The 112485-nt window shown below is 70.6% G+C and carries 102 protein-coding genes, 1 tRNA gene and 5 pseudogenes; 59 read left to right on the top strand and 49 right to left on the bottom strand.

Features of this window, described 5'->3' with window-relative positions; translation table 11 throughout:
* The first annotated feature begins 34 nt into the window (after nucleotides 1-34).
* The 4 genes from J5X86_RS08120 (at nucleotide 35) to J5X86_RS08105 (ending at nucleotide 2869) form a co-directional block, all read left to right on the top strand.
* On the top strand, nucleotides 35-1132 hold the full coding sequence (locus J5X86_RS08120; RefSeq protein ID WP_208516068.1) for a hypothetical protein: 1098 nt from the start codon (nucleotides 35-37) through the stop codon (nucleotides 1130-1132).
* Nucleotides 1133-1233: 101 nt separating this feature from the next.
* A complete protein-coding gene (msrA, locus tag J5X86_RS08115) occupies nucleotides 1234-1893 on the top strand; it encodes a peptide-methionine (S)-S-oxide reductase MsrA (RefSeq protein WP_208516067.1) in 660 nt (219 codons plus the stop codon).
* A gap of 395 nt (nucleotides 1894-2288) precedes the next feature.
* Nucleotides 2289-2642: a DUF6247 family protein gene (locus J5X86_RS08110; protein WP_208516153.1), complete on the top strand. Its 354-nt coding sequence runs from the start codon at nucleotides 2289-2291 to the stop codon at nucleotides 2640-2642.
* Nucleotides 2639-2869 (top strand): hypothetical protein, encoded by a 231-nt coding sequence (locus J5X86_RS08105; protein ID WP_308124468.1) that lies wholly within the window; start codon nucleotides 2639-2641, stop codon nucleotides 2867-2869. The genes J5X86_RS08110 and J5X86_RS08105 overlap by 4 nt, the downstream gene beginning before the upstream one ends.
* A 136-nt stretch (nucleotides 2870-3005) precedes the next feature.
* Here the strand turns inward: J5X86_RS08105 and J5X86_RS08100 are convergent.
* Nucleotides 3006-3524 (bottom strand): annotated as a pseudogene (locus tag J5X86_RS08100) (flavoprotein); the annotation flags it as partial.
* Nucleotides 3525-3662: 138 nt separating this feature from the next.
* Here J5X86_RS08100 and J5X86_RS50485 point away from each other — a divergent pair.
* Nucleotides 3663-3884, top strand: a pseudogene (locus tag J5X86_RS50485) (hypothetical protein); the annotation flags it as partial.
* A 2-nt stretch (nucleotides 3885-3886) separates the two neighbouring features.
* A pseudogene (locus tag J5X86_RS08095) lies at nucleotides 3887-4177 on the top strand (transposase); the annotation flags it as partial.
* Between the two features lie 133 nt (nucleotides 4178-4310).
* On the opposite strand, the gene J5X86_RS08090 reads toward J5X86_RS08095, so the two are convergent.
* Complete coding sequence (locus J5X86_RS08090; protein ID WP_208516066.1) at nucleotides 4311-4694, bottom strand: MerR family transcriptional regulator; 384 nt, start codon at nucleotides 4692-4694, stop codon at nucleotides 4311-4313.
* A 144-nt stretch (nucleotides 4695-4838) separates the two neighbouring features.
* Between J5X86_RS08090 and J5X86_RS08085 the strand changes: the two genes are divergently transcribed.
* From J5X86_RS08085 to J5X86_RS08065, 5 genes are all read left to right on the top strand, one after another.
* Entirely contained in the window at nucleotides 4839-5174 is a 336-nt protein-coding gene (locus J5X86_RS08085; protein WP_078643214.1) for an EthD domain-containing protein, read from the top strand.
* Nucleotides 5175-5364: 190 nt separating this feature from the next.
* Nucleotides 5365-5613: a helix-turn-helix domain-containing protein gene (locus tag J5X86_RS08080; RefSeq protein WP_208516152.1), complete on the top strand. Its 249-nt coding sequence runs from the start codon at nucleotides 5365-5367 to the stop codon at nucleotides 5611-5613.
* 345 nt (nucleotides 5614-5958) lie between these two features.
* On the top strand, nucleotides 5959-7623 hold the full coding sequence (locus tag J5X86_RS08075; RefSeq protein ID WP_208516065.1) for a PP2C family protein-serine/threonine phosphatase: 1665 nt from the start codon (nucleotides 5959-5961) through the stop codon (nucleotides 7621-7623).
* A complete protein-coding gene (locus J5X86_RS08070) occupies nucleotides 7620-8693 on the top strand; it encodes a B12-binding domain-containing protein (RefSeq protein WP_208516064.1) in 1074 nt (357 codons plus the stop codon). The genes J5X86_RS08075 and J5X86_RS08070 overlap by 4 nt, the downstream gene beginning before the upstream one ends.
* Before the next feature lie 88 nt (nucleotides 8694-8781).
* Complete coding sequence (locus J5X86_RS08065; RefSeq protein ID WP_208516063.1) at nucleotides 8782-9273, top strand: GNAT family N-acetyltransferase; 492 nt, start codon at nucleotides 8782-8784, stop codon at nucleotides 9271-9273.
* A 27-nt stretch (nucleotides 9274-9300) separates the two neighbouring features.
* Here J5X86_RS08065 and J5X86_RS08060 read toward each other — a convergent pair whose 3' ends face one another.
* Nucleotides 9301-10101: a bifunctional 2-polyprenyl-6-hydroxyphenol methylase/3-demethylubiquinol 3-O-methyltransferase UbiG gene (locus J5X86_RS08060; protein WP_208516062.1), complete on the bottom strand. Its 801-nt coding sequence runs from the start codon at nucleotides 10099-10101 to the stop codon at nucleotides 9301-9303.
* 119 nt (nucleotides 10102-10220) lie between these two features.
* Between J5X86_RS08060 and J5X86_RS08055 the strand changes: the two genes are divergently transcribed.
* Nucleotides 10221-10820 carry a TetR/AcrR family transcriptional regulator gene (locus tag J5X86_RS08055; protein ID WP_208516061.1) on the top strand — a complete coding sequence of 200 codons (600 nt, stop codon included), beginning with the start codon at nucleotides 10221-10223 and terminating at the stop codon, nucleotides 10818-10820.
* Between the two features lie 331 nt (nucleotides 10821-11151).
* Nucleotides 11152-11379 carry a hypothetical protein gene (locus tag J5X86_RS08050; protein ID WP_208516060.1) on the top strand — a complete coding sequence of 76 codons (228 nt, stop codon included), beginning with the start codon at nucleotides 11152-11154 and terminating at the stop codon, nucleotides 11377-11379.
* 57 nt (nucleotides 11380-11436) lie between these two features.
* Here J5X86_RS08050 and J5X86_RS08045 read toward each other — a convergent pair whose 3' ends face one another.
* From J5X86_RS08045 to fxsT, 3 genes are read right to left on the bottom strand one after another with little or no spacing between them, the layout of a single operon-like run.
* Nucleotides 11437-12453: a hypothetical protein gene (locus J5X86_RS08045; RefSeq protein WP_208516059.1), complete on the bottom strand. Its 1017-nt coding sequence runs from the start codon at nucleotides 12451-12453 to the stop codon at nucleotides 11437-11439.
* 38 nt (nucleotides 12454-12491) lie between these two features.
* Complete coding sequence (locus tag J5X86_RS08040) at nucleotides 12492-13775, bottom strand: hypothetical protein (RefSeq protein ID WP_208516058.1); 1284 nt, start codon at nucleotides 13773-13775, stop codon at nucleotides 12492-12494.
* Nucleotides 13776-13779: 4 nt separating this feature from the next.
* On the bottom strand, nucleotides 13780-19566 hold the full coding sequence (gene fxsT / locus J5X86_RS08035) for an FxSxx-COOH system tetratricopeptide repeat protein (RefSeq protein WP_208516057.1): 5787 nt from the start codon (nucleotides 19564-19566) through the stop codon (nucleotides 13780-13782).
* Between the two features lie 630 nt (nucleotides 19567-20196).
* On the opposite strand from fxsT, the gene J5X86_RS08030 reads away from it, so the two are divergent.
* The 3 genes from J5X86_RS08030 to J5X86_RS08020 all read left to right on the top strand — a co-directional run bounded on the left by J5X86_RS08030 (nucleotide 20197) and on the right by J5X86_RS08020 (nucleotide 22960).
* Nucleotides 20197-20592 (top strand): nuclear transport factor 2 family protein, encoded by a 396-nt coding sequence (locus J5X86_RS08030; RefSeq protein ID WP_243979678.1) that lies wholly within the window; start codon nucleotides 20197-20199, stop codon nucleotides 20590-20592.
* Between the two features lie 33 nt (nucleotides 20593-20625).
* Nucleotides 20626-21375 (top strand): VWA domain-containing protein, encoded by a 750-nt coding sequence (locus J5X86_RS08025; RefSeq protein ID WP_208516055.1) that lies wholly within the window; start codon nucleotides 20626-20628, stop codon nucleotides 21373-21375.
* Nucleotides 21376-21490: 115 nt separating this feature from the next.
* The gene (locus J5X86_RS08020) at nucleotides 21491-22960 is read left to right on the top strand and encodes a membrane-associated oxidoreductase (RefSeq protein WP_208516054.1); all 1470 of its coding nucleotides are present in this window, start codon (nucleotides 21491-21493) and stop codon (nucleotides 22958-22960) included.
* Nucleotides 22961-22971: 11 nt separating this feature from the next.
* On the opposite strand, the gene J5X86_RS08015 is transcribed toward J5X86_RS08020, so the two are convergent.
* Together J5X86_RS08015 and J5X86_RS08010 are read right to left on the bottom strand one after the other, a co-directional pair.
* Nucleotides 22972-23979: a BtrH N-terminal domain-containing protein gene (locus J5X86_RS08015; protein WP_208516053.1), complete on the bottom strand. Its 1008-nt coding sequence runs from the start codon at nucleotides 23977-23979 to the stop codon at nucleotides 22972-22974.
* A complete protein-coding gene (locus tag J5X86_RS08010) occupies nucleotides 23976-24782 on the bottom strand; it encodes a MerR family transcriptional regulator (RefSeq protein WP_208516052.1) in 807 nt (268 codons plus the stop codon). The genes J5X86_RS08015 and J5X86_RS08010 overlap by 4 nt, the downstream gene beginning before the upstream one ends.
* A gap of 228 nt (nucleotides 24783-25010) precedes the next feature.
* On the opposite strand from J5X86_RS08010, the gene J5X86_RS50480 reads away from it, so the two are divergent.
* Nucleotides 25011-25190: a hypothetical protein gene (locus J5X86_RS50480; RefSeq protein WP_243979676.1), complete on the top strand. Its 180-nt coding sequence runs from the start codon at nucleotides 25011-25013 to the stop codon at nucleotides 25188-25190.
* On the opposite strand, the gene J5X86_RS08000 is transcribed toward J5X86_RS50480, so the two are convergent.
* The 4 genes from J5X86_RS08000 to J5X86_RS07985 form a co-directional block, all read right to left on the bottom strand.
* Nucleotides 25187-25915 carry a YafY family protein gene (locus tag J5X86_RS08000; protein WP_208516050.1) on the bottom strand — a complete coding sequence of 243 codons (729 nt, stop codon included), beginning with the start codon at nucleotides 25913-25915 and terminating at the stop codon, nucleotides 25187-25189. The genes J5X86_RS50480 and J5X86_RS08000 overlap by 4 nt on opposite strands.
* Before the next feature lie 16 nt (nucleotides 25916-25931).
* Nucleotides 25932-26864: an alpha/beta hydrolase gene (locus J5X86_RS07995; protein WP_208516049.1), complete on the bottom strand. Its 933-nt coding sequence runs from the start codon at nucleotides 26862-26864 to the stop codon at nucleotides 25932-25934.
* 82 nt (nucleotides 26865-26946) lie between these two features.
* Nucleotides 26947-28194: a cytochrome P450 gene (locus tag J5X86_RS07990; protein ID WP_208516048.1), complete on the bottom strand. Its 1248-nt coding sequence runs from the start codon at nucleotides 28192-28194 to the stop codon at nucleotides 26947-26949.
* 70 nt (nucleotides 28195-28264) lie between these two features.
* Nucleotides 28265-28927: an SRPBCC family protein gene (locus tag J5X86_RS07985; protein ID WP_208516047.1), complete on the bottom strand. Its 663-nt coding sequence runs from the start codon at nucleotides 28925-28927 to the stop codon at nucleotides 28265-28267.
* 130 nt (nucleotides 28928-29057) lie between these two features.
* Here J5X86_RS07985 and J5X86_RS07980 point away from each other — a divergent pair, with 130 nt between their 5' ends.
* A complete protein-coding gene (locus tag J5X86_RS07980) occupies nucleotides 29058-29780 on the top strand; it encodes a TetR/AcrR family transcriptional regulator (protein WP_208516046.1) in 723 nt (240 codons plus the stop codon).
* A gap of 34 nt (nucleotides 29781-29814) precedes the next feature.
* Here the strand turns inward: J5X86_RS07980 and J5X86_RS07975 are convergent, their stop codons facing one another.
* Entirely contained in the window at nucleotides 29815-30690 is an 876-nt protein-coding gene (locus J5X86_RS07975) for a trans-aconitate 2-methyltransferase (RefSeq protein ID WP_208516045.1), read from the bottom strand.
* 47 nt (nucleotides 30691-30737) lie between these two features.
* On the opposite strand from J5X86_RS07975, the gene J5X86_RS07970 reads away from it, so the two are divergent.
* Nucleotides 30738-31346 carry a helix-turn-helix domain-containing protein gene (locus J5X86_RS07970; RefSeq protein ID WP_208516044.1) on the top strand — a complete coding sequence of 203 codons (609 nt, stop codon included), beginning with the start codon at nucleotides 30738-30740 and terminating at the stop codon, nucleotides 31344-31346.
* A gap of 15 nt (nucleotides 31347-31361) precedes the next feature.
* On the opposite strand, the gene J5X86_RS07965 is transcribed toward J5X86_RS07970, so the two are convergent.
* The 4 genes from J5X86_RS07965 to J5X86_RS07950 form a co-directional block, all read right to left on the bottom strand.
* A complete protein-coding gene (locus J5X86_RS07965) occupies nucleotides 31362-31973 on the bottom strand; it encodes an ATP/GTP-binding protein (RefSeq protein WP_208516043.1) in 612 nt (203 codons plus the stop codon).
* The gene (locus J5X86_RS07960; RefSeq protein ID WP_240451015.1) at nucleotides 31921-32301 is read right to left on the bottom strand and encodes a DUF742 domain-containing protein; all 381 of its coding nucleotides are present in this window, start codon (nucleotides 32299-32301) and stop codon (nucleotides 31921-31923) included. Before J5X86_RS07960 ends, J5X86_RS07965 begins: the two co-directional genes overlap by 53 nt.
* 207 nt (nucleotides 32302-32508) lie before the next feature.
* Entirely contained in the window at nucleotides 32509-32979 is a 471-nt protein-coding gene (locus J5X86_RS07955; protein WP_208516041.1) for a roadblock/LC7 domain-containing protein, read from the bottom strand.
* Nucleotides 32960-35599 carry an ATP-binding protein gene (locus tag J5X86_RS07950; protein WP_374229234.1) on the bottom strand — a complete coding sequence of 880 codons (2640 nt, stop codon included), beginning with the start codon at nucleotides 35597-35599 and terminating at the stop codon, nucleotides 32960-32962. Before J5X86_RS07950 ends, J5X86_RS07955 begins: the two co-directional genes overlap by 20 nt.
* Before the next feature lie 489 nt (nucleotides 35600-36088).
* On the opposite strand from J5X86_RS07950, the gene J5X86_RS07945 reads away from it, so the two are divergent.
* Nucleotides 36089-37228 (top strand): substrate-binding domain-containing protein, encoded by a 1140-nt coding sequence (locus J5X86_RS07945; RefSeq protein WP_208516040.1) that lies wholly within the window; start codon nucleotides 36089-36091, stop codon nucleotides 37226-37228.
* A gap of 129 nt (nucleotides 37229-37357) precedes the next feature.
* On the opposite strand, the gene J5X86_RS07940 is transcribed toward J5X86_RS07945, so the two are convergent.
* Together J5X86_RS07940 and J5X86_RS07935 are read right to left on the bottom strand one after the other, a co-directional pair.
* Nucleotides 37358-38203 (bottom strand): calcium-binding protein, encoded by an 846-nt coding sequence (locus tag J5X86_RS07940; RefSeq protein WP_208516039.1) that lies wholly within the window; start codon nucleotides 38201-38203, stop codon nucleotides 37358-37360.
* A 250-nt stretch (nucleotides 38204-38453) separates the two neighbouring features.
* Nucleotides 38454-39368, bottom strand: coding sequence for a LysR family transcriptional regulator (locus J5X86_RS07935; protein WP_208516038.1), 915 nt, complete (start codon nucleotides 39366-39368; stop codon nucleotides 38454-38456).
* Between the two features lie 168 nt (nucleotides 39369-39536).
* On the opposite strand from J5X86_RS07935, the gene J5X86_RS07930 reads away from it, so the two are divergent.
* A complete protein-coding gene (locus tag J5X86_RS07930; protein WP_208516037.1) occupies nucleotides 39537-40289 on the top strand; it encodes an SDR family oxidoreductase in 753 nt (250 codons plus the stop codon).
* Nucleotides 40290-40351: 62 nt separating this feature from the next.
* Here J5X86_RS07930 and J5X86_RS07925 read toward each other — a convergent pair whose 3' ends face one another.
* A complete protein-coding gene (locus J5X86_RS07925) occupies nucleotides 40352-41362 on the bottom strand; it encodes an MBL fold metallo-hydrolase (protein ID WP_208516036.1) in 1011 nt (336 codons plus the stop codon).
* Nucleotides 41363-41445: 83 nt separating this feature from the next.
* Entirely contained in the window at nucleotides 41446-42327 is an 882-nt protein-coding gene (locus J5X86_RS07920; protein ID WP_208516150.1) for a serine hydrolase, read from the bottom strand.
* 102 nt (nucleotides 42328-42429) lie between these two features.
* Here J5X86_RS07920 and J5X86_RS07915 point away from each other — a divergent pair, with 102 nt between their 5' ends.
* Both J5X86_RS07915 and J5X86_RS07910 read left to right on the top strand, forming a co-directional pair.
* Entirely contained in the window at nucleotides 42430-43416 is a 987-nt protein-coding gene (locus J5X86_RS07915; protein WP_208516035.1) for a LysR family transcriptional regulator, read from the top strand.
* A gap of 168 nt (nucleotides 43417-43584) precedes the next feature.
* A complete protein-coding gene (locus J5X86_RS07910) occupies nucleotides 43585-44178 on the top strand; it encodes a hypothetical protein (protein ID WP_208516034.1) in 594 nt (197 codons plus the stop codon).
* Between the two features lie 333 nt (nucleotides 44179-44511).
* On the opposite strand, the gene J5X86_RS07905 is transcribed toward J5X86_RS07910, so the two are convergent.
* A complete protein-coding gene (locus J5X86_RS07905) occupies nucleotides 44512-45270 on the bottom strand; it encodes a FadR/GntR family transcriptional regulator (RefSeq protein WP_208516033.1) in 759 nt (252 codons plus the stop codon).
* Nucleotides 45271-45293: 23 nt separating this feature from the next.
* Nucleotides 45294-45437, bottom strand: a complete 144-nt coding sequence (locus J5X86_RS07900; protein WP_208516032.1) for a hypothetical protein — start codon at nucleotides 45435-45437, stop codon at nucleotides 45294-45296.
* A 212-nt stretch (nucleotides 45438-45649) separates the two neighbouring features.
* Between J5X86_RS07900 and J5X86_RS07895 the strand changes: the two genes are divergently transcribed.
* From J5X86_RS07895 to J5X86_RS07870, 6 genes are all read left to right on the top strand, one after another.
* Nucleotides 45650-47317 carry an ABC transporter substrate-binding protein gene (locus J5X86_RS07895; RefSeq protein ID WP_208516031.1) on the top strand — a complete coding sequence of 556 codons (1668 nt, stop codon included), beginning with the start codon at nucleotides 45650-45652 and terminating at the stop codon, nucleotides 47315-47317.
* Entirely contained in the window at nucleotides 47317-48267 is a 951-nt protein-coding gene (locus tag J5X86_RS07890) for an ABC transporter permease (RefSeq protein WP_208516030.1), read from the top strand. Before J5X86_RS07895 ends, J5X86_RS07890 begins: the two co-directional genes overlap by 1 nt.
* Nucleotides 48264-49157: an ABC transporter permease gene (locus J5X86_RS07885; RefSeq protein WP_208516029.1), complete on the top strand. Its 894-nt coding sequence runs from the start codon at nucleotides 48264-48266 to the stop codon at nucleotides 49155-49157. Before J5X86_RS07890 ends, J5X86_RS07885 begins: the two co-directional genes overlap by 4 nt.
* A 43-nt stretch (nucleotides 49158-49200) precedes the next feature.
* Nucleotides 49201-50271 (top strand): ABC transporter ATP-binding protein, encoded by a 1071-nt coding sequence (locus tag J5X86_RS07880; protein ID WP_208516028.1) that lies wholly within the window; start codon nucleotides 49201-49203, stop codon nucleotides 50269-50271.
* Nucleotides 50268-51296, top strand: coding sequence for an ABC transporter ATP-binding protein (locus J5X86_RS07875; protein WP_208516027.1), 1029 nt, complete (start codon nucleotides 50268-50270; stop codon nucleotides 51294-51296). The genes J5X86_RS07880 and J5X86_RS07875 overlap by 4 nt, the downstream gene beginning before the upstream one ends.
* Nucleotides 51297-51424: 128 nt before the next feature.
* Nucleotides 51425-53320 (top strand): gamma-glutamyltransferase family protein, encoded by a 1896-nt coding sequence (locus J5X86_RS07870; protein WP_208516026.1) that lies wholly within the window; start codon nucleotides 51425-51427, stop codon nucleotides 53318-53320.
* 496 nt (nucleotides 53321-53816) lie between these two features.
* On the opposite strand, the gene J5X86_RS07865 is transcribed toward J5X86_RS07870, so the two are convergent.
* Entirely contained in the window at nucleotides 53817-54179 is a 363-nt protein-coding gene (locus J5X86_RS07865; RefSeq protein WP_208516025.1) for a DUF1330 domain-containing protein, read from the bottom strand.
* Nucleotides 54180-54333: 154 nt separating this feature from the next.
* The gene (locus J5X86_RS07860; RefSeq protein ID WP_078643187.1) at nucleotides 54334-54846 is read right to left on the bottom strand and encodes a hypothetical protein; all 513 of its coding nucleotides are present in this window, start codon (nucleotides 54844-54846) and stop codon (nucleotides 54334-54336) included.
* A gap of 102 nt (nucleotides 54847-54948) precedes the next feature.
* Between J5X86_RS07860 and J5X86_RS07855 the strand changes: the two genes are divergently transcribed.
* The 3 genes from J5X86_RS07855 (at nucleotide 54949) to J5X86_RS07845 (ending at nucleotide 57517) form a co-directional block, all read left to right on the top strand.
* On the top strand, nucleotides 54949-56478 hold the full coding sequence (locus J5X86_RS07855; RefSeq protein ID WP_208516024.1) for a CdaR family transcriptional regulator: 1530 nt from the start codon (nucleotides 54949-54951) through the stop codon (nucleotides 56476-56478).
* A gap of 539 nt (nucleotides 56479-57017) precedes the next feature.
* Nucleotides 57018-57176 (top strand): type II toxin-antitoxin system RelE/ParE family toxin, encoded by a 159-nt coding sequence (locus tag J5X86_RS52405; protein ID WP_308124473.1) that lies wholly within the window; start codon nucleotides 57018-57020, stop codon nucleotides 57174-57176.
* Complete coding sequence (locus J5X86_RS07845) at nucleotides 57173-57517, top strand: helix-turn-helix domain-containing protein (RefSeq protein ID WP_014054465.1); 345 nt, start codon at nucleotides 57173-57175, stop codon at nucleotides 57515-57517. Before J5X86_RS52405 ends, J5X86_RS07845 begins: the two co-directional genes overlap by 4 nt.
* Before the next feature lie 131 nt (nucleotides 57518-57648).
* Here the strand turns inward: J5X86_RS07845 and mfd are convergent, their stop codons facing one another.
* Complete coding sequence (mfd, locus tag J5X86_RS07840; RefSeq protein ID WP_208516022.1) at nucleotides 57649-61203, bottom strand: transcription-repair coupling factor; 3555 nt, start codon at nucleotides 61201-61203, stop codon at nucleotides 57649-57651.
* 141 nt (nucleotides 61204-61344) lie between these two features.
* Nucleotides 61345-61746 (bottom strand): hypothetical protein, encoded by a 402-nt coding sequence (locus J5X86_RS07835; RefSeq protein ID WP_208516021.1) that lies wholly within the window; start codon nucleotides 61744-61746, stop codon nucleotides 61345-61347.
* A gap of 287 nt (nucleotides 61747-62033) precedes the next feature.
* Between J5X86_RS07835 and J5X86_RS07830 the strand changes: the two genes are divergently transcribed.
* The 8 genes from J5X86_RS07830 to J5X86_RS07795 are packed head-to-tail and all read left to right on the top strand — an operon-like array spanning nucleotide 62034 to nucleotide 65670.
* Nucleotides 62034-62345, top strand: coding sequence for a gas vesicle protein (locus J5X86_RS07830; RefSeq protein WP_078647616.1), 312 nt, complete (start codon nucleotides 62034-62036; stop codon nucleotides 62343-62345).
* A gap of 38 nt (nucleotides 62346-62383) precedes the next feature.
* Nucleotides 62384-62878, top strand: coding sequence for a gas vesicle protein GvpJ (gene gvpJ, locus J5X86_RS07825; protein WP_208516020.1), 495 nt, complete (start codon nucleotides 62384-62386; stop codon nucleotides 62876-62878).
* Nucleotides 62879-62881: 3 nt separating this feature from the next.
* Complete coding sequence (locus J5X86_RS07820; protein ID WP_208516019.1) at nucleotides 62882-63610, top strand: GvpL/GvpF family gas vesicle protein; 729 nt, start codon at nucleotides 62882-62884, stop codon at nucleotides 63608-63610.
* A gap of 1 nt (nucleotide 63611) precedes the next feature.
* The gene (locus J5X86_RS07815; RefSeq protein ID WP_208516018.1) at nucleotides 63612-63881 is read left to right on the top strand and encodes a gas vesicle protein GvpG; all 270 of its coding nucleotides are present in this window, start codon (nucleotides 63612-63614) and stop codon (nucleotides 63879-63881) included.
* Nucleotides 63874-64245: a gas vesicle protein gene (locus J5X86_RS07810; RefSeq protein WP_208516017.1), complete on the top strand. Its 372-nt coding sequence runs from the start codon at nucleotides 63874-63876 to the stop codon at nucleotides 64243-64245. The genes J5X86_RS07815 and J5X86_RS07810 overlap by 8 nt, the downstream gene beginning before the upstream one ends.
* A complete protein-coding gene (locus J5X86_RS07805) occupies nucleotides 64242-65084 on the top strand; it encodes a GvpL/GvpF family gas vesicle protein (RefSeq protein WP_208516016.1) in 843 nt (280 codons plus the stop codon). Before J5X86_RS07810 ends, J5X86_RS07805 begins: the two co-directional genes overlap by 4 nt.
* A gap of 59 nt (nucleotides 65085-65143) precedes the next feature.
* Nucleotides 65144-65377 carry a gas vesicle protein gene (locus J5X86_RS07800; RefSeq protein ID WP_078647615.1) on the top strand — a complete coding sequence of 78 codons (234 nt, stop codon included), beginning with the start codon at nucleotides 65144-65146 and terminating at the stop codon, nucleotides 65375-65377.
* On the top strand, nucleotides 65374-65670 hold the full coding sequence (locus J5X86_RS07795; protein WP_208516015.1) for a gas vesicle protein K: 297 nt from the start codon (nucleotides 65374-65376) through the stop codon (nucleotides 65668-65670). Before J5X86_RS07800 ends, J5X86_RS07795 begins: the two co-directional genes overlap by 4 nt.
* 6 nt (nucleotides 65671-65676) lie before the next feature.
* On the opposite strand, the gene J5X86_RS07790 is transcribed toward J5X86_RS07795, so the two are convergent.
* Nucleotides 65677-66138, bottom strand: a complete 462-nt coding sequence (locus J5X86_RS07790; protein ID WP_208516014.1) for a MarR family winged helix-turn-helix transcriptional regulator — start codon at nucleotides 66136-66138, stop codon at nucleotides 65677-65679.
* An 83-nt stretch (nucleotides 66139-66221) separates the two neighbouring features.
* Between J5X86_RS07790 and J5X86_RS07785 the strand changes: the two genes are divergently transcribed.
* The gene (locus J5X86_RS07785; RefSeq protein WP_208516013.1) at nucleotides 66222-66593 is read left to right on the top strand and encodes a VOC family protein; all 372 of its coding nucleotides are present in this window, start codon (nucleotides 66222-66224) and stop codon (nucleotides 66591-66593) included.
* 299 nt (nucleotides 66594-66892) lie between these two features.
* On the opposite strand, the gene J5X86_RS07780 is transcribed toward J5X86_RS07785, so the two are convergent.
* Nucleotides 66893-67291, bottom strand: a complete 399-nt coding sequence (locus J5X86_RS07780; protein WP_208516149.1) for a VOC family protein — start codon at nucleotides 67289-67291, stop codon at nucleotides 66893-66895.
* A gap of 237 nt (nucleotides 67292-67528) precedes the next feature.
* Here J5X86_RS07780 and J5X86_RS52400 point away from each other — a divergent pair.
* A pseudogene (locus tag J5X86_RS52400) lies at nucleotides 67529-68632 on the top strand (PP2C family protein-serine/threonine phosphatase); the annotation flags it as partial.
* On the opposite strand, the pseudogene J5X86_RS07770 reads toward J5X86_RS52400, so the two are convergent.
* The 3 genes and pseudogenes from J5X86_RS07770 to J5X86_RS07760 all read right to left on the bottom strand — a co-directional run.
* A pseudogene (locus tag J5X86_RS07770) lies at nucleotides 68556-69233 on the bottom strand (aldo/keto reductase); the annotation flags it as partial. The pseudogenes J5X86_RS52400 and J5X86_RS07770 sit on opposite strands and share 77 nt — an antisense overlap.
* Before the next feature lie 231 nt (nucleotides 69234-69464).
* Nucleotides 69465-72035 (bottom strand): ABC transporter permease, encoded by a 2571-nt coding sequence (locus tag J5X86_RS07765; protein WP_208516012.1) that lies wholly within the window; start codon nucleotides 72033-72035, stop codon nucleotides 69465-69467.
* The gene (locus tag J5X86_RS07760) at nucleotides 72032-72820 is read right to left on the bottom strand and encodes an ABC transporter ATP-binding protein (protein ID WP_078643171.1); all 789 of its coding nucleotides are present in this window, start codon (nucleotides 72818-72820) and stop codon (nucleotides 72032-72034) included. The genes J5X86_RS07765 and J5X86_RS07760 overlap by 4 nt, the downstream gene beginning before the upstream one ends.
* Nucleotides 72821-73288: 468 nt before the next feature.
* On the opposite strand from J5X86_RS07760, the gene J5X86_RS07755 reads away from it, so the two are divergent.
* A complete protein-coding gene (locus tag J5X86_RS07755; protein WP_243979860.1) occupies nucleotides 73289-74851 on the top strand; it encodes an MFS transporter in 1563 nt (520 codons plus the stop codon).
* A gap of 103 nt (nucleotides 74852-74954) precedes the next feature.
* Here the strand turns inward: J5X86_RS07755 and J5X86_RS07750 are convergent, their stop codons facing one another.
* The 3 genes from J5X86_RS07750 to J5X86_RS07740 form a co-directional block, all read right to left on the bottom strand.
* Nucleotides 74955-75878, bottom strand: a complete 924-nt coding sequence (locus tag J5X86_RS07750) for a cellulose-binding protein (protein WP_208516010.1) — start codon at nucleotides 75876-75878, stop codon at nucleotides 74955-74957.
* Between the two features lie 211 nt (nucleotides 75879-76089).
* Nucleotides 76090-79317 (bottom strand): SUKH-4 family immunity protein, encoded by a 3228-nt coding sequence (locus J5X86_RS07745; RefSeq protein ID WP_208516148.1) that lies wholly within the window; start codon nucleotides 79315-79317, stop codon nucleotides 76090-76092.
* A gap of 5 nt (nucleotides 79318-79322) precedes the next feature.
* Nucleotides 79323-80300 (bottom strand): SMI1/KNR4 family protein, encoded by a 978-nt coding sequence (locus J5X86_RS07740; RefSeq protein ID WP_208516009.1) that lies wholly within the window; start codon nucleotides 80298-80300, stop codon nucleotides 79323-79325.
* Between the two features lie 196 nt (nucleotides 80301-80496).
* Between J5X86_RS07740 and J5X86_RS07735 the strand changes: the two genes are divergently transcribed.
* Together J5X86_RS07735 and J5X86_RS07730 are read left to right on the top strand one after the other, a co-directional pair.
* Nucleotides 80497-81018 (top strand): YwqJ-related putative deaminase, encoded by a 522-nt coding sequence (locus J5X86_RS07735; protein WP_208516008.1) that lies wholly within the window; start codon nucleotides 80497-80499, stop codon nucleotides 81016-81018.
* On the top strand, nucleotides 81015-81587 hold the full coding sequence (locus tag J5X86_RS07730) for an SUKH-3 domain-containing protein (protein WP_243979671.1): 573 nt from the start codon (nucleotides 81015-81017) through the stop codon (nucleotides 81585-81587). Before J5X86_RS07735 ends, J5X86_RS07730 begins: the two co-directional genes overlap by 4 nt.
* 36 nt (nucleotides 81588-81623) lie before the next feature.
* On the opposite strand, the gene J5X86_RS07725 is transcribed toward J5X86_RS07730, so the two are convergent.
* Nucleotides 81624-83198, bottom strand: coding sequence for a sensor histidine kinase (locus tag J5X86_RS07725; protein ID WP_208516007.1), 1575 nt, complete (start codon nucleotides 83196-83198; stop codon nucleotides 81624-81626).
* A 156-nt stretch (nucleotides 83199-83354) separates the two neighbouring features.
* On the opposite strand from J5X86_RS07725, the gene J5X86_RS07720 reads away from it, so the two are divergent.
* The 7 genes from J5X86_RS07720 (at nucleotide 83355) to J5X86_RS07690 (ending at nucleotide 89029) form a co-directional block, all read left to right on the top strand.
* Nucleotides 83355-84248: a hypothetical protein gene (locus tag J5X86_RS07720; RefSeq protein WP_243979669.1), complete on the top strand. Its 894-nt coding sequence runs from the start codon at nucleotides 83355-83357 to the stop codon at nucleotides 84246-84248.
* A gap of 29 nt (nucleotides 84249-84277) precedes the next feature.
* Nucleotides 84278-84349: transfer RNA gene (locus J5X86_RS07715), tRNA-Gln, on the top strand.
* Nucleotides 84350-84456: 107 nt separating this feature from the next.
* Nucleotides 84457-85914 carry a bifunctional UDP-N-acetylglucosamine diphosphorylase/glucosamine-1-phosphate N-acetyltransferase GlmU gene (glmU, locus tag J5X86_RS07710; protein ID WP_208516006.1) on the top strand — a complete coding sequence of 486 codons (1458 nt, stop codon included), beginning with the start codon at nucleotides 84457-84459 and terminating at the stop codon, nucleotides 85912-85914.
* A gap of 73 nt (nucleotides 85915-85987) precedes the next feature.
* Entirely contained in the window at nucleotides 85988-86965 is a 978-nt protein-coding gene (locus tag J5X86_RS07705; protein WP_208516005.1) for a ribose-phosphate diphosphokinase, read from the top strand.
* 200 nt (nucleotides 86966-87165) lie between these two features.
* Nucleotides 87166-87765, top strand: coding sequence for a 50S ribosomal protein L25/general stress protein Ctc (locus J5X86_RS07700; protein WP_208516004.1), 600 nt, complete (start codon nucleotides 87166-87168; stop codon nucleotides 87763-87765).
* Between the two features lie 84 nt (nucleotides 87766-87849).
* Nucleotides 87850-88440 carry an aminoacyl-tRNA hydrolase gene (pth, locus tag J5X86_RS07695; protein WP_059144719.1) on the top strand — a complete coding sequence of 197 codons (591 nt, stop codon included), beginning with the start codon at nucleotides 87850-87852 and terminating at the stop codon, nucleotides 88438-88440.
* A gap of 70 nt (nucleotides 88441-88510) precedes the next feature.
* Nucleotides 88511-89029: a hypothetical protein gene (locus J5X86_RS07690; protein ID WP_014054433.1), complete on the top strand. Its 519-nt coding sequence runs from the start codon at nucleotides 88511-88513 to the stop codon at nucleotides 89027-89029.
* A gap of 576 nt (nucleotides 89030-89605) precedes the next feature.
* Here J5X86_RS07690 and ppc read toward each other — a convergent pair.
* On the bottom strand, nucleotides 89606-92326 hold the full coding sequence (gene ppc / locus J5X86_RS07685) for a phosphoenolpyruvate carboxylase (RefSeq protein ID WP_208516003.1): 2721 nt from the start codon (nucleotides 92324-92326) through the stop codon (nucleotides 89606-89608).
* A gap of 245 nt (nucleotides 92327-92571) precedes the next feature.
* On the opposite strand from ppc, the gene J5X86_RS07680 reads away from it, so the two are divergent.
* The 3 genes from J5X86_RS07680 to J5X86_RS07670 all read left to right on the top strand — a co-directional run bounded on the left by J5X86_RS07680 (nucleotide 92572) and on the right by J5X86_RS07670 (nucleotide 94788).
* Nucleotides 92572-93552, top strand: coding sequence for a fatty acid desaturase (locus J5X86_RS07680; protein ID WP_208516002.1), 981 nt, complete (start codon nucleotides 92572-92574; stop codon nucleotides 93550-93552).
* Nucleotides 93549-94259: a TetR/AcrR family transcriptional regulator gene (locus J5X86_RS07675; protein ID WP_078643159.1), complete on the top strand. Its 711-nt coding sequence runs from the start codon at nucleotides 93549-93551 to the stop codon at nucleotides 94257-94259. Before J5X86_RS07680 ends, J5X86_RS07675 begins: the two co-directional genes overlap by 4 nt.
* A 148-nt stretch (nucleotides 94260-94407) precedes the next feature.
* A complete protein-coding gene (locus tag J5X86_RS07670; RefSeq protein ID WP_243979666.1) occupies nucleotides 94408-94788 on the top strand; it encodes a hypothetical protein in 381 nt (126 codons plus the stop codon).
* Nucleotides 94789-94792: 4 nt separating this feature from the next.
* Here J5X86_RS07670 and J5X86_RS07665 read toward each other — a convergent pair whose 3' ends face one another.
* Nucleotides 94793-95635: a hypothetical protein gene (locus J5X86_RS07665; protein WP_208516001.1), complete on the bottom strand. Its 843-nt coding sequence runs from the start codon at nucleotides 95633-95635 to the stop codon at nucleotides 94793-94795.
* Between the two features lie 243 nt (nucleotides 95636-95878).
* On the opposite strand from J5X86_RS07665, the gene J5X86_RS07660 reads away from it, so the two are divergent.
* On the top strand, nucleotides 95879-97009 hold the full coding sequence (locus J5X86_RS07660) for a Gfo/Idh/MocA family protein (RefSeq protein WP_208516000.1): 1131 nt from the start codon (nucleotides 95879-95881) through the stop codon (nucleotides 97007-97009).
* Nucleotides 97010-97012: 3 nt separating this feature from the next.
* Here J5X86_RS07660 and J5X86_RS07655 read toward each other — a convergent pair whose 3' ends face one another.
* The 3 genes from J5X86_RS07655 to J5X86_RS07645 form a co-directional block, all read right to left on the bottom strand.
* A complete protein-coding gene (locus J5X86_RS07655) occupies nucleotides 97013-97657 on the bottom strand; it encodes a Uma2 family endonuclease (protein WP_308124464.1) in 645 nt (214 codons plus the stop codon).
* Nucleotides 97658-97763: 106 nt separating this feature from the next.
* Complete coding sequence (locus J5X86_RS07650) at nucleotides 97764-98144, bottom strand: VOC family protein (protein WP_208515999.1); 381 nt, start codon at nucleotides 98142-98144, stop codon at nucleotides 97764-97766.
* Nucleotides 98141-98977, bottom strand: coding sequence for a trans-aconitate 2-methyltransferase (locus J5X86_RS07645; RefSeq protein WP_208515998.1), 837 nt, complete (start codon nucleotides 98975-98977; stop codon nucleotides 98141-98143). The genes J5X86_RS07650 and J5X86_RS07645 overlap by 4 nt, the downstream gene beginning before the upstream one ends.
* Before the next feature lie 136 nt (nucleotides 98978-99113).
* On the opposite strand from J5X86_RS07645, the gene J5X86_RS07640 reads away from it, so the two are divergent.
* Nucleotides 99114-99611, top strand: coding sequence for a MarR family winged helix-turn-helix transcriptional regulator (locus J5X86_RS07640; protein ID WP_014054422.1), 498 nt, complete (start codon nucleotides 99114-99116; stop codon nucleotides 99609-99611).
* On the opposite strand, the gene J5X86_RS07635 is transcribed toward J5X86_RS07640, so the two are convergent.
* The 4 genes from J5X86_RS07635 to galT form a co-directional block, all read right to left on the bottom strand.
* Complete coding sequence (locus J5X86_RS07635; protein WP_208515997.1) at nucleotides 99570-100424, bottom strand: response regulator transcription factor; 855 nt, start codon at nucleotides 100422-100424, stop codon at nucleotides 99570-99572. The two genes, J5X86_RS07640 and J5X86_RS07635, sit on opposite strands and share 42 nt — an antisense overlap.
* Nucleotides 100425-100803: 379 nt before the next feature.
* Nucleotides 100804-102036, bottom strand: coding sequence for a galactokinase (galK, locus tag J5X86_RS07630; RefSeq protein WP_208515996.1), 1233 nt, complete (start codon nucleotides 102034-102036; stop codon nucleotides 100804-100806).
* Entirely contained in the window at nucleotides 102003-102980 is a 978-nt protein-coding gene (gene galE, locus J5X86_RS07625; protein WP_208515995.1) for a UDP-glucose 4-epimerase GalE, read from the bottom strand. Before galE ends, galK begins: the two co-directional genes overlap by 34 nt.
* Nucleotides 102977-104020, bottom strand: a complete 1044-nt coding sequence (gene galT, locus J5X86_RS07620) for a galactose-1-phosphate uridylyltransferase (RefSeq protein ID WP_078643151.1) — start codon at nucleotides 104018-104020, stop codon at nucleotides 102977-102979. Before galT ends, galE begins: the two co-directional genes overlap by 4 nt.
* Nucleotides 104021-104182: 162 nt before the next feature.
* Here galT and J5X86_RS07615 point away from each other — a divergent pair, with 162 nt between their 5' ends.
* Together J5X86_RS07615 and J5X86_RS07610 are read left to right on the top strand one after the other, a co-directional pair.
* Nucleotides 104183-105853, top strand: coding sequence for a sodium:solute symporter family protein (locus J5X86_RS07615; protein ID WP_208515994.1), 1671 nt, complete (start codon nucleotides 104183-104185; stop codon nucleotides 105851-105853).
* 27 nt (nucleotides 105854-105880) lie between these two features.
* Nucleotides 105881-106252 (top strand): hypothetical protein, encoded by a 372-nt coding sequence (locus J5X86_RS07610; protein WP_208515993.1) that lies wholly within the window; start codon nucleotides 105881-105883, stop codon nucleotides 106250-106252.
* A 128-nt stretch (nucleotides 106253-106380) separates the two neighbouring features.
* Here the strand turns inward: J5X86_RS07610 and J5X86_RS07605 are convergent, their stop codons facing one another.
* The 4 genes from J5X86_RS07605 to J5X86_RS07590 form a co-directional block, all read right to left on the bottom strand.
* A complete protein-coding gene (locus tag J5X86_RS07605) occupies nucleotides 106381-107121 on the bottom strand; it encodes a LuxR C-terminal-related transcriptional regulator (RefSeq protein WP_208515992.1) in 741 nt (246 codons plus the stop codon).
* A gap of 261 nt (nucleotides 107122-107382) precedes the next feature.
* Nucleotides 107383-109203 (bottom strand): hypothetical protein, encoded by a 1821-nt coding sequence (locus J5X86_RS07600; RefSeq protein WP_208515991.1) that lies wholly within the window; start codon nucleotides 109201-109203, stop codon nucleotides 107383-107385.
* Nucleotides 109204-109505: 302 nt separating this feature from the next.
* Nucleotides 109506-111323 (bottom strand): ABC-F family ATP-binding cassette domain-containing protein, encoded by a 1818-nt coding sequence (locus J5X86_RS07595; protein ID WP_208515990.1) that lies wholly within the window; start codon nucleotides 111321-111323, stop codon nucleotides 109506-109508.
* Nucleotides 111324-111383: 60 nt separating this feature from the next.
* The gene (locus J5X86_RS07590) at nucleotides 111384-112310 is read right to left on the bottom strand and encodes a 4-(cytidine 5'-diphospho)-2-C-methyl-D-erythritol kinase (protein ID WP_208515989.1); all 927 of its coding nucleotides are present in this window, start codon (nucleotides 112308-112310) and stop codon (nucleotides 111384-111386) included.
* Nucleotides 112311-112485: the final 175 nt, after the last annotated feature.

Here is a 112485-nt window from a genome sequence, read left to right as displayed (position 1 = left end):
CCAGCCGTTACGGAACTTCACACGGGGACACCTCATGGAGCTTCTGATCTTCCTCATCGCCATCGTCATGATCGGCGGGCTGATCGTCATGCCGGCCCTGCGGCGGCGGCGCGGGGGCCGCGAGGCCATGCAGGGAATGATGCGCGCCTCGGATCCGCAGGAGTACGGCTTCGTACCGCGCGAGCGGCTGGACGTACGGCTGCCCGGCCCGGACCGGCAGCTGATCGACGCCCTGGAGGAGGTCCAGGCCCGGCAGGACTGGCAGCCGGCCGCCCGCCTGCTCGCACTCACCGAGGCCACCTCGGAGCTGCGCTGGCAGCGGGTGCAGACGCTGGCCGGGGCGGCGGCCTTCGAGCTCGCCCAGGCCCCCGGCCAGGGCGGGATGTGGCTGCGCACCTGGCGGGTGGCGGCCCCCGAGGACCCGGGCGCGGCGGCGGTGCAGGCGGAGTTCCTGGTCCGCCAGGCGCTGCTCGACCCGTCCTCGGTCGACTTCCGGATGATCCTGGAGGAGGCCCGGGACGTCTGCCACGAGGCGGCCAGGCTGGCCCCGGACGACCCGGTGCCGCACATCATCGAGCTCGGCGTCGCCCGCGGTATGGCCTACCGGCAGGCCGACTTCGAGGAGCTGTGGTCCAAGGTCACCAAGCTCGCCCCGCACCATATGGGCGCCCACCTGGCCGCCCTCCACTACTGGTGCGAGAAGTGGCACGGCTCCCAGGACCGCGCCGACACCTTCACCCACGCGGCCGCCGCCTCGGCCCCCGAGAAGAGCCTCCTCCCCGCCCTGCCCCTCTTCGGCGTCTTCGAGCACCTGCCGGAGGCGAACCTCGTCCGCACGCTGTACCGGAGCGAGGTGATCGTCAAGGCGATCGAGGGCGCGCTCTTCGCCGTCCGCCACGCCCCCGCCGACCACCCGGTACTGCCGCACGTCCGCCATCTGCTGGTCTTCTTCCTGGTCCGGGCGGAGCGGTACGCGGAGGCCCTGGAGCAGCTGCGCCACGTGGACGGCCATGTGGGCGCGGTCCCGTGGTCGTACGGGGCGGATCCGGCGGCCGAGTACACGGTCTACCGGGCGCTCGCGGTGGCGGGCTGGGAGGGCGGGGGCGGCTCCCCGGCGACGCTGCCGCGGTGAGGGGGGCGGAATTCCCGCCGCCCCGTATCCGTTGTATCGAAAGCACCGCGCACCCGTATACGAGCGCCGGAGCCGCCGTACCCGTCACGCGAGGAGCCCTCATGCTGTTCAGCCGCCACAAGAACCACCTCCCCACCCCCGAGGAGGCGCTGAAGGGCCGCCCCGAACCGGGCTTCGCGGTCCCCGACCGCCACACGGTCCTCGGCAACCCGCTGACCGGCCCGTACCCCGAGGGCCTGGTCGTCGCCGACTTCGGCCTGGGCTGCTTCTGGGGCGCGGAGCGGAAGTTCTGGCAGGCCCCGGGCGTCTGGACCACCCTCGTCGGCTACCAGGGCGGCCACACCGAGAACCCCACCTACGAGGAGGTCTGCAGCGGCCTCACCGGCCACACCGAGGCCGTCCGCGTCGTCTTCGACCCGACGATCACCTCCTACGCCGCCCTCCTGAAGCTCTTCTGGGAGTCCCACGACCCCACCCAGGGCTTCCGCCAGGGCAACGACGTCGGCACCCAGTACCGCTCGGCGATCTACGCCCACTCCCCCGAGCAGCAGTCCGAGGCCGAGTCCTCCCGCGCCGCCTACCAGTCCGTCCTGACGGGCTCCGGCTACGGCGAGATCACCACCGAGATCCTCCCCGCGGGCCCGTTCTACGCCGCCGAGGCATATCACCAGCAGTACTTGGACAAGAACCCGGCCGGCTACTGCGGCATCGGCGGCACGGGCGTCTCCTGCCCGATCGGCGTGGCCCCGGCGGAGGGCTGACGTCCGGCTACTGCGGCATCGGCGGCACGGGCGTCAAGCCAGGTGACCCGTCGGGTAGTTCCTGCCCGACGGGAATCGCTCCGGCTGGTGACTGAGGCGACGCCCCTCCCGGCGACGCGACGGCGATGCCGAAGCGCTCCTCCCACCCTGTACGCCGCACTAGCCGATGCGGGGGCGCTGGTCTTGACGCAGGGCGGGCACCTGTCGCGCCTGGAGATCTACTCCGAGGCCGACGCCCCGCTCACCACATGGCTGGAGCCCCACTTCGCCGAGCGCTCGGACACCGTCCCCGCCAGAGGCCGAGGCGGCGCGCCCCCACTCGTTCGGGCGATGCGATCGGGCTCGCACTCGATACGCTGCTCCCAGGGATCAGAATCTCGCCCATGGGAGCAGCAATGACCAGCTCCGCCACTGGGCAGCCACTCATCCCTCAGCCGCCCGCCACTGTCACGGCCCTTCGCCAGGCCGTCGCACAGATCGCCCCCGCCGCCCTTCCCGCCTTCACGCGGGAGCTGGATCAGGCCGCCGACCAGTCCCGGCAGGCTTCCGACCTGGCCCCTCTCCAGCGGTTCATCGCCCAGTGGGCCGTCTACGTCCACATTCAGCGGCAGCCGAATATCGCGAAAGAGTTCCGTCACTGGGAGGACGCTGCCGAGTCAGGCGACGCGACGCAGGCCCGACGCGCCGCGTCCGCAATCGGCAAGATCCTGGACGACGCACATGCCGCGCTCGGACTCCCACCTCGATGAGCGTCGGCTGGCGCTGGGAGTACGACCCCGATCACGCTCACGTGGCAGGCGGCATCCCCGCTCACGTGGTGACCGAAGTGGAGCGTCTCGCCGGGCACCTGGTCGACCTGGCCGGCATGGGCGTCGATGTCAGCGACTACGGCAACGGCCCGCGGGCAGGGGGATGCGCCGCATGGACGCGGCAGGCGGCTATTTCTTCTTCCTGGTGGCACGACGAGACCAGCTGATCGTGATCGTCCGCATCATGCCACCGTTCCAAGACCTCCAGACGGGCGCCGGGTCACATGGCAACACAGGCTCGACGGCACGGGCGTCAAGCTGAGTGACCCGTCCGAGGGCGGCCCATGCCCCACCGGGATCGCGCCCACTGACACCTGTTGCTGCCGCTTCCAGAGCCAGGTGCCACGGATAGTTCTCCGGTCGGCCCTGGCCCGGCTTGTTGGGTACGAATCCGTCTTCCCCGTAGAGCACGCGCACTCCCATCGCCCGTAGCGTGGCAACACTGGCGTCGAACTGCGTGTGCTGGACGTAGGCGGCGTTGACACACGGCACGGTCACCGTGGGGATGCCCTTGCCGATGGCCTCGGCCACAAATCCGACGATGAATTTCTCGGTGATCCCCAGGGCCCACTGGTTGATCGTGTTGAAGGTGGCGGGTGCCACGACGGCGACATCCGCGGGAGGCCAGACGTCCGGCTCCCAGGGCAGCTTGTACTGGCTGCGCAAAGGGTGTCCGGTCAACTCCTCCAGCGCCAGCAGCTTGTCGTCAAGCCAGCGCGCGGCCGTGGGGGTCAATCCGAGGCAGACATCCCAGTCGGCCGCCTGCGCCCGTTCGATCACGCCGGCGATGTTCAGTACCGGCGGGGCGGCGCTTCCGAACAGGTATGTGGCGGCGCATGAGCGTCGGAAGAACGTGCCTCGGGTGGAGCTGTTGTGCGCTCCGCACGGGATGGTGGTGGTCAGGTGAGTACGCAACCGCGATTGCTGCCGTGGCCCGGCCCTGCTGGCAAGCCGTGCTACCTGGTCGCGGACGCGGACGGTGAGGGGTACCTGTCGCGGCTGGCTGACGAGATGGAAGCGGTCCAGCTCCAGATGGGCGCTGAACTCATCGGTCACGCCCGTCTGCTGCTCCGCGGCCGGAAGGCGGACGTGCGAGAGCTCCGCTACATCTCGGATCGCCTGATCGACGCGCTGCGAGACGCGCTCCGGATCGCGGAGAGTCGCGGCGGGCGTCTGCCGGTGTCGCCGGCTACGACTCGGACAAGACCCGCGCTCTGCTCAACGCGCGCGGCATCCACGGCCGCATCGCGCATAACGGTGAGAAGGCACCGATCCTGGCCAGCCGGCGTTGGCACGTCGAACGTACCCACGCCTGGCAGAACGCCTTCTACCGGCTCGCCCGCTGCTACGAGCGGCGCACCACCGTCATCGACGCATTTTTCGATCTCGCCGACACGGTCATCACCATGCGTAGCCTGATCCGACAGGCATGGACAACTCACCGCTGGGACGAACGCCCGAACCATCGGCCATGACCGCATGCCTATCCACACGCGACCTCTTACAGACTCCAATCCGGCGGATCGCGGAAAATGCCGACAGGGAACAATTTTAAGCGCGCACCGCATGAGGCGGAATATTTCACCGGAGGAAAACCGGGATGCTGATTTAGTCGGTCCGAGGCTGGTCGTCTGCCACGTTCGCCAGAAAGTTTCGATTTACGTCAATCAGGTGATCAAGTGCCGCTCTGGCGGCGACTAGGCTGTCTATTGTGGACGAAAGGCGATTTCGCTCCTGATTCATTGCGGTCAAGGCTTGCCGGGCTCTATTCATGTTGGGCTCCGTCATGCATGGGACCATCAGGGCGATGGTTCTGCTGGACATTCCAGCGGCCAGGAATGCCTGAATCAACGCCACCCGCTGGACATGATCATCGTCGTAGCACCGTTGACCGCTGGGGGACCTCGCGCTGACCAGCAAGCCCTGCTGCTCGTAGTAGCGCAGTGATCGACGGCTTGCTCCTGTCCGGGCGGACAGTTCACCGATCCGCACCTCAACCCCTCCTGCGTCTTGGGTCACAGCGACTTGCCCATGACATCGATGTAAGCGTTTAGGTTAACCCCATGGATCGCGATCCGCCGCCAGGGCACCTGGTTGCCGACCCCTCGCGTCCGCGAGCACAAAAAGGAGAAGTTCATGATCAAGTTCGTTTTCATGATCAACCGTATCGATGGAATGACCTTCGAGGAATTCGTTGAGCATCACCGAAACCGCCACGCCCCGCTGTTCACCTCTATTCCAGAAGCGCGGCAGTACGTAAAGAAGTACACCGTCTCCCACCCGGTACCCGCCGACGGGTATCCGAGCCCCGCCTACGATGGTCTCACTGAAATCTGGTTTGAAAGCTGGACGGATCACGACGCCTTCTTCGCGTCTAGGAATTACAAGGAGTTGGTGAATCCAGACGAGAGTAATTTCATCGATATGAATTCGGTGGCAGTAATGGTCACTGAAGAAAGGGTTGTGGTCTAACCCTTTGGGCTGCGCGCTTTGCGCCGCGGGCGATGCGGCGGGTCATCAAAGTGCTGGCGGCCAGGTGATCAAGGGTCGCACGCCGCCGCGCAGACCACGTACCACCGGACGTTCGAGAGGTCACCGTGAGCAGGGGTTACCACACCTCATGGACGATCCCTGAGGAGCATCGAGCCGATCCGGCTTACACATCGATGCAGGCGCCGCGATCGTCCTGGGACAGGCGGTCTACGACCGTCGGACATCCTTGGGAATCGACCAGGCGTCGCTCGCCGAGCGGACAGGGCAGTCCGCACAGGACGTGGACCGTCTCGAGGGAGGCGGCACCGTGCCGACACTCCCGCTCCTGCGCACCTTGGCCAAGGCGCTGGACGCCACACTGGACGTGTCGATCGACACTGAAGAAACCCGCGTCTCGTTCGTGCCGCACGCCGCATAGGGCGCGGCAGTCTTTCTGACGCCCAGACCCGCGCCGCGCCGCCCCGGTCCTGGCCGATCCTGACGTAGATCGCTGCTCGTATCCCCGCGGTTCACGTAGCTATACCCTCGTAGGCACGGGCGTCTCCTGCCCGATCGGCGTGGCCCCGGCGGAGGGCTGACGTCCACTCTCGCCGTCAGCCACGGTTGCGGGCCTCGCGGCCCCCGGGGACGCGGCCCGACGTACCCCGAGGTGCCTCGGCGCCCCCGACCCACCCATGCGGCAACCACACCGGACGAACAGAATGGAAGGTGGAGCAACCCGGGCACTGGGCGCGGTAGCGCCATGCGCAAGAGGCGGTGGCCGATGACGGACGACAGCGGTGGCGGGGGTACATGGGGCTGTGTCCCGGCGCAGCTCGGCGAGCTGCTGGATCTTGTTGACGAGGCCGTCGTCATCTGCGACCGGGTCGATGGGCCCGTCCGCGGATTCAACCGCGCCGCCGCCCACCTCTTCCCCCGGCTGCGCCCGGGCAGGCCGGTGAGCATGTCAGCCGCCGCGCCCCTCGCCCGGGCCGCCGCCCAACAAGCGGAGCACTTCTCCGCCGCTTACGAGGGCCGCGGGCTCACCGGTCGCCTGCATACCGCCGGTGGGCTCACGGTGTGGCTGGTCCATCAGGTCAGCAGCGCCCAGGAAGCCGAGGCCGCGCTCGCCCACGAGCGCGAGAAGTCGGCCTTTCTGGAGGAGACCACCCGGCGCCTGGGCGCCTCGCTCCACCACGGCCGTACCGTCCGTGCGCTCGTCGAGATCGTGATCCCGAAGCTGGCGGACGCGTCCGTGGTCGTCCTGCCCGTGAGCGGGCGGCGTACCCACTGGCACCGGGCGGGTCCGGGCGATGCCCGGTGCTCCGGGGAGGTGGCGGTCGAGACGCTGGAACGGGTGCCCAAGGTCGAGGACGCACTGTACGGGCTCCAACCGCGCCCCACTGTCGTACGCCCCCAGGAGATGGACGCGCTCGACGAGGTCATGCCCGGCAAGTTCGGTCGGGGCGAGGACGCGCTGGTGGTGCAGCTCGCCGCGGGGGGCGTGCCGGCCGGTGCGTTGATCATGCTGCGCGGCCCGGAGCGTGCCCGCTTCGACGACGCGGACATCGAGCTGGCGCATCGGTTCGCCGTACGGGCCGGACTCGCGCTGGCAACGGCGGCGCTCTACTCGCAGCAGGCCCACACCATCGCCGTCCTTCAGGCCAGCATGGCTCCGGAACCGCTGCCGTCGGCCGACGGCCTCAGGCTCGGCGCCGCCTACCGCCCGGCCGCGGAGGCTCTGCGCATCAGCGGCGACTTCTACCATGTGGCCCCTTCCGCCGCGGGCGGGGTCACGTTCTTCTTCGGCGACGTGTCCGGCAAGGGCGCGGAGGCCGCGGTGGTGGCAGGGCAGGTACGGCAGAGCATGCGCACCCTGGCCATGGTCCGGACGGGGCCTGAGCCCCTGCGTGACCTGCGGCTGCTCAACGACCTCGTCATGAGCGCCGGCCACCGCTTCACGACCCTGGTCACGGGTTCCGCCCGCCCCTGCGACGACGGCTCGGTGAAGGTGGAGATCGCCAGCGGCGGCCACCTCTCCCCGCTCGTCCTGCGCGACGATGGAAAGGTGGCGGAAATCGTCTGCGAGGGCATGCTCCTCGGAGCGGTGCCCGATCCCAGTTTCGGCCGTACCGAGTGCCGTCTCGAACCCGGTGAGCTGATGCTTCTCTACAGCGACGGGGTCACCGAGGCACGCGGTGGTGCGAGCGGGCGGGAGATCTACGGCGACGAACGCCTCGTGGACGCGCTGGCAAGCTGTGGCGGCATGCAGGCGCCGTCGGTCGCCGAGCGGCTGGAACTCCTCACGACCGAATGGCTCGCCGGCCGCCCGCACGACGACATCTCCATCCTGACGCTTCAGGCACCTCCCCGCCGTGGCTCACCACCGCACCATCGGCCCGAGGGCCCCGGCGGGTCCGGACATGCCGGGGAGGCCGAGGGCCCATGAACGGCACCGGGATCACCGACACCGTCCGCGCGGACTTCGACGCCTGCCTGGCGGGTGCGGACGAGGACGGAGCGCTGGAGCTGGCCACCGGCCTGGTGACAAGGGGCGTGAACGCGGAGGACGTACTGCTGGGACTGGTGGCACCCGCCCAGGTGAGGGTCGGTGAGCGGTGGGAGTCCGGCGAGTGGACGGTGGCGCGGGAGCACGCCGCCACCCATGTCAGCCGACTGACAGTGGACGCGATCGCGTCCGCCGCCCGCACCCGCGAAGCCGCCTCCGCCCCTGCGGGGGGCGGCTCACCCCGCCATGTGCTGGTGGCGTGCAGCGACGGCGAATGGCACGTTCTGCCCTCCCACATCCTCACCGAGGTGCTGCGACTGCGCGGCTTCCAGGTGCGCTCACTCGGCGGCTCGGTCTCCCCGCACGAGCTTCTCTCGGACGTCCATCAGAACGGCCCCGACGTGGTCGCTCTCTCATGCACCCTGTCGTGGAACCTTCCGCTCGCCCACCGGCAGATCGAGACCTGCAGATACGCCGGCGTTCCCGTCATGACGGGCGGGCCGGGGTTCGGCCCCGAGGGCACATGGGCGTACACCCTGGGCGCGGATCTGTACGCGGCCGACGCCCGTGGCGCCGCGGAAGCACTGCTCCACCGCTGGCCCCCGGCGACGTGCGGGGAGTCGTCGGTCCAGGCCGGTGCCGTGGAGGCGTACGCCGTACTCGTCCGGCAACGCCCCGAGCTGCTCGAGCACGTGACCCACGCGCTGCGTGACGTGCTCCCCGGCTTGCGGAGCCGCTCGGGCATGGAACACGAGGAGGCCGCCGATTTCCTCGGCCGGCTGCTGGATTCCCTGGCCGCGGCCGTATTCGTGGACGACGAGCGCGTATTCACCGGCCACCTCGCCTTCGCCGCGGCCTACCTCTCCGCCCGCTCGGTGGACCCCCGCTGCCTCCTCGTCCTGACGGATGCCCTGACCGACCACCTGCGCGGGTCCCCCCGGGCCCTCGCCACACTCTCGGCGGGGCGCCGATGCCTGATCGAGCGGGGGGCTTCCCGCCCGCACGAATGAACGGGCGGGGCAGCGACGGTCACATCGGACTGATTCGGCGCGAGAAATTCGGTCGAAAGGGCTGAACTCCGTCGCTAACGTATGGCGGATGGAAATCCGGGCGTTCGAGGAGCGTGACTGGTCGCAGGTCTGGCCGATCGTCGAGCAGATTGTCCGCAAGGCAGACACCTTCTGCTACGACCCCCACCAGACCGAGGCGCAGGCACAGGAGATGTGGGTGGTGCCGCCCCCGGGACATGTCGTGGTGGCCGTAGAGGGCGAGCGGGTGGTCGGCACCTCGAATATGTACCGCAATCGGCCCGGTCCCGGCGCCCATATCGCCAGTGGCAACTTCATGGTGGCGTCCGAGGCGCGCGGCCGGGGTGTCGGTCAGGCGCTGGGCAAGTATCTGCTCAACTGGGCCTCGACCAGCGGCTTCGCCGGCGTGCAGTTCAATGCGGTCGCGGCTTCGAACGCGCCTGCTGTCGGACTGTACGAGCGCCTTGGGTTCACCCTCATCGGCACCGTCCCGGGCGCGTTTCGGCATCCGGAGCTGGGGCCGGTCGGACTGCACGTCATGTATCACGACCTGGGGGCCTGAGCCTTGTTCATGCCGGTGCCCGGTTGGTCACTCGGCAGTTCGCGTCGCGGTGATCACCACCGTTGCGTACGGCATCGTGAAGCTGCCGCCCATCGCGTCGATGGCCGCGCCAACGCCGTCCAGTACTTCCGCCAGCTTGGCCGAGGGGAGCCGGGTGAATGCGCCCTGGGTGGGGATCTGGTCCAGCCAAGCGTCCCGGGTGTAGGTCCGCTCCCAGTCGAACCGCCACTGCTCCGGTTCGCCGAACGCGCCCGTCTCTCGCATCCCGTCGGCGGCCTTGGTGAGTATCGGCTGGTTGGCGTCCAGGCCGCCCCGCGTCATCGCCCGGAAGTCGAACGGCGCGTCGGGCACGACCCGTTGGCAGACCGTGGCGACGGCTTCCGCCAGGTCGGGCGGGAGCTGGAAAACGTTCCAGAACGCGGCCAGTCGGGCATGGGGCCGCAGGACCTGCGCGGCCTTGGCCGCCCCCGCGACCGGGTCGATCCAGTGCCACGCCTGGCCCGCGATCACGGCGTCGAATTCCCGACCGGCCGGGTCCCAGGCTTCGAACGTCGCGACGTCGACCTCCGTCCCGAGCCGCCGCGCCACCTCGGCCATCCGCGCATCCGGCTCAACCCCGAGCACCGTGCGGCCCGCCTCCTGGAACTGCCGGGCCGCGATACCGGTGCCACAGCCGACGTCGAGGATGTCGAGAACGTCGGGGACGTCGGGGACGCCGGGGACGTCGAGGCCGGGGCTGCCGGTGGCGATCCGGTCCACCATGGCTTGGGGATAGCGGGGCCGAGCCTGGTCGTAGCGTTCGGCGTCCGAGCCGAACGACTCCGCCATCTGTCGGTGTTGATGAGGCTCGTTCTCGGAAAACGGTAGAGTGGGCATGCGCCCACTATGAGTGGGCACGTGCCCACTCGTCAACGGAGCGGGCCCGATGAGGTGAGGAGGGACGCACGGTGCCGACAGGGGTGGCCATGCGTGACGTACGCGAGCAGCTTTTCCACGCCGCCGAGCGAGTCCTGCTCCGGGACGGGCCGAGCGCGCTGACCAGTCGGGCGGTCACCACGGAGGCGGGCTGCGCCAAGGGCGTCCTGCACCGGCACTTCGCCGACTTCGACGCCTTCCTCGCCGAGCTCGTCCTGGATCGCATCGCCCGGCTCGACCATCAGTCCGCCGCCCTGCGCGACTCCGCCGGGACCGGCGCCGTCGCCGACCACCTCGCCGACGCGCTGACGACCCTGTTCGAGTCGGTCGCCGTGGCCATCATCAGCCTCGTCACCTCGCGCGACGAGCTACGCGCCCGGCTCCGCGAAACCACGCCGACCGGCGTACCGCTCCTGACGGAGGCCACAGCCATGATCGCCTCCTACCTCGCCGCCGAGCGGGACCGGGGCCGCATCGCGGCCGACGCCGACATCGACGCGCTCGCGCCGACGTTGATCGGCGCAGGGCACCTGCTCTTCGCGGACCGTGAATCCGCACCGCCGGATGCCGGGGCCGTCCGCAAGGTGGTGACCACCGTCATCGCCGAGGCGGTGCGGGATGCGCGGCACTGACACGACGATGTCGGCAGACAGAACCCGGCGTACGGGCCGACTCGTCCGCCCTTACTTTCCCTCCCCGACCTGCGGTTTCCCAGACCTTCCCCCGCGAATGTGCACCCGTTGTGCACGCACGGACTGTGGCCACCATGGGCCGGACGCGCAGGCCGATGGACGTCGCAACGCGCGGTCGCCTCCGACACGACGAGCAGGTTCGCCGTCCCAGCGGCACGCAACCAATGGGAGGCGAGACCAGCGACCTTGCGGAAGGGGCACATTAACGCACGACGTAACCGAAGTGGGCTTGGTCGCAGATTGTGACCGTTGCGTGAGGGCGGAGCGCGCTGTGGATGGTTCGGATCTGGAACCGCGCAAGGTGCAGGCCCGGATGCGGCACGCGCGTCTGGCCGAGACGTTGGACACCTACGGCTACCTGGTGTGGGAAGTGGACTGGGAGAACGCTCCGGCCACGTTCGAGGAGCTGTACGGCATTCCCGCCCCCGCCGGTCTGCCGCAGGCCGGTCTGGTGCCCCAAGCGGAACGGGAGCGCTCGAGCGCCCACGCTCCGGCTTGAGAAGACCGACCGCGGAAGGGCACGCCGGAGCCGCGATCGCTGTGGGCCGCTATGGGTTCAGCGGGACAACGCAGCAAGGCTTAGCAGTAGGTGCGCGGACTCAGGATGGTGGAAGTCAGAGTGCGCCCCGGCCGGGGAGAGTCGGCTCGCCCGCCCACCGCGGAAGCGCCACCCGGCATCGACGTTGACGATGCGGTGGTCAAGCGTGTGCCGTGTGTACGGTTCCTCGAGGGTGAGCATGCGGGTGGGGAACGGAGGCACAGGCGCCGTGCCCACACCGGAGTGGCCAATGCCCGGAGCCGCTTCGGCCCTCAGGTGCCAGAAGCCGGTGGCACGGTCCCAGCGGGAGTGGGTCAGGACGAGCGGTCCCCGCAACGGAGCTACGGGTCGGCCGTCGGACGGGAACAGTGAGGGGAACGCTGTGTCGAAGCTGTTGCGCGGCGCAGCCATCTGGAACACCAGAGCACTGTCCACGGTGAAGGGGCGCCTCGGGTCCACCGGGTTGCTCCAGCCGAGCACGCCCGGTCTTTTTGGCGGATCAGCCGCCCACTGCACGGCCTCACAGAGGAATCGGCCGCCGAAGGAGTGCCCAAGCAAGTGGAGATACTGCCCGTTGCGGTTAGCCAGCACCGCAGGGTCGGCGGGGTCGGTCCGGTGGTCGTCCAGGTAGCCCAGCAGGTGGCCGAGGACATGAGCGGCGTGTCCGGAGCCCGGCGCGCCCATCGCATGCGCACGATCGCGGATGCGGCGGTAGCCAGAAGGGGTCGGCAGGCTGGAAGACGGCCAGCAGACGACCACGCACCAAGGGCGATAACCGGCGGACAAGCCCGGGTACATGTCTGGCCTGGTAGCAGCTAGATCCCGGGCCTGCCGCAGCAGCCAGGTCGCGCTGCGGATGGCGCTGCTCGGCGCCGTCTGCCAGCCGTGCACATAGAGGTAGAGGTCGGTTGCCCGCTCCGGTATGTGCAACTCGCGGGCGAGGTGCTCGGCTAGCCGGTCCAGAGGGATGGGGGCCGAGGATCCAGACGCACGCACCCGCCCTGTCTCGTCCAGGTGAACGACGGTGGACGCCACCGTCGTGCTGCCCCGTCCTGCGGCGGACGAACCCCGCCTCACGCTGTGGCCTCTAGCCTGCTGTCGATGCCGCAATACAGCGAGTAGGTCAGGGCCAGCGGGTTGTGGAATTGGTCGGCATATTGGCGGACCAGCGCCATGGCGATCTCCCCCGCGGTGCTCTCCCCGCTTAGATAGCGGTCGAGGAATGCGAAGGCATACTCGGACGCGAAGAGCTGGGGTATCTCGATCTGCGGGCCGAGTACCCCGTCCGCTCCCAGGTTGACCAGGGCACCGCCGAGGTGCTGCAGCCCGGGCTCTGGTGCTGTTCGACCGGTGTGGCAGGCATTGAGCAGTACGAAGGGGCGGAAGAGCGCATCGGTGGATCCCCAGTGCCGACGACGCTTGCGCATGACCAGATCGGCGTCTATGGGCTGGCTGTCGGAGAGCCGGACGGCTAGATGGGGGTGCGGCGAGCCGTTATCAACGAAAGCGCCATGGCACCAGAAGTACATGACGTCGTCGTGAAGGACGGGTGCGGTGAGATCATCCAGCAGCGTCTCGGAATCGGTGCGAACGGTTAGCTGGGAGCGCTCCTCCAGCAGCTTACGGACGTCGGGAGCCCGGCCGACGGTGTCGAGCGTAGAGTCGGTGTTAAGGCTTGTGACAGGAAAAGGATGGCCTGTGGCCTCCATATAAGTGGTCCGGTAGCCCAACGCCCCGCTCTGCTCGATCTGGTGCCGGTAGCCGAGGAAGCCATGGCATGGCTCCTGCCCGCTGGGTAGCTCCACTGCGAGCATTGGCCAAGGCAGGTGCAGGTCCGAGTCGAAGGTGACGCGCAATCCTTCCTCGCCAGCGAGTGTGCCGATCAGGAAGGCGCGGAACGCGGCAATCTGGTGATCCGTACCAGCCAGCAAACGCTCCAAGACGTACTGGCCTTCGTCGGCAAGATCGTCCGTCAGGCGCCGGGACAGCACTGCGCGGTCGGACAAATTCACCCCGGCAGTAAAGGGGCGGTCACCCACGGGCATGCCGTCCGCATCGCACGGCTGATAGCGCACCAGCCGGTCGCGCCAGGCGATGCGGAGCCTGGCCGCCGCTTGGAGAATCTCACTGGTCGAAACAGTGAGATAGGCGTTCGGCGTCCCGTTCTTCGGTGTCCGCTGCCCATGGCGGATGGCGGAAATGTGCAGCAGGTCGTGATTGTGCTGGCGGAGCATCACCACCAGATCGAGCGGCTTCTTCACGGGGTCCGGATCGTCTGGATGACGCTGGCGTGGGGGAATCGCCGTGAAGTCGAGTGAAGGGTTGTTTACCACGTCGACCACGAGCTCTTTGGCCACCTGCTCAGTTCCTCTCTGGGCCAGGTGTGTCGAGGACAAGAGATGGGGAATGCATCGCCACGCCGATGGTGGTCTCCAGGTCCTGGAGCACTACGCCGATATCACGGTCGTACACGGTGAACCGCAGGCGGTGCGGTCCGGGCTCCGATGCCGTGAAGACGAAGACGGCGGGCTCGCCTCCGGAGACGTACTCGGCCACAGGCGGCTCGACCGTAGCAGCCGACCGGGCGGCGGCGACCAGTAGAAGCAGCGGCAACTCCGGTGCGGGCAGCGCACCTTGTTGCGTGGACGGCTCAAGGCGAACCTCGATGCGAACCGCCACTCCGACATACACCTCGTCAGCCAGGAGCCTCAGCCGAGGTCTCCAGGGGGTGCGCAGTGAGGCAAGCCGCTGCCGGACAGCCCGGACTCGTGGGTGGTCGGAGCCGAGGACCCGCTCCCAGTCCGCAAGTAACCGCAGGCTACTGGTCGAGAAGCTCTGTACATCACCCGCCGCAGCGCGAGCGAAGATTGCTCCGGTGCGGCTCTCCAGTGTGTCGGGGTGATCGTCCCCCAGAACCTGCCTGCGGCCTGAGGCAACCGCGGTGAACAGCGCCGCAGCCCGCGCCCAGTCGCCTGCCTCACCGTACGCCTGAGCAAGCGCGTCGATAACGGTCGGATCGCTCAAGTCCAGTATGTGGGTCCCGCACGAGATAACGGTCGGCAGGGCGTCCGGGCCTTGCTCGTGAGCGGCGGCGATGCCATCCGAGGTGTCCGGGTATCCGAGCCCGAGAATTCGGGAGCGGTCGGCGATGACGTCCTCGAAAAGGGCGATCGCACGGCGGGCATCGCCGACCCGCAGGCATGCATAGGCCAGTCGCTCGCGGCTGGAGAGTGTCTCTCTGTGATCAGCTCCAAACGCCCGGACATAGTCGGCTACGAGTGTCTCGCATAGAGAGACGGCGTGGCCGGTGGAGCGGCTCGACACCGTGGCTAGTGTGAAAGCCAGCGCGCTGCGGGCGTCCAGAGTGTCGCGGTGGTCTGAGCCCTTTACTCGGGACAGATCGGCGACCAATTCTTCGTAGAGCGATACTGCCCGGGTGTAGTCGCCCGCGTCGCGGCAGGCGTAGGCGAGGTTCGCCCGGCTGGTCAGCGTCGCTGTATGGTCCGCGCCCTGGAGCCGAGTGCGGTCAGCAACCAGCGCTTCCATCTCCCGCACCGCCGCCGCATGCTGCCCGGCTTGCTGTCGCGCAAAGCCAAGACCATTACGGCAGGCCAGCGTGTCAATGTGCTCTACACCTCGCACCTGAATGACATCAGCCAGCACCGCCTCATACAAGGCAACGGCCTGTCGATAGTCGCCGGCCGCCCTCACTGCAGAAGCGAGCCACCGGCGAGCGTCGAGGGTATCGGGGTGATTCGAACCGAGGACCCTTGCATAATCTGCGATCAAGTCCTCGTACAGTGACACCGCGCGGCGGCGGGCACCGGCGAAGCGGTATGCATCAGCCAAACTTTCCCGCCGGGCGAATGTGGTGGGGTGATCTGGGCCGTGCACCCGGATGGAGTCGGTGACCAATTCCTCGTAGAGCGTCACAGCGCGGGTGTAGTCGCCCGCGTCGCGGCAGGCGTAGGCGAGGTTCGCCCGGCTGATTAGCGTCGCCGCATGATCCGCACCCTGGATCCGGATACGGTCAGCAACCAGTTCCTCCCTCTCCCGTACCGCCGCCGCATGCTGTCCGGCTTGCTGTCGCGCAAAGCCAAGACCATTGCGGCAGTCCAACGTGTCGAGATGGTCGGCACCGTAAACCCGTACGTGGTCCTCGACGAGCTCCTCGTACAGTGTGAGGGCTCGCCGATAGTCGCCGCCTGCCTGGACGGCACCAGCAAGGTAGCAGCGAGCAGCGAGCACATTGTGGTGGTCCTGACCGTGGATCCGGATGCGGTCGGCGACGAACTGCTCATATAGGGCGACGGCTCGGTGATAGTCTCCCGCGCGTTGACAGGTATAGGCGAGGTTGGACCGGCTGATCAACGTCGAGGCATGGTCCGTGCCCTGTATACGAGTACGGTCGGCAACCAGCGCCTCGAACTCGTGCATAGCATCGTTGTACCGCCGCGCAGCCAACCATGCCCCGGCCAGGATGTCCCTGGTAATTAGTGTGTCCTCGTGGTCCGGGCCCTGGACGCGGAGCCGGTCGTCCCGGAGGTTCTCGAAGAGCTGGATAGCACGAGTGAGCTGTCTGGCCGCACGGCAGGCACCAGCCAAGTTCTCCCGCTGGGCGAATGTGGTGGGGTGATCTGGGCCGCGCACCCGGATGGAGTCGGTGACCAATTCCTCGTAGAGCGTCACTGCGCGGGTGTAGTCGCCCGCGTCGCGGCAGGCGTAGGCGAGGTTCGCCCGGCTGATTAGCGTCGCCGCATGATCCGCACCCTGGATCCGGATACGGTCAGCAACCAGTGCCTCCATTCCCTGGACCGCCGCCGCATGCTGTCCGGCTTGCTGCCGCGCAAAGCCAAGACCATTACGGCAGAGCAGCGTGTCGCCATGGTCGGCACCGTACACACGAACGTAGTCCTCGACGAGCTCCTCGTGCAGTGCGATGGCCCGTTGATAGTCGCCGTCGGCCTGGAGAGCATTAGCGAGGTTTCTGCGGGTGGTGAGTACGTCGTGATGGTCCGCGCCCTGGACGGCTGCGCGCTCCGCGGTAAGCCCGCTGAGCAATTGCGCAGCTCTGCGGTGATTGCCCTCGAAGTACCAGGTTAGGGCGAGGTACTCTCGGGTATCCAACGTGTCGGTGTGCTGCGGCCCTTGGACGCGTGCGCGGTCCTCGACGAGCTCCTCGTACAGCTTGATCGCCCTGTGGTAGTCCCCCGCGTGACGGCAGGCGAGCGCCAGCCAGGAGCGGGTGTTCAGCACGGCAAGGTGGTCCGGGCCATGCAGGCGGAGCCTGTCCGAGAGGAGCTCTTCGAAACCGCTCACAGCACTCGCCTTTGCGCCTGCCAGGTCGCGTGCGTAGCACAGATCGATGCGAGCACTGAGAGTGCCGGGATGATCCGGCCCCTGGATGCGGGTGCGGTCCTCCACGAGGGAAGCAAATTCCGTCACGGCAACGTCGTACTGCTCCGCCAACCGCTGGGTAATCGCCAGATTGCGCCGGCTGTCAAGCGTGTCAGGGTGACAGGCGCCAAGTACCCGTTGAAAATCCGCTACGACCGACTCAGACATGGCGAGGGCTTGAGCGTAGTTGCCAGCCGCTCGATAGGCGTAGGCCACGCTGCCGCGCGCCTCAAGAGTGGCCGGGTGTTCGGGGCCCCGGGTTCGGGTGCAATGCGACACCAGATCCCGAAAGATCGCGATAGCCCGGGGATACTTGCCGGCGGACACATAGGCGTGGGCAAGGCTGTCGCGGGAATCCAACGAGGCTGGATGACTTTCGCCCTGGATCCGCAAACGATCGGCCACCACCCCCTCGAACAGGCTGATCGCGCGCTGGTGGTCTCCCATGGCACGGCATGCGAACGCCAGCGTTTCACAGTCGTCGAGCGTCGCGGGGTGGTCCGTGCCCTGGATGCGTGACCGATCCGCAATGACGCCTTCCAGCTCCCGCACCGCGGTCGCCAGGTCACCGGCACACTGACGCGCGTACGCGAGGTCAGCCTGGCTGCTAAGGGTGTCGGGATGATCGCTGCCCTGGAGTCGGGTGCGATCCGCCACTATGGACTCGAAACCAGTGACAGCGGCCTGGTGGTTTTCCGCCACCCGCTGGGCGTGGGCCAGCCAGCCGCGGCTGGTCAGAGTGTCCAGGTGATCAGGCCCCAGCACTCGGGTGCGGTCGGCAACCGCCGCCTCGTACAGGGCTATGCTGCGCTGGTAGTCGCCAGCCGCAAGGCACGCGTACGCAAGGCTGTTGCGGCTCGTGATTGTCGACAGGTCATCGGCGCCGAAGAGGCGTGTCCGGTCGGCGACCAGTGCCTCGTACTCTGCTACGGCGAGCTGGTGGGCACCGGACATCTGGCGGGCGTAGGCGAGGCCATCCCGGCTGTCGAGCGTGTCACGGTGATCCAGACCCAGCACTCGGGCACGGTCCGCCGCGACCGCCTCGAACTGGCTGACAGCCGCTTGATGATCACCGGCTTTCCGGAGTGCGTACGCGTAAGTGCGGCGACTGGCCAGGGTGGCGGGGTGATCGGGGCCGAACAGACGGACCCGGTCGGTGATCAGATCGCGGCACAGCTCGACGGCTCGCTGCGGATCGCCGTCCTTGCTCTGCACGTCGGCGAGCGCGTCGCGGCTGTCGAGGGTGTCCGCGTGTTCGTGCCCGAGCAGCAGAGTGCGGCCCTCGACCACGGCCTTGAGCAGCGTAACGGCGAGCAGCTTCTGGTCACGCTCGATGAGTTCGTTAGCCGCTCGCTGGTAGAGCTGAACGGTGGTCTCGCGGGGCTCATGGTCGGAGGGACGAGTGGCAGCCAACACCTGGATGTGCGGCAACAGTTCCTGCCATCGGGCCTGCACCTCTCGCTCTGTGCGTGGACCATCGGGCAACGCCCTGGCCATGGCCGCCTCCGCCCACTCCCGGCCTGTCTCCAGCAAAGAGGGCCGTCCAGAGGACAGAGCCGAGTCAGGGGTCAGAGAGGGAGTTCGTAGAACGGTCTGCACTAGCCGGTGAACTGTGACCGCCTGCTCGGTGAGGGTGATCATGTTGTAGTCGGCAAGCAGGCGCAGCGCCGAGTCAACGTCAGGAGAATCTTCCGGCGCTGACTTCATTTCCGTCAGCACTGATAGCGCGTCACGCGGTACGGCCTCCGGCGCGTACCAGGCCAGGGCGTAAAGCAGGGTGGCAGCTAACGGATCGGTCCGCTCGATGGCGCGTAGCGTGGTCCGCCAGATCCGGGCGATCGTCCGGGTGGCATCGTCCCCTTCGGCGGCGATGTCCAGCACTGCGGTGGGAGTTTTGGCCAGTAGGGCTCGATACGCCGCGAACGACATCCCGGTCTGCCGCAGGTAGGCCCCAGCCTGTGATAACGCCAGCGGTAGGTGGCCCAGCTCCACGGCGAGCGCGGCCGCGTCCCGGCTCTCGTCCGGAGTCGGCTCCCGGTGGGATAGGGCCAGGCCGCACAACAGGCTCACCGACGACTCCGATGCCAGGACATCAAGATGCAAGGGCCGTGCACTGGTGTGCCAGCCGTCCGCGCGACGACTGGTGATGAGTTGGTGACCGTGACCGTGGAGCCGGCCGAAATAAGAATTCAGGTCACCAGGGTTCTCCGCATTGTCGAAGATCAGAAGCCAGCCGTCGTGTGCCTGTAACCAGAGGAGGGCCCATTCCGTCTGCTGCTTCGGCAGGGCAGTGAGAGCCCAACTTGGGTAGAGGAAGACCGCGAGGTCGGCCAGGGCCGCCTCCACCTGCTCACGGCTCTCGGCAACGATCCACCAGATCAGGGTGTAGTCGAGGCGATGTGCGCGGGCATACCGTAAGGCCAGCGCGGTCTTCCCGACACCACCCAGGCCGTGAAACGTCTGCGGCTGGGAAATGACTCCTTCGCCGGTACCAAGCGCTCGCCGGATGCTCACCAGGTCGTCGTTCCGGCCGACGAAGACCTCGGTCGTACTTTGCGGCAGGTTGTCCATGCGGGGCGGCGGACCGATCGTGACCGCAGCCGCAACGGCGTCGGGGGGCACGCTGGCGCGTTGTTCGGTGTGGGGATTGCCGCCGAGGTCCGTGAAAGCGTGGGCGCGACGCCCTTCAAGGACTCCCAACTCAGGCCGTTCGACTCTCTCCGGCCGATGTAACCGCTCCGCCGTGATCATGTCGCCCCTTCTGCCTGCACTCACACAGAAAGCGGCGCAGACCCCCCATTAGCCTGCACTGAATGGTAGTTCAGTGCTGCTGGCCTGTCAGGAGGCGATGAGCATCACTCATGCGTACGGATGAAGACAAGGTGGACGAGGTCCACGTGCGTTCGAAGAGTTGTACGGCATTCCCGCACCCGCCGGTCTGCCGCAGGCCGGCCTAGTGCCCCAAGCAGAGCGGGTGCGCTCAAGCGCCCACGCTCCCGCTTGAGAGGATCGGCCGCAGAAGGGTGTGCGGTCCGGGTCAGGCAGTGTCCGCGTGCCGGAGCCGCAATCGCTGTGGGCCCCGCCTATGGACGTGATGTCACGGGAACCCGTCTGCGTGCCGCTGCGTCGACCGGTTACACGTGATCGTGCACGCGATGTGCATCGCGGTGGTCCCCATGGGGCGTTCGCCCAGGTCGCAGCCCATTCTGATGGAGGCGGTGACTGACCCCGGCGTACAGGCCGACTCGTCCGCCGCCCCCGTTGCCACTTGGGGCCCGTGTCCATGGACAGCGTGGATCCGCGACACGGAAGATCTGGACCCTCGACCGACCGAGATGTCCTATGCAGCACGCCCGTTCATCCATGGACCGGAGGCCAGACATGACCGCTGCCGCCCGTGATCTGTTCGAGCGCTACCACGCGTGCTGGGAGTCCCGCGACCCTGACCGGATCGCCGGACTCCACACGGCCGACTCGGTGTTCCATCTGCACTCCGGCCAGGACCCCGTGCGCGGGCAGGCTGCCATCCGTGAGGCGGCGGCCGGGATGTTCGAGCTGGTCCCCGACCTGGCGTTCGACCTGGTCTCGCTCCGCGTCGGAGAGGACTTCTGGGTCGTCCAGTGGAAGCTGAGCGGCACGTCCGCGGCCGGAGGCGCGGTCGACATCGACCTCGCGGACTTCATCCTGGTCGAGAACGGGGCGGTGAAGGAGAAGCATTCCTACGTCGACGGGGTGGCGATGCAGGCCGCGTTGGCACCCAACAGGGCCGCCTCATGAGGGAGTTCACCGGTTGGAGGACAATCACCGACTATGGCCATCGACTACCGCAAGCCCCCTAAGGCGCCCGCCCCCGCGATCAGTCTGGAGAAGGTAGCCGCCCAGGCTCCGGGGCTGATCAGCCTCTACAAGACGGCTGCGGTCTCGCTGGCCAAGCACGGCGCCGACGGGCAGCGTGCCGCGGTGTACCTGGTTCTGGACCGTTCCGGGAGCATGCGCCCGTACTACCGTGACGGCTCCGTACAGCACTTGGCGGAACAGACACTGGCCCTCGCGGCGAACCTCGATGACGACGGGATCGTGCCGGTCGTCTTCTTCTCCACGGAGATCGACGGGACGGCTGAGATCAGCCTCGATGCCTACCAGGACCGGATCAACCCCCTGCACGACTCGATGGGGCACATGGGCCGCACCAACTACCACGTCGCCATGCAGGCCGTCATCGACCACTACCAGTCGTCCGGAGCCAGCGACCCGGCATTCGTCGTCTTCCAGACCGACGGCTCCCCCACATCCAAGGCGGCGGCAGAGCACGTGCTGTGCACGGCCGCGAAGCTGCCCATCTTCTGGCAGTTCATCGGGTTCGGCAACGACGAGTTCCGCTTCCTGCACAGGCTCGACGACCTGCCGGTGCCGAACCGGCGCATCGTCGACAACGCCGGCTTCTTCGCCACCGGACCCACACCGAAGGGCCTCTCCGACGCCGCGCTCTACGATCAGTTGCTCCATGAGTTCCCGCAGTGGCTCGCCGCCGCCCGCTCCGCCGGTGTCCTGAAGGACTGAGGACTGCCGGGCCGAGAGCATGGGCATCCCAGAGCACGTGGCTACGCTCGCCGCGGCCACCTCGCCCGGCTTGACCATGGGCGGGCCCCGTTCCCGACCAGCCGGAGGGCCCCGGATGCGCCCAGATGACCTCACCGGCCCGGAACTCCGGCTCTGGGAGGCATTCCCCGCAGGGGGCGAAGTCGACCTGCGTCCGCGTGACGCGGTCGGCGGACCTGTGGTGGACGGCGGCAGTTGGGGGCCGGATCGGCAGGTGCGGGCCTCGGTGGTCCGCTCGTTGCTGCTGGGCGGTGCCGATGCCATCGGCGGTGAAACTCCGATGGTCCACCTGGTGGGTGCCCGGATATCGGGGAAGCTGCGCCTGGTCTTCGCCGAGGTGTGCTGCGTGCTGTGGCTGGAGGAGTGCTGGTTCGAGGAGGCCCCGCAGTTGTACGGGGCCACACTTCGAGTGACCAGCTTCGGCGGCTCGTGCCTACCGGGGCTTGGGATGGGCGCCACGACGGTTGACGGAAACCTCGACCTGATGAATTGTCGCGTTCAGGGCGGAGTCAACGTGCATGACGCCCGTATCAGCGGCAGCCTGCTCCTCCAGGGCGCGCACCTCTCCCATGCCGGCGATGTGGCTCTGGACGGCGCACGCCTGGAGGCGAAGGGCGTCGTCGGGACCGACGGATTCCGCGCCGACGGGGAGCTGCGACTGCTTCAGGCGCGCCTCAGTGAGGGTCTGCTCCTGCGCGGGGCCGTGCTGCGCCAACCCGGCGGTGAGGCCCTGTCCGCCCCCGGTGTGCAGGTCCCCACGAACATCGATTGCGGCGAGGGCTTCCGCGCCGACGGAGCCATCACGCTGACCGGCGCCACCGTCGGCGGGTCGGTCAGCTTCGACGCGGCGTCTCTCACTCCCACCCAGGGAAACGCCCTCTCCTGCCAACACCTCCAGGCCGGGGAGCTGCTCCTGCGACCCGCACGGGCCACGGGAGGCATGGACCTGCGCCACGCCGCAATCGGTGTACTCCGGCTCCATGACGACGGTCATGAGCAGCCGCCGCTCCAACTCGATGGGCTGGTCTACCGGTCGCTGGAACCACACCTGCCCGTCAACGATCGCCTTGAGCTGCTGAGCCGTGATCCCGACGGGTACCGGCCCCAGCCGTACCAACAGCTCGCCACCGTCTGCCAGTCCATCGGCCAGGACCGCGACGCCCGGACCGTGCTTCTGACCCGCCAGCGTCACCGCCGCACGACCCTCCCCTGGTACGCCCGGGCTTGGGGGTATGTGCAGGATGCCACCGTCGGGTACGGCTACTTGCCGGAACGTGCCGCGGTGTGGCTGCTGGCCCTGCTCGCCACCGGAGCCACCGTCTTCGCCCTGCACCGGCCCCATCCGCCGAGTGGTACGCCCCATCCGGTGTTCAACCCCGTGATGTACAGCCTGGACCTGCTCCTTCCCGTGATCGACTTCGGCCAGGAGCGGGCGTTCCAGCCGACGGGGCCGACCCAGTGGATCGCGTGGCTCCTGATCGGCGCGGGCTGGCTGCTGGCCACCGCCCTCGCCGCGGGCGTCACCCGGGTCCTGTCCCGCCAATAGTCAGAGGTTGATCAGGCACGGGTGCCGCCAAAGGTTGCCAGGCGGCTCAGCGCCCGCATGGCCGCGTGCTCTATGCGGGAAAGATCGTGGAGGATGGCGCCGGCCTGTACGAGGCACTGCGGATTGCCTGATGCACCGGCGTGGGTGATGAGTGCGGCGACTTGCGTCCATAGGGTGGCTGCCTCGGTGTACAGCGCGTGGCCGGTGCGCAGGTGGTCGCTGTCGAGCAGTTGGGTGCATTCGGCGAGGAAGTCGCGGTAGAGGTTGCGGAACAGGGCGCCGCCGGTGCCGGCCCGCTCCATCAGGAGGGCGGCCTGCGGTAGGTCCCGCTGCGGGTTGTCGGTTCGCTGGAGCCATGTGCGTACCTGCTTGCCGGCCTTTTCGATGCCTCGGTGGCCGAGGTTGGCGATGGGCGGGTTGAGGAAGGCGTCGGCGCAGGCGGTGATGGCGGGAATGATGTGGCCCTGCGGGGAGGGCAGGTTGCTCGGGGCGGTGAGGGTGAAGGACCGGTGCTTGGCGGTCATCGGGCCGCGCGCGGCCCTGGCCCGGGCGAGGCTGGTCAGGCTGGTGGATACCGTTCCGCCTTGCTGGTCGGTGTCCACCAGGTAGGCGTCGTGGTCGTCGTAGCCGTACATGGCGACGACATGACCGCCGAAGTGCACCTTCGATCCGAAGTAGTCCAGGTGGTAGCTGTCGAGCTGCAGGCCGACGGGGCGGCCTGCCTCGATGTGGGCCGCCACGTTCTCCCATGCCCGGCGGGGGGAGGTGGTCTCGTGGACCAGGAGGTCCAGCCCGAGTGCGGTGGCCAGGTTCCTGGTCAGCTCGAAGGGCTTGACCCGTCCCCCGAGGAAGGGGAAGCCCATGCTCTTGCTGTCCCAGTAGATGAAGGACAGGCCGGAGCCGAGGCCGAAGAGCATGGGCTCGGAGAGATCGAGTCCCTGGTGCCGCAGCAGCACCCCCAGAGCCGACGTCTCGCAGTGCTGTGTACCGCGGGCCTCAAGGTCAATCACCGTGGTCATGCCGTGCTTTCCTGGACGGGGATGATCAGCCGGGTCGTCCATTCCTCCTGCGGTGCCTCTGCCGGCCCGACCAGATAGACCTCACGTACCGGCGCTTGCGGACGCAGCCCGCGTTCGTGGACAGCGGCGAAGAGAGCGTTGTAGGCCAGGGGTAGCTGGGCATAGGGCCCTATGTGCACGGTCTCGGCGACGGGTCCGCCGGGCAGCGTCTGGAACTCCAGGCCGGGCGTCCCCTCCCCCTGTGAGGTCTGCGCTCCGACGGCGATCTCCATCCGCTCTTCCAGATCCAGCGGATACAGCCCGCACAGCCGCGGCTCCCATGCGATTCCCTTCTTGCCGAGCACGGGCAACAGCCGGCCCACGCATTCCCCGAACGTCTCTCCGATCTCCTCGAAGGCGCAGACCGCCCGCACCACCGCCAGCCGTCGCTCCGGCTCTCTGCCCATCGTCACCTCATAGCCGGGCAGGCCGCCCTCCGCCAGCCGCTCCAGCATCTCCAGCCGTGCCTGATCCCTGCTGATCCGCTCGGCCAGCCGGTCCCGTTCGGCGCGCAGGATCTGGGCCCTGGATTCAGGCTCGGCGGCCAGCGCCTGGGCGATCACAGCCAGGGGGAGATCCATCTCGCGGAGCAGGGCAACGGTCAGGGCATCACGCGCCTGTTCAGGCGCGTAATAGCGGTAGCCGGAGTTGGCGTCCACGCGGACCGGAGCCAAGAGCCCCGTCTCGTCGTAGTGCCGTAGCTGCTTGATGCTGAGCCGGCACAGGCGGGCGAAGCGCCCGATGGTGAGGAGTTCTTCGTGCATGCCGCCATGGTGGACTCTCCGACGGTGGGAGAGTCCAGGGCTGTCGCGCCCCGTCGGTACGATCAGTGCGGAACGGGAATTCGTCCCACGGAGGTGCGGGTCATGTCCGAGTCGAGCGTGTCCGGGTCCGGGGGTGGGGTCGGCCGGAGTGATTCGCCTGCCGTTGCGTTGGGGCCCACCGCCGTCGTTCTTGGTGTCTTCTCTGTCGGCGCTTGGGTGCCTGCGCTCGTGTTTGTCACTTTTCCGTGGACGACCATCGGCGGAGCGCTCGCCATTGTCCTCGGCGCCATGGGCATCCACCACGCCCGCCGCGGCGTCGGGCGACTGTGGGCCGCCGTCGCCGGGACGGCCCTCGGTGTGGCGGGGTTCGTCGGCGCCACTGCTCTCATCTGGAGCTTTGGCGGCTAGTGCGGTGGCCGGGCGGGTGTGAGTGGGGCCAGGGCGGTGGGCCGTACCGCGTCGGCGGCGGTTGAGCCGAGGAGTAGTTGGGTCAGGTTGTGGGGGTGTGCCGGCTCGTCGGTGGGAGTCGCCGCTGTGATCCGGTCCAGGCGGAAGCCTCGGCCCGCGCGGCGGGTGCGGCACCAGGCGATGAGGTACCAGCGGCCGTCGGCGGTGAGCAGTCCGGCCGGTTCCACGATGCGGTTGCTTTCGTGTCCTGCCGCGTCGGTGTAGGACAGCCGCAGCGCCAGGTTGTCGGTGAGGGCCTGTTCCACCGCGGTGCGGACCTCGGAGTCGGATCGCGTCGGCAGCGTAACGATGCGTGCGGCGAGCGTCCGGGCCGCCGTCGAGGCGGGGCCGGTCATCGAGGCCGAGATCTTCTGGGCCGCGGTGCGGGCCGCACTGGCGTAGGGGGTGGAGGCGTCGGCCGTGGCGAGCGCGGCGGTCAGTGCCGAGGCTTCATCGGTGGTGAAGTGGATCGGGGGCAGGGTCATCTCCGGGGCGATCGACCAGCCCCCGCCCCGTCCGGGTGTGGTGCGCACCGGGACACCCGTCTGCATCAGAGCCTGAAGGTCGCGCTGCACCGTGCGGGTGCTGATCTCGAATCGCGCGGCGAGCGCCGCGACCGTCAGCGGTCGCGGCGCGGCCGCGCGCAACTCCTCCACCAGCGCGTAGAGCCGGGCCGTGCGGTTCATGAGGCCGACGCTACCGTCACGCGGTGGCCAGGAAGTCCCGCTCGCGCCGCTGTTCCCGCTCGGTGACGGTCAGCGGGAAGAGGGTGAAGCCGTGCATCGCACCGGAGACGACGCCGAGTTGCACGGGCGCGCCTGCCGCCTGCCAGCGCCCGGCCAGGAACAGGGAGTCGTCCAGCAGCGGATCCTCGGTGCCGACGACGATGCGGGCGGGCGGCAAACCGGCCAGATTCGCGAACAGGGGTGAAAGCTCGGGGTCGCGGCGCTGCTCCACGTCCATCCCCGGGGTGAACAGCTCGTAGATGCCGCGAAGTGAGTCGGTGTTGATCAGTAGCTGTCTGGGGCCGAATGACCGCTGGCTCGGTGTCATCGACAGGTCGTAAAGGCCGAAGAGCAGGTGGGCCGCCCGGAACGCGCCGGTGATGCCGTGCCGGTCGCGTAGGCGTAGCAGCGTCATGACACTCAGGTGGGCACCGGCCGATTCACCACCGATCAGCAGCCGTTCGGTGCCGAACTCGGTCGCGGCGTGCTCCACCAGCCATCGGGCGGCCGCTTCGCAGTCGTCGGGCCCGGCGGGGAACGGGTGTTCCGGCGCAAGGCGGTACTCCACGCTCACCACGGCCAGCCGTGCCTGCACGGCAAGCCGCCAGAGCCGTTCATCCTGCCCGTCCGACGAGCCGAATGCCCAGCCGCCTCCGTGGATGTGCAGGTACACGCCATCGACGCGGTCCGGTACGAACGTCCGGAGCTTCACCCCGCCCTCGACGACGCGGTCTTGGGCGTGCGGCAGTCTCACCGGCGGGGTGTCGCCGCCGAGCCGGTTGCGCCGCAGGAGCGCCAGCGTGGCCGCGCTCGGGACCGGCCCACGGGCCGGACGGTTCGCCGCGGCAGCCTCGAACTGCTCGTTGAAGGCAAGGGTCTCGGCGAGGCAGTCCTCATCTGTGATCGTCATGCGCCGACAGTCGCAGCCGCCCGCGACACCACCATGTCACCCTTTCTTTATGAGCTGCGTCACGATCCTGGCGCGCTGCTCGCTACCACACCACGGGGACCTGCTCGAAGCTGTCCGTGAGGACTCCCTCGCGCCGCGCCAGTTCGGATGGCGGGACCGCCAGGTCGAGACCGGGCAGGCGCTCCAGCAGGACCTCCAGGGCGACTTGGAGTTCGGTGCGGGCCAGGGCCTGGCCGATGCAGGAGTGGGCGCCGGCGCCGAAGGCGAGGTGGCGGTTGGGGGAACGGGTCAGGTCCAGTTGGTCCGGGTCGGCGAACATCCGCTCGTCGCGGTTGGCGGAGGCGACGACCGACAGGGTCGTACTGCCCTTCGGGATCACCTCACCGCCCAGTTCCATGTCCTCGGTGAGGTAACGCGGCATGCCCGGGCCCCGGTTGACGTCGAAGCGCAGCAGCTCCTCGACGGCCGAGCGGATCAGCGAGCGGTCGTCCAGCAGGCGCTGCCAGCGGGAACGGTCGTCGAGCAGGACCGGGACCAGCTTCCCGAGCACGCTGGACGTCGTCTCGTGCCCGGCGTGCATCAGCCCCCGCATGATCTGGACGAAGACCGCCTCGGGCAGGCGGCGGTCGGCGGCGTCGGTGATCTCGATCAGCTTGCTGAGCAGGTCGTCACCCGGTTCATGCCGCTTCCAGGCGATGTGCTCGCGTAGATACGTCAGGAGTTCCTCGCGGGCGGTGCGGGTCTCCTGCTCGCCGTAACGGTCCCGGCCGAACAGGGCGCCGGACCAGTACGCGAAGCGGTCCCAGTCCTTCTCCGGGACGCCCAGCAGGGCGCCGACGACCCGCACCGGAAACGGATACGCGAAACCCGCCCAGAGGTCCGCGGGCTTCGGCCCGGCCTCCATGGTGTCCACCAGGGCATGCGCGATGGCGACGATCCGGGGGCGGAGCGCGGTGACCCGCTTGGCGGTGAGCGTCTGACCCACCAACCGCCGCCAGCGCTGGTGCCGTTCGCCCGTACCGGTTCCGTCCGGGCCCGCCTCGCTCACGTCCCGTGGGAAGCGCGGATCGGACAGCATCGTGTGCACATCCGCGTACCGCGTCAGCACTCGCACCGGCTCCCCGCTCGATCGCAGCGTCAGCTCCGGCACCGGACAGCCCTCCGCCCGCAGCGCCGCCCACTCCTTCGGGGGCTCCAGGGGGTGCTCCGATAGGAACGGGAAGTCGCCCAGGGGGCAGCGTGCTTCCGCGCCGCCTTCCGCTTTCGCGCCGCCTCCCGCTTTCGCGCCGCCCTCCGCTTTCGTCTCGCCTGCCACTTCCGCTTCGGCCATAGAGCGCCCTCCAGAGACGTACGACGTGCGGCGAACAGTTACTCACCCGTCATGGGCGAAGTCAAAGCGGCTACCGGTTACGGCCGTTGGCTGCCTCGGCGGTGGTCTTCAGGTCGCGCAACCACGCTTCGAGGCCGCCGCCGAGGGCCTCGGTCGCGGTGGGAACGTCCGCTTCCACCTGGGCGCCGGTCCAGGTTTCCTCGGTGTGGACCCGGACTCCTCCCCTGACCTTCGTGAAGGTCCACACGTGGACGCCCTCGTCGATGCTCAGCCCTTCGCCGATCGCGGGTCCGCTCCACCGAATGCAGGAGTTGCGCTTGAGCTGGTGAACGGTGGAGGTGATGTTCAGGGTGGTGGCGGGCGTCGTGGGGGTGGCGGGCGCAGGGGTGGTCCACCGGAACCGCGAACCCTTCCGGAGGGGGCCGGGGTCGAGGCGCTTCATGGTGAGGACGGGGGGCTGCCAGGTCGGCCAGCGCTCCACATCCGTCTGCAGCGCGAAGACCGTGCTCAGCGGCGCCTTGATCACGACGTCGGATTGGTAGCGGATCAGGGCGTTGGGGTCGACGCCTTCGCCGCGGCAGGTGGAAGCCTGCGTCTGAGCCGACGCGGCTTGGGTCGGCGGGGCGGCCATCCCGATGACGCCGACGGCGGCGAGCGCGATCGTGAGCGCGGCGGCGCGGACGGTGGACCGGGACTGGTGGTTCGGCGAGGCCAACGGGCGATTGCTGGACATGGGGTCCCCTTCGTCACGAATCCGAGAGCAGTGCTCTCTGTTGAGATCAATGAACACCGGATCCCGCGACAAGTCAAGAGCGGTGCTCTCGGAGTCGTGCGCCGCTCTCGTCAATGGCACACTGGTCGACATGAACGCCAGTCGGACAGCCAGAGACCGGGCCCGAGCGGAGCTCACCCAGGAGATCAAGAACGAGGCCCGGCGCCAGCTCGCGGCGGATGGTGCCCAGAAACTCTCGTTGCGCTCGGTCGCCCGGGAGCTGGGCATGGTGTCGTCAGCCCTCTACCGCTACTTCGCCAGCAGGGACGAGCTGCTCACCGCGTTGATCATCGACGCGTACGACGCGGTCGGCGAGACAGCGGAGAGGGCCGCGGAGAAGGCGGCCGAGGGGAGCTCACCGCGGGAGCGCTGGCTCAAGGCGTGCCACGCGGTCCGGGACTGGGCGCGGGCCAACCCGCATGAGTACGCCCTGATCTACGGTTCGCCGGTCCCGGGGTACGCCGCCCCCCAGGACACAATCGCCTCGGCGGCGCGCGTGCCGCTGGTCCTGATGGGGATCCTGCGGGAGGCGAACCCTTCGCCCGCGTTCGAGGGCCCGCCGCTGACGGAGGGCTTGGCCGGTCAGTTGCGGACGCTGGGCGAGCAGATCGCGCCGGGCCTGCCACTGGAGACGCTCAACCGCGCCATCGTGGTGTGGACGCAACTGTTCGGGATGCTCAGCTTCGAGCTGTTCGGTCAGCTCGTCGGCAGCGTGGACCCCAGCGACGAGTTCTTCGACCACACGATCGAGCAACTCGCCGACTTCCTCGGACTTCCGCCGACCAGCCGACCAGCCGACCAACTGAACACCTGAACAGCTCAAGCCCATGGCCGGTGACCGCCTCAGGTCACGGGCGGCGCGCCGCCCATAGCGTGCGCTCGGCGCGGACGGTGAGGTCCGCGCGCCGTACGACGCCGTCCGGGCCGTCGCTGTCGATGAGGTGGTCGAGCGTGGCCAGGTCGTCGGAGCTGAGCTTTCCGGCGATACGGGAACGCAGCATTCGAAGGGAAGCCTGGGCGTAGCGGGCGGTGGGCTCCGGCAGTGGGGGACGCAGATCGATGGTGAAGGGGCGCTCCACCTCGACGGTGAATCCGGCACGGGAGAGGCGGGGGCCCCAGTCGGAGCCCAGGTCCGGCAGGCTCTCGGCGTGGGCTTCGGCCCGTGCGGCGTGACAGCGGGCTTCGAGTCCGGGGCGCCCTCGGCCGACGTCATCGGGGAGGAAACGCGGGAAGCCGGCCATCTCGATCACTGCCAGGAGTCCGCCGGGGCGCAGCGACTCGAAGATCTCCCGCAATCCGCGGTCGGGGTCGGTCAGGTGGTGGAGGGACGCCGACGCCCACACCAGGTTCACGGCGCCGAAGTCCGGCCATGCGGCGTCCAGATCCGCCGGTACGGTGCGCACCCGGTCCTCCACTCCGCGTGCGCGGGCCTTGTCACGGAGGTGCTCCAGGAGCCGCGGGGATCGGTCCACGGCGGTCGCCTCGGCGTCCTCGAACCGCTGGAGCAGGGCGAGGGTTCCGGTGCCGGTGCCGCTGCCCAGGTCGAGGATCCGGTGGGGTGGTTCGTCTCGCGTCAACTGGGCCAGGACAGCCGTCGCTTCGGACAGGAAGGTGTGCAGCACTTCGGCGTCGAGGTCCAGGAGTTCGGCCATGGCCGAATCGCCCCACTCGTCCGCATCAGCCGCGTTGTCGTGGTGGTGGTGGTGATGGTGGTAATCCGTCATGCTCCGAGCCTAAGAGGGCCTTGCTCCAGCGACATACCATCTTGCCCATGACGCAAGAGGACAGCGCTCTCGACGGCTTGGTCCGCAAGCGGATCAGGGGACTGCGTTCGGCCTTGGGCTGGTCGCTGGACGATCTGGCCGCCCGTTGCTATCTGAGCCCCTCCACGCTGAGCCGTATCGAGACGGGGCATCGGCGGATCAGTCTTGATCAGTTGAGCGCGATAGCGCGGGCCCTGGGGACCACTTTGGATCAGCTGGTGGAGTCGGACGCCGACGATGACGTGATCATCCGGCCGCAGCATGACATGGCGCGCGGGCTGACCACCTGGATGCTGAACCGGCAGCCCGGGGTCATCGTGGCCAAGATGCGCCTCACCAAACCGGCCCCGACCAGTGCCAAGGCGCTGAAGGTCCATCCGGGCAGGGACTGGTTCACCGTCTTGTCCGGAGCCGTCACGCTCGTGTTGGGGGACCGGCGAATCCTTGTCGAGACCGGGCAGGCCGCGGAGTTCTCCACCATGGTCCCCCACGCCTTCGGGGCGCACGAAGGACCGGCGGAGATCCTGGGCATCCTGGACCAGGACGGGCGTCGCACCCATCTGCGGCCGCGGCCGAACGGGGGCGAGGAGAGGTCGGCCGAGGACGCTGAGGGCTGAACGGTCCGGCTGCCCTCAGGCCGGGTTGGCGGCTTGGGCGCGGGAGAGGGCCACGTCGAGGACGACCAGGAGGGCGTCGCGGACCGAGCGCGTCTCGCGGGCGTCGAAGACGATCAGGGGAACGTGCTCGGAGATGTCCAGGGCCCAGCGGACCTCGTCCAGATCGTGCTGGACCTCGCCGTCGAAGGCGTTGATGGCGACGGCGAACGGGACGTCCTTGTGCTCGAAGTAGTCCACCGCCGCGTAACAGTCGTCCAGGCGACGGGTGTCCACGATCACCAGACCGCCGAGGGCGCCCTCGACCACGTCGTCCCACATGAAACCGAAACGGTCCTGGCCCGGCGTGCCGAACAGGTAGAGCTTCAGCTTCGGGTCGATGGTGATGACGCCGAAGTCCATGGCGACCGTGGTGGTGGTCTTGCCGGGGGTGTGGGTGAGGTCGTCCACGCCCGCCGCGACCTCCGTGATCAGCGCCTCCGTGGTCAGCGGCCGGATCTCGGAGATCGCCCCCACGGCCGTGGTCTTGCCGACCCCGAAGCCACCGGCGATGACCAGCTTGACCGGCAGTGGCGGTTCAACTGCTGTCGCGGAGTGAGCCCCGTGAGTCGGGGACGGCACGGAGACCATCGATAACCCTTCGCAGTACGGAGATGTCGTGGACGGTCCCGGCGTTCGGGACGTGGACCGCCAGATGTCCTGCGGCGCGCAGGTCCTCCGCGAGGACCCGGACCACGTTGAGATGCAGATGCAGCCGGGCGGCCAGCTCCGCCACCGACTGGGGCCGCCGGCAGGCGGCGACGATGTCGCGGCGTTCGAAGGTGAGCGACCGCAGGGCGGACAGCCCGTCCGGCGTCGCCACGATCTGGGTCTCGACGGGGAGCGGCGGCCCGGTGCCGCTCCCGGCCACCCGACCTGCGGTCAGCAGGAACGGCCGGATCGCGGAGGCGCGGCCAATGGGCTCGGTCGGGCCTACGGGCTCGGTCGGCTCGACGGGTTCCGTCGGTTCGACAGGTTCCGTCGGCTCCTCGGACTCCGGCGGCTCCGGGGCGTCCCGTGCGCTGTCCTCCGCCTCGTGGGCTGCCGCCTCATGCGCTGCCGCGTCGTGCGGTACCGGTTCACCGGCGACCATCTCGCCCCCCTCCTCCGTGCGCCGCGCGATCCGTCAGCCGACGGACCCGGCGCTCTTCTTCAGCTCCATGACGAGCTGCGGGGTGAGCGCGGCCCCGGCCCGGTTGGCGAAGAGGGTCATCTCGTACGCGATGTTCCCCAGCTTCGCCTCCTTCGTGGTCACCACGCCCAGCACGGCACCGCAACCGATGGACGACACCAGCACATGGCCGCCCTCCAGATCGATGATGACCTTGTTGAGGTCGCCGAGGCCGTAGTTGCCGGAGGCGCCGGCGGCGAGGCTGGTGACACCGGAGACGATCGCGGCGAGCCGCTCGGAGTCGGCCTGTTCCCGCAGTTGGGATACGGCGATCAGCAGGCCGTCGGAGGACACCGCGATGGCGTCGACGACACCGGCGGTCTCGATGGCGAACCGGTCGAGCAGCCAGGTGAAGTCGGCCGCGGCGGCTCGCAGATCGGTGGTCTCCCGCTCAGCGGAACCGCTCTTATCTGTCGGCGTGGTCACTTCCCGACTCCTTCCGGGGGCGCTGATGTGTCGATGGTGTGGCTTCGGCCTGGGAGCCGGCGGCGGCGCTGTCCTGCTCCGCCCTGCGTACGGCGGCCTCGAACTCGTCGAGTTCGGAACGGACCGCGTCGGCGTCGGCGGGCCGGCGCGCGGCCGGGATCGCCCGGTCGGCCGGTGGGGTGGTCTTGTCGAGCGTCGCGCCCCGGACGCGGCGGCGCAGCGGGCGGGACGCGGGGGCGGAGGCGGAGGCGGAGGCGGCCGGAGTGGCGTTCGGCTCGTCCGCGGCGGACCGCTCGTTCGCAGCGGACCGCTCGTTCCCGGCTGACGGCTCCTTCCCGGTGGACGGCTCGTTCGCGGCATTCGGCTCGTTCGGCTCGTTCGCCGCCTTCGTTGTTTCCTGCGCGGGGCGAGCCGGCTCCGCGTTCGTACGGGACGCCGCCGGGACGCGCCGTGGCAGACCGGACTCCGTCGCGGGCGCCGCCGGGCGCCGCTCGGGCGCGGGCGTGGCGGAGGCCCGTACGGCCGGAGGCGTGGCGGCCGGCGCGGGTTCGGGCTCCCGCCCGGCCCCCGCCGACCCCGACCCCGATCCCGGCCCAGGCGCCGACCCCGTAACCAACTCCGGCCCCCGCGCCACCAGCAGCGCGGACGGGACCCAGACGCTGCCGGTGACCCCGCCGCCCGGCGTACGGCTCAGGGTGACCCGGATGCCCCAGCGGCGAGCCAGGCTGCCGACCACGAAGAGGCCGAGCACCTTGGTCGGTACGAGGTCGAGCCGCTCGCGGCGCACCAGACGGGCGTTCTCCTCGTCGAGACGGTCCGCGGCCATGCCGAGGCCGTGGTCGATGACCTCGATCAGCGCCCCGCCGTCCGCGCTGACGTCGGTGCCGGGCCGGACGACGACCTCGACGGAGGTGTCGGACGGGGAGAACGCGACCGCGTTCTCCAGCAGTTCGGCGAGCATCAGCGTGAGGTCGCCGCTGATGTCGGGTGCGACGGTGACCTCGGCCTCGGACCGCAGGGACACCCGCTGGTACCCCTCGATCTGGCCGAGCGCCGCCCGGATGACATCGGCCAGGGTGGTCGGCCGGGCGTCGAGTTCGGTCTCCCGGATTCCGGCGAGCAGCATCAGGCTGTCGGCGTTGCGCTGGAGGCGTACGGCGATGTGGTCGATGCGGTAGAGCCGCTCCAGGATGTCGGGGGCGGTCTCCTGGCGTTCGACGGCGTCGATCAGGCTGAGCTGGCGGGTGGTGAGGTTGCTGACCCGGCGGCCGACGTTGCCGAACATCTCGCCGACGTTGCGGCGGCTGAGCACCTGCCGCTCCAGCAGCGCCGCGGCGGTGACCTGCACCTGGTTGAACGCCTCGGCCAGGTCGCCGATCTCGTCGCGCACCGGGACGGGGATCGGGCGGGGCCGCAGCGGGGTGCTGTCGGTCGCGTCGTCGTCCTCGTCCTCGACCTTGGCGAGTTCCTCGCCCGCCACCTCGACCACCTGGTGGGCGGCGCCGGTGAGGGCCGCGAGGGGGCGTACGACGGAGCGCCGGACCAGGAAGGAGAAGGTCAGCCAGGCGGCGAAGCCGAGGAGGGCGAGGGCGAGCAGCGCCAGCGCCTTGTGCAGGGCGTCCCGGGAGAGGCCGTCGGCGCGGTGCGCGATCTGACCGATCAGCGAGCGGGCGATCTCGAGGCGGGCCTCGGCCTGCCGCGTGCCCGCGGTCATCTCGGTGCGCAACTGCCGCGGCGACTGGCCCTGCAGGGAGCTGGGGTCGATCTGGAGCTCCGCGAACCGGTCCTCGATGCCGTTCGCCTCGGAGTTCCGCTCGATGCCGTCGAGGCGCAGGACCTGGTCGGGGTCGGCGATTCTGGAGAAACGTTCCGACTGCTCCTCGTAGACCCGGTGGGCGCCGACCGCGCGGGTGTACTCGGTGAGGCCGTTGGCGTCCCGGGTCTGGGCGGAGAACACCCCGCCCTCGAAGGCCGCGTGGGCGGCGTCGGCGCGCAGCACGGCGTCGACCAGCTCGATGACGGAGGACGAGGAGCTGTCGGAGAAGTGGTCGAGTCCGGTGCCGTCGATGAGATAGCCGACGGCGGCGGCGTACGCGGGGTCGATACCGGCGGCGGGCACCGAGCCCCGTTCGACCTTGTCCCGCAGCACGCTCAGGCGCTCCACGTGGTCGAGGGCCTGCGCCTCGTCCTTCGGCAGGTCCGATCCGAACGCGGACCGCACGGTGGCGGCCTGTTCATCGGTGGCCCGCTGCGCCCGGCGGTAGGCGGCGGTCGAGGGGAGGGTGTCGCCGGAGTGGAGCGACTCCTGCTCGACGGAGAGCACGAGCGCCTCGCGGTGCTCGGCCTGTATCTCGTTGATCAGCCGGGCGACCTGGCCGGTGTCGCGCACCCGCTCGGCGATCCGGTCGGCGTCGCGGGCCTGCTGCACCTGGCCGTTCACGCCGAGGCCGAGGAGCACGCCGACGACCGCCAGGGGCACGATCACCAGAACGTTGAGCTTCCGCCGGAACGGCCAGCGGTCCAGGAGCGCACCGGGGGCTTCCGTCCTGCCACGGGACCGCGGACGCTGTGGCGCGTGCCCGGACGGCTCCTGTTCGAGTGGCGGGTCCGCCGTGTCCACAGACACCCAGGTCCTCCTTCGATGTGCTCCTGAGCGGTGACCGAGGTGTTGTTGCCGCCATGGCCGACACCGGGGAGCGGGACGTCGGCGACGGCGTTTCCGGCCGGAATGCGATCGACGGGATTGCGCCACATGCCTGACCGGGCGTGAACACTACCGCCTGCGTGCACACACGCAAGGCATGCCCTCTCAAGGACTGCGTAAATTCCACGGATTGCTGGGTACAGGTCATCTCCGCATCGCCCCGCACCCCGCCGGACGCCCCACCGGAGTCCGGAAGGTGTCCGCGCGGTGCCCATGGGGTGGCGGCCGAGAGCGCCGCGAGACCTGGCTTGTTCACGACTGTGCTCAAGGATGGCCGCAGGAGCCGAAGGGGGCTGCCCCGCGCGGCGCCGCCACCCGTAACCTGTCTCCTCCCAGCCCTCGGCTCACCCCCGGCCAACCCCCGGCCCGTACTCTCCGTACCCTCCGTGCCCTGCGAGGAGACCCGTGCACCCCACCCGCAAGGCGGCCCTGACGGCCATCGCGCTGCTGGCCGTGGCCACCGCCGGCTGCGAGCCCGGCGCCGCCTCCACCTCGTCCCACCGGAGCTCCGCCGAGTCCGGCTGCCCGACCGCCCTCACCAGAGCCAAACAAGCCGTCAAGAAGGCGGAGGCCGCCGACGCCCCCTGGAAGGGCCCCACCACCGGGCCCGAGGCGGCCGGTCACGGCAAGAGCATCGTCTTCATCGCCCATGACCTCTCCAACCCCGGTCCCGCCGGAGTCGCCCAGGGCGTCCAGGAAGCCGCCACCCTCCTGCGGTGGAGCGCCCGCACCCTCAACGGGCAGGGCACGCCCGCCGGTTACCGCTCCGCCTTCAAGAAGGCTCTGGCGCTGAAGCCGGACGGCATCGCCATCGCCGGTTTCGACCCCGGCAGCGTCGCCGACGAGATCAAGCAGGCCAAGGCGGCGGGCATTCCGGTGGTCGGCTGGCACGCCGCCCCGACCCCCGGCCCCGACGGGGACCCCGAGCTGTTCAGCAACGTCACCACCCGGGTCGAGGACGTCGCGAAGATCAGCGCCGACTGGATCATCGCCCGCTCGGGCGGCCGCGCGGGGGTGGTGCTCTTCACCGACGCCACGGTCCCCTTCGCCAAGCGCAAGTCGGACCTGATCAAGAAGGAGCTGGCCACCTGCTCCGACGTCAAGCTGCTGAGCTACCAGAACATGCCGATACCCGAGGTCAACAAGCGCGCCATCGGGGAAGTCCGCTCCCTGCTCTCCCGCTACGGGGACGAGTGGACCTACTCGGCCGCCATCAACGACCTGTACTTCCGGCACACCGCCGCCGCCCTGCGCGCCGCGGGCAAGGACGGGGCGGGCGCCCCGTTCAACATCGGCGCGGGGGACGGCGATCCGTCGGCCTTCCAGCGCGTCAACGGCGAGCGGTTCCAGGCCGCCACGGTGCCCGAGCCCCTCACCGAACAGGGCTGGCAGATCGTCGACGAGTTCAACCGGGCCTTCGCGGACAAGCCCGCCAGCGGATACGTCCCCCCGGTGCACATCACCACCGCGGCCAACAGCGGCGGGGCGCTGTCCTGGGACTCCGAGGGCTATCGGCAGGCATACCGCAAGATCTGGGGCAAGTAGGCGGCGCGGCCGGGCGGGAAACGCGACGGCAGGGCCTTCGGAGGCTCGGTGCGCGGTAGCCCGATTCGGGTGCGCGGCCCCGAGCCACTCGGGAGGCCCTGCCGTCAGATGGGCCTGGTCCTGGTGGACCTAGTCCTGGTGAACCTCGTTGCTGCCCGGGCCGCCGGAGAGGGTGTCAGTGCCCTGGCCGCCCCACAGCACGTCGTTGCCGCTGTTGCCGTAGATCGTGTCGTTGCCGTCCTCGCCGTACAGCGTGTCGTCGTCCTGGTCGCCGTAGATGGCGTCGGCGCCCTCACCGCCACGCAGGATGTCCTTGCCGGTACCGCCGCGCAGGACGTTGTCCTCGGAGCCGCCGGTGATGGTGTCGTTGCCGGCGTCACCGTGGCATTCCTGCACGCAGTTGGTGATGGTGTCGTCGCCGTCGCCGCCGTAGGCGCCGAAGCCCATGACACCGCCGCCGCCGTCGATCTTGTCGTCGCCGGCGTCGCCGTAGAACATCGGCGACGCGTTGCCCTTGAGGACGTCATTGCCGGCGCCACCGTGAATTCCGGCGTAGGCATTGCTATCGGCGTCGAGCTTGATGGTGTCGTCGCCGTCACCGAGGTCGACGTCGTAGTTATCCGAGTCGTCGGAGTTCTGCGGGATTTCCACCGCGCACTGAGCGACAGTGTGGTCGCTCGCGGTCGGGTAGGTGCACTCGTCCCAGTCCGCCGCTTCCGCACCGATGGTGATGTCACCGTTGTCGCGGAAGGTGAGGACGTAATACTCCTCGAATTCCCCACGGCTGACGATCTGCTCGGAGACCGACAGGTTGTTCTTCTGTCCCGCGGCGGCCTTGTACCAGAGCTCACCGTCCTCGTGGACGAGGGAGCCCGAGGTCGTCGCGGCCGCCTGGGCGGCGGGCGCCGCGAGAGCGGCTCCCCCCAGGGCGAGAGCGAGGGTGGCCGTAGCGGCCATGATCCGGTACATGCGCATAGGGGTGTGACCCTTCGTGCAATCAGTGCCGATCAAACCGGCGGAGAAAGTGCCGATGTGGTCACCGGACGCCGGTGATCGGCGATTTGGGGTTTCCGATCGCCCTGGTAGACCGAGATTGACGGCAAGCGGTTGCACCGGGAATCCCCTAGTTTCCCGCAGTCGCAGGTCATCCCCTTTTTCAAAGGTAGTTGCGCCATGAAAAGCCCCATCGCGGCAACCGCCTATTCCGAATTGATTAACTCCCTGTTCACCGAGTGGCCGTTGAGCCGGCCGAGGGCGGACCGGTGAGGTGGACCCGGGCGCACTTACGGAAGGCCGCCACGAGGCGGCTGTTGTCGTCGGCGCGGGTGGCCAGCACCACATGACTCGGCTCGACCCCGTGCAGGGGGACGGTGACGAGATCGGGGCGGAGGCCCTGGCGATAGGCGCCGGGTGCGATGCTCACGGCCTGCCCGGAGGCGATGAGTTCGAGTTTGTCCTCCACACCCTCGGCGAGGGGGCCGTCGGGTGCGCGGCTGCCGTCGGGGCGGGGGTCGATCCGCCAGAAGGCGTTCCAGGCCGGATCCGTCGCCCGGATCAGGGGTTCGTCGGCGATGTCGGCGACGGTGACCGACTCCTTCCCGGCCAAGGGGTGGTCGACGGGCACCACCAGCACCCGGGGTTCGTCGTAGAGGACCGTCACCTGCAGATCACCGGTCGGGAACGGCAGCCGGGTCACCGCCGCGTCCACCCGGTGGTCGAGCAGGGCGGCCCGTGCGTCGTTCCAGGTCAGGTGCAGGGTGTGGACGTCGGCGTCCGGGTTCCGGTGGCGCAGCTCGCGCACCGCCGGGGTGACGATGGTGTTCATGATGTAGCCGATGGTGATCCGGCTCGGCTCGGCGGCGGCCCGGGTGTGGGCCGCGGCCTGGGCGGCGGATCGCAGCAGCGCCTTGGCGCGGGACAGGAAGACCTCCCCGGCCTCGGTGAGCTTGCTGCCCTGCGGGGTGCGGTCGATCAGCCGGACGCCCAGTTGTCGTTCGAGCTGGCGGATCTGCCGGCTCAGGGACGGCTGGGTGATGTGGAGGGCCTCGGCGGCGCGGCGGAAGTGCCGGTACTCGGCGACGACGGTGAAATACCGCACCAGCCGAAGATCGAGATCCACCGGAGGCGGCGTGTCTGCCATGCCCTCACGCTAGCCGCGCCGACTCGTCGGCCGCTACTGGGTAATCGCCTTGAGCTGTGGTGATGCCTGACTCGTATCTCCGCATGCGGAACAGGTCTTGGACGCGGGTCCAGGGCCGTTCCTAGCGTGGCGCCGCCCCCCTTTTTTTGTAGGAGCGAGGAGAGACGCATGTCCGCACCCGTAGCCCTGATCACCGGTGGCACCAGTGGAATCGGCAAGGCCACCGCCGAATTGCTCCATCGTCGCGGATATCAGGTGATCGTCACCGGGCAGAACCCCGACGCCATCGCCGCGGCCGAGAAAGAATTCCCCGAAGAAGTGGTCGTGGTGCGCGCCGACGCCCGCTCACTGGCCGAGACCGACCGCGTCGTCGAGGAAATCCGTGAGCGCTTCGGTGGACTCGATGTCGTATTTCTCAACGCCGCCATCGTCCGCAGTCTACCGATCGAAGCCGACGTATTCGACGAGGCCGCCTACGACGACCTTTTCAACGTCAACGTCAAAGGCCAGTTCTTCACCCTCCAAAAGGCTCTCCCCCTGCTCCATGACGGAGGTTCCATCATTTTCAATGTCGGGATCGGCGCCACCAGGGGAATTCCCGGCGGGGCCGCCGTCTCCGCCGCCACCAAGGGAGCCCTGCTTTCCATGGTGCCGTCCCTCGTCCTCGAACTGGCTCCCCGGCGCATTCGCGTCAACGCCGTCAGCCCCGGCCCGATCGACACCGGAATCTGGGCCAAACAAGGGATGCCGGCCGAAGTGCTGGAAGAGGTCGCCAAGGCCACGGTCTCCCAGGTCCCCCTCGGGAGGTTCGGGACGAGCGAAGAGGTCGCCGAACTCGTGGCGTTCCTCGCCTCGGACGCGGCCGGCTTCATCACCGGGGAGAACATCGTCGTCGGCGGGGGTGTCGGGATCAGGTCGTAGGGACGACGCTCCGCACAGGCCCGGTCGGGCGCGGCCGAGCAGGTCGTTCACGGCCGAGCGGGTCAGAAGCGGTAGGGCGTCGCGTACTCCGGCAGCAGGATGCGGGAGCCGGGGCCGGCCTCGCGGATCCGGGCGACGAAACCGTCCAGGTCGATCGTGGGATCGCGGTGGGCGCCCTCGTCCAGGGGGAGTTCGAAGTTGTCCCAGTGCACGGGGACCACGGTGGCGGGGTAGTCGAGCGCCTTCAGCAGGCGGGGGGCGTAGCGGTGGGTGGCGGGGGTGCTGGGGGTGGCGATCATGGCCACGTCGGGGCGCAGACCGGCGGCGTCCCGTTCGCTGAAGTCGCTCGCTCCCATGAGGAAGGCCGAGAGCCCGTCGGGCAGCGTCACGTGGAAGGCGAGGGTGTCGCCTTCCGGGAGGTCGGAGATGGTCTGGGGGCGGGGCGGGGGGCCGGTGAGGGTGCCGGGGGCGAAGTAGCTGTAGGTGTCGTTACGGCTGTGGCGGCTGGAGACCGCCTCGACCACCAGGCCGTCGAAGTCCAGCACCTCACCGCCCCTGACCACGGCGATCCGGGCCTTGTCGACGCCGAGGGCCCGGAGCAGGTGGTACGTGGTCTCGGTGCCGACGATCCGCGCGTCCGGGGCCGCCGCGGCGATGTAGGGGACGTCGTTGAGGTGGTCCCAGTGGCTGTGGCTGACCAGGATCAGCTCGGGGCGGCCCATATAGCGGTCGATCGTCGCGCCGTCCGTGGTCAGCGGCGTCTTCGGATTGAAGCTCTTCTTGAAGAGCCCGGTTTCGAAGCGGCTCAGATAGGGATCGAAGAGGACCGTCCGGCCGCCGCCGGTGTCGATGCGCCAGCCGCTCGTACCGAGCCATTGGAAGGTCGCGTCCGAGGTCTTCGCGTTCGAGGTCCCCGCGTTCGAAGTCTTCGCGTCGGAGGGCCTGGAGGCGCCCGGTGCCGTCCCGGTGGCCGCCTGGGCGGCCGTGGGAAGGACGGCGGGTACGGCCGCGCCGGCCGCCGCTCCCCGGATCAGCAGACGGCGGTTGAAGCGCGATGCTCTGTTGGCGGTCATGGGCACAGCAGAGCAGCTCCCCCGGCCCACCGTCCAAGATCGGTGCGGCACTCCAGCCATATCCGGTTCCGTATCAGGCCAGGTCAGCGGCGTCTGAGCGCGTCCACCGCCAGCCGCGCCGCCCGCCCGATCGCCGCGTCCACCGCCGTACGTACCGCCGCGGCCGAGGCCGTACGGGCGAACACCGCGACCGCGTAGCGGCCACCGTCCGGGTAGCGGACGACGCCCGCCTCGATGTGCAGGCTCGGCAGCGTGCCCGTCTTCGCCGCGACCAGGACGTCATCGGGGAAGCCGGAGGCCAGCCGCTGACGGAAGACCTGCCGGGACATCAACTCCCGCACCAGCGCGCACGCCGCCGGGGAACCGGCCCGGTCCCGCCAGATCAGGCCCAGCAGGGTGGTGATGTCGCGGGGTGTGCTGGAGGTGGTGTGCCCAGGGTCCAGGACGCGGAAGCGGCGCAGCCGCTCGAAGGTCAGCGTCGGATAGACGGCGGCGAACTCCCCCTCGTCCCTCGCGCCCGCGTCCTCGAACATCGACTCCAGCAGCTCCCGGGGCCCGCCGACGATCCGCGTGCGGTCCAGGCCCAGTTCGGCCGCCAGCAGCCGCACGGTGTCGAGGCCGATCCGGCGCATCAGCGCGTCCGCGGCGGAGTTGTCGCTCACCGACAGGGCGAAGTACGCCAGGTCGCGCAGGGACATCTCGACATCGTCGGCGCAGCCCGCGGTGCCCCAGCCGCCGAGGCGGTCGGGGGCGGTGATGACCACCCGCTCGCGGGGGTCGAGCTGTCCGGCGTCGGCCTGCCGGGCGAACTCCAGCACCAGCAGGATCTTGAATACGGACGCGATGACGACCTGGTCGTCCACGCCGAGGCCGAGCTCGCGCCCGGGCGCGTCGATGTCCACCGCGTGCAGCCGGGCCTCGGCGTCCGCCTCCGCGAACACCTCCGCGATCCGCTTCTCGATCAGCGCCGTGTCCACCGGCGCCGGGGCCCCTGATTCCCCCACGTTCAACGCTCCCCCTCATCCCTCCGCCGCCCTCGTCCCACCGGCGTCGCATAGGGTCGGCCGGTGGATCTCATACGCCACCTGCGCCTGTTCATTGTCGTCGCGGAAGAGCTGCACTTCAGCCGCGCCGCCGATCTCCTCGGCATGGCACAGCCGCCGCTGAGCCAGTCCATCCGGCGGCTGGAGCGGGAGTTGAGGCTGGAGTTGTTCGACCGCTCGGCCCGCCAGGTGCGGCTCACCGCCGCCGGTGCGCTGCTGCTGGAGGAGGCGCGCGAACTGCTCGCCCGCGAGGAGCGGTTGCGTACGGTCATGGCGCGGGTCCGCGACGGGGAGCTGGGCACGCTGCGGGCGGGCGTACCGCCGCAGACGCCCGCCCGGACGCTGCACGCCCTGCTGTCGGCGTGCGCGGAGGAGTTCCCGGGGCTGCGGATCGACCTCCAGGAGGTGGACACGGCCGAGCAGGTGCGGCTGCTCGCCGCCGCCCGGCTCGACGTGGGTCTGGTGCACCATCCGGTGGCGGACGCCGACGATCTCGTGCTGGGGCCGTCCGCCGGGGTCGAGTTGGGGGTCGTCCTGCCCCGGTCCTCCCCGCTGGCGCGCCTTTCCGAGGTGGCGCTGACGGACCTCACGGGACATGAGCTGTTTCTCTTTCCCCGGGCCGCGGCGCCGGGGTGGTACGACCGGATTCTCGATATCTGCCGGGAGGGCGGTTTCACCCCGCCCGCGGTCCGTCATGCCCGTAATCCGGAATTCCTGCTGGGGCTGGTGGCGTCGGGACGCGGGGTGGCGTTCGACGACGGGCGGGTGGCGGGCAAGGAGCCGCGGGCCGCCTGGCGCCCGCTGGCCGGCCGTCCGCTGATGCTGTGGATGTCTGCCGTATGGCAAGTGCATTCGGCCCATCCGGCGGCGCCTCCGTTCGCCCGGATCGCCGCGGAGGTCATCGCGCGGGAGGACCCGCCCAGGCGGCTGCTCACGCCTCCGGAGGAGATTGGTCGGCCCCGGCCGTGGTCGGTGGTCTTCGAGCCCGGCGCCGGTCCGGCGACACAGTGAGAAACTCTGCGCAAGAAAGCGCCGCGGAAAGCAAGCCAAGAAACTGATCCTGATTCCAGTTCACATTTCCTGGAGAACATCTCCGAAACCCATGGAGTTTTGCCGGATCCGCCTGTCAAGATCTTCCCTCATACCTTCCCCGTTCACTCAGGAATATCAGGGATTCTCGTGCGGAAAATGAATGCGGCCGCCACCGTGGCCGTCGCGGTGCTGGCTCTGGCGCTGACCGGTTGCGGCAAGGACGACGACAAGGACGCCCAGTCGTCCGGCACTTCCGACAAGGCCGCGGCCGCCCAGAAGCGCGACGGCTCGGAACGCGGCACCGCGTCCGCCACCCCCACCGGTGCGAGCCCCAGCCCGAGCCGTACGAAGCCCGCCGCGAAGAGCCCCAGCGCGGGCCCGAGCAGCCCCCGGGCCACCCGCACCGCCGACAGCGTCACCCCGGGGCCCCGCCGCACGGCCCCGAAGACGCAGGCCCCCGCGCCCACCCGCGCGGGCGCCCCGGCGAGCGTGCAGGGCACGTGGTACTCCACGGTGCGCGATCCGAACGGCAAGCCACTCGTGATGACCGTGACCGGCGGCTCCTTGACCGTGGGGTACCAGGGCAAGTCCTGCCCCGGGACCATCAGCGCCAGCATGGCCGTGACCATGACCTGTCAGGGCGAGACGATCTCCGGCGGCACCGCGGTGGTCAGCGGTGACGGCCAGAGCCTCACCGTCAACTGGCCGCAGGGCAACCCCGACCGGTACGTCCGCCCCTAGGGGGTGTCCGACGGGTCGTGATGCCTGCGGCGGGCTGCTCCCCTCCCCGCCCCTTCCCCACACCTGACGATATGCGGCTCCGCCGCGTGCGGGGCTCCGCCCCAGACCCCGGGGTCCAGGGGCGGAACCCCTGCCACGCGGCGGAGCCGCATATCGATGCAACCCAGCCCCTCCGGCGCTTGAGGAGCGGGGCCCAGGAGCGGGGCCCAGGGGCGGAGCCCCAGCGGGGGCCGGGCCCCGGTTCGGAGAAGGGGCGGGGAGGGGAAAGCATCGATATGCGGCTCCGCCGCGTGGTCCGCCGGACACCCCGTAGGGCCATCCGGGCAGGGGAGCCTATCTCCCGCTCGCCTCAACTCCCCCGTCGCCCGCCTCAACTCCCCCACCCCGCGCCTCCGTACGCCGCCGCTGCTCCTCGATCCGGTGCAGCACCGAGTCCAGATGCGTCTCGGAGGCCGCTCGGGCCGCCTCCGGGTCGCGGGCCTCGATCGCCCGCAGGATGGCCTGGTGCTCCTCGATCGTGGCGCGCCGGCGGGCGGCGGACAGCGAGGTCTCGCGCCGCCCCGGCTCACCGATCTCGTAGACCCGGTCCAGCAGCCGCAGCAGCAGGGGGTTGCGGGTGTACTGGGCGATGGCGCGGTGGAAGGTGCGGTCCAGGTCGGTGAACTCCCGCCGCGTGGGCTCCCGTCGCATCGCGTCCAGCAGGGCGTGCAGCTGGACGATGTCGGCGGGGGTGGCACGCCGGGCGGCCCGCGCGGTCACCGAGGGCTCGATACACGCGCGCACCTCCATGACCTGCAAGAGCTCCGCCGTGGCGTCGAGCCCCGAGGCGAGGATGTCGCCGCGCGGAGTGGCCCCCGGGTCGAGTACGACGGTGCCGGAGCCGGGGCGCCGGGCGACCAGTCCGCGGGAGGCGAGGGCGCGCAGCGCCTCACGGACCGAGCCCCGGGAGACGCCGAGGCTCTCCGCGAGCTCCCGCTCCGGGGGGACGCGGGAACCGGGCGGCAGCTCTCCGCTCAGGATCAGCCGCTCCAGGCCGACGGCCAGGGCGTCCGGCCTCGACAGGGTGGAGTGCCGCAGTTGCCGCCAGTCCATCTCCTGGCTTTCCTCCGCCTTCTTCAGCTTTCCCGAAGCTTTCCGAACTTCGCGAGTTTTCCGAACTTCGCGAGCTTCTCGAACGTCCCGGGCCTTTCCGGGCCTTTCCGGGCTTTCCCGAGCTTTCCTGTGGCTTTTCCGGTCCGGCCGGTGGTCCAGAATCTCATATCCGGCGGCGTCTCCCCCCTGCGTCCTCCCGGCCGCCGACGCGGCGGGATTTAACCAGGTGGTGACAGGCGGGCAACCGGAGTCGCCGGGCCCGCCCGCTACCGTCCACTGAAGCAATTTGGTCCTACCAATGGACCAATCGACTGTCCCTGCGCCATCCTGACCGCACCGCAGCGCGCGCTCTCCGTCCCCAGCAGTGAGGCATCCCGCCATGCGCCCAAGAACGAGCGGACCCAGCGACCGGCCCCCACCCACCCGCCGCCGACGGCGCGCCGCCGCCCTCGCCGCCCGGGTGCTGTGCGTGCTGGTCGTCGCCGCCACCGCCGGCTGCGCCTCCCTGGCCTCCCCCACAGCCGAGGTGGGCGCCGACCGGATGACCGACCCCCGGCCCGTCCGCGACGGCGGAACGCTGGCCATCGCCCTCAAATCGGACCCCGACAAGCTGGACCCCTCCCTGGCCAGCACCGCCGTGGGCCGCACGGTGTTCGCCGCGATGTGCGAGAAGCTCTACGACGTCGACGCCCAGGACCGGTTCGTGCCGCAGCTCGCCGCCGCACCGCCCACGACCAGCGACGGGGGCCGCACCGTCACCATCAAGCTGCGGCGCGGCGTCCGGTTCGCCGACGGCACCCGGATGGACGCGAAGGCGGTCAAGACCTCCCTCGACCGGCATCGCACACTGCCCGGATCCGTCCGCGCGAGCGAGCTGAAGCCCGTCACCTCGGTTCGGGCGGTCGGCGACGACACCGTACGGCTGCGGCTGAACAAGCCGTACGTCCCGCTGCTCGCGCTGCTCGCCGACCGCTCGGGCATGGTGATGTCGCCGACGGCGCTGAAGCGCTACGGCGACGGCTTCGCGAGCCACCCCACCTGCGTCGGACCGTTCCGCTACGCCGAGCGGGTGGTGGGCGACCGCATCGTGCTGGACAAGGACCCGAACTACTACGACGCCGACTCCGTCCATCTGCGGCGGGTGATCTACCGCACCATCACCGACGGCAACGTCCGGCTGGCGAATCTGCAGTCCGGTGACATCCAGGTCGGCGACCAGATGGATCCGGTCCAGGTGGGCAGGGCGCTCACCGAACCCGGGCTGCAGCTCTTCAACTCCCCCTCGCTGGGCTACTACGGACTGACCCTCAACATCGGCAACACCAAGGGCGCAGGGGCGCCGCCGGGCCGGATCGACACCCCGATCGCGCGGGATGTGCGGGTGCGCGAGGCGTTCGACCTCTCCCTGGACCGCGCCCTCATCAACACCATCGTTTTCCAGGACCGTTACCGCCCCACCTGCGGCCCGCTCCCCTCCGGCACCCCGTACGCCACCGGGGCCCGCTGCCCGGCCCGCGACCTGGCCAAGGCCAAACGGCTGCTCAAGGCCGCCAAGGTGGCCACCCCGGTCCGGGTGCGGCTGCAGATCAGCACCACCCCGGAGGACAACCGGCTGGGCCAGGTGGTCCAGGCCATGGCCAAGGAGGCGGGCTTCGCGGTGAGTCTGGCGCCGACCGAGTTCGCCACCGGCCTGGAGCACTCCCGCGCGGGCGACTTCCAGGCGGCGACGACCAACTGGTCCGGACGGCTCGACCCGGCGGGCAACATCGACGTGTTCGCCGGCACCGGCGGCGCCCAGAACTACGGCGGCCTCTCCGACCCCGCCATCGACCGGCTGATCGCCGAGGGCGGCGCCACCGCGGGCAAGGCCGCCCGCCAGAAGATCTACGCCCGGCTCGTCGAGCGCGTCCGCGCCCAGCACACCGTGCTCTATCTGATCCAGCCCACGAACTACGTGTCGGTGACGAAGAAGGTCGCCGGGCTGAAGGTCTTCGGCGACGGGCTGATCCGCGTGAAGGACGCCGGATACGCGAAGGGAGGGAACTGATGTCCTATCCGATCCGCCGCGTCGGCGAATCGCTGATCACCCTCTTCCTGGTCAGCGTCGTGGTCTTCGCCGGCGTACGGGCGCTGCCCGGCGACACCGCGACCGCGCTGGCCGGGGAGGAGCCCACGCCCGAGGCGATCGCCCAGATCCGCGCGAGCTACGGGCTGGACGACAACATCGTGGTGCAGTACGTGCGCTATGTGCGGCACGCCGCCACCGGCGACCTCGGTGTCTCCTCCCGCACCGGGCTGCCGGTCCTGGACTCGGTCCTGGAGGCGCTGCCCGTCACCCTCGAACTGTCCGCCCTGGCCCTGCTGCTCGCGGTCGTCGTCGGCGTGGGCGCCGGGGTGGTGGCGGCGGTCCGGCGCGGCCGGCCCGAGGAGTGGCTGGTCAACGCGGTGGCGCTGCTGGGGCTTTCGGTGCCCGCCTTCTGGCTCGGCATCGTGCTCGTCCTCGCGTTCGCCATCGCCGTCCCGGTCTTCGCCGCCTCCGGTTTCGTGCCGTTCGGCGTGGACCCGATGGAGAACCTGCGCCATATGGTGCTGCCGGTGATCGTCCTCGGCTCCGGTCTGGCGGCGGTCGTGATGCGGCAGACGCGCGCGGCCATGCTGGGCTCGCTGTCCGCCGACTACGTCCGCACGGCGCGCGCCAAAGGGCTCTCCAGCCGTCAGGTGATCATCGGGCACGCCCTGCGCAACAGCCTGGTCACGGTGGTGACCGTGCTCGGGCTGCAGCTCGGGCACCTCATCTCGGGCGCGGTCGTCACCGAGCAGATCTTCGTCCTGCCGGGCTTCGGCAAGCTCACCATCGACGCGGTCTTCTCCCGCGACTACGCGATGGTGCAGGGCGTGGTGCTGTTCACCTCGGCCGCCTACATCCTCGTCAACCTCCTGGTCGACCTGGCCTATTCGGTGATCGACCCCCGTATCCGGCTCGGAGGTGCCCAATGAGCGCGGCCGCCACCGCCGTACCCGCCGCCGAGGAACGGGAGCGGGCCCCGCTCGCGCCGCTGTCCCGGCTCCGGCTACTGACCCGCAACAAGCTGGCCCTCACCGGGGCCGTGGCCGCCGTGATCCTGGTGCTGATCGCGGTGTTCGCACCGCTCATCGCGCCGTACGACCCGGCCCGGCCCGACTTCTCGGCCGCCCTCCACCAGCCGGGCTGGGCCCACTGGCTGGGCACCGACGACCTGGGCCGCGATCAGCTCTCCCGGGTCGTGTACGGGGTGCGGGCCTCACTGCAGATCGGTCTGCTCGCGGTGGCGCTGGCCTTCGCGGCCGGAGTGCCACTCGGGCTGATCGCGGGCTATTACGGGCGGTTCGCCGACTCGGTGGTCTCCCGGCTCACCGACACCCTGCTCGCCTTCCCCTTCCTGGTGCTGGCGGTGGGCCTGGCCACCATCCTCGGGCCGTCCCTGCTCAACGCCACGATCGCGGTCGGCGTCTCCCAGATCCCGGCCGTCATCCGGATCACCCGGGCGGAGACGCTGCGGCTCAAGCACCTCGACTATGTGGCGGCGGCGGTGGCCAACGGCGGCGGGGACGGCACCGTGCTCTTCCGCCACATCCTCCCCGGCGCCCTGTCCGCGCTGACCGTCCAGGCCACCGTGGGCATCCCCACCGCGATCATCGGCGAGGCGCTGCTGAGCTTCCTCGGCCTCGGCATCCAGCCGCCGTCCGCCTCGCTCGGCGTGATGCTCTCCAGCGCCCAGGCGTACATCGCCGCCGCGCCCTGGATGGCGGTCTTCCCGGGACTCGCGATCATCGCCGCGACGCTCGCGTTCAATCTGCTCGGGGACGGGCTGCGCGACATCCTCGACCCCCAGGGAGACAGCCGATGACCACGTCGGGAGAACCGTCGATGACCCCGTCGGGAGAGACTCGATGACCGCATCCGCGACCCCTGCCCTGAGCGTGCGGGACCTGTCCGTGGTCTTCCGCACCCCGACCCGCGTGGTCCACGCGGTGGACGGGCTGTCGTACGACATCGCCGCGGGTGAAGTGCTGGCCGTGGTCGGCGAGTCCGGCTGCGGCAAGTCCGTGACCTCCACCGCCGTGATGGGGCTGCTGCCGCCCACCGCGCACGTCGGCGGCTCCATCCGGCTGGGCGGACGGGAGCTGGTGGGGGCGGACGAGAAGGAGCTGCGGGACGTCCGCGGCCGGGAGATCGCGATGATCTTCCAGGAGCCGATGACCTCGCTGAACCCCGTCCTCACCATCGGCCGCCAGGTCGGCGAGGTCCTCCGGCGCCATCAGGGGCTCGACCGCCGCGCGGCGCGCGAACGGGCCGTGGACCTGCTCGACCTCGTCGGCATCCCCGCCCCCGCCCAGCGGGCCCGCGACTATCCGCACCAGCTCAGCGGCGGTATGCGGCAACGGGTGATGATCGCCATCGCGATCGCCTGCGACCCCGCCGTGCTCATCGCCGACGAGCCCACCACCGCGCTGGACGTCACCGTCCAGGCGGGCATCCTGGAGGTGCTGCAGTCCCTGCGGGAGCGGCTCGGCACCGCCATCGTGCTGATCACCCACGATCTGGGCGTGGTCGCCGACATCGCGGACCGGGTGCTGGTGATGTACGCGGGGCGGGGCGTCGAACAGGCCCCGGTGGACGAGCTGTTCACCGCGCCCCGCCATCCGTACACCCGCGGGCTGCTCGGCGCCGTGCCGGTCCCCGGACGGCGGCGGGCGGCGGGCGGACGGGGGCGGCTCCAGGAGATCCCCGGACTGGTGCCGAGCCTCACCGAACAGCCCGACCGCTGCACCTTCCAGCCCCGCTGCGCCTCTGCCGATGAACGGTGCGGGGCGCAGCGGCCCGCGCTGCGGGCGCTGCGCGAGCGGCACGAGGCCGCGTGCTGGTATCCGGTACCGGTCGATTCCGGGCAGCCGGACCGTCCCGAGCAGACCGAAGGCACCGAGCAGACAGAACGCCCCGATCAGGAGGCCGCCTCATGACCGCCGCCGTCGCGTCCGTGGAGGCGTCACGGGATGACGCCGTGCTCGACATCAGCGGCCTCGTCCGCCACTTCACCGGCCCGGCCGGCACCGTCAAGGCGGTCGACGGGGTCAGCCTCAGCATCGGCCGGGGCGAGATCGTCGGCCTGGTCGGGGAGTCCGGCAGCGGCAAGTCCACGGTGGGGCGGTGCGCCGTACGGCTGGACCGGCCCACCGCGGGCAGCGTGACGATCAACGGCCGCGAGGTGACCCGGCTGTCGAGACGGGCGCTGCGTCCGCTGCGCAAGGACTTCCACCTGGTCTTCCAGGACCCGTCCTCCTCGCTCGACCCCCGGATGACCGTGGGCGCCATCGTCGCCCAGCCGCTGCGGCTGCACCGCCTGGCATCCGGCGACGCGCTGCGCGACCGGGTCGCCGCGCTGCTGGCCCAGGTGGGGCTGCGGCCCGAACTGGCGCGGCGGCGGCCCCATGAGCTCTCCGGCGGGCAGCGGCAGCGGGTCTCGATCGCCCGCGCGCTGTCGGTCGATCCACAGCTACTGGTGGCCGACGAGCCGACGTCGGCGCTGGACGTCTCCGTCCAGGCGTCCGTGCTCAACCTGCTGGCGGATCTGCAGCGGGAGCGGCGCTTCGGCTGTCTGTTCATCACCCATGACCTGGCCGCCGTCGAGTACCTCGCCGACCGGATCGCGGTGATGTATCTGGGGCAGCTCGTGGAACAGGCCCCGGCCGCCGAGCTGTTCGCCGACCCCAAGCATCCGTACACCCAGGCACTGCTGTCCGCGGCCCCGGTGCCGGACCCGGCCGCGCAGCGGTCGCGCGCCCGGATCGTGCTCAGCGGGGAGCTGCCCAGCCCGCTGGATCCGCCCCCGGGCTGCCGCTTCCACACCCGCTGTCCGCTCGCCGTCGACCGCTGCCGCACCGAGCCGCCCGCGCTGCGGGGACTTGCGGGCGGCGGCGGTCGGCAGGTCTCCTGCCATCTGGTGGCGGACGACGGAACGGCGCCGGACGCCTCGGCAGCACCATGACCCATAAGGACGCCTCCACCCGACGAGAACGCCTCGGCCACATGAGAACGCCTCCACCCCCTGAAAACCCCCCGGCCCCCTGAGACCCGCCCCGCCCCCGCACCCGTACGAGATCAGGAGCCCGCCGCATGTTCACCACCCGGCCCACCCTGCAGGGCACCCATGGCATGGTGTCCTCCACTCACTGGCTGGCCTCGCAGTCCGCCATGGCCGTCCTGGAGGACGGCGGCAACGCCTTCGACGCGGCCGTGGCCGCCGGGTTCGTCCTGCATGTGGTCGAGCCGCATCTGAACGGGCCCGCCGGTGAGGTGCCGATCATCCTCGCCCCGGCGGGCGGCGAACCCACCGTGCTGTGCGGCCAGGGCCCGGCCCCCGCCGGGGCCACCATCGACCACTACACCGCGCTCGGCCTCGACCTCGTCCCGGGCACCGGCCCGCTCGCGGCGGCGGTGCCCGGTGCGTTCGACGCCTGGATGGTGCTGCTGCGCGACCACGGGACCAAGCGGCTCGCCGAGGTGCTGCGGTACGCGATCGGCTACGCCGAGCACGGCCATCCCGCGGTCGAGCGGATCGGGGAGACGGTCGAGGCGGTACGGGAGCTGTTCGAGACCGAGTGGACGACCTCGGCCGAGCTGTATCTGCCGGACGGGGAGTCCCCCGCCGCCGGGCGGCTGCTCACCAACCCCGCGCTCGCCGCCACCTGGCGGCGGCTGATCGCCGAGGCGGAGGCGGCCGGGCCGGGGCGCGAGACACAGATCGAGGCGGCCCGCCGGGTCTGGCGCGAGGGCTTCATCGCGAAGGAGCTGGCGGACGCGGCGGCCCGGCCCGCGATGGACTCGTCCGGGCGGCGCCACGCCGGGACGCTCACCGGAGACGATCTGGCCGCCTTTGAGGCCACGTACGAGGCGCCGGTCAGCCACTCCTGGAACGGCTGGACCGTGTGCAAGGCCGGGCCCTGGAGCCAGGGGCCGGTGCTGCTGCAGCAACTCGCCCTGCTGCCGGACGGGCTGACCGCGGACGACCTCGGCACTCCCGACTTCCTGCACACCCTGATCGAGGGCGGCAAGCTGGCCATGGCCGACCGCGAGGCGTGGTACGGGGACGCCGCCGACGTGCCGCTGACGGAGCTGCTCTCCCGTCCGTACAACGACGAGCGGCGGCGGCTGATCGGCGAGGGGGCCTCGTACGAGCTGCGCCCCGGGCACCCCGGGGGCCGTACGCCGCGGCTGAGCAAGCAGGCGCTGGCCGCCGTGGCCCGCGCGGCCTCCGGGGCGGCCGGACCGGTCGCCGCGCCGGGCGGCGGGGAACCGACGGTCGGCGGACCGGACCTGGGGCTGCCCCTCGGCGGACCGGCCGCCGGGGGATCGGCTCCGGGCGAACGGGCCGACGGCGAACCAGCCGTCGGGCCGGACGGGGTGACGCGAGGCGACACCTGCCATCTCGACGTCGTGGACCGCTGGGGCAACATGGTCGCGGCCACGCCCAGCGGCGGCTGGCTGCAGTCCAACCCCGTCATCCCCGCGCTGGGCTTCCCGCTCGGCACCCGGCTCCAGATGACCTGGCTTGACCCCGGACTGCCCAACTCCCTCACCCCCGGCCGCCGCCCCCGCACCACGCTCACCCCCTCGCTCGCGCTGCGCGGCGACACCCCCGTCATGGCCTTCGGGACGCCGGGCGGCGATCAGCAGGACCAGTGGAGCACGCACTTCTTCCTCGGGGTCGCGCTGCGGGCGCCGGTGCGCTCCGGGCTGGATCTGCAGGGCGCCATCGACGCCCCCAACTGGCACCAGGAATCCTTCCCCGGCTCCTTCCACCCGCGGGCGATGACGGCGGGACGGGTGGTCGTGGAGTCGCGGGTCGGCGAGGTCGCCGTCGCGGAGCTGCGCCGCCGCGGCCACGATGTCGTGGTCGGCGGGCCCTGGTCGGAGGGGCGGCTGTGCGCGGTCGCCCGCGACCCCGAGACGGGCGTGCTGCTGGCCGCCGCCAATCCGCGGGGCGCGCAGGGGTACGCGGTGGGACGGTGACCGCCGCCGAGCGACGTGCGCGCCGGGGTCGGCTGGCGGGCGCATCCGATGGACTCGGCTAGCGACCGTGCGCACTGGGGTCCGCTGGCGGGCGCATCCGATGGGCTCGGCTAGCGACCGTGTCCGCCGGGGCGACTACCGGGCGTGCCCGCCGGGGTCCGCCAGTGGCCCAGCCGTATCCGCCGGGGCGGACCAGCGGGCAGACCCGCCGGGACGGGAGGTGTCCGACGGATCGTGACGCCTGCGGCAGGCTGCTCCCCTCCCCGCCCCTCCCCGACACCTGACGATATGCGGCTCCGCCGCGTGCGGGGCTCCGCCCCCAGACCCGGGGTCCAGGGGCGAAGCCCCCGCCACGCGGTGGACACCCCGTAGCAGGCGTACCCGCCGGGAGGACCAGCGGGCGTGCCACCGGGACGAGCCACCGCCCACACCCGCCAGGACGGGCCGGCAGGCACAACCGCCGGGACGGGCCACCGGGCGCACCCACCGGGACGGACTAGCGGGCGTAGCCGCCGGGGTCGGCGGACCGCAGCTTCCCGGCGCGCGCCAGCGGGTCGTAGTCGGAGACCACGCCCTCGACGAGGACCACGACGCCCTCGATGTGGTCGGTGCGCAGCCGCAGAATGTCCTGATACGAGGGCGAGGCGTACCAGGCGCGAGCGTCCGCCATCCCGCCCGGGAACTCGATCAGCACCACACTGCCCGGCCACTCCCCCTCGACCACCTCCAGCTCGCCACCGTGGATGAGGAAGCGGCCGTGGAAGGGGTCGAGGGTGGCCTGGATCCGCTCCAGGTACTCGATGATGTCGGGGTGCGGACTGCGGCCGTGCAGATGCGCGAGCGCGTAGGCGGCGGGCATGGCTCCTCCAAGTGCTCCTGGCCGATCGGCGGTTGGGTCCGGTCCGGCGTCTGCGGCGGACACGGATCAGCCTGCCGCGCCGCGCCCGGGGCGTCGATTACCCGTGAGGTCATGGCGGGGGCACCGGATGTGATGGCCGACCGGGCCCCGGGCCTCAGTCGAGGATGCCCAGGTCCTCCCGCATGATCCGGCGCATCGTCGCCAGCCGGGGCTCGGCCTCCTTCAGCTCCAGCAGCGCGCCCGCCGCCGTCTCGCCGTCGCGCTGCAGGCCCCGGTCAATCCGTTTGGCCTGTGCGTCGATCCCGGCGAGCACCGTGTTGAGCGCGCGGGACGCTTCCAGGACCCGCTCGGGGACGATCATCTGCGCCTCGGCGTAACGGTCCCGGTAGTCGCGGCGGGCCTCCTCCAGCCCGACGCGGTCCTCGTCCGTGTACACGTCGTCGCGGATCCGGTGCAGCGCGTCCTTGAGGAGCGTGTGGAACTGCCGAGAGGCGCGGTTCATCGCGGTGTAGGCGGTCCGGCGCTCCTCGATGCGGCGCCGCCGGTCCTCCGTACGCGCGTCCTCCTCCCGTTGCCGTACCGTCATGCGCTGCTGGAGGACGGGCGCGAAGAGGGTGCCGAGGATGCCGACGACAGCGGTGATCATGGCGGCTATGACAGTGGACACCGGCCGAGCCTAGCCGCGCCCCTTCTCTTGGCCGCCGCCGATTCCGCAGACCGGCCAGAGCCCATTCGGGAACCCAGGCGATCGGAACTAATGTGCTGTTTCATGCCCGCCTCGCCCTCCGACGTGCGCGCCGACCGCGCCGACAACGTTCTCGCCCTCGCCCGGCTCGCCTCCAGGCGCGGGGCGGTACGGGACATGCTCGGCTGGCTGACCCGGCGCACCGGAGGCCCGGCCGTGCTGGTCGGGGACACGGGCCGGGTGCTGGCCGGGCCGGGTGGCGAGCACGACCCGGCGGTGGCGCGACCGGCCGCAGACGCCGCCGCCGACGCGGCCGTCGAACTGCACCGGCGCGGGGCGCCGTCCGCCGTGCTGGGCGGGGGCGAAGGGCCTCCGGTACATGTGATCGCGCTCGACACCGACCCGAGCACGTATCTGGCCGTCATCGGGCCGGACGATCCGCACTGCGGAATGCTGCTCGCCGACGCCGCCCGCACCCTCGCCCTGTGCTGGCGGCTGGAGCAGGCCGAACGGGCGCGGCGGCGGATCGAATCGGCCGAGGAGCACAGCCGGGAGGCGGTGCTGCATCTGCTGATGGTGGGCAGCGTGCCCGCCGCGCAGCGGATCGCGGGGGCGCTGCGGCCGGCGCTGCCCGCGGTGGTCCAGATGTATGTGATCGAGTGTCCGCACCCCCGGCGGCGCGAGATCGCCCGGCGGATCGACCGCGAGGCAGGCGGCGCGGCGTGGATCGTGCCGTGCCCGGTACGCCCGAACCACGTCCTCGCGCTCGTACCGCCGGAGACGACAGGCCCGGCCACCGCGGTGAGCGTCGACCCGCACGCCCCACTCCCCGAATCACTGGACCTGCTGATCGTCCGCCTGGTGCCGGAGTGCCGGGTCGGGGTGAGCGCGGCGGTCGCGCTGCGGGACACGCCGACCGCCTACGAGCAGGCCATCCACGCGCTGGCAGTGGCCCGTAACGCGCCCGAGCGCCGCGCCGGCTTCGGCGGCGACGTGGACGTGACCGTACTGGCGGGCCCGGAGGGGTATCTGTGGGCGAGCGAACTCCTGGCGCCCTGCCTGCGCCACGCCCCGGCCCGCCGCGCCGACCCGGGACCGCAGGAGCTGCTGGGCACACTCGGGTCGTGGCTCAGCTTCGGTGGAGCGGCCAGCCGCCATCTGAAGATCCACCGCAATACGCTCGCCGCGCGGCTGCGCCATCTCGATGAGCTGCTGGGCGTGGAGGTCAGCCGCAGCCTGGCCGCGCAGTCGGCCGCCTGGCTCGCCCTGCGGCTGCACACCGCGCCCCAGGCCGCGGCGGCCCGCGCCCATGCCCCGCCGGGACCCGCCGCCACCCTGGACACGGTGCTGGGCACACCCGCCGCCGGAACCTGGGCCCGGTTCCAGCTACGTCCCCTGGAAGAGGCCAGGCCGACGGCCTGTCTGGAGACCGTACGCACCTGGCTGCGCGCCGACGCCCGCCTGCCCGCGGCAGCCGCCGCCCTCGGCATCTCGCTACCGGGCGCGCGCAAGCGCCTGACCAGGGCGGAGGACGTGCTGGGGCGGTCCCTGCTGACCGCGCCGAGCGCGAAGTACGAGCTGTGGCTGGCAATGCGAGCACTGGGCTCACTCTGAGACCGGCCCGCACCCCGGGCCGTTCGCGTCAGCGCACTCGCCGTTCGCCCCCGTTCTCACCGTTCACCAAAGCACTCACCGTTCGAACGGGAACCACCCGGTGCCCTCACTGTGCACATCGTTCCTCGCCGCCGGTGCCGCGCCCGCCTAATGTCCTGAACTGGCCCAGCCCGCCGGGCCTCACAAGCCGGGGCGGCCGCCGCGCGACGACGGGGGTGTTGCGCGCGGCCCGCCCCTGTCCCCGCCCGGCGCCGGCCCACCCATGCGAGTGAATGATCCGGCAATAAAAGCATGCGCTTCTACAAGCGACTGCTTATACTGGCCCGTGACGTGGTCAATCAACATCCATGACGAGGTGGCCGGCTGGTTCCTCGCCCTATGTGCTCACGATCCGCATTCGGCCGACTCGGTGGAGCAGGCCATCGAGCTGCTGGCCGAGATAGGACCGAGTCTCGGTCGTCCTATGGCCGATGTGATTCACGGCAGCTCGATGAAGAACCTCAAGGAGTTACGCCCGGGCTCGGGGGGGCCGGACCGAGATCCGCATCCTCTTCGTCTTCGACCCCGACCGGGAGTGCATCCTCCTCGTGGCGGGCGACAAGGCGGGCAGTTGGCGACGCTGGTACGACACTGCCGTTCCACTCGGCGAGGAGCGCTACCGGCAGTACCTCGACCACAAGGAGAAGGCGGCGGAATGAACGGTTTCACCTCGTGGGACGAGGTCAAGAGGAGCGCCGAGCGGATCCGCCGCGAGGCCCACCCCGAAGTGGGCGAGGCCGAGTGGGCGGCACGCAAAGAGGCGGCACGTCTGCAGCAGGAGGCCCACCTCTTGGGCCATCACCTGCAGCGGCTGCGGAGGGAGCGGGGACTCACCCAGCAGCAGGCCGCCGTCCAGCTCGGCATCACCCAGGCCCGCGTCTCCCAACTGGAGCAGGGCAAGGCGGTGGACCTCACGGCGATGCGCGCCTATGCGCAGGCCCTGGGCGCCCGGCTGACGCTGGTGCTCGAAGTCGACGATCAACAGATCCGCATCGCCTGAGCGCGATCGCGCCCCGGGGCCGCGCGGCACGCCCCTGTCCCCGCCCGGCGCCGGGCCATGAGCACCGGCGCCAGGCGGGCCGCGGTCGCTGTCACGTCCCCAAAATCGTTGTCACGATCCCAGGATCGTTGTCACGATCCCAGGATCGTGGTCAGGAACTCCCCCGTCCATGCCAGCAGTTCCCGCCCCACCAGCGGCTTTCCGCCGATTCGGGCGGTCGAGGGGCGGGGGACCAGGACCTGCTTGGTGGCCGGTTTGATCACCGAGCGCTGGTAGAGGCGCTTGAGGCGCAGTTCCTGGGATTCGCGGAGCTCCACCGGGGAGAAGCGGATGTTGGAGCCCTGGAGGGTGATGTCGGTGACGCCGCAGGCGCGGGCCAGCAGGCGCAGGCCGGCGACCAGGAGGAGGTTCTCCACCGGTTCGGGGAGCTTGCCGTAGCGGTCGGTGAGCTCCTCGCGGACGGCGCGGATGTCGTCCTCGCTGGTGGCGGAGGCGATGGCGCGGTACGCCTGGAGGCGCAGGCGCTCGCCGGGGGCGTAGTCGTGCGGGACGTGCGCGTCGACCGGCAGCTCGATCTTGACCTCCAGCGGCGCTTCCTCCTCCTCACCGCCCTCGATCGAGGCCCGGTAGTCGGCGACGGCCTCGCCGACCATCCGGACGTACAGATCGAAGCCGACGCCCGCGATATGGCCGGACTGCTCGCCGCCGAGCAGATTGCCCGCACCGCGGATCTCCAGGTCCTTCATCGCCACATACATGCCCGCGCCCATCTCGGTGTGCTGGGCGATCGTGGCCAGCCGCTCATGGGCGGTCTCGGTGAGCGGCTTCTCGGGCGGGTAGAGGAAGTACGCGTAACCGCGGTCGCGCCCACGGCCGACCCGGCCGCGGAGCTGGTGGAGCTGGGAGAGGCCGAAGTTGTCGCCACGCTCGACGATCAAGGTGTTGGCGTTGGAGATGTCGATACCGGACTCGACGATCGTCGTGGAGACCAGCACATCGAACTTCTTCTCCCAGAAGTCGACCACGACCTGCTCCAGGGCGGTCTCCGACATCTGGCCGTGAGCGGTGGCAATCCGCGCCTCGGGGACGATCTCGCGCAGCTTCGCCGCGGCCCGGTCGATGGACTCCACCCGGTTGTGGATGTAGAAGACCTGGCCCTCGCGGAGCAGCTCACGCCGGATCGCCGCGCCGATCTGCTTCTGCTCGTACGGCCCGACGAAGGTCAGCACCGGGTGGCGCTCCTCCGGCGGGGTGGTGATCGTCGACATCTCGCGGATGCCGGTGACCGCCATCTCCAGGGTGCGCGGGATGGGGGTGGCGGACATGGTCAGCACGTCCACATTGGCGCGGAGCTTCTTCAGCTGCTCCTTGTGCTCGACGCCGAAGCGCTGCTCCTCGTCCACGATGACCAGGCCCAGGTCCTTGAACTTGGTCTCGGAGGAGAAGAGCCGGTGGGTGCCGATGACGATGTCGACCGCGCCGTCCTTCAGCCCCTCCAGCACCGCCTTGGCCTCGATGTCGGTCTGGAAGCGGGAGAGCGCCCTGACGTTGACGGGGAACTGGCCGTACCGCTCGCCGAAGGTGCCGAAGTGCTGCTGCACCAGCAGGGTCGTGGGCACCAGCACCGCGACCTGCTTGCCGTCCTGGACCGCCTTGAAGGCCGCGCGGACCGCGATCTCGGTCTTGCCGTAGCCGACGTCGCCGCAGACCAGCCGGTCCATCGGAACCGACTTCTCCATGTCCTCCTTGACTTCGGCGATGGTGGTGAGCTGATCGGGGGTCTCCGCGTACGGGAAGGCGTCCTCCAGCTCGCGCTGCCAGGGGGTGTCCGCGCCGAAGGCATGGCCGGGCGCCGCCATCCGGGCGGAGTAGAGCTTGATCAGGTCGGCGGCGATCTCCTTGACGGCCTTCTTGGCGCGCGCCTTGGTCTTGGTCCAGTCGGCCCCGCCGAGCCGGTGCAGGGTCGGCGCCTCGCCGCCCACGTACTTGGTGACCTGCTCGAGCTGGTCGGTGGGGACGAAGAGCCGGTCGCCGGGCTGGCCGCGCTTGGCCGGGGCGTACTCCACCACCAGATACTCGCGGGTGGCGCCCTGGACGGTGCGCTGCACCATCTCGATGTAGCGGCCCACGCCGTGCTGCTCATGGACGATGAAGTCGCCCGCTTCGAGGGTGAGCGGATCGATGGTCTTACGGCGGCGCGCGGGCATCCGCGCCCCGTCCTTGCCCGCGGCCTTCTGCCCGGACAGATCCGTCTCGGTCAGCACGGCCAGCTTCAGGACCGGGTCGACGAAGCCGTAGTCGATCGAGCCGCAGGACACATGCACCACGGACGGCTTGATCTCGGTGAGGTCGCCGTCCAGCCGGGCCGCGATCCCCTCGCCGCCGAGCACCTCGACGGTGCGGGAGGCGGGGCCGTGGCCCTCGGTCACATAGACGGTGCGCCAGCCGTCGGCGAGCCAGCCCTTGGTGTCGGCCAGCGCCCGGGCGGTGTCGCCGCGGTAGCTCTCGGTGGCGTGCATGCCCAGCTTGACGGTGTCCCCCGCCGCGTCAGCGGCAAGTGTCTGCGTGAGCTCCTCATCCGCCGCGAACGGGCTCACCGACCACCACATCATGCCCAGCTCACGGGCCCGGTCGCGGACGTCCGCGATACCCCACAGGGAAGCCGCGCCGACGTCGATCGGGGCCTCTCCGCCCCCGGCCGTGGCCGCCCAGGACGCCTGTAGGAACTCCTGGCTGGTGGCCACCAGGTCCGCCGCCCGGGTGCGCACCCGCTCCGGATCGCAGACGACCGTCATGCTGCCCTTCGGGAGGACGTCCAGCAGCAGCTCCATGTCGTCCACCAGGACCGGGGCCAGGGACTCCATGCCCTCGACCGCGATCCCCTCGGCGATCTTGCCGAGCAGCTCGCCCAGCTCGGGATGGGCCTCGGCGAGGGCCGCGGCCCGCTCCCGCACCTGATCGGTCAGCAGCAGCTCGCGGCAGGGCGGGGCCCACAGGCCGTGCTCGGCGACTTCGAGGGAGCGCTGGTCGGCCACCTTGAAGTAGCGGATCTCCTCGATGTCGTCGCCCCAGAACTCGATCCGGAGCGGATGCTCCTCGGTCGGCGGGAAGACGTCCAGGATGCCGCCGCGCACGGCGAACTCGCCGCGCTTCTCGACCAGCTCGACTCGGGAGTACGCGGCGGCGGCGAGCCCGTCCACGATCTCCTCCAGATCGGCGGTCCCCCCGGCCCGCAGGCTCACCGGCTCCAGCTCTCCCAGCCCCTTGACCTGCGGCTGCAGCACGGACCGCACGGGCGCGACGACGACCGAGACCGGACCGGCCGCCGGGTCGTCCTGGCGCGGATGGGCCAGCCTGCGCAGCACCGCGAGGCGCCGCCCGACCGTGTCCGAGCGCGGGGAGAGCCGCTCATGCGGCAGCGTCTCCCAGGACGGGTACTCCACCACCCCATCCGGCGGGAGGAGCGAGCGCAGCGCGGCCGCCAGGTCCTCCGCCTCCCGGCCGGTGGCGGTCACCGCGAGCACAGGGCGGCCCGCGGAGCGCGCCAGCGCGGCGATGGCGAACGGGCGGGCGGCCGGCGGGCCGACCAGATCGACGTAGGGACGATGCCCGTCGGCGGCGCCGCGCACCGCCTCGGCGAGCGCGGGGTCTTTAACGACGACGTCGAGCAGACCGGTGAGGCTCATAAAGGGGTATTCCATCCCGGAGGCGGACAACGCGAACGACCCGACACGTGTCACGGGCCGGGGGTCTTCCAGAGTACGACCACCCGCCGACAATCTCCGCCGGTCCGTCGTCCGCCCGAACGCCTGTGGATCGCGCCCCGATCAGCGCGGGGTCGCGCTCGAGCACCCGGCCGTGAGGGTGCTGCCGGGCTTGTTCTTCTGCGTCTCCTCGTCCTTGAGGTCCCCGTTGACGAATATCTGGCAGCCGATTTCCTTCTTCGGCTCCGCGGAACCCGCTTGCAACGACAGCGACCTTCCGGGCTTCACCTTGAACTTCTTCGACCACGGCGTCTTGACGTTTTCGAGATCCAGGTCGGCGTCACCGCTACTCTTCTTGGTATCGGCATACAGACTCGAATTGATACCGGGGATATATACGCTCGCCGGCGAATCCCCCGTCACCTTGAATTCGACAGCCACCATGCCGCCGTCCTCGGCTTTTCCCTTGTCGCCATCGTCGGAGCAGCCCGCCAGCAGGGCTACCGTGATGGCCAGGCAGGCCACAGCCTTATGTGTACGCATTATTCCCCAACGGTATTTTCCAGCCACGGCCGGTCATCAATTATGGGCAATCGGCCGCGAGCCATCTTCACATGTGCTCCGCTGCGGAACCAGCGATTCCTGCCCCATTTGCGGATCAGTTCGACTGCACCGGAGATAATTGGGCCACGCCGGTAGCTCTGGCGACCCACACCCGGCCCGGCCCACCCGCGTCCGGCCCAGCACGGCAGGCAGCCGTCTGGCCCATCACGACAGGCGGCCGGACACGCCCTGTGATCACACTGATGCACATGGCAGAGCGAGAGACGCGCCCATCGCCCACCAGGACGAGCCCCCGGTCCCGGCCGCCCAGGCCGGCCGAGGCCGCCCGGCACGCGTGCGACCAGCTCGCCTCACTGATCGTCCATGAGCCCGAGGGCGTCAGCGGGGTGACCCGCCACGAGGACGGCTGGGTCGTCAGCGTGGACGTCCTCGAGGTCGCCCGGATCCCCGACACCACCAGCCTGCTGGCCACCTACGAGGTGCGCGTCGACCAGCGGGGCGAACTCCAGGAATACCGGAGGGTCCGCCGCTACCGGCGCGGTGCGGCCGACGACTGCTGAGACGACCGCCGAGACGACTGCCGAAAGGACGCCCCGAGATGCCCACTGGCACATACACGGAAGAGGTCGTCTGCGTCCAGCGGACCGGCACCCTCTACGACGTCCTGGAACTCATCCTCGACCGGGGCATGGTGATCGACGTCTTCATCCGGGTCTCCCTCGTCGGCATCGAGATCCTGAAGATCGACGCCCGCATCGTGGTCGCCAGCGTGGACACCTACCTCCGCTTCGCCGAAGCCTGCAACCGCTTGGACCTCGAATTCGACCGCAGCAGCACGACCGTTCCCGAACTGCTGGGCGGGGTCGGAGGCGGCGGGAGCGCGGCCGGCGGCATGGCCGCCGGCATCGGCAAGAAGAAGGCCAAGAAGGCGGTGAAAGGCGTGGGAGAGAAGGTCAAGCACGCCGTCGGGGTCGGCGACGACGAGGACGAAGAGGAGTGGGAGGAGCAGGAGGAGCAGGAGAGCCGCCCCCGGCGGCGCACCACCGCCGGGGGCGGCGCCCGCCGCCGTTCCGCTTCTTCCGAGGAGGACTGATCCATGACCGCGCCCCGGAGCGTGTACGTCTACGGCGTCGTCCGCGCCACCCACGCGATGCCGCCCGGCCGCACCGGAGTGGGCGAGCGGCCCGCCCCGGTCCGTACCCTCCGGGCCGGCGCGCTGGCCGCGGTGATCAGCGACGCTCCGGCCCGGCTGCGCGCCAAGCGGCGCGACCTCCTCGCCCATCAGGACCTCGCCCTGACGCTGGCGGTGGACGGGCCGGTGCTGCCGATGCGCTTCGGGATGATCGCCCCCGACGAGGAGTCGGTGCGGCAGCAGTTGCTGTCGTCCCAGAACGACTGCCTGGCCACGCTCGAACGCGTCGACGGGCGGGTCGAGATGAACCTCAAGGCGCTGCCCACCGAGGCCGACCTGGGCACGCTGGTACGGGAGGACCCCGAGGTGAGCCGGTTGCGCACCGCCGCCCGCCGGGCCCCGGGGTACGAGGCCAGCGTGCGGCTCGGCGAGGCCGTGGCGCGCGGCCTGGGGCGCAGAGCCGCCGCCGCGGCGGCCGCGGTGCTCGCGGAGCTCTCCGCCGTGGCGGACGCCAAGGTGCACGGCCCGGAGGTCGAGGGATGCGTGCTCAACGTCTCGTTCCTGCTGGACCGGCGCGAGGAGCGGCGGTTCCACGGCGTGGTGGAGCGCTTCGCGGCCGGCCACCGCGACCGGGTCGAGCTGCGGCTCACCGGACCGCTGCCCTGCTACAGCTTCGCGGAAGGCCGGGCCTGACATGGGGCTGCTGAGCCAGGTCGTCCTCTTCCCGCTGGCGCCGGTGCGGGGGGTGGTGTGGGTCGCGGAGCGCGTGCGGGACGTCGCGGAGGAGGAGCTGTGCCATCCTTCGGTGCTGCGCGCCCGGCTCGCGGCGCTGAACGAGGCCCTGGAGTCGGGGGCGATCGGCCCCGAGGAGTTCGACCGGGAGGAGGACCGGCTGCTGGACCTGCTGGAGCGGTCAGGCAGCCGAAGCCCAGGAGGAGGGGCAAGGGTGAGCCGCCATGACTGACCGCGACCTGGTGTACCCCCCTTCTGTGACCAGCGACCGGCACCCCTCCGACCTCGCCGAGATCCTGGAACGCGTCCTGGACAAGGGCATCGTGATCGCCGGAGACATCAAGATCGACCTGCTGGACATCGAACTGCTCACCATCCGGCTGCGGTTGTTCATCTCCTCCGTGGACACCGCCCGCAAGGCCGGAATCGACTGGTGGGAAACCGATCCCGCCCTCTCCTCGCGCGCCGCGAAGGACGCCCTCGCCCAGGAGAACGCGGAACTGCGCGAACGGCTCCAGGCCCTGGAATCGCGCATGGACTCCGATGAGCTGAGCGCGGTCGGCGCCACCGCCGCCGAGGAGGGCGCGGACACATGACCCAGCCCGAGGCCCCCACCCTCACCTACGCCTTCGCGGTCTGCCGCGGCGGCGCCCTCACCGCCTTGGCCGCGCTCCCCGGGCTCGGCACCTGCGGCCCCGTCCGTACGCTCGCGGCGGGCCCGCTCACCGCCGTGGTCCAGGACGTGCCCGCCGCCGGGTTCGGCGAGGAGGCGCTGCGGCGGCGGCTGTCCGACCGCGATGAGCTGGAGCGCTGCGCCCGTGCCCACCACACGGTGATCACGGCGGCGTCGGCGCTCGCCCCCACCGTTCCGCTGCCGCTGGCCACCCTCTATCTCGACGACGGCCGGGCCCGCGAGGCCCTGGGCGAGCGGGAGACATCCCTCCTGACCGCGCTGGACCGGATCACGGGCCGGGCCGAATGGGGCGTCAAGGTCTACGCCCCGACGGGACCACCGCCCGCCCCGGAAGCCGCCCCGGCGGACGGCCCGGCGCCCGGCCCTGCCAGCGGCCGGGCCTATCTGGACCGCGTCCGCACCCGGCAGCGGAGCCGCGAACAGCACCACACCCTGACGCTGCGGGCCGCCGAGCGGGTGGACACCGCCGTCCGGAGCCTCGCCGTGGCCGCGCGCCGGCTGCGCCCGCACGGCGTCGAGGTGACCGGGAAGCACCGTACCCATGTGCTGAACGCGGCCTACCTCCTCGACCTGGGACGGGAGCGCGAACTGCGCGCCGCCCTCACGTCGTTGCGCCGCGACGAGACGGACGTCCAGATCGAGCTCTCCGGGCCGTGGGCGCCCTACTCCTTCGCCGACGGAGGAGTCGCGGGTGAACGGATCGCCGACCGGGGGGTTACCAACGGAGGGATGTCCCCATGACCAGGGCCGCCTGGGACGCCGCCCCGGCCAAAGCGGCATGGGAAGCGGCCCCCGCCGACATCGCCCGCAAAGAGGCCCCCGCATGGGGAGCCACCCCCGCCGAGGCCCTCGGACCGCTCGGCGTCCCCCTCGTGGACCTCCTCGACCGGGTACTCGCCACCGGCGTCGTCGTCACCGGCGACCTGGTCATCGCGATCGCCGAGGTCCCCCTCGTCCGCCTGTCCCTGCATGCCCTGCTCTCCTCGGTCAACGAGCGGGTCCCGGCCCCGTGGACCGACAGCGGCCCGCTATGAGCCCTCCGACGCCCCCGACGCCCACCCACCTCGACATCGACCGCGACTCGGTCGGCCGGGACCTGGTGGCCCTCGTGCTGACGGTCGTCGAACTCCTCCGCCAGCTGATGGAGCGCCAGGCCATCCGCCGCATCGACGCGGGCGGACTCACCGACGGCCAGATCGAACGCATCGGCACCACGCTGATGCTGCTCGACCAGCGCATGGCGGAGCTGTGCGACCAGCACGGACTGACGCCGGAGGACCTCAACCTGGACCTCGGCCCCCTGGGCACCCTGCTCCCCCGCGACTGAGGCCGGTCAGCCGCCGAGGGCTTCCGCCATGCGGTCGAGGTCGGCGAGGAGGGCGGCCAGGCGCCGTTGCGGGAAGGCGTCGACCATCGTCCGCTCGATGGCGTAGACGGCGGACCGGGCCGCGTCGAGCCGTTCGCGGCCGGCCTCGGTGAGGTGGGCGGGGAGGGCGCGGCCGTGGTCGGTGGTGGCGGGCCGGGTGATCAGGTCCGCGTCCTGGAGGCCGCGCAGGACGACGTTCATGGACTGCCGGGTGACGAAGGTGCCGCGGGCGAGTTCGGCGTTGGACAGGCCGGGCCGCTGGTCGAGGAGTTCCAGGCAGGCGTACTGCGGCACCGTCAGACCGCGTTCGCGCAGCGCCTTGTCCATGGCGCCGCGCAGCGCGGCGGCGGCGCGCTTGAGGCGGTAGCCCACATGTTCGGTGACGTCGTGAGCGGGGTGCGGCGGGGCCACGGGAGTCCGGTCTTCCATGTCAGGATTTTGACATGGGGAGGGGGTGTGCGTACAGTCCGGGAATGTCAAAGTCCTGACATCAACCAACCTGGGGAGAACCCATGACCGCCACCGTTGACGGCCCCGACTTCATCGCCCTGCAGGTACGCGATGTCGAGGCGGCGGCCGCCTTCTGCGAAAAGCACCTCGGACTGCGCCGGGCACCGGCCTCGCCTCCCGGTGCCGTGGTGTTCACCACTCAGCCGATCCCGTTCGCCGTGCGCGAGCCGCTGCCGGGCGTGGAGCTCGACGACGTCGCGCGGCCCGGTCTCGGCGTGGCCCTGTGGTTCCGCACCACGGACGCTCAGGCGCTGCACGACCAGCTCGCCGACGCGGGGGTGCCGATCGTCGCCGCGCCGCAGGACAGCCCCTTCGGCCGCACGTTCACCTTCATCGGCCCCGAGGGCTACGCCATCACCGCGCACGGAGGCTGATCGTGACCGCCGTCTCCCTCACCCCGGCCGGTCCCTTCCCGCCGACGACGGCCACTTGACGGTGGCCGCCGCGGTGCGGCAGGAGGAGACGGCGGACGGTGAAGCGGGCACGGTACGGGCCGAATTCACCGTGTACGGCGACCTGGACGGCTCCCGGCGGACCCCGCGTCCGCCGGGCCCAGGCGTATCGGCCGCCACGCTTCGTAGCCGCACAGAAGAGCCGGCCCGCCCCCGTCGCGGACCGGCTCTTCCACCGGCACATCACCGGCCCTCGGCAACCGGCTCTCGGTCGGGTGCGGTCAGCCGTTCTCGACGACCATCAGCGCGTTGCCGTCCCCGTCCCGGAAGCTGAACATCGGCGGCACCGGGGCGCCCCAGCGCTGGACCTCCGGGTCGGTGTCGACGCCGCGCGAGCGCAGCGTCGCGTGGTCGACGTCGATGTCCTCCGAGGTGAGGATGATGCCGGTCTCGTAGCCCGGCCCCTGGCCGCCCTCGCGCGGCAGGACGAGCGCGATCCCGGTCGGGGCGCCCGCCGGGCCCACCTCGATCCAGCGGTGACCGTCGCCGAAGGGGATGTCGGCACGCTTCTCGAAGCCGAGCGTGCCCACATAGAAGTCCAGCGCCCGGTCCTGATCGGCGACGGTGACGGCTACCCGGCCCACCTCGGCGAGCCGGGTGCCTTTCGCGGTGTCGGTCATGGTGATCTCCCTTGGGGTGGCGTTCACCCTCTGAGACCCCGGGGCGCCCCGAAACTCATCGGGCCCCCGCCGATTGACCTTCATGCCTCGTGAAGACCCGGCTTGGCGCCCATGGAGGGCGGCGCCCACATTGACAGGTTTAGGCTGATGAGAGGGGTGGTGCACGAAGGGAGCCGGCTTGTGAGTGGGCACAGTGAACTCCCCCGCCTGCTGACAGCAGCGGAGACGGCGGCACCGGTGGAGTCCGTCGATGTGGTCGCCGAGGACCTGCGGCGGCGCTTCGACGCCACGCAGGTCGCTTTCCTCATCCTGGATCTGACCGGGAAGGCGGTGGCACGCCTGTCCATCGCCTCCACCGAGGAAGTCGGGCGGGCCGCGGAGCGGATCGAACTGTTCGGCAGCGTCTACGAGCGGGTGATCCGCACCCAGCGCCTGTATCAGGAGGCGACCGGCCAGGGACACCGAGTGATCGCCCCGGTCACCAACCGTGGGGACGCGATCGGTCTGCTCGAGGTGCTGCTGCCGACCGAACCCGGCGAGGGCATCCTCGACTCGGTCGGCGAAGCCGCGCACATCCTGGCCTATATCGTGATCGCCAACCAGCGCTTCACCGATCTCTACACCTGGGGCAAACGCTCCAGGCCACCCACCCTGCCGGCCGAGATCCAATACCAGCTCCTGCCGTCGTCGCTGTCGTGTGAGGCCGCCCAGTTCGCCCTGAGCGGGAGTCTGGAACCCTCCGAAACGATCAGCGGTGACACCTTTGACTACACCCTGGACCGGGACACCCTGCACCTTTCGGTGACCGATCCCATGGGCCACGACATCAACTCCGCGCTGACGGCCACCGTCCTCATGGGCGCCCTGCGCGGCGCCCGCCGCGCCGGAGCCGACCTGACCGACCAGGCCCGGCGGGCCGACCGGGCCTTGATCGACAATGACCGCGGCCACGCCACCGGGCAGCTGCTGCGCATCTGCCTCCACACCGGGCGGACAGAACTCGTCAATGCCGGCCACCCATTGCCGCTGCGCATACGCGAGGGAGCCGTGGAGGAAGTCCCCTGCGAGGCAGACCTTCCCTTCGGGGTGCCCGCGCCCCCAGCCCACTGCTACCACGTTCAGAACATCGATCTACGCCCCGGTGATCGTTTGATCATGCTCACCGACGGCATGCTCGAACGCGACGCGCAGAAGGTGGATCTGGTCACCCTGCTGAAGAGCACCCGGCACCTCCACCCGCGGGAGACCGTGCTGATGCTGACCTCCGCGGTCCTGGACGCCGCGGGCGGCAAGCTGGAAGACGACGCCACCGTGTTGTGCCTGGACTGGCACGGCCCCCAGGGACGAGGCCGATGCCGAGCTCACGGCAGACCGGGGCGATCTCGTGCTCCAGGTCCCGCGTCCACAGCGACCATTCGCTCTGCAGCGCCGCGATGGGGTGCACCGCGTGGGCGCGGCGGATGGTGTCCGCGCCCGCCTCGGAGAGGCCGAGATGGCGCACCTTGCCCGCCTGGACCAGCTCGGCCATCGCCCCGACGGTCTCCTCGATGGGGACGTCGGGGTCCACGCGGTGCTGGTAGTAGAGGTCGATGTGGTCGACGCCGAGCCGCCGCAGCGACGCGTCACACGCCTGGCGGACGTACGCGGCGTCGCCCCGGATCGCGGTCGGCTCCCCCAGCCGGTTGGCGAAGCCGAACTTGGTGGCCAGGACCGCCTGCTCCCGGCGTCCGGCCAGGGCCCGGCCGAGCAGCTCCTCGTTGTGCCCGGCACCGTAGAAGTCGGAGGTGTCCAGCAGCGTGACGCCGAGGTCGAGGGCGCGGTGGAGGGTGGCGATCGACTGGGCGTCGTCCGAGGCGCCGTAGCCGTGGCTCATTCCCATGCAGCCCAGGCCCTGGGCCGCGACGGTCAGCGCACCCAGGCGACGGGTGGGCAGTGCGGACATCGGGTACCTCCCTCGTGGTCGTGACGATCACGCTAGGAGTTGGAGCGCACTCCAAGTCAAACCCCCGGATTCCCTGTCCGGCGTACCGCCGGGCACCGCCACAAGACGGAACGGCCCGGAACACACCGCCGGCCCGGTGCGCTCCCCCGTCGCGCACCGGGCCGGTCGGCCGGCCTTCTGCCCCTCCCCCCATGGAGAGGCAGCGGGCCTCATTTCCCCCGTTGGATTTGGCTATTCCGTGGCGATCGCGTTCAGCACATTCATCCGCGCCGCCCGGAAGGCCGGGACCAGCGCCGCGATCAGACCCACCACGGCCGAGCCGATGAACACCGTGATGATCGTCGGCCACGGGATCTCCAGGGTCTTCAGACCCTCCAGCGCCAGCAGCTTCTGGGCCGTGGTTCCCCAGCCCATGCCAAGACCCAGCCCCAGCAGCGCGCCGAAGAGCGCGATGACCACGGACTCCAGCCGGATCATGCGGCGCATCTGGCGGCGGGAGAGGCCGATGGCGCGCATCAGGCCGATCTCACGGGTCCGCTCGACCACCGACAGGGCCAGGGTGTTCACCACACCGAGGACGGCGACGATGATCGCCAGCGCCAGCAGACCGTAGACCAGGTTGAGCAGCTGACCGACCTGGTCCTTGACCTCCTGCTTGTAGTCGGTCTGGTCGCGCACCTTCACCGACGGGTAGTGGTGGAGCTGGGCCTTGAGGGATGCGTACGCCGCTTCCTCCTGGCCGTCCTTGGCCTGTGCCAGCATCATGACGTCCGCCGGGATCAGCTTGGCGGGGACATAGCTCTCGACGGTGGCGATGTTGAGGTACATCGCGCCCTTGTCGAGGCTGACGTCGTCCGAAGTGATCGCGGCGACGGTCAGCTTGGCGGTCCGGCCCTCCTTGAAGGCGACGGTCAGCGTGTCGCCCTTCTTCACCTTGTGGTCCTTGGCGAAGCCCTCCGGCACCGACATGGCGTTCTTGCCGTACGCGGCGGCCAGATCACCCTCGACCACCGGGGTGCGCAGGTCCTCCGCGTACGTCGGGTTGGCGGCCGAAAGGTCCTTGGTGACCGTCTTGCCGTCCGGCAGGGTGACCTTGGTGTCCTCGATGTTCTTGGCCTCGCTGATGTGCTTCAGGCCCTTGGCCTGGCGCACCGACTTCTCGATCCCCTCGGTGATCGGCTGGCCCATGTCGGACTGGATGATGAAGTCCGCGCCCACCGACTTGTCCAGCTCATCGGTGGCCGAGGCGACCATCGAGGAGCCCACCACCGACAGACAGGCGACCAGCGCCAGGCCGATCATCAGGGCCGCGCCGGTGGCGCCGGTGCGCCGCGGGTTGCGCAGCGCGTTGCGCTCGGCCAGCCGGCCGACCGGGCCGAAGATCCGCAGGACGACGGTGGCCAGCGCGCGGACCACCAGACCGGCCAGCAGCGGGCCGATGACGATGAAGCCGATGAGCGTCAGCACCACGCCGACGCCCAGGAACATCGAGCCGTCGACCGCCTTGTCCGCGTTCCCCGCGACCACCAGGGACGCCGCGCCACCCGCGGTGAGCAGGGTGCCGATCACGCCGCGGATCCATCCGGCCCTGCTGTCCGCCGGGGTGCCCGCGTCGCGCAGGGCCGCCATCGGGGAGATCTTCCCGGCCCGGCGGGCGGGGATGTACGCCGCGATGACGGTGACGATGACGCCGATACCGATGCCGATGATGGGCGTGGTGGGCTTCACCGTCAGCTGGTCGGTGCTCAGATGCAGCCCCGCGCTGCCCATGATCTTCATCAGGCCGACCGCGAGGCCGACCCCGCCGAGGACACCGAGGATCGAGCCGACGATGCCCAGCAGCAGCGCCTCGATCAGCACCGACCGGTTGATCTGCTTCCGGCTGGAGCCGATGGCCCGCATCAGGCCGATCTCACGGGTGCGCTGGGCGACCAGCATCGAGAAGGTGTTGACGATCAGGAAGATGCCGACCAGGACGGCGATACCGGCGAAGCCGAGCATCGCGTACTTCATGACGTCCAGGAACGAGCCGATGTCGTCCTCGGCCTCCTTGCTGGACTCGGCCTTCGTCTGCACCTTCACAGCGGTGCCGAGGTCGGCCACCACGTTCTTCTTGAGCTGGTCGTGGCTGACGCCCGGCTGGGCGGTGAGCAGGTAGCTGGAGTACACCCCGGGAGCGCCGAGCAGCTTGCGCTGCGCGGTGTCGGTGTCCATGAAGACCAGCGTGGCGCCGGGGTTGGTCACCTGGAACGTGGCAATGCCGACGATCTTCGCGCGGAACTCGCCGGGGATGGCGATGATCCGCATCTCGTCGCCCAGCTTCAGCTTCTTGTTCTTCGCGGTGTCGGCGTCGACCATCACCTCGGTCGGGCCGCGCGGCGCGTGACCGGAGGTGATCTGGACCGAGCGCGTCTCGGTCGGGTCCCAGTTGGTGCCGATGGTCGGGGCGCCGGAGTCCGAGCCGATGCTGTTGTCGTTCCGGTCGGCGGCGGTGATCGACTGGCTGGTGGCGTCGCCGATCACCGACTTGACGCCGTCCACCTGCTTCAGCCGCGCCAGCTCCGAACCGGGCAGCGAACGGATCCGGCCCTGCCGGGTGTCGCTGTCGCCGGCGCCCTTCGGGCTGACCGTGACATCGGAGGCGGTGCTCGCGAAGAGCTTGTCGAACGTGGCGTTGGTGGTGTCGGTGAAGACGAGCGTGCCGCAGACGAACGCCACCGACAGCAGCACGGCGATCGCGGACAGCGCCATCCGGCCCTTGTGGGCGACGAAGTTGCGCAGTGAGGTCTTGAGGACGGTCATGACACCCGTCCCCGCGCGTCGAAGTGCTTCATGCGCTCCAGGACCAGATCGGCCGTCGGGTTGTACATCTCATCGACGATCCGGCCGTCGGCCAGGTACAGCACACGGTTGGCGTAGGAGGCGGCGACCGGGTCATGGGTGACCATCACGATGGTCTGGCCCAGCTCGTCCACCGACCGTTTGAGGAAGCCCAGCACCTCGGCACCGGCCCGCGAGTCCAGGTTTCCGGTCGGCTCGTCACCGAAGATGATCTCGGGACGGGCGGCGAGGGCGCGGGCCACGGCGACGCGCTGCTGCTGACCGCCGGAGAGCTGGTTCGGACGGTGCTTGAGCCGGCCGGCCAGGCCCACGGTCTCCACCACCCGGTCCAGCCAGGCCCGGTCGGGCTTACGGCCCGCGATGTCCATCGGCAGCGTGATGTTCTCGATCGCGCTGAGCGTCGGCAGCAGGTTGAACGCCTGGAAGATGAAGCCGATCCGGTCCCGGCGCAGCTTGGTGAGCTTCTTGTCCTTCAGCCCGGTGATCTCGGTCTCGTCGATGAAGATCTGCCCGGAGCTGACGGTGTCCAGACCGGCCAGGCAGTGCATCAGGGTCGACTTGCCGGAGCCGGACGGGCCCATGATCGCGGTGTACTGCCCGCGGGCGATGTCCACGTCCACATGGTCCAGCGCGACCACCCGGGTCTCCCCCGAGCCATACGCCTTGAGCACCTGACGCGCACGGGCGGCGACGGCCGTATGTCCTCCGCTGCCCCCGGTCCTGGGAATCGATACAGCCGTTGTCACGCTCGTTCTCCTTCAGTATTTGATCGGCGATGTCGCTCCCCGATCACGGCATCCAGATTGCCGTGATCGGGGAACCTCCGCGATGGGGAAGGACTCCCTCTCAGCGGTAGGGCTAGCCCCACCCCCTCGGTCGCGCAGCCCGTAGCAACCTTATGAAGCGGGGACGACAGGCTCCTCATCCGCCCGGACGAACCGGGAGTAGGAGTACAGGGTGGGCATCCCCTAGGGGAGTGAGCCCTGAGGCTGACCCGGACTCGGGGTAAATTCTGCACCCTTCCGCCACGTCAGGCTCAAGCCGGGCCTTCTGGACAGCCCGGATGCGTTCTTCCCCCAGCCTGTCCCGCCATGGAATCGTGGGTCGTACAAGAATCGTGCGTACGGGAGTCCCTCGCACGAACATCAGGGACACGTGCCGGCGCGTACCGGCGAAGGGAGCGCGCCACCGTGGGCGGCACCGCACGACGGCCGATGGACGCTGACCCCAAACCCCCCGCACCCCAGCCGCACCCCGGCACCCCCACCCCCCGCAGCCGCCGCCCCGTCGCCGCCGCCCTCATGCTCGGCATGGCGCTGGCCGCGCTCGACTCGACCATCATCTCCACCGCCGTACCGCAGATCGTCGGCGACCTAGGCGGCTTCTCCGTCTTCTCCTGGCTCTTCTCCGGCTATCTGCTCGCCGTCACCGTCTCCCTGCCGCTGTACGGAAAGCTCTCCGACACCTTCGGCCGCAAACCCATCCTGCTCGCGGGCATCGTCGTCTTCCTCATCGGCTCACTGCTGTGCGCCGCCGCCTGGAACATGGCCTCCCTCATCGCCTTCCGGATCGTCCAGGGACTGGGCGGCGGGGCGCTCCAGGGCACCATCCAGGTCGTCGCCGCCGACCTCTACCCGCTCAAGGAACGCCCGAAGATACAGGCCAGGCTCTCCTCCGTCTGGGCACTCTCCTCGGTGGCGGGCCCCGCGATCGGCGGAGTACTCGCCGGATACGCCGACTGGCGCTGGATCTTCCTCATCAACCTGCCGGTCGGCGCCCTGGCGTTCCTCCTGATCACCCGCCATCTGCACGAACCGCGACGGCACCGGGAGGGCCGTCCCAGGATCGACTGGGCCGGGGCGCTCGGCGTCTTCCTCACCGGCGGACTGCTGCTCACCGCCCTCGTGCAGGGCGGAGTGGCCTGGGACTGGCTGTCCGCCCCGTCACTCACCATGCTCGGCGGCGCCGTCATATGCGCCGCGGCCACCGTATGGATCGAACGGCGCGCCGCCGAACCGATCATCCCCGGCTGGGTCTGGCGCCGCCGCACCATCTCGGCCGTCAACCTCGCCTTCGCCGCGCTCGGCCTGCTGATGATCGCCCCGACCGTCTTTCTGCCCACCTACGCCCAGTCGGTGCTGGGCCTTGGACCGATACCGGCCGGTTTCGTGCTCTCCACGATGACGCTGAGCTGGCCGATCGCGGCCGCGCTCAGCAGCCGCGTCTACAACCGCGTCGGCTTCCGGCGCTGCGCCATCACCGGCATGGCCGCCGCCACGCTGATCCTGGCCGCCTTCCCCCTCCTCCCCTACCCGGGCGCCGCCTGGCAGCCCGCGCTGATCATGCTGCTGCTCGGGGGCGCCCTCGGGCTCTTCCAACTGCCGCTGATCATCGGGGTGCAGTCGTCCGTGGGATGGGCCGAGCGCGGCACCGCCACCGCCTCGATCCTCTTCTGCCGCCAGGTCGGCCAGAGCCTCGGGGCGGCGCTCTTCGGGGCCGTCGCCAACGCGACCCTGGCCTCCCGGCTCACCGAAGCCCCCGACGCCATCCGGCCGGGGCTGCCCGACAGCCTGGACTCGGTCTCCCGCGCCCTGGAACACCCCGGCACCCTCACCGACCAGGCGGCCGACTATCTGCGGCGGGCCGTGGACACCGCCGTCGACCACGTCTACCTGGGCTCGGCGGCCGCCGCGCTGCTGGCGCTGCTGGTTCTGGTCTTCCTCGCCCCGCGCCGCTTCCCGGTCCGTACCGAAGCCGAGGCCGAGACGCAATCCTGACGGGGCCGACGGCACTGCGACCGGTACTCCGACCGGCACTCCGGCCGGACGGCACCCGGATCAGGCAGTGCCCCGGGCCGCACCCCGAAGCCCGGCGGTGCGCTCAGGACTCGGGGCGCGGCGCCGCCGCCGCGTCCTCCGCCGCCACCGGCTTACCGGTCAGCGCCGCCAGACTGCCGCGCACATGCTCCAGATGCGCCTTGAGCTCCTCACGCCGCTCCACATGCTCGCGCAGCGTCCGCTCCGTCTCCCGCGCCAGGCGCTCCTCGCGGGCCCGCGCCTGGGCGATGATCTCCGCCGCCTGCGCCTGCGCGTCCTCCTGCCGCAGCCGCGCGGCCTGCTCGGCCATCCCGTACTCCCGCTTGGCGTCGGCGAGCGTCGCCTGGGCGTACTCCTCCAGCTGGGCCAGCCGGGCCGTCATCGCGCCGTCCCGCTCGGCCAGTTCACGGCCCGCCGCCTCCCACCGCTCGGCGTGCTCCCGCTCCTGCTCGGCCAGGATCCCGGCGGCGCGCTGCCGCATCTCCTTCAGCTCCGCCAGCGCCTGGGTCCGCCACTCCTTGGCGTCCTGACGCGAGACGGCCCGCAGCTCGTCCACATCCACCTGGGCCGACTCCAAGGTGGCGCGCGCCGCCACCTCGGCGGCCTCGCGGACCCGCTCGGCCTCGTCACGGGCGGCGTCCCGCACCGTACGGGCCGCGACCTGCGCCGCCTCCCACTCCTCCTGCGCCGACGCCTCGGCCGCCGCCCGCAGACAAACGACCTCCTCCTCGGCCGCCATGAGGATCAGCTGGGCCCGGTCGCCGAGCGACTCATAGGTCTGGGGGGCCAGTTGGGCGATCACCTCGCGCAGCCGCTCCGCCTCGGCGGTCAGCTCATTGGCCAGCACGGTGAGGCGCGCGGCGCGCTCCCACGCCGCGTCCCGCGCTTCGGACAGCTCCACCACATAGTGGTCGACCTGCGCGGGCCGGTAGCCACGGCCCCGTCCGCCGACGATGGTGAAGCCCTGACGTGACACCGATGCACCCATCCTTGGAACCCCTTTTGTCCGGTATGCAACGCGCTTCGGCGCACATCTTTATAGATGGCCTCTCATCCCCCATAACGCGACACTCCGCCCATATCTCCGACCGGGACCGCCGCCGGTGACAACAACGACGAGGCGCCCGCCCCCGTCACGGGGGTCGGGCGCCTCGATCGCCGTTCATACGGTGCGCGCGGTCAGAGCCGCGCGGACGGACCTACAACAGACCGTCCCACATCTGCTCCAGCAGCACCGCCCACCAGTTGTCCGGAGCCGACAACGCCGCCGGATCCAGACCCGCAAGCTGCGCCTGGAAGTCCACCGTCCAACGGCCCGCCTGGTCCGGCGTCAGCCCATACCGCAGCCGCCACATCCGGCCCAGCAGCGCCATACAGCGCACAAACTCCGGCAGCCCGGTGTTCACGAACTGCGGCGGCGTCGGCTGGGGCGTCGCCTCCAGCGGCACCGCCACGATGTTCGCCGTGCCGTACTGCACACACAGCTGACGGCCGAAGTCATTGCCCATGACCAGGTACGACCCCGCGTCCGACGCGGGCTGCACCCCACGCTCCGCCGCCAGCTCCGCCAGCGTCGGCACCGGACGGCCCGCCTGCGCCTGCGCCCAGAAGAACGGACCGAAGTCCAGCGGCAGCCCCGCCCACACCAGCGTCTGCGCCACCACCTCCGGCACGCCCATCCGCGACACCGCGCGCTGGTCGAAGCGGACGATGCCCTGCGGCCCGAACGCCTGGCCCAGCTCATGCGCCAGCCCCTCCGGCGGCACCGGCGGAATCGGCTGCACCTGGCTGGGATGCGGCAACGGCACCCGGTTCGGCGCCGGACGAGCCGGGCCGTCCGCCACCTGGTGCAGCTCGCCCTGGTGCTCCAGCAGATGACGCACACCCTGCTGCCGGGTCGCGTGATCACGGCCGTACGGAGCGGTGTGGCTGATCCGCACCTGCGGCCAGCTCTCCCGGATCATCCGGGCGCAGTAACCGCCGGGCAGATCACAGGACTCCAACTCGGTGTGCAGCTCCAGCACCTGCTGCGGCGGCACGTTCATCGCCCGCAGCTCATGCAGGATCTGCCACTCCGGATGCGGCGTCCCGGGCGCCGAACGGCGGATCAGCTGCTGCTCCGAACCGTCCTGCGCGCGGTAGCGCAGCACCGCCATATAGCCCGGACCCACGGTCGGCTGACCGGGAGGCGGCGGCGGATACGCATAGCCGGGCTGCGACCCCATACCCGGCACGGGCGTGCCGGGAGCGGGCGTACCCGGGGCGGGCATGCCTGGGGCGGGCATGCCGGGGGCGGGTGTGCCGGGCGGCGGGGCCAGACCCTGAACCGGAGCGCCGGCGGGCGGCGGCATGCCGGGGGCGCCCGGCGCGCCCGGTCCACCCGGATACGGCGGCCCGGCCGCGCCCGGCGGCGTATGCGGACCACCCGCACCGGGGACACCGGGTGGGCCGGGCGGCTGCGGGCCGGATGGGGCACCCTGGCCCGGAGCGCCGGGCATGCCGGGCGGCTGCGGGGCACCCGGGGGCGGCGTCTGGCCACCGCTCGCGAGCATCGTCGCGGCGGCATGCACCCCGCCGCCGGGCGTACCGGGCGCACCCGGCGGAGGCGGCGTCTGCCCACCACCGTGCGCACCAGCGGGCGGCGTCTGACCGGCACCAGGCACCCCGGGAGGACCAGGGGGGCCGGGCGGACCGGGCGGCTGCGGGGCACCCGGCGGCGGCGTCTGGCCGCCGGGCATACCCGGACCACCCGCGAGCATCGTCGCGGCAGCGTGCACCCCGCCGCCGGGCGTACCGGGCGCACCCGGCGGAGGCGGCGTCTGCCCACCACCCTGCGCACCAGCGGGCGGCGTCTGACCGGCACCAGGCACCCCGGGAGGACCAGGCGGACCAGGAGTGCCGGGCGGCTGCGGGCCGCCACCGGGGCCGTCGGGGCCGAGCTGCGAGACCAGTTGCGTCGGTACGTACCCCCCGGCCGGTGCGCCGGGGGCACCGGGCCCGGACGGCGGCGGGGGCGTGGAGTCCGCACCCGGCCGGGCGCCGGGCGCCCCCGGCGCACCGGGCGGCGGGGGCATCGCACCGCCGCCCGCCTTGTGGGTGGCGGCGTCAGCGATGTCACCCGGGTTGGCACCGGCACCCGGAGCGGCACCGGGGCCGCCCTGCTGCGCCGGGAAGTCGAGGGACGGGGCGACGGCCGTGGGCGGCAGCGAGCTGCCGCCGGACATCAACTCGGTCTTGGCGTCGGGCCGTACCCCCGGCGGCGGAGTGTCCTCGTCGTCGGAGCCCGCGAGCGGCGGCGCGAAGACCGTGGCAGGCGGGGCGACCGAGCGGTCGTCGTCGCCCCTGATGTCCGTACCGGCCCACGGCGTACTGTCGCCGGGCGTGGCCACGTTGCCTGCCTGGCCCCCCGAGGAGGGCGTACCGGCGTCCGGCACGGGCGGGGCCCACGGGCTCGCCCCACCGGAGCCCGCCCCACCGGGCGGAGGCGGCGCGCCCTGCCAGCCCTCACCGCCGGACGGGGCACCGGGGCCGGGCCGGGCGTCCTGCTGCGAGCCGGCCGCGAGCGGGCGCGCGACACCGTCGGACGGCCAGTCGTCCACGACCCCGCCCCGCCCCTGCGGCGCACCCGGAACAGGCGCACCCGGAACAGGCCCAGGCGGAACGGGCCCAGGCGCAGCAGGCGCACCCGGAACAGGCGGTGCACCCGGCGCGCTGTGCGGCGCGCCCGGCGCGGCGCTCCGCGACCCGCCGTCCGACGGCCAGTCGTCCTCGCCCGAGATCCTGGGTGCCGACACCCCGGGCCCGGCCCCGGGCCCACCGGCCGACGGCCAGTTGTCCTCCGGAGGCAAAGCAGCCGAAGCGGCGGAAGGAGCTGGAGAAGCGGAAGGAACGGAAGGAACGGAAGGGGCAGAAGGAGCGGAAGTCGCGGAAGTCGCGGAAGTCGCGGAAGTCGCGGAAGGCACCGGCGCGGAAGCATCGGGCGCGCCCCCGCCCGGCTCCGCCCCCGGCCGCTGCCCGGGAAGGTCCGTCGGCCCCTCGGACCGGCTGCTCATCGCGTCCGCCGCCTCCTGCAGCCACTCCGGCGGAGTGAGCAGGAAGGACGTCGCGTTCAAGTCGATGCGCTCTTGTCTGCCGGTGGTGGACTCGTCACGGGAGCCGTCGGTCGTGCCGTACCGCTCCTCGTAACGGCGGATCACCTCACCCACCGGAATCCCCGGCCACAGCGTGGTCTCGCCGCTGTCGCGGGCGATCACCATCCGCGTGCCCTCGGCCCCCCGGCCCGAGACCGGCCCGTCCGCCCGGTCCTCGGCCCAGACCACAAAGCCCAGGTCGAACTCCCGGACCCGCGCCTCGCGCTGCTGATAGGCCGGCACATCGCCGTTGATCCAGAGTTCCGCGCGCTCCTGCGCCTGCGCGAAGGTCACCATCGCGCTCACCCCTCCACCGGGACGGCGTACGCGAATCCACCGTCCACCATCAGGTTCGCCACGGTCTCCAGCTCCGGCGGATTGCCCGCCAGCCGGAGCAGGAAGGCGTCGAAGTCGTCGCCGCACGGCAGCAACAGCCGCCCCACCCGCTCCTGGACCGTCCAGCCGTCACGGTCCCGCGCGTCGTCGTACGCACAGAACCACACCGAACCGATCGCGTCACCCTTCACCTTGACCGCGATCACACCGCCCTGTACGAAGCCCACGCCCAGATAGTCCTTGGTGAAGTGATCCCGCACACACTTGTTGATATAGACGAGGTCATTGACCGCCGCCTCATCGCGCACCGTGAAGAACGGCTGGTCGATCAGCAGCCCCAGCTCCGGGTCCAGCGCCGCGCCGACCGGCGCGCAGCCGCCCGCCGCCTTGAGGAAGGCGCGGTACGACTCGGGCAGCCGATAGCCCAGATCCTCCTCGGCACCGAGCACCTGCTCCTCGGTGACCGAAATGCCCCTCAGCGGCAGGCCCACATGGATCGGCCGGGTCTCCTGCAACGGGCGGGTGCCCCGCTTCTCGTGGTCGACCTGCGCCGTCGCAAGCCCGCCGTGATGCCGCAGCAGCGCCTTGACCTCGACCGGAACCAGCTCCATCCGGCGGGTGCCGACCACGTGGTGCCAGGTCCAGCCGTGCGGGGTGGCCACCGCCGACGCCCCGTTCCACAGCTCATGGCCGGTGGCGTGCAGCGCCGCGTTCGCCGAGACATAGTCCGTCAGCCGAAGCTCGTCGACACCGAACCCCTCCGGGGGCTCGGCGATTTCGGCGGCCGCACGCGCATACGGCGAGAAGTCCGGAAAGCCTTGTTCGTCCACTCGGACGCCCTTGGGGTGGCGCGCGGCCCGGACGGGATCCGGGAAGTGCACGACCTGCCCGGCGTAGGCCGTGTTCGGTGGCGCGGCATGCTGCCCGAGCCGACCTGTCGTCATGGCGGTTGCCCCCTGCTGATGCTGGCTACTGGGCACAGCCTATGCGGTGACGCAACCGGCCGAACCGGGCGGCCATCCCCCCTCATGACGGCCCCCGCCCCCACCAGGTCGTTCAGGCCCGGACTACCGCAGCGCCCGCGGGATTTGGCAATCTGATCATTGCAACCGGGGGATTGCACAGGGAGGGATCCACCACATGCACATCACGCAGAGCAACGGAGGCGGCGACGGCGCCGCCCTCGCGGCCGGCGACCCCCGGCTGAGATGGAGCAGCGTCGACCCCGACGCCGGCCCACCGCCGCTCAACCGCCGCCGCGACGGCATCCTGCCCGCCGTCGCGGCCGCGCTGTCCGTCCGCGGCGAGACGCTGACCTGCACCGGAGGCAAGGCCGAACAGCCGCCGACGCTCCACCCACTGGTCCAGGAATTCCTCGACGCACTCGCCAGCGGCCAGCGCGAACGTTTCACCGGCCGCTGCCCCGAGGCGATCCTGCTCTCCCGCCACCTGGCCAACGTCGAAGCAGGCCGCTCCAAGCGCGCCTCCCGCAAACCGCTCACCCAGGGTGAGGCCCGCCGCTCCCTCAAACAGGCCAAGCTCACCACCCGCAGGATCCGGGAGGCGGGCGACCCCCAGCACGGCAGCTACGCCCCGCCCTGCCTGTCCTGCGCCGCGCTGCTGGCCCACTTCGGCGTACGGATGGTGGGTGAGACCACATGAACCAGGCACATCAGGCACCACAAGCACCACAGGCCCCGGGGGCGGCGCAGACACCGCCGACACGCCCGGCCCGACAACCCATCGACCGCCTGGACGTCACCCGCTTCTCCGTCGCCGTCGACGCCGCCCTCCGCGAAGCCGGCTGGCAGCCCGGCCGCTGGGACATGCACCGCGCCGAAGTCTGGGCCGACACCCTGCGCGCCCACACCTCCCCCGCAGGCCACCGGCACGCCGTCTTCCCGGCCGCCGTCGAAGCATGGGCGGAATTCGGCGGACTCCACATCCAGCCGCCCGGCGCGGGCCGCGAAATCGCCCCCACCCCCTTCCGCATCGACCCCCTCCACGGCCTCCACCTCGCCCGCACCCTCGGCGACCTGGGCCACGCCCTCGAAACCGAGATCTGCCCACTGGGCGAAGAATCCGACGGCCAGGCACTGCTGACCATCGACGCGGAAGGCCGGGTCTACAGCCTCGACCACACCGGAGACTGGTACCTCGGCCCCACCCTGGACGCCGCCCTCAGCACCCTCGTCACCGGCGCGCTCCCGGCCAGACTGGCCCGCGCATAACCCGCGCACCGCGCGCGATCCGACCGGCCGCGGGCACTAGGCGCTCTGCGCCCGCTCCACGCCCCCGCCGCGGCCCCCGGCCGCGGTGCCATCCACCGGACGCCCCTCCGGCCGATCCCCGCGGTCCATGTGATCCTTCTCATCCACGCCGTCGGTGTGATCCGTGTCATCCGTGCCGTCCGGGATGACCGCCGACACACGGAAGCCACCCGCCTCCGTGGCCCCCGACACAAAACCCCCACCAAGCGTCGACACCCGCTCCCGCATCCCGACCAGACCATTCCCCCCACTCGGCAGCCCGGCATCCGCCGCGCCCCGCTCCGACGGCCCGTTCTCCACCTGAACCGCGATCTCGGCCGAACGATGCGCCACCCGAACCCGGGCACTCGCGCCCGGAGCATGCTTATGGACGTTGGTCAGCGCCTCCTGCACCACCCGGTACGCCGTCTGCTCCACCGGAGCCGCATACCGCCGCTCCTCACCCTCCACCGACAGCTCCACCGCCATCCCCGCCGCCCGGGACTGCCCGACCAGCGCCTCCAGCTCCGCCAGCCGCGGCCCCCCGAGCGCCCCCACATCCCTCCCGGCCGACCCCGCGGCCTGCGCCGCCGCCGAAGCCGCGGCCGCCACCGACGCCAGCGGCCGCTCCTCGGCAGAAGACCTGGCGGCATCTGTGGACGACCCGGCGGCATCGGCAGAAGACGCGGCCGCATCAGCGGCCGGATCCCCGGACGCCGCCCCCGAAGCGACGGCGGCCGAAGCCGCACCCGGAGCCCGCAGACCATCCTCCGACCGCAGCACCCCCAGCATCTGCCGCAACTCCGTCAGCGCCTGCCGCCCCATATCGCCCACCAGCGCCGCGTTCTTCGACGCCTTCTCCGGATCCTTGAGCGCCACCGCCTGCAACGCCGCCGCATGCACCACCATCAGGCTCACCCGGTGCGCCACCACGTCATGCATCTCCCGCGCGATCCGGGTCCGCTCCTCATTACGCGCCCACTCGGCCCGCTCCTCCGCCCGCTCCGCGAGCAGCGACAGCTCCCGCTCCAGACCGTCCGCCCGCTCCCGCAGACTCTCCACCAGCCGCCGCCGGGCCCGGACATACAGCCCCAGCAGCACCGGTGGAGCGGTCAGCCCCAAGGTGAGCACCATGGCGAACATCGGGGCCTCCCACACGGAGGTCCCCAGACCGCTCTGCGGATCGTCCCGCCGCAGGCCGATCACCGTGACGAGGAAGCTCCCCACCGCCGCCATCCCGGCCAGCAGCGCCGTGATCCGGCGCGGCGCCTCGGACGAGGCCAGGGTGTACAGCCCCACGATGCCGAGCAGCACACCCATTTCGGCGGGCGTGACCGCGATCGATATCAGCACCACGGCGATCGCCCAGCGCCGCCGCAACAGCAGCATGGCCCCGACGACCATCCCGATCAGCACCCCGGCAACAACCGGAATCCGGGCATCATGGGCGAAACCGACACCCTCTACGGCACACTCCACCGCCGACGCCACGGCGAGCAGGACATCAAGCCCCATACTCCGCCGCCGCGACCACCACCACGGCCCCACGGGCACGCCCCGCGCGCCCGTCGCCTCTTCCCCCGTCGAACTCATAGCGACCAGCCTACGGCCGGGCGCCAGCGCTTTCCCCGGGGACACGGCGGCGCATAAGAGACTCGAACATCGGGTAAAACCGCCCATTTAACTCGAACGAATGAATCGCCCACGTTTTCGACCCGGCGCGCCCGGATGTCGAACGACCCTGTGGCCATGAACGAACCACGGCGCCGCGACGGCGACAGCGTGGGCGGCCTCCTCGACGGGTCGACCACGTTCGAAGAACTGAGAGAAAGGGCGATCGCGTTACGGAAGGAGGGGACGAGCCGCAGACAAATCCGCGACCGGCTGAAGGTGAGCAACAACGACATCCTGAACCGCCTCCTGGAGGGCGAGCCGCCACCCGAGTGGACAAAGCGCCCCAACGCCAAGGACGACCTCCGGGCCAGGGCGCGCGAAATGCGACTGCAGGGGATGACATACGACAGGATCCAGCTCGAGCTCGGCTGCTCCAAGAGCTCCATCTCGCTCTGGGTCCGAGACCTGCCAAAACCGGACCGGCCGCCCCGCACCCGGGAGGAGGCGTCGGCGATCGCCAAGCGGGGGTGGGAGGCGACGCTGCGGCAGCGGGAGATCGAGCGTCAGCGGACGAAGCTGGCCGCCGCGAGGGAGGTCGGCGAGCTGACGAATCGGGAGCTCTTCCTGATCGGGGTGGGGCTCTACTGGTCCGAGGGCTCGAAGAGCAAGCCGCATAATCCCACCGAAAGGGCCACCTTCATCAACAGCGACCCCGACATGGTCCAGCTGTATCTGGCCTGGCTGTCCCTGCTCGGCGTCGAGCCCGAACGGCTGCGCTATCGCGTAATGATCCACGAATCCGCCCAGGTCGCCGACGCGGAACGCTACTGGGCAGAGATCATCGGCGTGGACGTCACCATCCTCGAGAGGACGACGCTGAAGAAGCACAACCCGAAGACGGTTCGCAAGAACGTAGGCGAGGGATACCGGGGCTGCCTGGTGGTCCGCGTCCTCAAGAGCGCTGACCTATACCGTCGCATTGAAGGCTGGTGGTACGGCATAGTGGTGGGGGCCAGGTCGACGATCTAGCAGATTGTCCGATTTGGCACCTTCTGCCATCCCCTGTGGTGTAATCGGCAACACGACCGGTTTTGGTCCGGTTGTTCCAGGTTCGAGTCCTGGCGGGGGAGCTTCAAGTTCGGGTCCTGACCGTCCGGCTCGGGACCCTCCTTCCTTTCCGCCCGGAAACCTCTCGGTATCCTGCGGGTGTCCACCCCCGAAGCCGAAGGGCACACCCGTGAGCGCCAACCGCCCGGCAGCCGTCGTCGTCCTCGCAGCGGGTGAGGGCACCCGCATGAAATCGGCGACCCCGAAGGTTCTGCACGCCCTCTGCGGCCGCTCCCTCGTCGGGCACGTCGTCGCCGCCTCCCGTGAGCTCTCGCCCGAGCATCTCGTCGTCGTGGTCGGCCACGCCCGGGAGCAGGTCTCCGCGCATCTGGCCGAGATCGACGCCGAGGCGCGCACCGCCGTCCAGCATGAGCAGAACGGCACCGGGCACGCCGTCCGGATGGGTCTGGAGGAGCTGTCCGACAGCGGGGTCGCCCTCGACGGCACCGTGATCGTCGTCTGCGGTGACACGCCGCTGCTGACCGGCGAGACGCTCCAGCGGCTCGCCGCGGCGCACTCCGGCGACGGGAACGCCGTGACCGTGCTGACCGCCGAGGTCCCCGACGCCACCGGTTACGGCCGGATCGTGCGGGACGACGCGAGCGGCGCCGTCACCGCGATCGTGGAGCACAAGGACGCGACCGACACGCAGCGCGCGATCCGCGAGATCAATTCCGGGGTCTTCGCCTTCGACGCGCAGCTGCTCACCGACGCCCTCGGTAAGGTGCGCACCGACAACAGCCAGGGTGAGGAGTACCTCACCGATGTGCTCGGCATTCTGCGCGAGGCCGGGCACCGGGTGGGCGCGTGCGTGGCGGCGGATCACCGGGAGATCGTCGGGATCAACAACCGTGTGCAGTTGGCGCAGGCGCGCCGGCTGCTGAACGACCGGCTGCTGGAGCGCGCGATGCTGAGCGGGGTGACCGTCGTCGATCCGGCCACCACCTGGATCGATGTGACGGCCACGTTCGAGCCGGATGCGCTGGTGCACCCCGGTACCCAGCTGCTGGGGGCCACTCATCTGGCCGCGAACGCCGAGGTGGGGCCGAATTCCCGGCTCACCGACACCACGGTCGGCGCGGGCGCGGTCGTGGCGTTCACCGTCGCGGACGGCGCGGTGGTCGGCGCGGGGGCGAGTGTGGGGCCGTACGCGTATCTGCGTCCCGGGACCCGGCTGGGTGCGAAGGCCAAGGCGGGTACGTACGTGGAGATGAAGAACGCCACGATCGGCGAGGGCACCAAGGTGCCGCATCTGTCCTATGTGGGCGATGCGACGATCGGTGAGCAGACCAACATCGGTGCGGCGAGCGTCTTCGTGAACTACGACGGTGTGAACAAGCACCACACCACCATCGGCAGCCACTGCCGGACCGGGGCCGACAACATGCTTGTGGCTCCCGTCACGATCGGGGACGGCGCTTACACCGCCGCCGGATCGGTCATCACCAAGGATGTGCCCCCGGGCTCGCTCGCCGTCGCACGCGGACAGCAGCGGAACATCGAGGGCTGGGTCGCCCGCAAGCGCCCCGGAAGTGCCGCGGCACGGGCCGCCGAGGCCGCTCGTCGGGAGGACGAGGGCCAGCAGTGACACATGTGCGCAGGTACACCGTGCGGGGCGTACGGTGAGAAGTGCGCCAAAGCGACATCCAAGGAGACTTGTTGTGACCGGGATCAAGACGACCGGCGAGAAGAAGCTGATGTTCTTCTCCGGCCGCGCCCACCCCGAGCTGGCCGAGGAGGTCGCCCATGAGCTGGGCGTCAGCTTGGTCCCGACCAAGGCATTCGACTTCGCCAACGGCGAGATCTACGTACGCTTCCAGGAGTCCGCGCGCGGTGCCGACTGCTTTTTGATCCAGAGCCACACGACTCCGATCAATAAGTGGATCATGGAGCAGCTCATCATGGTCGATGCGCTGAAGCGGGCCTCCGCGCGCTCGATCACGGTGATCGTTCCGTTCTACGGCTATGCCCGTCAGGACAAGAAGCACCGTGGCCGTGAGCCCATCTCGGCGCGGCTGGTCGCGGACATGCTGAAGACGGCGGGTGCCGACCGGATTCTCACGGTCGATCTGCACACCGACCAGATCCAGGGCTTCTTCGACGGTCCGGTGGACCATCTCTTCGCGCTGCCGGTGCTCGCGGACTATGTGGGTGCCAAGGTCGACCGGTCCAAGCTCACCGTGGTGTCGCCGGACGCCGGCCGGGTGCGGGTCGCGGACCGCTGGTGCGACCGGCTGGGCGCGCCGCTGGCGATCGTGCACAAGCGGCGGGATCCGGATGTGGCCAATCAGGTCACGGTGCATGAGGTGGTCGGCGAGGTGCGGGGCCGGGTGTGTGTGCTGGTCGACGACATGATCGACACGGGTGGCACCATCTGTGCGGCGGCGGACGCGCTGTTCGCGAACGGCGCGGAGGATGTGATCGTGACCGCCACGCATGGTGTGCTGTCGGGTCCGGCGGCGGACCGGCTGAAGAACTCCAAGGTCAGTGAGTTCGTCTTCACCAATACCCTGCCGACTCCGAACGAGGTGGAGCTGGACAAGGTGACGGTGCTGTCGATGGCGCCGACGATCGCTCGCGCGGTGCAGGAGGTCTTCGAGGACGGCTCGGTGACCAGCCTGTTCGAGGAGCAGGCGTGAGCGGCTTAACCTCCCCGAACCGGTTCTTGAGGCCACTCCCGTACGGGGGTGGCCTCAACCATTGGTAGAATCGTGGGGTTGCTCGGCGAGGGAGGCCGCGTCTTATCGCGGCTGTCCGTTATCGACGCGCTCTTCGTAGCAAGGTCTGTCGTGGGCCGGGTGACGCCCACACACCGTAAACGATCTACGAGGAGTGCCCCATGGCCGAGGTCAAGATCTCCGCTAAGCCCCGTACCGAGTTCGGCAAGGGCGCGGCCCGGCGTACCCGTGCGGCCGACCGCGTTCCCGGCGTGGTCTACGGCCACGGCGTCGACCCGCTGCATGTCACGCTTCCGGCGCATGCCCTGCTGATGGCGCTGAAGACGCCGAACGTGCTGCTCCGTCTGAAGGTCGAGGGCGGCAAGGACGAGCTGGTCATCCCGAAGGCCGTGCAGCGTCACCCGATCAAGATCGGCGTTCTGGAGCATGTCGACCTGCTGCTGGTGAAGAAGGGCGAGAAGGTCACCGTGGAGGTGCCGATCCTCACCGAGGGCGACCTGGCCCCGGGTGGCAACCTGCTCGAGCACCTGCTGAACGCCCTGCCGGTCGAGACCGAGGCGACGCACATCCCGGAGTCGGTCACCGTCTCCATCGCGGGCCTGGACGCGGGTGCCACCATCCACGCCAAGGACATCGCCCTCCCGGCGGGCACCACGCTGGCCGTCGAGGAGGACGCGGCCGTGCTGCAGGTGGTCGCCGCCCAGGCCGAGGCCCCGGCCGAGGAGGGCGCCGAGGGCGAGGGCGAGGGCGCCGAGGCGTAGTCTTCGGCTGCTCCCTTTCGCTTTTCCGGCCGCCGTCCCGCCCCTGTGGTGGGGCGGCGGCCGTCCTCAAGGAGAGACATCCAGATGACGGACGACGCGAGCCCTTGGCTTGTGGTGGGCCTCGGCAATCCCGGGGGCGAGTACGCGGGCAACCGCCACAATGTGGGATTCATGGTGGCCGATCTGCTGGCCGAGCGGATGGGTGCCCGGTTCAAGGCGCATAAGTCGCGGGCGCAGGTCGTCGAGGGCCGGGTGGGTCCGCCGGGGCCGTTGAGCCGCCGGGTCGTGGTCGCCAAGCCGATGTCCTTCATGAACCTCTCGGGCGGTCCGGTGACCGCGCTGCGCGACTTCTACAAGGTGCCGGTCGGTCATGTCGTGGCGGTCCATGACGAATTGGACATCGATTACGGCGCGCTGCGGTTGAAGGTCGGCGGGGGTGACAATGGCCACAATGGGCTGAAGTCGATCACCAAGTCGCTGGGTGCGGATTACTGCCGGGTGCGCTTCGGGATCGGCCGTCCGCCGGGCCGGATGGATGTCGCGGCGTTTGTGCTGAAGGACTTTTCCGCTGCGGAGCGCAAGGAGTTGGACTACTTCGTGGACCGTGCGGCGGATGCGGTGGAGACGCTGATCGCGGACGGGCTGGAGCGCGCGCAGGGGACGTACAACTCCTGAAAAGACGTCGTTCGCCCGTTTGTTCGTCGGAAGGTTGACCGAGCCGCCGGGGATGGCAAGGATCGCCGCCATGGCTTCCACCGGTGTGACCAAGCGCAGCCGTACGCGGCGGGCGGGCGAGAGCGCGTACGGGCTTCTGTTGCTGGCGAAGAACGTGGCAATGGGGCTTGTCGCGTTGCTGATCCTGGTCGCCGGGGTGTGGTCGTCCTGGGATGATGCCAAGCCGACGATGCTCACCAAGGGGCTTGAGCGCGGCACCGTGACGGTCTCCGACTGCGGCGACGACTGGTGCACCGGCTCGTTCGCCCCGGCCCGCGCGGGTGGCGAGGCCCATGGCCGGGTGCGGGTGGACAAGGCGGTCACGGACGGGACGGGCGACCGGGTTCCGGTGGCCCTCAAGCCGGGCACGGACCGCGCCGTCCGCACGGGTGCCGCGGGCGTCCTCCACGCCTGGGTCCCCTTCGGCGGCTCGCTCCTCCTCACCTCCCTGATCGTCGCGGGCGGCCTCGGCCTGCGCCGCACGGGCTGGACGATGGGCCTGCTGGGCGCGGCCCTGCTGGGCGCGTCCTTCGCCACGCTTACGCTGTAGCGTTTTTCCCCGGCGCCCCCGCGTCTGGGCTCGCCTCTCGTCAGGCGCCACGCCACCGTGGTGCGACCGGTCGCGTGGCGCGCCTAGTTCGCCACCGCCGGACTCCACCGTGGAAGTACTCCCCGTCGCGGCGGAAAAGAGAACCCGCCGGAACCCGGCCAACCGCCGGAGCGCACCGACGTCGTAGCGATCACCGGACGCCCCCGCGGTCTTGGGCTCGCCCTTCGCCCCGGGACCACGCCACCGTGGTGTGACCGCTCCCGTCGCACGGCCAGTTCGGCACCGCGCAGACGTTGTGGCGATCACCGGGCGCGCCTGCGGTCTCGGGCTGCGCGTTGTCTCGGGTCCACCCCGCCGTCGGGTGAACGGTCGCGTGGCGCGCCTAGTTCGGCACCGCCGACCACCGCCGTGGGGGTCCTCGCCGTCGCGGCGGGGAAGAGATGGCGGGCAGCGGCGGAGCCTGCTGGCCATCCCCGGGGGGCCGGGGGCGGAGCCCCCGGGAACATCACCCCCCCACACGCCCCCGGGCGGCCCCGCGCCCCGGGGGGAGCGGGCCCGCCCGGTGTCACGCCCTGGTCAGCCCGTGTTGCGGAGGCCCGCGGCCACGCCGTTGACCGTGAGGAGGAGCGCACGGCCGAGCAGCGGGTCGGGCTCTTCGCCTCGTTCGCGCGCGGTGCGCTGGCGGTGGAGCAGGGTCACCTGCAGATACGAGATCGGGTCGAGGTAGGCGTCCCGGACGTGGAAGGTCTGCTTCAGCACCGGGTTGGAGTCGAGGAGTTCGCGCTCACCGGTGATGCGCAGCACCTCTCGTACCGTCAGTTCATGCTCTTCCTGGATGACGTCGAAGACGTGCTTGAGGTCCTCGGGGACCAGCGTGTCGACGTAGTGGCGGGCGATCCGCAGATCGGTCTTGGCCAGGGTCATTTCGACGTTGGACAGGAAGTTGCGGAAGAAGTGCCAGTGCTGGTGCATTTCGTCGAGGACGCCGTCGAGTCCGGCTTCGCGGGCGGCCTTGAGGCCGGAGCCGACGCCGAACCAGCCGGGGACGATCTGCCGGGACTGGGTCCAGCCGAACACCCAGGGGATGGCCCGGAGTCCGTCGAGGCCGGCGCCGGAGTCGGGGCGGCGGGAGGGCCGGGAGCCGAGGTGGAGGTCGGCGAGCTGGTCGACCGGGGTGGAGGCGAAGAAGTACGCGGGCAGGTCGGGGTCGTCGACGAGTGCGCGGTAGGCGCCGTGGGCGGCGTCGGAGACGGTTTCCATGGCCGCGTCCCAGCGGGCGAGCGCCTCGTCGGACTGGCGGGGCGCGGTGTGCAGGGCGGATGCCTGCAGCGTGGCGGCGACGGTGAGTTCCAGGTTTTCGCGGGCGAGCGAGGGCACGAGGTACTTGTCGGAGATGACCTCGCCCTGTTCGGTGACCTTGATCTCGCCTTCGAGGGTGCCCCACGGCTGGGCGAGGATCGCGTCGTGGGTGGGGCCGCCGCCGCGGCCGACGGTGCCGCCGCGGCCGTGGAAGAGCCGCAGCCGTACGCCGTGCCGGTGGGCGACGTCGCGCAGCAGCCGCTGGGCGCGGTGGATCTCCCACTGGGAGGTGGTGATGCCGCCGAACTTGGACGAGTCGGAGTAGCCGAGCATGACCTCCTGGACGTCGCCGCGGAGGGCGACGAGCCGCCGGTAGGAGGGGTCGGCGAGCATTTCGTCGAGGAGCTTGTCGGCGATCTTGAGTTCTTCTGTGGTCTCCAGCAGCGGAACGATGCCGATCTTGGCCCAGCCGGCGTGGAGGTCGATCAGTCCGGCCTCGCGGGCGAGGACGGCGGCGGCGAAGACGTCGTCGGAGCCCTGGCACATGGAGATGATGTAGGACTCGACGATTTCGGGGCCGAAGCGCTCGAAGGAGTCGCGGATGGTGCGGAAGACGCCGAGGGTCTTGGCGCCGGCGGCGTCGAGGGGCGCCGGGGTGGGGGCGAGGGGGCGCCGGGAGCGCAGTTCCTTGGCGAGCAGCTTGCGGCGGTAGTCGCGGGGCATATCGGCGTAGCGCCAGGATTCCTCGCCGAGCCGGTCGAAGAGCTGGCCGAGGGCGTGGTGGTGGGCGTCGGCGTGTTCGCGGACGTCCATGGTGGCGAGCTGGAGGCCGAAGGCGGCGAGGGTGCGGATGGCGCGTTCGAGCCGGCCGCCGGCGATGAGGTGGCCGCGGTGGGCGCGCAGGGAGTCCTGGATGAGGTGGAGGTCGGCGAGGAGTTCGCCGGAGCCGAGGTAGTCGCGGCCGGGCTGGTGGGGGGTGTCGCCGGCGAGCCGTTCGCGGGTGTTGACGATCTTCTGCCGCATGCAGGTGGCCTTGAGCCGGTAGGGCTCTTCGGCGTTGAGCCGCTTGTAGCGCGGGCTGATCTCGGGCAGTAGTTCGAGGTCGCGCTGGAGGGAGGCGAGGAGTTCCTCGGAGGCGCCGGTGTTGCGGATGGAGCTGGAGAGGGCGGCGCGCAGATCGTCGATGATCTCCAGGGCGTCGGTGATGCCGTGTTCGTGCTGGAGGATCAGGACGTCGCGGGTCACCTCGGGGGTGACGTTGGGGTTGCCGTCGCGGTCGCCGCCGATCCAGGTGCCGAAGGTGAGGGGGCGGGTGGTGGCGGGCAGCTCGACGCCGACGCGTTCGAGTTCGGCGGTGAGGTCCTCGAGGACGTCGCCGACGGCGCCGGCATGCAGTTCGTCGAGGTAGTAGATGGCGTTGCGGGCCTCGTCGGCGGGTTCGGGGCGGGCGACGCGCAGCTCGTCGGTCTGCCAGAGCAGGTCGATGTTCTCGGCGAGTCGCAGGTCGGCGCGGCGGGCGTCGCCGCCGACGGCGAGGGTGTCGAGCAGTTCGGCGATGCGGCGGAGCTTGGTGAGGACGGTGCGGCGGGCGGCCTCGGTGGGGTGGGCGGTGAAGACGGGGCGGACGCCCAGGTGGGCGACGGTCTGCCGGAGGTGCTCGGGGTCGGCGTCCTTGAGCTGGTCGGCGGTGCGGGCGAGGATGCCGCCCTCGGCGGCGCGGCGGGTGCGCAGCTCGCGGCCGCGGTGTACCTGTTCGGTGACGTTGGCCAGGTGGAAGTAGGTGGAGAAGGCGCGGACCAGCTTGGCGGCGGTCTGGAGGTCGGTGGAGCCGAGCAGGTCTGCGGCTGCCTCGCCGTCACTGCGGGTGAGGGCGCGGACGCGCTCGACGAGCTCGAGGAGGTCGGGTCCCTCCTGGCGGACGAGCGTCTCGCCGAGCAGGTCCCCCAGACGGCGGATGTCGGCACGCAGAGCGGCGTTGGTGTGGTCGGCACTGCTCACAGGTGCGGGCTCCTTGCAGTGAACGGGGTTCGAAGCGCGGCATCAGGGCTTGCGCGGCGGGCGCCGCGGGCTGCTGACCCGGTGCTTTCGGCCATGTGCGGACCGCGCTGTCCGACGTTCCCAGGATAGGCGGCACGACCCTGGGTGAGACCAGAGCCCTATTGCCCCGCTTCCGGGCCCTGCCATACTTACGACGCCGTAGGTTACGGATCCGTAGCCATGCCCCGAGCCCCACGAGGGATCCCATGACTGCAAGCCCCGACGTGGTAAACGACACGCCGAAGGCCCAGGAGGCCCCGCTTCCCTCCGCCACGCTCGGCGGGGACAGCAAGCGCTCCATCGAACAGATCACCCTTCTCCTGTTCATCACCGTCCCCTTCGTCGCGCTGGTCGCGGCGGTTCCCCTGGCCTGGGGCTGGGGGGTCAGCTGGCTGGATCTGGCGCTGATGGTGTCGATGTACTACATCGGCTGCCACGGCATCACGATCGGCTTCCACCGTTACTTCACTCATGGCTCGTTCAAGGCGAAGCGGCCGCTGCGGATCGCGCTGGCGATCGCGGGGTCGCTGGCCGTGGAGGGGCCGCTGGTCCGCTGGGTGGCCGATCACCGTAAGCACCACAAGTTCTCCGACGCGGACGGCGACCCGCACTCCCCTTGGCGGTACGGCGAGACCGTTCCGGCCCTGATGAAGGGGTTGTGGTGGGCACATATCGCCTGGATGTTCGATGAGGAGCAGACCTCCCAGCAGAAGTACGCACCGGATCTGATCAGGGACGGCGCCGTCCGGGCGGTCTCCCGGCAGTTCGTGGTGTGGACGCTGATCTCCCTGATGCTGCCCCCGCTGATCGGCGGGCTGGCGACCTGGTCCTGGCAGGGCGCGGTGACCGCCTTCTTCTGGGGGTCCCTCGTCCGGGTGGCCCTGCTGCACCATGTGACCTGGTCGATCAACTCGATCTGCCATGCGGTGGGCAAGCGCCCGTTCAAGTCGCGGGACCGCTCCGGCAATGTGTGGTGGCTGGCGGTGCTCTCGTGCGGCGAGTCCTGGCACAACCTGCACCACGCGGATCCGACCTGCGCCCGGCACGGCGTGATGAAGGGGCAGCTGGACTCCAGCGCCCGGATCATCCGCTGGTTCGAGAAGGCGGGCTGGGCGTATGACGTGCGCTGGCCGAGCCAGGCCCGTATGGACGCCCGCCGTCAGGAGGAGTCCGTCGGAGCGGCATGATGGAGGGCGTGGCGACCGACAGTAATACCAGCGGTGAAAAGGACCGGCGGGGCCGGACAGGCCGGCCCTCCGGATCCGGGACCCGGCGGCCCCGCCGGGTCCGGATGACCGGTAAGGAGCGCCGGGAGCAGCTGCTGGACATCGGTCGCACGCTCTTCGCCGAGCGTGGCTTCGAGGGCACGTCGGTGGAGGAGATCGCGGCGAAGGCGGGGGTCTCCAAGCCGGTGGTGTACGAGCACTTCGGCGGCAAGGAGGGGCTGTACGCGGTCGTGGTGGACCGTGAGATGCGGCGGATGCTGGACATGGTGACCACATCGCTGACCGCGGGCCATCCTCGGGAGCTGTGCGAGCAGGCCACCTTCGCCCTTCTGGATTACATCGAGGAGTACACGGACGGGTTCCGGATCCTGGTCCGTGACTCCCCCGTCGCCCAGTCGACGGGCACCTTCGCCTCGCTGATCAGCGATATCGCCACCCAGGTGGAGGACATCCTGGGCCTGGAGTTCAAGGCCCGCGGCTTCGACGCCAAGCTGGCCCCGCTGTACGCGCAGGCGCTGGTGGGCATGGTGGCGCTGACGGGCCAGTGGTGGCTGGACGTCCGCAAGCCGAAGAAGGCCGAGGTGGCGGCGCACCTGGTGAATCTGGCCTGGCACGGTCTGGACGGGCTGGAGCCGAAGCCGCGGCTGATAGGCCACCGCAAGGCGTGACCTCCCGGTACTGGTCCGCGCGTCCCCCCTGCGGGGATGATGGGGGCTCAGGGGGAGGGGGATCCAGGGCATGAGCACGGGGGAGCGGTCGGAGGCGCGTCGGAAGACGGTGGCCGTGGGGCCAGGCGTCTGTCATGCGCTTGGTCTGATGATGCTGGTCATCACGGAGTGGGTGCGCGCGGACCTGAAGGACGCGACGTCGATGGCGTCGCACGGCTATCTGAAGGGCATGATCGAGTTCGCGGGCTCGCTGGCCGACACGGACTGGTACAAGCCCGCCGTGGACCTGTACGACAATGTCTCCTTCGGTGAGCCGCGGGCCGCCCTGTGGGCGGCGGTGTTCATAGCTCTCGTCGTGCGGCTCAACCGCTACGGGCCACAGGAGGCCCAGCAGCTGCTGTCCTGGGTGGCCGCCGCGTACTGCCTGCTGGCCACGCTGGCCCTCCTGCCGTATCTGGCCGCCCCGGGGGCGGGCGTCATTCTGGTGCTGGCGCTGAGCGGGGGCGTGGTGAACGTGGCGACCCGCTGAGCGGTCAGCCCTGGTACACCATGGTGCACAGCAGTGTCCGGCCGTCGTTCACCAGCCACGACCAGTAGTACGTACGGTCGCCCTGGACCCGGGCGCAGTTCGCCGCGGAGGCGTTCGCCGGGGCCTTGTAGACGCCGGTGATGTGCAGAATCCGGTTGTACCGGACCGGGACCCGCTTCGCGTCGCAGTCCACCACGGTCATCAGCCCGGCGTTCATCCGCGCCTGCTGCCCGCTGCCCGTCTGCTGGGCCAGCAGGCAGTACCCCACCGTGAACTTGCGGGTCAGGCACAGGGCGGTGGTCCGCCCGCGCGAGGTGTACGACATGTAGTCCTGGCCCGCCCCCTGCGGGCAGGCCCCGCCGCTGCTCCGCACCGCGCTCACCCACATGAACGCCTTTCCGGCACTGCAGGCGACCGGGGTGGGCATCCTGCTGTTGTACTGCCCGTCCCCGGCGTCGTACACGGCGAGGCAGTCCCCGGGGCTCACCGCCCGGTACGCCTCCTCGGTGGGATCCGGCGCCACGGTGGGCGTGGCGGGCGCCTGGGTCTCGGCAGGCCGTCCCCCTCCCCCGCTGCCTCCGGAGCCGTACCCGGGCAGCGAGGCGCTGGGGAGGCCCGTGGGGCCTCCGCTGGGGAGCCCGCCGGGGCTCGTCGGCAGGCGTGGGGCTCCGCTGGTCGGGAGCGCGCTGCCCGCGAAGGAGGTCTTGTCGTCCCCCTCGACCACCTGCGGCAGCACGAGCACGGCGAACGCGAGAACGGCGGCCACCAGTATCCAGATGCCGCGCTGCCTCTGCTCCTCGCTGCCCCCGCCTATGCCCGGATCCGCCCCGCCCGACGCGCTGCTCATGGCTCTCCCCCGAGAACGTGGCCACGGTTTTCTTGTTCGGCGCGTCCACGGTCTCATGTCAGATCGCTTCTGGGGAGCGCTGCGGCAAAGCGTGCCTGGTATGTGACCGCGATGGAATTGAGGGGGTTTCGTGCGTCGTTCCGGCCGAGGATGAGCCATCAAGTGTTCGACGTATAACGAACACTCGGCTAAGTTGGGTGTCCTTCCCGCGCGTTCCGCGTGTTTCTCCGAAGGAGCTCCGTCATGTCCTCATCGGCTTCCGGTCCCCGTACCCCCGTCCGCGTCGGCATCGTCGGCCTGAGTGCGAGCGGCGGGTGGGCCGCCCGCGCCCATGTTCCCGCGCTGGCCGCCCTGGACGGCTATGAGCTGCGGGCGCTCAGCGCGAGCAGCGAGGAGTCGGCTCGCGCGGCGGGCGCGAAGTTCGGCGTGCCGCTGACCTTCGGCAGCGCCGCGGAACTCGCCCGGAGCGAGGAGGTCGACCTGGTGGTGGTGACGGTGAAGGTGCCGCACCACCGTGAGCTGATTCTGCCCGCTCTGGAGGCCGGGAAGGCTGTCTTCAGCGAGTGGCCTCTGGGCACCGACCTGGCCCAGGCCGAGGAACTGGCGGCGCTCGCCGAGGCCAAGGGCGTGCGCACGGCGGTGGGTCTGCAGGCCCGCTCCGCCCCGCCGCTGCGCTATCTGCGCGATCTGGTGGCCGAGGGCTATGTGGGCCGGGTGCTGTCCACCACGCTGGTGTGCTCGGGTCGGGTCTGGGGCCCGACGTTCCGCGACGGTGGCGAATATCTGCTGGACCGGGCCAACGGCGCGACGCTGCTGTCCATCCCGTTCGGCCACACCGTCGACGCGCTGACCATGGTGCTCGGAGAGTTCACCGACGTCTCCGCCACGACGGCGACCCTCCGGCCCCAGGTGACACACGAGCCGAGCGGGCGGACCGCGACCATGACGGCCGAGGACCAGATCGCGGTCACCGGGACGCTGGAGTCGGGCGCGGTCGCCGCCGTCCACTTCCGGGGCGGCACCTCCCGCGCGACCGACTTCCACTGGGAGATCAACGGCACCGAGGGCGATCTGGTGGTCAAGGCCGACGCCGCCCTGTGGATGGACCGGATCACCCTCCATGGCGCCCACGGATCCGACACCGAACTGACCGAGCTGCCCGTCCCCGCCTCGTACGAGCGGCTCCCGCGATTCGCCGGACGCTCGACCGAGACTGCGTACAACGTGGCGTACGCCTACGCCCAGTTGCTCGACGACCTCACCACGGGCACCCGCCTCACCCCGGACTTCGCCCACGCGGCCGCCCGCCACCGACTCCTCGACCGCGTCCAGGAGTCGGCCCGCACCGGCGCGCGCCTGACCGTCACGGCCTGACCGTCACGACCTGACGATCGCGTCCCCGATGACGAAGCCCTTCGCGGGGCCGCCGGGAATGGCGGCGTCGGTGCCGTACGGGACGCGATGCTCGTCGGCGTAGTCGGCCTTCTTGGCGTTCGGGTTGGTCAGCACGACGACCGTCCCGTCACCGTCGAAATCGTCGATCAGGACGTAGAGCGGGATGCCCGCGCGGGCGTACGCCCGACGCTTTCGCTCCCGGTCGCGCGACTTGGCTTCCCGGCCGGGCGAGACCACCTCGAAGACCGCCTTGACCCCGCCCGCGTCCACTCCGAGATCTCCCTCGTCGGGGATCTCGTCGAGGTCCTCAGGGGCGATGAAGAGGTCGGGGATCCATACCTTGCGGCGGTGGATGACATTGACGTCGTGGTACGCGACATCGTCACCGTCTGCGAGATGGGCCTCCAAGGCCCGGCGGAGGCGGTTGATGATCACGCCATGACGGCGACGGCCGGTGGGCGACACCTCGATGTACTCCTCGACGATCTCGGCCCGGTAGCCCTCGGGGAGTTCCATGGCCTTCCACGCCTGCCACAGCACCTCGTCCAGGGGCACGGATTCCTGCCCGGCAGTCGGCGGCAACCCGTCGTCCACGGCAGAACACGGCTCATGCGCGAGAGCGGTCATCGTGAAGCACCTCCTCCATCAGTCTGGGCGCCGACGCCACTGCGGCACAAGCGACACCGTGACGCTATGCGTCCATGAAGCGTCATTACGGCAAACCCCGGGCCGATCATCCGATCGAGTGGTAACACCCGATCGGCTCCAGGAACTCCAGCCGGTTGCCGACCGGGTCCTCGGAATAGAAGCGGCGGTGCCCTGGCAATTTCTCGTCCCAAACGACCTCGGCGCCCTGCCCGGCGAGGCGGGCGGCGAAGGCTTCGATGCCGACGACCCGCAGGCCCGGGTGGGCCTTGCGGGATGGGCGGAAGCCCGGCTCGATGCCCAGGTGCAGTTGGACCGGGCCGCAGCCGAACCACAGGCCGCCGTTGGCAGCCAGGGCGGCCGGTTTGGGGAGCTCGGTCATGCCGAGCGCCTCGCCGTAGTAGGCGCGCAGCGCGGGCTCGCTGCCGGGCGGGGCGGCGAGCTGGACATGATCCAGGGCCGCGATCATCGCTGGGCCGTGCGGGCCACGACGAAGACGCGGCGGAACGGGAAGGCCGTGCCGTGGGGGCCGGAGGGGTAGGCGTCGCGGAGGAGGGCGGCGTAGGCGGCGAGGAAGCGGTCGCGGGCGGGCGGGTCGTCGGCGAGGGCGGTCAGTACCGGGCGCAGGGCGGTGCCCTTGACCCAGTCCAGGACGGGGTCGGCGCCGGTCAGGACCTGCACATAGGTGGTCTCCCAGGCGTCGACCTCGCAGCCGAGGGCGGCCAGGCGCTCCAGGTACTCGGTCGGCTCCAGGACGGAGGCGGGGTCGCGGAGGCGGTCGGCGAGGCGGTCGCGCCACTCGGGGGCGTCGCACAGGTCGCGCAGCAGGGTGTGGCTGGGGGCGGTGAAGTTGCCGGGGACCTGGAAGGCGAGGGTGCCGCCGGGGCGCAGTCCGGCCAGCCAGGTGCCGAAGGAGTCGGGGTGGCCGGGGACCCACTGGAGGGCGGCGTTGGAGACGATCAGGTCGTAGGGCTCATCGGGTGCCCAGTCCCGCACATCGGTACGGCGCAGGTCGAGGCGGCCGCCGCCGGTGGTGGGGCCCGCGAGGGGCTGGGCCTCGGCGAGCATCTCGGCGGAGTTGTCCAGGCCGGTGACATGGGCGTCGGGCCAGCGGTCGAAGAGCAGGACGGTGACGTTGCCGGGGCCGCAGCCCAGGTCGGCGATGCGGGGCGGGCGGCCGGAGCCGGGACCGGGGCCGGTGGGCAGTTCTGGGACGCGGGCCAGCAGGTCCAGGAAGGGGCGGGTGCGGTGGCCGGCGTGGCGCAGATACTGCCGGGGATCCCAGTTGGGCGCGGTGGTCATGGTCGGTCCCCCTGTGGGTACGGTCGGTACGGGGCGCGTCGCCGTGACCGCTGCGCGTCCCGGTGTATTACCGTTGCCCACGGTATCTCTTGATGTCAAGAGACTTCATGTCGACAGACCCACTACACTGATCGCCATGGAGGACGAGGTCGATCGGCTGGTCGCGGCGTGGCGGCGGGAACGCCCCGATCTCGATGTGGAACCGCTGGAAGTGCTCAGCCGGGTCAGCCGGCTCGCCCGCCATCTGGACCGGGCACGGCGCATCGCCTTCGCCGAGCACAATCTGGAGCCCTGGGAGTTCGACGTCCTGACCTCGCTGCGCCGGGCCGGACCCCCGTATCAGCTCTCCCCCGGGCAGTTGCTGACCCAGACCCTGGTCACCTCGGGCACCATGACCAACCGCATCGACCGGCTCGCCAAGAAGGGGCTGGTCGAGCGGGGGCCCGACCCGAGTGACCGGCGCGGTGTGCTGGTCCGGCTGACCGCCGAGGGGCGTGACCGCGCCGATCAGGCACTGGCCGGGCTGCTGGACCATGAGCACGCCATTCTGGCCGAGCTCTCCCAGGCCCAGCGCGCCGAACTGGCCGCGCTGCTACGCCAGTTGACCGCCCCGTTCGACAATCTCCCCGGCTAGGTCGACCGGGCCCACACCGGCGCGCCGGGCCAGCGCCACGGCCGCCAGCGTGGAGTGCACGCCCAGCTTGCCCAGCACATTCTGCATATGGGTGCGGACGGTGTGCGGGGAGAGGAAGAGCCGCTCGGCGACGGCCTTACGGCCGAGCCCGGCCACCATGCAGCGCAGCACCTCCCGCTCACGCGGCGTCAGCGACTCGACCAGGCGCTCGCTTTCGGTGCGGTGCTTACGGGCGGCCGTCAACTCCCGCAGGACGCCGGTGAGCAGAGCGGGCGGCAGATGGGTCTCCTCCCGGAGCACCCCCCGGATGACCGCGAGCAGCCGGACCAGTGAGCAGTCCTTGGCGACCCAGCCGGACGCCCCGGCCTGCAGCGCCACCGCCGCGCGGCGCGGATCGTCGCGCTCGGCCAGCACCACGGTGCGCACCCCCGGCTGGGTGGAGCGGACCGCGCCGACGAGCCATATGCCGTCGGCCGCCCGGCCGTTCACCGCCCGGGCGGGGCCGCCGTGCGGCCCGCTGTGCGGCCCGCTGTGGATGCCGTTGTGCGGCGTGCCGTTCGCCCCGCCGTAGGCCATCTCGGCCGGCACCGGGAGCGGTGGCCCCGTGCCGTCGGCGGCCGTGCCCAGATCGGCGTCGACCAGCAGAATGTCGAAGCGGCGCCCCTCCGCCGCGGCGCGCTCCAGACAGCGCAGCGCCGCCGGGCCGCTACCGGCCGCCGCCACGTCCACGTCCTGTTCCGCCGCGAGGGCGGCGGCCAGTGACTCGGCGAAAATACGATGGTCGTCAACCACGAGAACCCGAATACGTGCCACGGACAACCCCCCAGTCGCCGGATGAAGATTCCGGATACACCGAGAAACAGTGCGGGTACGGCGCCCGGCGCAAGGTCACCGCAACCCGCACGGCCGCCGCCGTGCTGTGATTGCTACCCCACCCCGGGCGTCGTACCTGACTGTCTCGCCCCCTGAACAAGCGTCGGCCCCCACCGACGCTGTACTCAGAGTAAGGCCGTGGTCTCATATAGGAAGCGGATTAGCGAAACTGACTGTTCTCGGCTGTTCACTGTGTGTTTCTTGTTCACTCTTGGGGACTGAGTGATCCACGAGCCGCGAAGATTTACCGAGAACGATCCGAGAAGCGATCAAGGGGCAGGTGGCGACGGCCGACTACAGCCGTCACACCCCCGCCCGGCTACAGCCGTCGCGCCCCCGCGCTGGGCACCGCCGGGAAGATCCGCGGAGCGCCATAGCCTGCCGCGCCGAACGCCTCGGTCACCGCCTTGCCCACCGCTTCCGCATCCGCCTCCGCCACCAGCACGATGGCCGAGCCGCCGAAGCCGCCGCCGGTCATCCGCGCACCCAGCGCACCCGCCGCGTTCGCCGACTCCACGACGAGGTCGAGCTCGGCGCAGGAGATCTCGAAGTCGTCACGGCAGGAGGCGTGCCCGGCGGTCAGCACCGGTCCGATGGACCGCGTGTCCCCCGCGTCCAGCAGCTCGATGACCTCCTCCACCCTGCGATCCTCGGTCACCACATGGCGCACCCGCCGCCGGGTGGTCGCGTCGCAGTCCAGCCGCTCCAGCTGGGCGAGCGTCGCGTCCAGCCCCTCGAAGGGCACATCGCGCAGCGCCGGCACCCCGATCGCCTCCGCGGCCGCCTCGCAGGCGGCCCGCCGGTTCGCGTAGGCGCCGTCGCCCAGCTCGTGCTTGACGCGGGTGTCCACCACCAGCAGCCGCAGCCCCTCGGCCGCCAGGTCGAACGGCACCTGGCGCTGGGTGAGATCACGGGCGTCGAGGAACAGGGCGTGGCCCTCGGTGCAGCACGCGGACGCCATCTGGTCCATGATCCCGCAGGGCACGCCCACGAAGACGTTCTCCGCGCGCTGGCAGAGCTGGGCGATGCGCCCCGGGGTGATCTCCAGTCCGTACAGGTCGCTGAGCGCGGTGGCCGTGACCACCTCCAGCGCGGCGGACGACGACAGTCCGGCGCCGGTGGGCACGGTGGACTCGAAGTGCAGGTCCGCACCGCCGGCCGCGCCGGTCAGCAGCCCCGCGTCGCGCAGCGCCCAGACCACTCCGGCCGGATAGGCCGCCCAGCCGCCGCGGTCGCCGCCGCCGGCGCCGCCCGCGACCGGCGCCAGCTCCTCGACCCGCAGCTCGACGATCCCGCCCGGGGCGTCGCCCGAGTGGAGCCGCAGCACTCCGTCGGTGCGCGGGGTGGCGGCGGCCAGGCAGGTGTGGGGCAGGGCGAGCGGCATGACGAAGCCGTCGTTGTAGTCGGTGTGCTCGCCGATCAGATTGACCCGGCCCGGCGCCGCCCAGACGCCGCCGGGCTCGGTGCCGTAGACCTCGTGGAACCCCGCCGTGGCCCGCCCGGGGCCGTGCTCGTCCGTCACTGACTCTCCCTCCGCTGCGCGAACTCCCATGCGTCCGCGACGATTCCGGCCAGGTCGGCGCGGGTCGGGCGCCAGCCCAGGCGCTCCTTGGCGCGCTCGGCGGAGGCCACCAGGACCGCCGGGTCGCCGCCGCGGCGCGGGGCGGCGATCTCCGGGATGGGGTGGCCGGTGACCTGGCGCACCGTCTCGATGACCTCGCGGACGGAGAAGCCGTTGCCGTTGCCGAGGTTGCAGATCAGGTGCTCGCCGGAGGTCGCGGCGCCGAGGGCGAGCAGATGGGCGTCGGCGAGGTCGGCGACATGGATGTAATCGCGGACGCAGGTGCCGTCGGGGGTGGGGTAGTCCTCGCCGAAGACGGAGATCGCCTCGCGCCGGCCCTGGGCGACCTGGAGCACCAGGGGGATGAGGTGGGACTCGGGGTCATGGCGCTCGCCATAGGCCCCGTAGGCGCCCGCGACGTTGAAGTAGCGCAGGGAGACCGCGGCCAGCCCGTGGGCGGCGCATTCGCCGCTGATCATGTGGTCGACGGCGAGCTTGCTGGCGCCGTAGGGGTTGGTGGGCGCGGTCGGGAGGTCCTCGGTGATCGGGACCTGGTCGGGCTCGCCGTAGGTGGCGGCGGTGGAGGAGAAGACGAGGGTGCGCACCCCGGCGTCGCGCATCGCGGCGAGCAGCTCGGTGGTGCCGCCCACATTGTTGACCCAGTACTTCTCGGGGTTGACGACGGACTCGCCGACCTGGGAGAACGCAGCGAAGTGCAGCACGCCGTCGAAGGTGGGGTCGAGCCACTTGCCGGCGTCCTGGATGCGGCCCTCGATGAACTCCGCGCCCTCGGGGACCCCCTCCCGGTGCCCGGTGGACAGGTCGTCCAGCACCGTCACCCGGTGGCCGGCTTCGAGCAGATGCGCCGCGACCACGCTGCCGACATAGCCGGCGCCGCCGGTGACCAGGTACTTCTTCTGCTGCGCATTGCTCACTTGCTCGCTACCTCTCGCAGTCGCTCGGCCGCGGCCTCCGGCGGCACATCGTTGATGAACACATTCATGCCGGATTCGGAACCCGCGAGAAACTTCAGCTTGCCGGAAGTGCGGCGGATGGTGAAAAGCTCGAGGTGAAGTGCGAATTCACCGCGGTCGGTCATGCGGTACGGCGCCTGGTGCCAGGCGGAGATGTAGGGCGTGGGCGGCTCACCCGTCCCGAAAATCCGGTCGAAGCGCTTCAAGAGTTCCAGATACATCTGTGGAAACTCTGTGCGCGCGGCCTCGTCCAGCGACGGCAGGTCCGGGACCCGCCGCTTCGGGTAGAGGTGCACCTCATACGGCCAGTGGGCGGCGTAGGGGACGAACGCGACCCAGTGCTCGCCGTCCAGCACCACCCGGCGCCCGTCGGCCAGCTCGTCGGCGACCACATCATCGAACAGATTCCGACCGGTGGCCACACGGTGCTCGGCGAGCGAACGGAGCATCAGCCGGGTACGCGGGGTCACAAAGGGATACCCGTAGATCTGGCCGTGCGGATGGCCGAGGGTGACGCCGATCTCCTTACCGCGGTTCTCGAAGCAGAAGACCTGCTCGACGGCGGGGTGTTGGGCCAGCTCGGCGGTGCGGTCGGTCCAGGCGTCGAGCACCAGAGCGGCCTGGGCGGCGTCGAGGTCGGCGAAGGAGGCGTCGTGGTCGGAGGTGAAGCACACGACCTCGCACCGGCCCGAGTCCCCGGCCAGCGACGGGAAGCGGTTCTCGAAGACCACGACGTCGTAGCCGGCGGCGGGGATCTCGCTGTGCCGCCCCTCGCGGGAGGGGCACAGCGGGCACTGGTCGGCCGGCGGGTGGTAGGTGCGGGCCTGGCGGTGGGAGGCGATCGCCACCCGGTCGCCGAGGAGGCGGTCGTGCCGGATCTCCGAGCTGGTCGCGATGGGGTCGAGAGGCCGCTGGTCGACGGCGTCGCGCACCGCATCGTCGCGCGCGTCGTAATAGATCAGCTCGCGTCCGTCCGCAAGCCGCGTCGCCGTCTTCTTCACTCCGCCAGCTCCTGTCAGGTGCACCCAACACAACTCAACATAATGAACCACAAGCCAACAGTGGCGTCAATGCACGGTGAAGGCGCCCGGACAAACCACAAGAATTCGGATACGTTCACCGAACGTTTCTGGTGCATTCCGTTCAGGCGATGAGGCGAGACCATGCGCTATCTGGCCGAAGGGCTCCGGCTTCCCACCAACGCACTCGATTACACGATCCTGATCCTCTACTTCGTCGTCGTCCTCGGCGTGGGATTCGCCGCCAGAGCGAGCGTCAAGACCAGCCTCGACTTCTTTCTCTCCGGCCGGTCGCTGCCCGCGTGGGTCACCGGTCTGGCCTTCGTCGCCGCGAATCTGGGCGCCCTGGAGATCCTGGGGATGGCCGCCAACGGCGCGCAGTACGGGGTGTACACCGTGCACTGGTACTGGGTCGGGGCCATTCCGGCCATGGTCTTCCTCGGCCTGGTGATGATGCCGTTCTACTACGGTTCCAAGGTACGGTCCGTCCCCGAGTTCCTGCTGCACCGCTACGGACCGTCCTCGCATCTGCTCAGCTCGATCATCTTCTCGATCGCGTCCGTGCTGATCGCGGGCGTGAACCTCTACGCGATGGCGATCGTGGTGGAGGCGCTGCTGGGCTGGCCGCAGTGGGTGGCCATCGTGGTCGCGGGGCTCTTCGTGCTCGCGTACATCACCCTCGGCGGGCTCTCTTCGGCGATCTACAACGAGGTGCTGCAGTTCTTCGTGATCCTGGCCGCCCTCATCCCGCTCACCGTGATCGGCCTGAGGCGGATCGGCGGCTTCGGCGGGCTCAAGGACTCGCTCGTGCACTCCCACGGCCCGAATTTCGTCTCCGCCTGGGGCGGCACCGGCATCGGCTCCCCCAACCCGCTGGGGGCCAACTGGCTGACCATCGTGCTGGGCCTCGGCTTCTGCCTGAGCTTCGGCTACTGGACGACCAACTTCGCCGAGGTGCAGCGCGCCCTGTCGGCCAGGAACCTCTCGGCCGCCCAGCGCACCCCGCTAATCGCCGCGTTCCCGAAGATGTTCATCCCGCTGATCGTGGTGGTCCCGGGGCTGATCGCGCTGGTCATGGATCCGGACATCGGCTCGAAGACGAGCGGTCTGCAGTACAACGACGCGATTCCGCTGCTGATGAGCGAACTGCTGCCCAACGGGGTGCTGGGGCTCGCGGTGACCGGGCTGCTGGCCGCCTTCATGGCGGGCATGGCGGCCAATGTGTCGTCCTTCAACACGGTCTTCACCCACGACATCTGGCGGGCGTACATCAGGAAGGACCGGCCGGACGGGTACTACCTGCTGACGGGGCGGGTGGTGACGGCGATCGGCGTGCTGGTCGGTATGGGGACGGCCTTCATCGCCTCCTCGTTCAGCAACATCATGAACTACCTCCAGACGCTGTTCTCGTTCTTCAACGTGCCGCTGTTCTGCGTCTTCATCATCGGGATGTTCTGGAAGCGAGCCACCTCCCAGGCCGGGTTCTGGGGGCTGCTCTGCGGCACCGTGGCCGCGATGATCAACTACTTCTGGCTCTACCGGGACGGCGTCATCTCCATCCCCAGCGACCAGGGCGCCAACTTCGTCTCCGCCATCGTGGCGTTCGTGGTCGGCGGGGTGGTGATGGTCGCGGTGACCCCGTTCACCAAGCCCAAGCCGGTGGAGTCGCTGGCCGGTCTGGTCTACGGCACCACCGCGCCCGGTGTGGCCGAGCCGCCGGCGCCGGGCGACGAGGCGTGGTACCGCCGCCCGGCCGTACTGGGCTGGAGCGCGCTGATCCTCGCGGCCCTGTGCTACATCCCGTTCTCCCTGTGACCCTCCGGCGGATAAGGAGCCCACGCCATGAGTGAGGAGTACGAATACCGGTCCGAGGTCGAGGAGCTGGAGCAGAGGTCGGCGACCGCGGCGCGGCTGTTCGATGTGCGGCGCATCATCGGCGGGCTGTTCGTGATCTACGCGATCATCGTCCTCATCGCCGGGTTCACCGCCTCGGACGCGGATGTGAAGAAGGCATCGGGCATCAACATCAACCTCTGGACCGGATGGTGCATGCTCGCGGTCGGCCTGCTCTTCCTGCTCTGGATGAAGCTCAGGCCGCTGTCCGCCCCCGGGGCCGCGCCCAAGCCGGAGTCCGGGCCGGGGGCAGGGGCGGGGGCCGGAGGGCCCGGAACAGGAGGGCCTGGAGCCGGAGGGCCCGGAGCCGGAGAGGGCTGAGCGGCGCGGGCCGCCGCGAGCCGGGGCGCGGGGGCCCGGACCACTGCGAGCCGGGCTGCGGGGCTGCCACCGCGCCGACGCGGACTACAGCCAAGCGGCCCGCAGGGCTTCCACCGCGCCGACGCGGGCTACGGCGCCGAAGCGGGCGGCTTGGGAGAGGGCGGCTGGGGCGCAGGCGGCTGCGGCGCGGATGCTGCGATCCGGCGGGACGCCGCGCGGTCCAGCAGCCCGGTGCGTGCCGCCAGGGCCGCCGCCTCCAGCCGCGAGCCCACCCCAAGCTTCATCAGCACCCGCTGCACATGCGTGCGGGCCGTGCTGGGGGCGATCCCCATGCCCGCCGCGATCAGCCGGGTGTCCTCGCCCTCGGCGACCCGCACCAGCACCTCCACCTCGCGCGGGGTCAGCATGCGCAGCAGCCGGGCGCCCTCGTCGTCGGGCTGGGCCGCGGGGTTGAGCAGCTCCGCGAACGCCCCCTGGAGTAGCTGGGGCGCCACGGCGGCCTCGCCCGCGCGCGCCTTCATCATGGCGCGTTCGACGCCCTCGATCCGCTCGTCGTGGCGTACATAGCCGGATGCGCCGGAGGCGAAGGCGGCGGCTATGCCGCGTGGGCTCGGCACCGGGCCGAGTACTACGACCGCGACCTGCGGCCGCTCCTTCTTGATCTGCACCACCGGGTCGAACACCCCTGGTTCGGCGGGTGCCGCCGTGCCCAGCAGGCACACCTCCGGTGCCCGGCTCACCACCAGGTCCGCCGCGCCCGCGCTCGGTGCCGCCGCGGCGAGCACCCGGTGCCCGCGCAGCTTCAGCGCCGAAGCGAGCGCCTCCGCGAGCAGACGGTGGTCATCGACCACCATGAGTCGCACGCCCATGAGCTCCCCCCATTCGCTCAGGGGGGAAAGCTACACGCTTGTTCGACGTTGCGCGCCCCTTACCGGGCAGAAGCCCCCCGGAATGCCGAAATCCCGTCCATTAGTGCCTACTTGAGGTCCGGTTGACGTCTGAATCGGACCGATGCGGCCGGGTTCCGCGCGGGCGCGTGCCCCGGCGCTCCGCCGGAGCGAAAAGCGGCGGCCCCGCCCGTACGGTGGGTACGGGCGGGGCCGCCGTGGGCCTGGCGGACGCCGACGGGGTCAGCTCGCGCCGAAGATGATCGCCAGCGGGTCGTCCTTGTCGTAGGTGCCCGAGGGCTTGGTGGCGTAGACGTCGCTCATGAAGAGGTGCTTCCCGGAGTAGATGATCTCCGAGTAGCTGGGGCTGAACTTCGACTCCACCTCATGGGAGGAGACGGGGTTCTGCAGCAGCTTGGTCTTGGCGTACGCCTTGGGGTCGATCCGCCAGACCGCGCCGCCGGCCTCCCAGGTGCTCTCCTGGTAGGCGAGGACGGAGCCGTCCTCGTCGAGCCCGAGCGGGGTGAGCGCGGCGCCCTTGACCCCGTCCGTCTTCCCGATCGGCTTGCCGTTGGCCAGGCTGAACGCCACGACCTCGTTGGCCGTCGCGGCGGTGGAGTCGGTGCGGTCCTCGGAGCCGAGGAAGAGGGTGTTGGCCGACTTGGAGATGGCGAACTTCCGGCAGCCCTCGACGTTGGTCGACTCGCACTTGGCGTCGTACTTGCCGTTCTCGGTGCCGATCTTGCCGAGCACCTTGCCGGTCTTGGCGCTGTCGTCGATGGACAGGAAGTCCGAGACCGCCGAGCCGGTCGAGTCACCGGCGTCGAGGCCGATCACCAGCGGGTCGGTGGAGGCGACGTGGACGTAGTCGATGCCCTGCGAGACCTTGTAGGCCGACTTCACCGCACCCGTCTTCGGGTTGAGCGTCTGGATCTGGATCTGCGGGTTGTCGTAGTCGCCGCAGCGGCGCACCGCGACCAGCTTGTCCTCGCCGCCCGCGTAGCCGTCGTCCGAGCACTGCTCGCCGGACTTCGGCTTCCACAGCGCCTGGCCCGAGGTGGACCAGGCGGCGCCGCCGCTGGTGCCGCCCGCGGCCACGGTGCCGCCGCCGAGGGTGACCTCGTCGAAGCGGATCTTCTCGTCACCGTCCTTGACGCTCCGGTGCCAGAGCATCTTGCCGTTCTTGAGGTCCAGCAGCCCGACCTCGGTGCAGCCGGGGTACTTGTCCTTGGCCGACGGCTTGGCCTCCTGGTAGAGGACCGTGGTCAGCCCGTCCTCGGTGAGGTGGTCCGAGGACCAGCAGACCGCGCCGTCCAGCGGGATCGTCCACTTCGCGGTGCCGCCGCTCAGCGGATAGCCGACGATCTTGTAGACGTCCGCCTTCACGAAGGCGTCCTCGGTGACCCACATGCCCTCGACGGTGACCTGGTCGGAGACCTTGGGCATGGGAACCTTGTTGAGCAGTTTGGCATCTACGGTCTTGGCGGGCTTGTCCCCACCGCCCGTGGAACCGCTTGAAGAAGAGCCCTGGCTGGACTGTTTGTCCTTGCCCTTGGCCTCGCTGCCGCCGCCGTCGTCCTTGGTGGCGAACCAGATGCCGCCGCCGATGATCAGCGCGACCGCGACCACGGCGCTGACGATGATCGCCATACGCTGCTTGGACTGGCCGGAGCCGCCGGGGGCGCCCGGACCGGGGCCGCCGGGGAACTGGGCCTGCGGCGGCTGGCCGTACTGCTGCTGACCGTAAGGCTGCTGGCCGAATTGCGACTGACCGTAAGGCTGCTGGCCGTACTGCGACTGACCGTAAGGCTGCTGGCCGGGCGCCGGCTGCTCCGGGTAGCCGTAGCCGCCGGCGCCCGGCGGGGGCGTCTGCGGCGGGGCGGGCGGTGCCGCCGGGGGCGGAGGCGGGGTCTGCGGTGGCTGACCGGGCGCCTGCGGATAGCCGTAACCCTGCTGGCCCGGAGGCGGCGTGGGCGGCTGCTGCGGATAGCCGTAACCGGGATCCTGCGGTGCCCCGAAGCCGCCCTGCGGCGGCTGGTTGGGCGGCGGAGGCGGCTGTGACATGCGAAATCCTTCAGGTGCGGGACCCACCGACCGACCGGCCTCCCCCGCGATCCCGGGGGTCAAAGCCCTCCGGGAAGGAGCGAATCGGACGTGGAACCCCGCCATCGAGCGGAAGGCAGGCGGGAGTTCTTTGTATCACCCGTAAGGGGCGCAATAGGGACCAGTTTCCAGGTCATCGACCAGCTGAGACCGGCCTGTGACGCGACCGTTGCCAGGGCGCGCGCCAGGGGCGCACAGTCTCTTCACGCGATGCTTTCAGGCCACTCACATCGGATGTGGCCCGCCCCTTGGTCCTCCGCCGCTCAGGCGTCGTCGGCCAGCTCCAGCCACCGGGTCTCCAGGTCGTCCCGCTCCCCCGTCAGCTCGCGCAGTTGGGTGTCGAGCTCGGCGACCTTGGCGAAGTCCGTGGCGTGCTCGGCGATCCGCGTATGCAGGTCGGACTCCTGCTCGCTGATCCGGTCCAGCCGCCGCTCGATCTTCTGGAGTTCCTTCTTCGCGGCGCGCTGCTCGGCGGCCGACCGCTGCCGGGCGACCTGTTCGTCCGGCTTCTGCTTGGCGGACGCGGCGGCCGGGGCTGCCGCGGCCAGGGCGCGCTGCCGCCGCTCCAGGTACTCGTCCACGCCGCGCGGCAGCATCCGCAAGGTGGCGTCGCCCAGCAGCGCGAGCACCCGGTCGGTGGTGCGCTCGATGAAGTAGCGGTCGTGGCTGATGACCACGAGCGAACCGGGCCAGCTGTCGAGCACGTCCTCGAGCTGGGTCAGGGTCTCGATGTCGAGGTCGTTGGTGGGCTCGTCCAGGAAGAGCACATTGGGCTCGTCCATCAGCAGCCGCAGGATCTGCAGCCGGCGCCGCTCACCGCCGGAGAGATCGCCGACCGGGGTCCACTGCTTCTCCTTGGTGAAGCCGAACTTCTCGCATAGCTGGGAGGCGGTCATCTCCCGGCCCTTGCCGAGGTCGACGCGCTGCCGCACCTGCTCGACGGCCTCCAGGACCCGCAGGTTCCGGTCGAGTTCGGCGACCTCCTGGGACAGATACGCGAGCCTTACGGTCTTGCCGACCGTGACCCGGCCCGCGGCGGGCTGCTGTTCGCCCTCGCTGCGGGCGGCCTCGGACAGGGCGCGCAGCAGCGAGGTCTTGCCCGCGCCGTTCACCCCCACCAGGCCGATCCGGTCGCCGGGCCCCAACTGCCAGGTCAGATGCTTGAGCAGCACCTTGGGCCCGGCGGTGACGGTCACGTCCTCCAGATCGAAGACGGTCTTGCCGAGCCGGGAGTTCGCGAACCGCATCAGCTCGGCGCTGTCGCGCGGCGCCGGCACATCGGCGATCAGCGCGTTGGCGGCCTCGATGCGGAAGCGGGGCTTGCTGGTGCGGGCGGGGGCGCCGCGGCGCAGCCAGGCGAGCTCCTTGCGCATCAGGTTCTGCCGCTTGGTCTCCTCGCTGGCGGCGATGCGCTCGCGCTCGGCGCGGGCGAAGACGTAGTCGCTGTAGCCGCCCTCGTACTCATGGACGGCGCCGCGCTGGACGTCCCACATCCGGGTGCAGACCTGGTCGAGGAACCAGCGGTCGTGGGTGACCACCACCAGGGCCGAGCGGCGGGCGCGCAGATGCCCGGCCAGCCAGGAGATGCCCTCGACGTCGAGGTGGTTGGTGGGCTCGTCGAGGACGATCAGGTCCTGCTCGGCGATCAGGAGCTGGGCCAGCGCGATACGGCGGCGCTCACCGCCGGAGAGCGGGCCGATGACGGTGTCGAGCCCCTGCGGGAAGCCGGGCAGGTCGAGCCCGCCGAACAGCCCGGTGAGCACATCCCGGATCTTGGCGTTGCCCGCCCACTCGTGGTCGGCGAGATCGCCGATCACCTCATGGCGGACGGTGGCCTCGGGGTCGAGGGAGTCGTGCTGGGTGAGCACGCCGAGCCGCAGATCCCCGGCGTGGGTGACGCGGCCGTCGTCGGCGGGCTCCAGCTTGGCGAGGATCCGGATGAGCGTGGTCTTGCCGTCGCCGTTGCGGCCGACGACGCCGATGCGTTCGCCCTCGTTCACCCCGAGGGAGACGCCGTCCAGCAGCGCACGTGTCCCGTACACCTTGCCGACGGATTCAACGTTGACCAGGTTGGTCGCCATCACACTCCATTACGCGGATCGATCGGCTCCCCAGGGTAGTCGCCGTGCGGGGCGCCTCGCTCAGGCGTCCACGAGCCGTGCCCCGGGGACCGGGCCGGAGGTGATCCGGACCGTGCGGCAGGTGCCCGACGCGGCCAGCGCGCCCGCCACCGCCTGCGCGGCCTCGGTGTCCTTGGCCAGGAAGGCGCAGGTCGGGCCGGAGCCGGAGACGAGAGAGGCGAGCGCGCCCGCGTCCGCACCGGCGCGCAGGGTGGCGGCGAGCGCGGGGCGCAGCGAGAGCGCGGCGGACTGCAGATCGTTGGATACGGCGGTGGCCAGCGCGGTGGCGTCGCCGGTGCGCAGCGCGTCCAGCAGCGCCTGGGAGGGCTCGGGGTCCGGGACGTCGGCGGCGCCCGCACCCGCGCCGGACGCCTCGCGCAGCCGGTCGCATTCGCGGTAGACGGCGGGGGTGGACAGTCCGCCGTCGGCCACGGCGAACACCCAGTGGAAGGTGCCGCCGGTCTCCAGCGGGGTCAGCAGCTCGCCCCGGCCCCGGCCGAGGGCGGCGCCGCCGACCAGACTGAAGGGGATGTCGCTGCCCAAGTCGGCGCAGATGTGGAGGAGTTCCTCGCGGGTCGCCTTGGTGCCCCACAGCGCGTCGCAGGCCAGCAGCGCCCCGGCGGCGTCGGCACTGCCGCCCGCCATGCCGCCCGCGACGGGGATGTCCTTGGCGATGTGGAGGTGGACGCCGGGCGCGATGCCATGCCGTTCGGCGAGGGCGACGGCGGCGCGGGCGGCGAGGTTGGTGTGATCCAGCGGCACCTGACCGGCGTCCGCGCCCTCGACGGTGATGCGGAGGGTGTCGGCGGGGGTGGCGGTGACCTCGTCGTGGAGCCCGACGGCGAGGAAGACGTTGGCCAGGTCGTGGAACCCGTCGGGGCGCAGCCCGCCGACCGCGAGCTGGACGTTGACCTTGGCGGGCACACGGGCGGTCACGGGACGGGTCACGGGGCTCCTCGGTGCGGGGTCGGTGTTCCGGTGCGGCCATTGTCCCGCCTACGGGGGTGGGCCTGCGGGGGTGGGCCTACGGGGGGGGTGGGCCTGCGGCGGGCTCTTTCCCCACCCCGCCCCGTCCCGTAACCCGGGGGCCGCCCCCGGCCCCCCGGGGGAACACCCCGCGGGG

The sequence above is a fragment of the Streptomyces sp. NEAU-YJ-81 genome (assembly GCF_017592595.1).
Classification (GTDB): domain Bacteria; phylum Actinomycetota; class Actinomycetes; order Streptomycetales; family Streptomycetaceae; genus Streptomyces; species Streptomyces hygroscopicus_B.
This window is presented reverse-complemented; position numbering and strand designations above follow the sequence as displayed.

Bases quoted from the DNA above. Each gene is read 5' to 3' on its own strand.
- J5X86_RS08120 (WP_208516068.1), top strand. From the start codon at position 35: ATGGAGCTTCTGATCTTCCTCATCGCCATCGTCATGATCGGCGGGCTG.
- msrA (WP_208516067.1), top strand. From the start codon at position 1,234: ATGCTGTTCAGCCGCCACAAGAACCACCTCCCCACCCCCGAGGAGGCG.
- J5X86_RS08110 (WP_208516153.1), top strand. From the start codon at position 2,289: ATGACCAGCTCCGCCACTGGGCAGCCACTCATCCCTCAGCCGCCCGCC.
- J5X86_RS08105 (WP_308124468.1), top strand. From the start codon at position 2,639: ATGAGCGTCGGCTGGCGCTGGGAGTACGACCCCGATCACGCTCACGTG.
- J5X86_RS08085 (WP_078643214.1), top strand. From the start codon at position 4,839: ATGATCAAGTTCGTTTTCATGATCAACCGTATCGATGGAATGACCTTC.
- J5X86_RS08075 (WP_208516065.1), top strand. From the start codon at position 5,959: ATGACGGACGACAGCGGTGGCGGGGGTACATGGGGCTGTGTCCCGGCG.
- J5X86_RS08070 (WP_208516064.1), top strand. From the start codon at position 7,620: ATGAACGGCACCGGGATCACCGACACCGTCCGCGCGGACTTCGACGCC.
- J5X86_RS08065 (WP_208516063.1), top strand. From the start codon at position 8,782: ATGGAAATCCGGGCGTTCGAGGAGCGTGACTGGTCGCAGGTCTGGCCG.
- J5X86_RS08060 (WP_208516062.1), bottom strand. From the start codon at position 10,101: ATGGCGGAGTCGTTCGGCTCGGACGCCGAACGCTACGACCAGGCTCGG.
- fxsT (WP_208516057.1), bottom strand. From the start codon at position 19,566: ATGATCACGGCGGAGCGGTTACATCGGCCGGAGAGAGTCGAACGGCCT.
- J5X86_RS08030 (WP_243979678.1), top strand. From the start codon at position 20,197: ATGACCGCTGCCGCCCGTGATCTGTTCGAGCGCTACCACGCGTGCTGG.
- J5X86_RS08025 (WP_208516055.1), top strand. From the start codon at position 20,626: ATGGCCATCGACTACCGCAAGCCCCCTAAGGCGCCCGCCCCCGCGATC.
- J5X86_RS08020 (WP_208516054.1), top strand. From the start codon at position 21,491: ATGCGCCCAGATGACCTCACCGGCCCGGAACTCCGGCTCTGGGAGGCA.
- J5X86_RS08015 (WP_208516053.1), bottom strand. From the start codon at position 23,979: ATGACCACGGTGATTGACCTTGAGGCCCGCGGTACACAGCACTGCGAG.
- J5X86_RS08010 (WP_208516052.1), bottom strand. From the start codon at position 24,782: ATGCACGAAGAACTCCTCACCATCGGGCGCTTCGCCCGCCTGTGCCGG.
- J5X86_RS08000 (WP_208516050.1), bottom strand. From the start codon at position 25,915: ATGAACCGCACGGCCCGGCTCTACGCGCTGGTGGAGGAGTTGCGCGCG.
- J5X86_RS07995 (WP_208516049.1), bottom strand. From the start codon at position 26,864: ATGACGATCACAGATGAGGACTGCCTCGCCGAGACCCTTGCCTTCAAC.
- J5X86_RS07990 (WP_208516048.1), bottom strand. From the start codon at position 28,194: ATGGCCGAAGCGGAAGTGGCAGGCGAGACGAAAGCGGAGGGCGGCGCG.
- J5X86_RS07985 (WP_208516047.1), bottom strand. From the start codon at position 28,927: ATGTCCAGCAATCGCCCGTTGGCCTCGCCGAACCACCAGTCCCGGTCC.
- J5X86_RS07980 (WP_208516046.1), top strand. From the start codon at position 29,058: ATGAACGCCAGTCGGACAGCCAGAGACCGGGCCCGAGCGGAGCTCACC.
- J5X86_RS07975 (WP_208516045.1), bottom strand. From the start codon at position 30,690: ATGACGGATTACCACCATCACCACCACCACCACGACAACGCGGCTGAT.
- J5X86_RS07970 (WP_208516044.1), top strand. From the start codon at position 30,738: ATGACGCAAGAGGACAGCGCTCTCGACGGCTTGGTCCGCAAGCGGATC.
- J5X86_RS07965 (WP_208516043.1), bottom strand. From the start codon at position 31,973: ATGGTCTCCGTGCCGTCCCCGACTCACGGGGCTCACTCCGCGACAGCA.
- J5X86_RS07940 (WP_208516039.1), bottom strand. From the start codon at position 38,203: ATGCGCATGTACCGGATCATGGCCGCTACGGCCACCCTCGCTCTCGCC.
- J5X86_RS07935 (WP_208516038.1), bottom strand. From the start codon at position 39,368: ATGGCAGACACGCCGCCTCCGGTGGATCTCGATCTTCGGCTGGTGCGG.
- J5X86_RS07930 (WP_208516037.1), top strand. From the start codon at position 39,537: ATGTCCGCACCCGTAGCCCTGATCACCGGTGGCACCAGTGGAATCGGC.
- J5X86_RS07925 (WP_208516036.1), bottom strand. From the start codon at position 41,362: ATGACCGCCAACAGAGCATCGCGCTTCAACCGCCGTCTGCTGATCCGG.
- J5X86_RS07905 (WP_208516033.1), bottom strand. From the start codon at position 45,270: ATGGACTGGCGGCAACTGCGGCACTCCACCCTGTCGAGGCCGGACGCC.
- J5X86_RS07900 (WP_208516032.1), bottom strand. From the start codon at position 45,437: ATGAGATTCTGGACCACCGGCCGGACCGGAAAAGCCACAGGAAAGCTC.
- J5X86_RS07895 (WP_208516031.1), top strand. From the start codon at position 45,650: ATGCGCCCAAGAACGAGCGGACCCAGCGACCGGCCCCCACCCACCCGC.
- J5X86_RS07890 (WP_208516030.1), top strand. From the start codon at position 47,317: ATGTCCTATCCGATCCGCCGCGTCGGCGAATCGCTGATCACCCTCTTC.
- J5X86_RS07885 (WP_208516029.1), top strand. From the start codon at position 48,264: ATGAGCGCGGCCGCCACCGCCGTACCCGCCGCCGAGGAACGGGAGCGG.
- J5X86_RS07880 (WP_208516028.1), top strand. From the start codon at position 49,201: ATGACCGCATCCGCGACCCCTGCCCTGAGCGTGCGGGACCTGTCCGTG.
- J5X86_RS07875 (WP_208516027.1), top strand. From the start codon at position 50,268: ATGACCGCCGCCGTCGCGTCCGTGGAGGCGTCACGGGATGACGCCGTG.
- J5X86_RS07870 (WP_208516026.1), top strand. From the start codon at position 51,425: ATGTTCACCACCCGGCCCACCCTGCAGGGCACCCATGGCATGGTGTCC.
- J5X86_RS07865 (WP_208516025.1), bottom strand. From the start codon at position 54,179: ATGCCCGCCGCCTACGCGCTCGCGCATCTGCACGGCCGCAGTCCGCAC.
- J5X86_RS07855 (WP_208516024.1), top strand. From the start codon at position 54,949: ATGCCCGCCTCGCCCTCCGACGTGCGCGCCGACCGCGCCGACAACGTT.
- J5X86_RS07845 (WP_014054465.1), top strand. From the start codon at position 57,173: ATGAACGGTTTCACCTCGTGGGACGAGGTCAAGAGGAGCGCCGAGCGG.
- mfd (WP_208516022.1), bottom strand. From the start codon at position 61,203: ATGAGCCTCACCGGTCTGCTCGACGTCGTCGTTAAAGACCCCGCGCTC.
- J5X86_RS07830 (WP_078647616.1), top strand. From the start codon at position 62,034: ATGGCAGAGCGAGAGACGCGCCCATCGCCCACCAGGACGAGCCCCCGG.
- gvpJ (WP_208516020.1), top strand. From the start codon at position 62,384: ATGCCCACTGGCACATACACGGAAGAGGTCGTCTGCGTCCAGCGGACC.
- J5X86_RS07820 (WP_208516019.1), top strand. From the start codon at position 62,882: ATGACCGCGCCCCGGAGCGTGTACGTCTACGGCGTCGTCCGCGCCACC.
- J5X86_RS07815 (WP_208516018.1), top strand. From the start codon at position 63,612: ATGGGGCTGCTGAGCCAGGTCGTCCTCTTCCCGCTGGCGCCGGTGCGG.
- J5X86_RS07810 (WP_208516017.1), top strand. From the start codon at position 63,874: ATGACTGACCGCGACCTGGTGTACCCCCCTTCTGTGACCAGCGACCGG.
- J5X86_RS07805 (WP_208516016.1), top strand. From the start codon at position 64,242: ATGACCCAGCCCGAGGCCCCCACCCTCACCTACGCCTTCGCGGTCTGC.
- J5X86_RS07795 (WP_208516015.1), top strand. From the start codon at position 65,374: ATGAGCCCTCCGACGCCCCCGACGCCCACCCACCTCGACATCGACCGC.
- J5X86_RS07790 (WP_208516014.1), bottom strand. From the start codon at position 66,138: ATGGAAGACCGGACTCCCGTGGCCCCGCCGCACCCCGCTCACGACGTC.
- J5X86_RS07785 (WP_208516013.1), top strand. From the start codon at position 66,222: ATGACCGCCACCGTTGACGGCCCCGACTTCATCGCCCTGCAGGTACGC.
- J5X86_RS07780 (WP_208516149.1), bottom strand. From the start codon at position 67,291: ATGACCGACACCGCGAAAGGCACCCGGCTCGCCGAGGTGGGCCGGGTA.
- J5X86_RS07765 (WP_208516012.1), bottom strand. From the start codon at position 72,035: ATGACCGTCCTCAAGACCTCACTGCGCAACTTCGTCGCCCACAAGGGC.
- J5X86_RS07755 (WP_243979860.1), top strand. From the start codon at position 73,289: ATGGACGCTGACCCCAAACCCCCCGCACCCCAGCCGCACCCCGGCACC.
- J5X86_RS07750 (WP_208516010.1), bottom strand. From the start codon at position 75,878: ATGGGTGCATCGGTGTCACGTCAGGGCTTCACCATCGTCGGCGGACGG.
- J5X86_RS07745 (WP_208516148.1), bottom strand. From the start codon at position 79,317: ATGGTGACCTTCGCGCAGGCGCAGGAGCGCGCGGAACTCTGGATCAAC.
- J5X86_RS07740 (WP_208516009.1), bottom strand. From the start codon at position 80,300: ATGACGACAGGTCGGCTCGGGCAGCATGCCGCGCCACCGAACACGGCC.
- J5X86_RS07735 (WP_208516008.1), top strand. From the start codon at position 80,497: ATGCACATCACGCAGAGCAACGGAGGCGGCGACGGCGCCGCCCTCGCG.
- J5X86_RS07730 (WP_243979671.1), top strand. From the start codon at position 81,015: ATGAACCAGGCACATCAGGCACCACAAGCACCACAGGCCCCGGGGGCG.
- J5X86_RS07725 (WP_208516007.1), bottom strand. From the start codon at position 83,198: ATGAGTTCGACGGGGGAAGAGGCGACGGGCGCGCGGGGCGTGCCCGTG.
- J5X86_RS07720 (WP_243979669.1), top strand. From the start codon at position 83,355: ATGAACGAACCACGGCGCCGCGACGGCGACAGCGTGGGCGGCCTCCTC.
- J5X86_RS07700 (WP_208516004.1), top strand. From the start codon at position 87,166: ATGGCCGAGGTCAAGATCTCCGCTAAGCCCCGTACCGAGTTCGGCAAG.
- pth (WP_059144719.1), top strand. From the start codon at position 87,850: ATGACGGACGACGCGAGCCCTTGGCTTGTGGTGGGCCTCGGCAATCCC.
- J5X86_RS07690 (WP_014054433.1), top strand. From the start codon at position 88,511: ATGGCTTCCACCGGTGTGACCAAGCGCAGCCGTACGCGGCGGGCGGGC.
- J5X86_RS07680 (WP_208516002.1), top strand. From the start codon at position 92,572: ATGACTGCAAGCCCCGACGTGGTAAACGACACGCCGAAGGCCCAGGAG.
- J5X86_RS07675 (WP_078643159.1), top strand. From the start codon at position 93,549: ATGATGGAGGGCGTGGCGACCGACAGTAATACCAGCGGTGAAAAGGAC.
- J5X86_RS07670 (WP_243979666.1), top strand. From the start codon at position 94,408: ATGATGCTGGTCATCACGGAGTGGGTGCGCGCGGACCTGAAGGACGCG.
- J5X86_RS07665 (WP_208516001.1), bottom strand. From the start codon at position 95,635: ATGAGCAGCGCGTCGGGCGGGGCGGATCCGGGCATAGGCGGGGGCAGC.
- J5X86_RS07660 (WP_208516000.1), top strand. From the start codon at position 95,879: ATGTCCTCATCGGCTTCCGGTCCCCGTACCCCCGTCCGCGTCGGCATC.
- J5X86_RS07655 (WP_308124464.1), bottom strand. From the start codon at position 97,657: ATGACCGCTCTCGCGCATGAGCCGTGTTCTGCCGTGGACGACGGGTTG.
- J5X86_RS07650 (WP_208515999.1), bottom strand. From the start codon at position 98,144: ATGATCGCGGCCCTGGATCATGTCCAGCTCGCCGCCCCGCCCGGCAGC.
- J5X86_RS07645 (WP_208515998.1), bottom strand. From the start codon at position 98,977: ATGACCACCGCGCCCAACTGGGATCCCCGGCAGTATCTGCGCCACGCC.
- J5X86_RS07640 (WP_014054422.1), top strand. From the start codon at position 99,114: ATGGAGGACGAGGTCGATCGGCTGGTCGCGGCGTGGCGGCGGGAACGC.
- galK (WP_208515996.1), bottom strand. From the start codon at position 102,036: ATGGGAGTTCGCGCAGCGGAGGGAGAGTCAGTGACGGACGAGCACGGC.
- J5X86_RS07615 (WP_208515994.1), top strand. From the start codon at position 104,183: ATGCGCTATCTGGCCGAAGGGCTCCGGCTTCCCACCAACGCACTCGAT.
- J5X86_RS07610 (WP_208515993.1), top strand. From the start codon at position 105,881: ATGAGTGAGGAGTACGAATACCGGTCCGAGGTCGAGGAGCTGGAGCAG.
- J5X86_RS07605 (WP_208515992.1), bottom strand. From the start codon at position 107,121: ATGGGCGTGCGACTCATGGTGGTCGATGACCACCGTCTGCTCGCGGAG.
- J5X86_RS07600 (WP_208515991.1), bottom strand. From the start codon at position 109,203: ATGTCACAGCCGCCTCCGCCGCCCAACCAGCCGCCGCAGGGCGGCTTC.
- J5X86_RS07595 (WP_208515990.1), bottom strand. From the start codon at position 111,323: ATGGCGACCAACCTGGTCAACGTTGAATCCGTCGGCAAGGTGTACGGG.